Here is a 110,630-nt window from a genome sequence, read left to right on the forward strand (position 1 = left end):
TTCGCCGGCATACTTCTTCGCGGTCGCTTCCGGATTACGCCAATACTCGATCATGGTGCAGGGACACGGCTGCCGCACGCCGATGATGCCGCGCTGCCCGCGCGGGAGTTCTTCGCCCTTGTCGTTGACGATGCGGACGTCGAAGCCCGGCGTCGCGCGGCCCATCGCGCCCGGGCGGATCGGAAACAGATTGGAGTTAGAGCCGATCACGAGATTGCATTCGGTCTGGCCGAACACCTCATGGGCATCGATGCCGAAGGTCTCGCGTACCCAGCCCAGCAGCTCGCCGCCGAGCGACTCGCCGCCGGTAAAAATGCTGCGCAGCCTGACGCCGGAATTCTTCACATCGGCCTGCCGCATCAGCTTCAGCGCGGTCGGCGGCAGGAACACATTGCGAATGCCGAGTTCGGCCATCATCTGCATCGCCGCCTGCGGCTCGAATTTCCTGGCGCGGTGCCCGACCATCGGAATGCCGTGGTACCAGAACGCGAACAGGCCGTTGATCAGCCCGCCGATCCAGGCCCAGTCGGCCGGCGTCCACATCAGGTCGCCCGGCCGCGGCAGGAAGTTGTGGCACATCTCGACATTGGGCAGATGGCCGAGCACGACGCGATGCGCGTGCAGCGCGCCCTTCGGATTGCCCGTGGTGCCTGACGTGTAGATGATCAGCGCGGGATCGTCGGCCGAGGTGTCGACGGTCGCGAATTCCGCCGACGCCGACTTGATCGCGCTCCAGAACGGTTTTGTCCCCGTCGGCGTCTTGGCGCCGACGATATAGACGCTCTTCAGCTCGGGCAGCCGATCGCGGATTTTTGCGATTTTATCCCAGCCCGCCTCATCCGTGATCACGGCCTTCGCCGCCGAGTTCGACAGCCGGAATTCGAGCGCATCCTCGCCGAACAGCGCAAACAGCGGGATCGAGATCATCCCTGCGCGAAACGCCGCAAGATGCGCGACCGGCAATTCGAGCGATTGCGACAGGAACACCGCGACGCGATCGCCGCGGACTAGGCCGTCGGCGGTCAGCACATTGGCGAAGCGGCGCGAGGCATCCGCGACCTCGTCGAACGAGGTGCGCGTGGTGCCGCCCTCCTCGTCGACATAGATCAGCGCAAGCCGGCCTGTGCCGTCGGCATGGCGATCGCAGCACGCGGTCGCCATGTTGAAGCGCGCCGGGATATCCCAGCGGAAGTTGCGATAGAGCTCGTCGTAGGTCTTAGCATCCTGAAGCATGGCGGCAGATTAGAGCATCGCCGTCAGACCACAAACCCTTCTTGAGGGAAAAGCCGTCAGGCCGCCGCCCGCTCCATTGCGACCTCGGCCTCGAGGCTGTCCAGGTCGCGATAGATCGATGCGACGGCGAGCACGCGCCCGCCGCGCTTGTAGCGGAGCATGCAATCCCTGCCGGCAATGCTGCCCTCCACCGCGATCTCGTCCCACTGCTCGGCGTGGCCGACATAGTTGATCGGCACGTCGTAATGCTGGCTCCAGAAGAACGGCACGGCATCGAAGACCTCGCGCTGCCCAAGCATATTCCGCGCGACGGTCTGGCCCTGGCGCTCGGCCACCACCCAGTGCTCGACCCGAATGTTCTCGCCGCTGTGCGGATCGGGCCAGCGCGCGATGTCGCCGGCCGCGTAGACGCCGGGAGCACTGGTCTCGAGATAGGCGTCCACGGTCACGCCGCGATCGATCGCGAGCCCGCCGGCTTCCGCCAGCGCCAACCGCGGCTTCACGCCGACGCCGAGCACGACGAGGTCGGCGTCGAGCACGGGCCCGCTTTTCAGCTGCGCGCGCTTGCCTTCGATCGCGGTCACGGTGTCACCGAGGTGGAAGACGACGCCATGCTCCTCGTGCAGCGCACGGACGAAATCACCCATGGCGGGCCCGAGCACGCGCTCCAGCGGCCGCTGCTCCAGCCCGACCACGTGAACCTCGATCTCCCGCGCGCGCAACGAGGCCGCAACCTCGAGCCCGATGAAGCTTGCACCGATCACCACCGCACGGCGCGCTCCATTGGCCGAGGCGATGATCGCCCGGCAATCGTCGAGCGTGCGCAAGACGTGAACGTGGGGCTGCTCCGCACCCGGGATCGGCAGCCGCACCGGCTCCGCGCCGGTTGCCAGCAGCAGCCGGTCATACGGAAGCGCTTCGCCTCCGGCGAGCACGACATTGCGGCGTCCGGTGTCGATCGACTTGACCTCGGTCTTGAGTCTGAGATCGATCGCCGCGTCGGGATAGAAACTGTCCGGCTTCAACGGCAGCCAGTCCTCCGGCGCGCTGCCGGCGAGGAAGTCCTTTGATAGGTTCGGCCGATCCACCGGCGGCGCGGTCTCGCCGCTCAGCATCACGATGCTGCCGCGATAGTCCTGCCGTCGCAGCATCTCGGCGGCGGCAAACCCTGCCGCGCCTCCGCCAACGATCACGATCCTGCCGGGCGCATCGACTGGACCCTTGACGCGGAATTTTGGCTGCTCGCGCTTCTCGCGCACGATGATGCGATCGCCCTCGCGCTCGACCTTCCAGACGGCGAGCGCGTTGAAGGCGGGCGCCGCGGTCGCTTCACCGGTGCGAATATCAAAACAGGCGTGATGCCAGGGGCAATGCACCGTCTCGCCCTCGACGAGGCCGTCGGCGAGCAGACCGTGATAATGGCTGCAATGCGCGTCGATGGCGAACACATCCGTCCCCGAGCGCACCAGCAGCACGTCCTCGTCACCGACATGGCCGAGCAACATCGCACCCTGGAAGTCGGAGAGGGCCACGCCTTGTGTCAGATCCGGACCGGAAGGAGCTTGCTGATCGGCCATGGCCTGTCTCCATTTATCCAGAACTTCGCCCCGAAAGGGTTGCCTTCAGTGGGCATTGCACGGGTTCTGCCGCCGCTTTTCGGCGAGCTGATCTCAGCTTCCCTGCATGTAGCGGACCGGGTTCTCCTGATCCGCCTTGAAGATATCGGCGGCCTCGGCGAACAGCGCCGTAACCGCAGGCGCCTTCAGATCAACAAACGCCTCGAAGCTGAAATTGTTGCCGCCCGCGCGCAATTCGCCGAGCTTGCCGGCATAGCAGGACACCAGCGGCTTGCCGCCGCGGGTCACCGCAACATAGATGCTGATGTAGTTCTTCTGCAGCGCCAGCCCGATCACCGGCCAGACCGCCGTCTTGCCGGACTTGATGGCGTAGCGAAACTGACCGTAGCCGATCATGTTCATGCGCATGCCGGCCTCGCCGGCCGGCGAGCCCGCATGGAAATGCCGCTTGAGCGAAGGCGCCGCCTTCCGCATCACCGCATGCACGTGCTCGAGATCCGCGGTGCGGCCGGGATCGAAGGCGAGATAGGCTTCCAGACTGTCCGCGGCGACACGAAACATCGGAAGCCTCCGCTGCTATCCCGCGAGCGCCGACTTGACGAGGCCGCTGGCCTTGCCGAAATCCATCTGGCCGGCGTATTTCGCCTTCAAGGCGCCGATCACCTTGCCCATGTCCTTGATCCCGGCGGCATTGGTCTCGGCGATGATGGCCGAGATCGCCGCCTTCACGTCGTCGTCCGACATCTGCTTCGGCAGGTACACCGAGATCACGGCGATCTCCGCGCGCTCCTGGGCGGCGAGCTCGGCGCGGCCACCCTTGTCGTAGAGCTCGATCGACTCCTGGCGCTGCTTGATCATCTTCTGCAGCACGCCGAGCAGATCGGCATCGGAGAGTGGCGGCTTGCCCTGCCCGCGCGCGTCGATGTCGGCGTTCTTGATGGTCGAATTGACCATGCGCAGCGTGGAGAGCTTGCGCTCGTCCTTGGCCTTCATCGCTTCCTTGACCGCAGTATTGATGTCGTCGCGCAGCATTCTGGTGTCCTTAAGCCGGTAATCCCTTCATGTAGGCAGTTTGCGGCAGCAGAACAACTCTAGTTTGCCGCGTATTCCTGGCGCGAACCGGCCTCCACTTCGCTCGAAAACGCTTTAGTTCCGCAACCATTCGACCAACGCATCGGCGCAGGCTTGCGGCTGCTCCAGCTGCGGCAGGTGACCGCAATTGGGGATCACCACGAGCTTGGCTCCAGGAATGCCGTTGGCCATCTCGTCCGATAACGCGTTCGGCACGGTGTTGTCGGTATCCGACGTCAGCACCAAGGTCGGGCACTTGATCCAAGCCATGCTTGGCCGCGAATCCGGTCGGCTGAGCACCGCGTTTTGCTGGCGAATGAAGGCCTCGGCGCCGACATCCTCGCTCATGTCGTCGACGATCTGGCGCAGGCCGGCGTCGCCCTGCCGCGACGGATGCACGAAGCCCGGAAACAGCTCGTCGACCACGCTGCGATATTGCCCGCTTTTGGCACGCTCCATCATGCCGCGGCGACGGGCGGTCGCTTCCGGCGTGTCGGCCCGCGCCTGGGTGCTCATCAGCGCCAGCTTGGCCACCCGCTCGGGCGCCTGCCGCATGATCTCGAAGGCGATGTAGCCGCCCATCGAGTGCCCCGCGAGGGCAAAGCGCGGTGGCGCCTCGGCCAGGATGCGGCGGGCGATCGCCCCCATATTGTCGTCCCGAACGTGGTTGGCGACCGTGACCGGCCCGAACCGCCACAGCGCCGGGATCACCGGGGCGAAAATCCGCGGTGAGCAGATGAGGCCCGGGACGAGCAGGATCGGCATCGTGTTATCCATGCGGGAGCTCCGGACCGGGTCATTTTCGGCAAGCAAACGGCCGCTTCAGGGAACTTTAGATTAAAAGGCCGTTCCGGCCTGTCAAATCGACCGGGATTGCCGTGTGAATCCGTGCCCTTTCGCTTTGACGCCGCAGGGTGCGGCGACTATTTAAAGGGCTCATGACAACCCCTGAAAACGCTCCCGCCTGGCCGGACCACAAACCGACCGCGCTCCTTGTGCTCGCCGATGGTACCGTGCTGGAAGGCTTCGGTCTCGGCGCGGAAGGCCACGCCGTCGGCGAGGTCTGCTTCAACACCGCGATGACCGGCTATGAGGAGATCCTCACCGATCCGTCCTATGCCGGCCAGATCATCACCTTCACCTTCCCGCATATCGGCAATGTCGGTACCAACGAGGAAGACATCGAGACGGTGAACATGGCCGCGACGCCAGGCGCGCGCGGCGTGATCCTGCGCTCGGCGATCACGGATCCCTCGAATTACCGCGCCACCCGCCACCTCGACCAATGGTTGAAGGCGCGCGGCATCATCGGCCTCTCCGGCATCGACACCCGCGCACTGACCGCGCTGATCCGCTCCAAGGGCATGCCCAATGCGGTGATCGCGCACGCGAAAACCGGCGAGTTCGACCTGCACGCCCTGAAGGAAGAGGCCCGCGAATGGCCCGGCCTGGAAGGCATGGACCTGGTGCCGATGGTCACCTCCGGCCAGCGCTTCACCTGGGATGAGACGCCCTGGACGTGGGGCAAGGGTTTTGGCCAGCAGACCGCGCCAGAATTCAACGTGGTCGCGATCGACTACGGCATCAAGCGCAACATCCTGCGCCTGCTCGCCGGCGTCGGCGCCAAGGTGACCGTGGTGCCGGCGACGACGGCGGCCGAAGACATCCTGGCGATGAAGCCGGACGGCGTGTTCCTGTCGAACGGCCCCGGCGATCCCGCCGCGACCGGCAAATATGCCGTGCCCGTGATCCAGAAGGTGATTGCCTCGGGGACGCCGACCTTCGGCATCTGCCTCGGCCACCAGATGCTCGGCCTCGCCGTCGGGGCGAAGACCATGAAGATGCATCAGGGCCATCACGGCGCCAACCATCCGGTCAAGGACGAGACCACCGGCAAAGTCGAGATCACCTCGATGAACCACGGCTTTGCGGTGGATCAGGCGACGCTGCCGAAAGGCGCGACCCAGACCCACGTCTCGCTGTTCGACGGCTCCAATTGCGGCATCGCGCTCGAAGGCAAGCCCGTGTTCTCGGTGCAGTACCACCCCGAGGCCTCGCCCGGCCCGCGCGACTCGCACTATCTGTTCCAGCGATTTGCCGATCTGATGCGGAAGAAGAAGCAGGCGGCGTAAGCCGCAGCCATCTGCGCAGTCCTTCATCGAATACCGCATGCCCGGGCCATCTGGTCCGGGCATGATCTTTTGTGACGCCTTGCATGAGCGGACGCCGCCAAGTCATATGACGACGATCATCAAGCAGCAGGATTGCCCGACATGACCGCCAGCCCGCCCCCGAAGCCCGTTTACGGCGTCTCCTCGATGGCGGTGATGGCGTCGATGCCGGGGCTCGACTTCGTGCGCGGCATTTTCGCCCGCACCCTGCCGGAGCCGCCGATCATGGAGAACGTCGAACCGTTCGACTGCTCCGCCGAGGCCGGCCATGTGGTGATCCACAGCATCCCCGGCCTGCGTCACTACAACCCGATCGGCTCGGTGCATGGCGGCTACGCCGCGATCCTGCTGGATTCCGCGATGGGGCTCGCGGTGCAGACCACGCTGCCGCAGGGCTTTGGCTACACCACGCTGGAGTTCAAGATCTCCTTCGTCCGCGGCATGAGCCAGGACACCGGCACGATCCGCACCGAGGGCCAGGTGCTCAATGCCGGCCGCCGGGTCGCAACCGCCGAAGCCCGCATCACCGACGACAAGGGCAAGCTGGTCGCGCATGCCACCACGACCTGCCTGGTGTTCGAACTGCCCAAAGCGGGCTGACCAGGACGAGCTGAGTTTGGTCGCCCCCCGGGGAACGCGCGGCGCTGACAGCGGGTTGCTCCGCAGATAGTGTTGCTCACACTTGCCGGAGGATCGCCATGTCCGCAATCAAAGCCGGAGCCGAGCCACTCGCCATCGTCTTTCAAGACGACGGGCTGGTGCCGAACAGTCCGATGCCGTTCCTGGCCTACAAGGGTGTCGTCGATCCCGGGCGCGATCCCGAGGCCACGATCGAGCAGCTGTTCGGCAGCAATGGCTGGGGTGCGATGTGGCGCAACGGCGTCTACGATTTCACGCATTACCATGCCACCGTGCACGAGGTGCTGGGCGTCGCCCGCGGCCGCGCGCGGGTGCAGTTCGGCGGCGCGCATGGACAAGCGCTCGAGATCGCAGCCGGCGACGTCGCGATCCTGCCGGCCGGCACCGGGCATCAGTGCCTGTCGGCGAGCAACGATTTCAGTGTGGTCGGCGCCTATCCGCCCGGACCGCCGATGGACCTGCAACGGACTTCGCCGGAGAACCACGCGCGGGCGTTGAAGACGATCCCGCTGGTCGCGATTCCGGCGACTGATCCGGTGATGGGCAAGGACGGACCGCTGGTGCGGCTGTGGAATTCTGTCCGTCGTCCCGGCGAAGGCCGGGACCCATAACCACAGGATGTCACACAGCGCTGGGGCTCCAGCGTCGCACAACAATTACCATTGGTGGTTATGGGTCCCGGCCCCCCGTGCGCAATTGCGCAGGCGACGAGAATATGGGGCTAAGCCGCGTTGCTGCCTTCCTGACGGCTGGCCTCGAACAGGAACCAGGTGCGGCGCTCGGTTTCGTCGATGAAGGTTTCGAGCAGGCCGGCGGTGCCGGAATCTTCATGGTCGTCGGCGAGCTTGTGCGCCTTGCGCATCGCGGCCGCGATGTGCTTGTTGTCTTCCATCAACTCGCGCAGCATTTCGCGCGGCGGGACATAGGCCTCGTCATTGTCCTTGATGGTCTGATGCTTGGCGATGTCGCCGATCGACCGCAGCGTCGCGCCGCCGAGCTTGCGCACCCGTTCGGCGATCTGGTCGGTGGTCGCGAAGATCGCGTCCGACTGCTCGTCCAGCAACAAATGGTAATCATGGAAATGCCGGCCGCTGACATGCCAATGGAAATTCTTGGTCTTCAAATAGAGCGCGAAGGCGTCTGCCAGCAGCACGTTGAGCGAGGCCGAGATCGTATCCACCGCAACCTGCGGCAGGTCGCTCGGCGTGTCGAGATCGGGCGAGATCTTGTCAGTCCTGGTGTCACTCTTGGCTTTGCTCACGGTAAACCTTCCTGTTAGGACCCCCGTATTTCGGCGCATTGAACATTGGACGCCGGACCGCTAACGCATCATCAGCCCACCCGTTCCTGGAGCCCAGGAACCCGTTCTGCCGGATACCAAGCGCGATGGATGATTGGATCGATTATTACGATTCCACACATACGATTTATGCGAGCCGACTGCACCGCGACCTGCATTTCCAGGTCATCGCAAACGACATCATCGGCTACATCACCTCGCCCGACGCCGTGGTGCTCGACTATGCCTGCGGTGAGGCGCTGTCGGCGACCAAGGTCGCCAATGCCTGCGCGCAGCTCTATCTGGCGGAGCCCGCGCCCGGCGTGCGCGGCCGGCTGGTCGCGCGCTTTGCGCCCGACACCAGGATCCGCGTCCGCTCGCTCGATGACCTGAAGCATATGGAAGCAGATACGATCGACCTCGTGGTGATGAACTCGGTGGCGCAATACATGACGCCGCAGGAACTCGACAACGCATTCGACGTGATCCACCGCCTGCTGAAACCCTCGGGCCGCTTCGTGCTCGGCGATATCCTGCGGCCCGAAGTCGGCATGGCCAAGGACGTCATCGCGCTGCTGCGCTTTGCGGCGACCCACGGCTTCCTCCGCGATGCGCTGGTCGGGCTGGCCTCGACCGCGCTGTCCGATTACCGGCAGCTGCGCACCAGGATCGGACTGCAGCGCTACCGTGAGGACGAGATGATCGCAAAGCTCGGCGCCGCCGGCTTCACCGCCACCCGCGCGCCGCGCAACATCGGGCACAACCCGTGGCGGATGACATTCGTGGCCCGCCACTGACCCAAGGTTGCAGAAAAAGTTAGGGTTAACCAAAAGTAAACGTAGCGACCGCCGAAATAATCAGCAATGATCCGCTCGGCCCGGTGGCGGAAGCGTCGACGCGGCAGTGGTGCAACACTGTTTATCCTGGTTCAAATCCAGGCCGGGCCTCCAGCCTTCGCTGCTCGCGCAGCTTCGGCTCGGCAAGCCTTTTCCTAGCGAAGGCTGCCGCGGCGTAGCCCGCAGGGCGAAGCCGGGCTCCTACCGAGCATTCCCTCCCCCGATCACCCCCCAACCTGGCATATGCCGAATGCGGATTTTCCCCCAGAATCGCGGTTGATTGAGCGTTTTTGGGGGTTTCGCGGGTGCGGAAACTGGTCTAAAGACCACCCGCGCGCGAGGGATCGCGCCTCCCGCGCTACAACATGTAGCGCAGGGCTCGAGGGACGCGCGGGAAGCGCGCCCTTTTTTTGTGCCCAAATTCCAGTCCGCGAGAGCTGATGCCCAAAAGAACCGACATCTCCACCATCCTGATCATCGGCGCCGGTCCCATCGTGATCGGCCAGGCCTGCGAATTCGACTATTCCGGCACGCAGGCCTGCAAGACGCTGAAGGAGGAGGGCTATCGGATCGTCCTGGTCAATTCCAACCCGGCGACGATCATGACCGACCCGGAGCTGGCCGACGCGACCTATATCGAGCCGATCACGCCCGAGATCGTCGCCAAGATCATCGAAAAGGAACGCTACGTCCTGCCCGGCGGCTTCGCACTGCTGCCGACCATGGGCGGCCAGACCGCGCTGAACTGCGCGCTGTCGCTGCGCAAGCAGGGCACGCTGGAGAAGTTCGACGTCGAGATGATCGGCGCCACCGCGGACGCGATCGACAAGGCCGAAGACCGCCAGCTGTTCCGCGACGCCATGGAGAAGATCGGGCTGCAGACGCCACGGTCGCGGCTCGCCAACGCATCGGCGCTGAAGAAGTCCGACCGCGACAAATACCTCGCCGATCAGGCCAAGCTGTCCGGCGCCGAGCTCGAAGCCTTCGAACGCAAGTGGGAAGCCGGCGAGAACGAACGCCGCAAGCGCTACCAGCAGCAGGCTTTGGCCGAAGCGCTGATGGCACTGTCCGATATCGGCCTGCCCGCGATCATCCGCCCCTCCTTCACGCTCGGCGGCACCGGCGGCGGCATCGCCTACAACAAGGAAGAATATCTCGACATCATCGAGCGCGGTCTCGATGCCTCGCCGACCAACGAGGTGCTGATCGAGGAATCCGTTCTCGGCTGGAAAGAGTTCGAGATGGAGGTGGTGCGCGACAAGAAGGACAATTGCATCATCATCTGCTCGATCGAGAACGTCGATCCGATGGGCGTGCACACCGGCGATTCCATCACGGTGGCGCCGGCACTGACGCTCACCGACAAGGAATACCAGATCATGCGCGACGCATCGATTGCGGTGCTGCGCGAGATCGGCGTCGAGACCGGCGGCTCCAACGTGCAGTTCGGCATCAATCCGGACGACGGCCGCATGGTCGTGATCGAGATGAACCCGCGCGTGTCGCGTTCTTCGGCGCTGGCGTCGAAGGCGACCGGCTTCCCGATCGCCAAGGTCGCAGCCAAGCTTGCGATCGGCTACACGCTCGACGAGATCGCCAACGACATCACCGGCGGCGCCACGCCGGCTTCGTTCGAGCCGACCATCGACTACGTCGTCACCAAGATCCCGCGCTTCGCGTTCGAGAAATTCCCCGGCGCCTCCCCCACGCTGACGACCTCGATGAAGTCGGTCGGCGAGGTGATGGCGATCGGCCGCACCTTCCAGGAGAGCCTGCAGAAGGCGCTGCGCGGGCTCGAGACCGGGCTGACCGGCCTCGACGAGATCGACATCGAAGGCCTTGGCCGCAGCGACGACAAGAACGCGATCCGCGCCGCGCTCGGCACGCCGACACCGAACCGCCTGCTGCAGGTCGCGCAGGCGATGCGGCTCGGCTGGTCGAACGAGGAGATCTTCAACTCCTGCAAGATCGATCCCTGGTTCCTTGCCGAACTGCGCGGCATCGTCGAGATGGAAGACAAGGTCCGCAGCAGCGGCCTGCCGGCCAATGCGTTCTCGATGCGGATGCTGAAGGCGATGGGCTTCTCGGATGCGCGGCTCGCCGTGCTGACGGAATCGACCGAAGCCGAGGTCACCGCCAAGCGTCATGCGCTCGGAGTGCGTCCGGTATTCAAGCGCATCGACACCTGCGCGGCAGAGTTCGCCTCGCCCACCGCCTACATGTATTCGACCTATGAGCGGCCGTTCGCGGGCGAGCTTGCCGACGAGAGCGCGCCGTCGGATCGCAAGAAGGTGATCATCCTCGGCGGCGGGCCGAACCGCATCGGCCAGGGCATCGAGTTCGACTATTGCTGCTGCCATGCCTGCTTCGCACTCGAGGACGCGGGCTACGAGACCATCATGGTCAACTGCAATCCGGAGACGGTGTCGACCGACTACGACACCGCCGATCGGCTCTACTTCGAACCGCTTACCGGTGAGGACGTGCTCGAGATCATCGCGACCGAGCGCAAGAACGGCACGCTGCACGGCGTGATCGTGCAGTTCGGCGGCCAGACCCCGCTGAAGCTTGCCCGCGCGCTGGAAGCCGCCGAAGTGCCGATCCTCGGCACCTCGCCCGATGCGATCGACCTCGCCGAGGACCGCGACCGCTTCAAGCGCGTGCTCGACAAGCTCCGCCTCAAGCAGCCGAAGAACGGCATCGCCTATTCGGTCGAGCAGGCCCGCCTGGTCGCAGCCGATCTCGATTTGCCGCTGGTGGTGCGTCCGTCCTACGTGCTCGGCGGCCGCGCGATGCAGATCATCCGCGAGGAAACCCAGCTCAACGACTACCTGCTGGGAACGCTGCCGGAGCTGGTGCCCGCCGACGTCAAGGCGCGCTATCCGAACGACAAGACCGGGCAGATCAACACCGTGCTCGGCAAGAACCCGCTGCTGTTCGATCGCTATCTGTCCGACGCGACCGAGGTGGACGTCGACTGCCTCTGCGACGGCAAGGACACTTTCATCGTCGGAATCATGGAGCACATCGAGGAAGCCGGCATCCACTCCGGCGACTCCGCCTGCTCGCTGCCGCCGCATTCGCTTGACGCCAGCACCATCGAGGAGCTGGAGCGGCAGACCCGCGAACTCGCGCTCGGGCTCGACGTGGTCGGCCTGATGAACGTGCAATACGCCATCAAGGACGGCGAGATCTACGTGCTCGAAGTCAACCCGCGCGCGTCCCGCACGGTACCGTTCGTCGCCAAGGTGGTCGGCACGCCGGTCGCCAAGATCGCGGCGCGGATCATGGCCGGTGAGAAGCTCGCCGACTTCAAGCTGAAGAAGAAGAAGCTCGGCCATGTCGGCGTCAAGGAATCGGTATTCCCGTTTGCACGCTTCCCCGGCGTCGACACCGTGCTCGGGCCGGAGATGCGCTCGACCGGCGAGGTGATGGGCATCGACCGCTCCTTCGAGGTCGCATTCGCCAAGAGCCAACTCGGCGGCGGCACGCGCGTGCCGCGGCAGGGCACGGTGTTCGTCTCGGTGCGTGGCGACGACAAGATGCGCATCGCGGATGCGGTGCGACTGTTGCACTCGCTCGGCTTCAAGGTGATGGCAACCTCAGGCACGCAACGCTATCTCAGCGATAACGGCGTGCCGACGGAAAAGGTCAACAAGGTGCTCGAAGGCCGTCCGCATATCGTCGACGCCATCACCAATGGCGACGTCCAGCTGGTCTTCAATACCACCGAAGGTCCGCAGGCGCTGGCCGACAGCCGTTCGCTGCGGCGGGCTGCCCTCTTGCATAAAGTGCCATATTACACCACTCTTTCAGGCGCGGTGGCCGCCGCACGGGGGATCCGGGCCTATCGGGACGGGGACCTTGAGGTCCGCACGCTTCAGAGTTACTTTTCCGAAAGCTGACCGCTGCCCGGGCTGAAGGCCTGAAGCGGTCAATTAGCCGAATGGCTGGAACTCACCGCGCGCTTGGATTGTTGTCACGGCCCTTAGCGGGGCCGATAATCACTGGGCTTCCGGGCGCATTCACGCCCTGATTCCTGCGTTAGCTGAACTGGATATTCGTGCACGGCCGCCGGGCGCGCGCGATGAAGGACGAAGATGATGGATAAGGTTCCGATGACCGCGGGCGGATACGCCGCGCTGACGGACGAGCTCAAGAAGCGCCAGTCGGAGGATCGTCCGCGCATCATCGAACACATTGCGGAAGCGCGTTCGCACGGCGACCTCTCGGAGAACGCCGAGTATCACGCCGCCAAGGAAGAGCAATCGCACAACGAGGGCCGCATCGCCGAGCTCGAGGACAAGCTTGCGCGCGCCGACATCATCGACATCTCGAAACTCTCCGGCGACACCATCAAGTTCGGCGCCACCGTGACGCTGATCGACGAGGACACCGAGAAGAAAGCGGTGTGGCAGATCGTCGGCGAGGTCGAAGCCGACGCCAAGAAGGGCCGCATCTCTATCACCTCGCCGCTCGCGCGCGCGCTGATCGGCAAGAAGAAGGGCACCACCGTCGAAGTGATGGCGCCGGGCGGTGCCAAGGCCTACGAGATCACCAAGGTCGAGTGGCGGTAGTTACTTTGATGTGACTGGTGCAAAAAGGCCGCGTCCTGCACGCGGCTTTTTGTTGGGCGGCCCGTCAGCTCTTCCAGAGCTCTGACAGGATTGTGAGTTGTCAAGTCTGCTTAACTTGTTAATAGCTCCGCCCCGGAATGATTATGTAGCATAACTATCGGGGACGAAAGCATGATCAGCACTCTCGCCGGGCGGTATTCGCCTAGCCTTCTAAGCATCCTTCGCATCTATGTCGGGCTCAGCCTGCTGCAGCACGGCACCGCGAAGATCCTCCATTTTCCGTCTGTTCCGATGTTCGCCAACGTCGACATCAGCTCGCTGATGGGCGTCGGCGGATTGATCGAGCTCATCGGTGGCACGCTGTTTATCGTTGGCCTGTTCACGCGTCCGGTGGCGTTCATCCTCTCGGGATTTACCGCCGTCGCATACTTCATGGCGCATGCGGGCAAGAGCTTCTATCCCATCCTGAACGGGGGCGAACTCGCCGCAGTCTACTGCTTCGTCTTCCTCTATTTCGTGTTCGCTGGTCCCGGCCCCTTGAGCCTGGACGCTATTCGCGAGAGTAAGACCGCCTAGCGCTCCAGCAAGGACTCGCAGGCCAGGCGTGACAGCGCCGTTTCATGCTCCATAATGCGCGCACGCAACGGCGCGCATTTTCTTTGGAGAATGACATGGACCTAGATCGCCTCGGCGCAATCGCTCAGCCTTATCTGCTGAGCATTCTCCGATTCATCACCGGGCTGCTGCTCTTCCAGTTCGGCGTCGCCAAGCTGTTCAAGTTTCCGCACGTCGAGATATTTGCGGACGTGACGCCGTTCTCGCTGTTCGGCATCGCCGGCATGTTCGAACTCGTGCTCGGCGGAATGCTGATGCTGGGCCTGCTGACCCGGATCGTCGCCTTCGTCCTGTCCGGCGAGATGGCCTTCGCCTATTTCATCGAGCACGCGCCTGTCAGTTTCTTTCCGCTGCTCAGCGACGGCACGCTTGCGATCCTATTCTGCTTCACCTGCCTCTACCTGGCCACGGCAGGCGGCGGGCCGCTCAGCCTCGACGCGTTGCGACAGCGGAGGCCATAGCACGCCGGCGGCAGAAGCGTGCTGATATGACGGACTTGCGGCAAAATCCGGCAACACGCGTATCGTTCCGCCGCAGGCGCAACGAAACAGCGAAGACGCCCCTCGCGCATGTAACCACGAACTTGTGAGGACATTGCAATCTCGCGATTTCACCACCTCTTGAACCAAACAGATCCGCCATTGTTGACGCTGGGGACCGATGGTGGAGAGCGCAATGAATGTGGATCGATTTGCGTCGAGCTTTCAACCGTATCTCTTGAGCCTGTTCCGGTTCGTTACCGGCCTGCTCCTGTTCCAGTACGGCGTCGCCAAGATCTTCAAGTTTCCGGTGCTCGCCGCTTTCGCCAGTCCACCGCCGCTCATCGTGACGGCCGGCGCGATCGAGTTGGTGCTCGGCGGATTGTTGATGATCGGACTGCTCTCGCGGACATCTGCTTTCATCTTGTCCGGTGAAGTGGCCTTTGCCTACCTGCTCGGCCACATGTTGAAGACGGGCGAGCCCGTACTTCTGCCGCTCAACAACGGTGGAACAGCTGCAATACTGTTCTGCTTTGCCTGCCTGTACCTTACGACGGCAGGCGGCGGACCGGTGAGCGTAGACGCGTTAGTCGGGAAGAGACAGACGTCGCGCGACGAGGAGCCGCCCTTCAGACAAGCAGCGGAATAGCGCAAACGTCAGCCCGCCACCTTCACGCCGAGCGGCACCGCCGCCTCATATTTCGAATTGTGCAGCACCAGCGACGTCCTGACGTTGCGCACATGCGGCGCGGCGGTCAGGTGGGTGACGAAATCCTGGAACGTCGCCATGTCGGGCGCGACGCATTTGAGGATGAAATCGACTTCGCCCGACAGCATCCAGCATTCCCGCACCAGCGGCTCGGCGCGCACGAAATTCTCGAAGGCGCGGAGGTCAGCGTCGGCCTGGCTCGACAGATGCACCGAGGCGAACACGGTGACGTCGTAGCCGAGGCGGCGCGGATCGAGCAGGCCGCGGTATCCCTGGATGTAGCCTTCCTCCTCCAGCGCCCGGACCCTGCGCAGGCAGGGCGGTGGCGAGATGCCGACGCGTTTGGCGAGTTCCACATTGGTGATTCGGCCATCGGCCTGGATCTCGGCGAGGATTTTGAGGTCGATCTCGTCAAGGTTCTTCGACACGCGACTACGGTTCCCTAGGAGTTTGGATGGCTTGGCAGGTCTGCCGGCAACTCTCATAGCCCAGCCAGCCGGCGTTGCGCAATTTTATTGCGCGTGCAGCGCACGATTTCGCGAAAGTGACTTCAGTTCCGGGGAAAAATCGCTGCCATGGATTGCAAATCTTGCATAGCTTCCCAGATATCCTAGACTTGGATTTGACACTTTTGGCACCGCCGTGACCCGCTCCGGGGTGCTTCCCACACAAGTCCCCGTCAAAGTCCCCAGCAGAGAGGGATCAGCTAATGCCCGCGCCTGTCCACGCCAAGGTCGTCATCATCGGGTCCGGCCCCGCCGGTTACACCGCAGCGATCTACGCGGCACGCGCGATGCTCGAACCGATCCTGATTCAGGGCATCCAGCCGGGCGGACAGCTCACCATCACCACCGACGTCGAGAACTATCCGGGCTTCGCCGATGTGATCCAGGGCCCCTGGCTGATGGAGCAGATGGAGAAGCAGGCCGCCCATGTCGGCACCAAGATCGTCACCGATCTCGTCAACAAGCTGGAACTCGGCCAGCGTCCGTTTCGCCTGACCTGCGATTCCGGCGACGTCTATCTCGCCGAGACCGTCATCCTCGCCACCGGCGCCCAGGCGCGCTGGCTCGGGCTGCCCTCGGAAGAGAAGTTCCAGGGCGGCGGCGTGTCGGCCTGCGCGACCTGTGACGGCTTCTTCTACCGCGGCAAGGAAGTCGTGGTGGTCGGCGGCGGCAACACCGCGGTCGAGGAAGCGCTGTACCTGACCAACCATGCCTCGCAGGTCACCATCGTGCATCGCCGCGATCATTTCCGCGCCGAGCGCATCCTGCAGGAGCGGCTGTTCAAGCATCCCAAGATCAAGGTCGTGTGGGACTCGGCAATCGATGAGATCTGCGGCTCGGAGAACCCGAACAAGGTCACCCATGTGCGGCTGAAGAACGTCAAGACCGGCGCACTGACGAACCTCAAGACCGACGGCGTGTTCATCGCGATCGGCCATGCGCCCGCGACGGAGCTCGTCAAAGGTCAGATCAAGCTGAAACCGTCGGGCTATGTCGAGGTGGCGCCGAACTCCACGGCGACCTCGGTGCCCGGCCTGTTCGCGGCCGGCGACGTGGCGGACGAAACCTTCCGGCAGGCGGTCACCGCCGCCGGCCTCGGCTGCATGGCTGCGCTCGAGGCCGAACGCTTCCTGGCTCTTCGCGCGAGCGATCGCGCAGCGGCGGAATAATCATGGCACGATCTCGGGACGGATTTACGGATATGGATTGGGACAAGCTGAAGGTCTTTCACGCAGCGGCGGAAGCTGGCAGCTTCACGCACGCCGGCGAGCAGCTTGGCCTGTCGCAATCGGCGGTCTCCCGTCAGGTCAGCGCGCTGGAGCAGGAGCTCTCGGTCTCGCTGTTTCACCGCCATGCCCGCGGCCTGATCCTCACCGAACAGGGCGACCTCCTGTTCCGCACCGCGCATGACGTGTTCATGCAGCTGCAGGCGGCGCGCGCCAAGCTCACCGACAGCCGCGAGCGGCCGAGCGGCGACCTCAAGATCACGACGCCGCCGGCGCTCGGCATCAACTGGCTGATCCCGCGGCTCGACGAATTCACCGCGCTCTATCCGGACATCCGGATCTCGCTGATCGTCACCGACGAGGACCTCGACCTGTCGATGCGCGAGGCCGACGTTGCGATCCGTACCCGCAAGCCGACCCAGCCGGACCTGATCCAGCGCAAGCTGTTCTCGATCGGATTCCACGCCTATTGCTCGCCGGAATACATCAAGCGCTTCGGCACGCCGCGGACGCTCGATGATCTCGACTCGCACCGCATCATCATGCTCGGCGACTCGCAGGTGCCGCCGCATCTGCAGAACCGCAGCTGGCTGATCGACGCCGGCCGCAACGGCTCCGGTCCGCGCGAACCCTACTTCAAGGTCAACAACATCCTGGGATTGGTGCGCGCCTGTCAGCAGGGCCTCGGCATCGCCGCGCTGCCGGACTATCTGGTCGAACAGAACAACCTCGTGCAGCTGTTCGGCGAGTCCGACTCGATCGCGCTCGACACCTACTTCGTCTATCCGGAAGAGCTGAAGACAGTGGCCCGGGTGCAGGTGTTCCGCGACTTCGTGGTCAGCAAGGCGCAGCGCTGGCCGTCCTGATTAGCCGGCCTTATAGGGCTGGTTTATAGGGATATTCGCACTACCCCCGGTCTCCGCATGACTGACATGCGACCTGGATAGTTGCTGCACGGCGTCGATGGGGATCATAGTGTTGACACGCTGAGCGGTCGCGTCGCGCATATGTCCCCCTCCTCCAGTGGCGCGGAAGTTCAGTAATCCCTCTTGGAAGGTGATTGTGTCGGCCTCACGTGGCCAATACCTTAAGCCGGGCTCACTCGAGCCCGGCTTTTTTTCATCGGTATGCCTTTCACCTCAGTGTCATGCAAAAACGTGCCGCACGCCCCGGTCAGCGTGTGCATTGACAACAACCTCGCAGCGCAGCATCATTATCTGATGATCACGACTTCGTGCGCCGCTCTCTCGTCGAAAAAAGCTCCCCTCCCGGGGACACGAGATCGCACGCGATAAGATCACCATCGCATTCAACCGATCCCGAAACCCCGCCGTCTGGACGGGGTTTTTTGTTGGTCCCGTCTCCGGCTTTGCCTTCAAGGAGATGGAACATGACTGAGCTACACCAGCAATTGCAGGGCCTCTGGCTGCCCCTGATCACGCCGTTCCGCGGCGGCGAACTCGATGCCACGTCGCTGCGCCGCCTCGTGCGGCATTACGCCAGCGGCCCCGTCGACGGCTTCATCCTCGGCGCAACCTCCGGTGAGGGCATGGCGCTCAGCACGGATGAGCTCGAGGGCCTGGTCAGCGTCGTGCTCGACGAGCTCAGTGCCAGCTCCCGCCATCTACCGGTCTGCCTCGGGCTCTCCGGCGCCTCGACCGCGCGCATGAAGGAAGCGCTGGACGACACGGCCGACTGGCCGATCAACGGCTATCTGATCGCGAGCCCCTATTACACCAGACCCTCGCAGCGCGGCCTCGTGCAGCACTTCAACGCGCTGGCCGATCACGCATCATGGCCGATCGTGCTCTACAACATTCCCTATCGCACGGCGGTGAACCTGACCAACGAGACGCTGCTGACGCTCGCCGAGCATCCCAACATCGCCGGGATGAAGGATTGCAGCGCCGACCGCGCGCAGTCGATCGACTTCCTCAACCGGCGGCCGGCCGGCTTCCGTGTGCTGACCGGCGAGGATGCGCAGACCTTCGATGCGCTGTCGGACGGCGCCGACGGCGCGATCCTGCTGTCCGCACATCTGGAGACCAACACCTTTGCCTCGATCCGCACGCTGTTGCAGCAGGGCAAGCGCGACGCGGCGCTGGCCGCCTGGCAGAGCGTGGTCGGCCTGACGAGGCTGCTGTTCGCGGAACCGAGCCCCGCGCCGGCGAAGCACTGGCTGTGGCGGCAGGGGCTGATCGACAGCCCCGAGGTGCGGCTGCCGATGGTCGAGGTGAGCGAGGATCTCGCAACCTGGCTCGACGCCGAGAGGGAGCGGCGCGCGCAGTTGCTGCTGCCGGCATGACGCTTCTTCTCCCTCGCCCCGCTCTTGCGGGGAGAGGGTCGGGGTGAGGGGCTGCTTCCGCAATCATGGTGAGAGACGGACTCGTGGAGGATCCCCCTCACCCGGATCGCATCTCGCGATGCGATCCGGCCTCTCCCCGCACGCGGGGCGAGGTAAGAAAGCTAGTCCAGCCTTGTCCTCGACAGCCGCAGCGCGTTACCGATCACACTGACCGAGGACAGCGCCATCGCGGCGGCGCCGACCATCGGCGACAGCAGGATGCCGAACAGCGGATACAGCACACCGGCCGCGATCGGCACGCCGGCAGCGTTGTAGACGAAGGCGAACGCCAGGTTCTGGCGGATGTTGCGCATGGTCGCGACCGACAGGCGCCGCGCCCGGACCAGGCCCATCAGGTCGCCGGTGAGCAGCGTGATCCCTGCGCTCTCGATCGCGACATCGGTGCCGCCGCCCATCGCGATGCCGACGTCGGCAGCGGCAAGCGCCGGCGCATCGTTGACGCCGTCGCCGGCCATCGCGACAATACGGCCCTCGCCGCGCAGCCGCTGCACGACCTCGCTCTTGCGCTCCGGCAGCACCCCGGCCTCGACCTCGCCGATACCGAGCGTCTTCGCCACCGCGCGCGCGGTGGTCTCGTTGTCACCAGTCAGCATCACGATGCGCAGGCCCTCGCCGCGCAGCGCCTGCAACGCATTCGCCGCTGACGGCTTGACCGGATCGGCGATCGCGATCACGCCGGCGATACGGCCATCGACCGCGACATAGATCGCGGTCGCGCCGTCGCGCCGCGCGGTCTCGGCCGCCTCGTCGAGCGCTGACGTTGCGACGTTCAGTTCGCCCATCAGCATGGCGTTACCGAGCGCAACCTGCTTGCCCTCAACGAGGCCGGTCGCGCCCCTGCCGGAGGGCGAGGCAAAGTTGCTGACGGCTGACGATGCGAGCTTGCGCTCCTTGGCCGATGCGATGATCGCCTGCGCCAGCGGATGCTCGCTGCCCTGCTCGACGCTTGCGGCAAGTCGCAGCAGGTCGCCCTCGTCGACGCCTTCGGCGGCAATGATGCGGGTGACTTTCGGCTTGCCCTCGGTGAGCGTGCCGGTCTTGTCGATCACCAGCGTGTCGATCGCCTCCATCCGCTCCAGCGCCTGCGCGTCGCGGATCAGGATGCCGGAATGCGCACCGCGACCGACACCGACCATGATCGACATCGGCGTCGCCAATCCCAGCGCGCAGGGGCAAGCGATGATCAGCACCGTGACCGCAGCGACCAGCGCGAAGGTCAGGCGCGGCTCGGGGCCGAACACCGACCAGGCGGTGAAAGCGAGGACGGCGGCGGCGATCACCGCCGGCACGAACCAACCGGCGACGCGATCGGCGAGCCGCTGGATCGGCGCGCGCGAGCGCTGCGCCTTCGCCACCATGTCGACGATGCGCGACAGCATGGTGTCGCGGCCGACCTTGTCGGCGCGCATCACGAGAGCGCCGCTCTGGTTGACGGTACCGCCGATCACGTTGGCACCCTCGGCCTTCGAGACCGGCATCGATTCACCCGTGACCATGGATTCATCGATGACCGCGCGACCTTCGATCACGATGCCGTCGACCGGCACCTTCTCGCCCGGACGCACACGCAGGCGGTCGCCGACCTTGATCGCGTCGATGTCGATATCCTCGTCGCCATGATCGGTGATACGGCGCGCGGTCTTGGGCGCGAGCCCAAGCAGCGCGCGGATCGCGCCCGAGGTCTGCGCGCGGGCGCGCAGTTCCAGCACCTGGCCGAGCAGCACGAGCACCGTGATCACGGCGGCCGCCTCGAAATACACTGCGACCGCGCCATGCATGTCGCGGAACGCCGGCGGAAACAGCTGCGGCGCCAAGGTGGCAACGACGCTGTAGACATAGGCAACGCCGGTGCCCATCGCGATCAGCGTGAACATGTTGAGATTGCGCGTGACCAGCGACTGCCAGCCGCGCACGAAGAACGGCGCACCGGCCCACAGCACGACCGGCGTCGCCAGCACGAACGAGATCCAGTTCGACCACCCCATCGGCACCAGATGCATCAGCCCGAGATGGCTGCCCATCTCAAGCACGAACACCGGCAGCGTGAGTGCGAGACCGATCCAGAACCGCCTGGTCATATCGATCAGCTCGGGATCGGGGCCATCGTCGAGCGAGACCTGCTCAGGCTCCAGCGCCATGCCGCAGATCGGGCAAGAGCCGGGACCGACCTGACGGACCTCGGGGTGCATTGGGCAGGTGTAGATCGTGCCGGCCGGCATCGGCGGCTCCGGCGCGCGCGGCATCAGGTACTTCTCGGGCTCGGCCTCGAAGCGCTCGCGGCAACGGCCGCTGCAGAACAAATACTCCTCACCCTTGTAGCTGAAGCGGTGCTTGGCGGTCGCCGGGTTGACCTTCATGCCGCAGACCGGATCGATCGCGAACGCCGCCTCGGCCGGCGTCGCGCCGTGATCATGCTTGCCGCCGCAGCAGGAATGCCCGGCTGCGCCATGATGGTGATGATCGGCGTGCGAATGGTCGTGCTTTGCCTGTGCCACGAAACTCTTCCCGGCCGGGATTCCGGCCTCTTGATTTACATACCCTAGGGGGGTATATGAGACGGATGAGAGACGAGGTCAAGGCATCCTGTTTAAAACGGCTCAAACGGATCGAGGGTCAGATCCGCGGATTGGCCGCCATGGTCGAAGACGACCGCTATTGCATCGACGTGGTGACGCAGATCGCCGCCGCGCGCGCAGCGCTGCGCCGCGTTGAGGAAGAGGTCCTGCGCGATCATGTGGCGCATTGCGTCGAGCATGCGATCTCGTCCGGCGACAAGGCCGACCAGCGGCGCAAGATTACCGAGCTGATGGATGTGATCGGGCGGGCGGATCGCTAACGCCGCATATTCGGTGTCGTCCCGGCGAAAGCCGGAACCCATAACCACCGAACGTTGGGATGGAGCGAGCTGGGGCCACAGCGTGCTTCGACAACACGACCCTGTGGTTATGGGTCCCGGGTCGCGCTTACGCTTGCCCGGGACGACGTGGGGAGAGAGCGGTGCTTATGCGCCGCTGAACAGAACAATCAGGTATTGAACCTGAAATGCATCACGTCGCCGTCGGCGACGACGTACTCCTTGCCTTCCAGCCGCAGCTTGCCGGCGTCGCGCGCGCCGGCTTCGCCGTTGCCGGCGATGTAATCGTCATACGCGATGGTCTCGGCGCGAATAAAACCCTTCTCGAAATCGGTATGGATCACGCCGGCGGCGGCAGGCGCCTTGGTGCCGCGGTCGATGGTCCAGGCGCGGGCTTCCTTCGGGCCGACGGTGAAATAGGTGATGAGGTCGAGCAGCCGATAGCCGGCGCGGATCAAGCGATCGAGCCCGGCCTCTTCGAGGCCCAACGTCTCCAGAAAGTCGACACGCTCCTCGCGCGACAACGTCGCGATCTCGGATTCGATCTTGGCCGAGATCACAACCGCGACCGCGCCCTCTTCCTTGGCGCGTTCGAACACCGCCTTGGAGAAATTATTGCCGTCCTTGGCCGAGCCTTCCTCGACGTTGCAGACATAGAGCACGGGCTTCGAAGTCAGCAGCCCGAGCATGCGGAACGCACGCTCCTCCTCCGGCTTGCGCTCCATGCCGCGGGCCGGCTTGCCGTCGCGCAGCAACGCCAGCGCGCGGTTGACCAGCTCGAGCTGCTCCTTGGCTTCCTTGTCGTTGCCCTTGGCCTTCTTCGACAGATTGTCGACGCGCTTCTCGAGGCTGTCGAGATCCGACAGCATCAGCTCGGTCTCGATGGTCTCGATATCGGCGAGCGGCGCGATCTTGCCTTCGACATGGGTGATGTCGGAATCCTCGAAGCAGCGCACCACATGGGCGATGGCATCGACCTCACGGATGTTGGCAAGGAACTGGTTGCCGAGGCCTTCGCCCTGCGACGCGCCGCGCACCAGGCCGGCGATATCGACGAAGGTCAGCCGGGTCGGGATGATCTGCGCGGATTTCGCGATCGCCGACAGCTTCTCCAGCCGCGGATCGGGCACCGCCACCTCGCCGACATTCGGCTCGATGGTGCAGAACGGATAGTTCGCCGCCTGGGCGGCCGCCGTCTCGGTCAGCGCATTGAACAGCGTCGACTTGCCGACGTTAGGCAGCCCGACGATCCCGCATTTGAATCCCATGTTCGTCCCGATCTCTCGCGCGCACGCTGCGCGGCTGAACTGAGTGACGAGGGTCTGCTAAGGCCCCTCGTCCTTGGTGTCGAAAAATCCCTTGGCCTGCATCGTCAGATGCACCTTGTTGGCGAACGACGCGTCCTGCCCCGCAGCCAGCAGGCCGGCATTGTCGGCGACGGCCTGGCACAAGGCCTCCACCCACGCCCGGTCGCTCTTCGCGAAGTCCGACAGCACGTGGCTGTGCACGAGCTCCTTGACGCCGGGATGACCGATCCCGAGCCGCACCCGCCGATAGTCGTTGCCGATATGCGCGGAGATCGAGCGCAGCCCGTTATGGCCGGCAATCCCGCCGCCGATCTTGACCCGCACCTTGGCGGGCGGCAGTTCGAGCTCGTCCTGGAACACGGTGATGTCGGCAGGCGCGAGCTTGAAGAAGTTCGCCGCTTCCTGCACCGCGCGCCCGGACTCGTTCATGAAGGTGGTCGGCTTCAGCAGCACGACCTTCTCACGATCGACGACGCCTTCGGAGGTCTCGCCCTGAAAGCGACGGCGCCATGGTGCAAAACCATGACGCCGTGCAATCTCATCGACCGCCAGGAAACCGATATTGTGCCGGTTGCTGGCGTATTTCGCGCCGGGATTACCGAGACCGACAAAAAGGCGCATGGCGCGGCATCCCGAATCGGCGCGCCATCAGACGATCGCGCGCCGACCTGATCGATTACTTCTTCTTGTCGCCACCGCCGGCGGGAGCCTTGGCACCCGCGGCCGGAGCCGCAGCGCCCGCAGCCGGAGCCGCCGCAGCCGGGGCCGCAGCACCCGCAGCCGGAGCAGCGCCGCCAGCAGCCGCCGCAGCTGCGGCCTTCTGCTCTTCGGCGTAACCGGACGGCGGCACGATGGTGACCAGGGTCGCGTCCTCGCGGGTCAGCGACTTCACGCCCGCGGGCAGCTTCACGTCGGAAAGATGCAGCGAATAGCTGATCTCGAGCGCGCCGACGTCAGCCTCGATGTATTGCGGAATGTTGTCCACCGAGCACTCGAGATCGAGCGCGTGGGTGACGATGTTGACGGTGCCACCGCGCTTGACGCCCGGCGAGCTTTCACCGTTCACGATGTGCAGCGGCACGCTGACGCGGATGGTCGCGCCTTCGCCGAGCCGCATGAAGTCGACATGGAGCGGGAAGTCCTTCACCGGGTCGAGGTGGTAGTCGCGCGGAATCACGCGGTGCTTCTTGCCCTCGACATCGATATCGAACAGCGTGGTCAGGAACCGGCCCGCCAGGATGCGCTGGCGCAGTTCACGATCGTCGACCGAGATGGTGAGGGGGGGCTGGTTGTCTCCGTAGATCACTCCGGGAACTCTCCCGGCGCGACGCTCTGCCCGGGCGGCCCCCTTGCCGCTCTGCGGACGCGCGGTCGCCTTCAATTCCTTGACGGTCGCCATAGCGTTAAGTCCTTGTATTTAAAAAGTTAAAGGCCGCAGCGCGGCCCATGCTCAAGTCCACAGCAAGCCTCCAGGGGTGCGGGGGCCGCGGACGTGGCGGGCTTTTAGCCCCAAAGGGCCGAAATGACAAGGAAATGAAGGGATTTTTCTCAGGCCTTCTCAAACTCGCCATGCCCGGCATAGCCGTCCGAAGGACGGCGTCGCTTCTGCTCGCCTATGACCCGGACATCCATCAAGAAAGCGGCCTTTTGCGAAGCAGATGGATGGCCGGGTCAAGCCCGGCCATGACGAGCGGACCAGGATCAGCCTGCCCCACCCACGCCAAGCTTGGCTTCCAGTGCCGCGATCCGGGCCTTCAGCGCCTCGTTCTCCTCGCGGGCCAGGCGGGCCATGTCCTTGACCGCGTCGAATTCCTCGCGCTTGACCACGTCGAGGTCGCGCAGGATGCGTTCGGCCTGGTTGCGCATGACCGTGTCGACCTCGCGCTTGACGCCCTGGGCGGCGCCGGCGGCGTCGTTCATCAGACGGCCGATCTCATCGAAAAACCGGTTGCTGGTCTGGGTCATCTCGCAAAACTCTCCGCGTTCACTGAATCGCGATAAGACAATGGCGATGTCAGCCATCCGGTTCAAGTCCGCCGCGAATGGCAGGCTTCCCGTGAGCCTGCCTTGTCATGCTCCGGTTTCCTTGCAATCGTATGAACTCACAACAGAAATCGCACACATAACGCGAGCAGAAACGCCATGATCGAAGCGACCGTCGAGATCCCCACCAAGGACGGCAAGACCACCACCTTCATCACCCATCCCGAGCGCGGCGGCCCCTTCCCGGTCGTCATCTTCTATATGGATGCCCCGGCGATCCGCGAGGAGCTGCGCGATATGGCGCGCCGGCTTGGCACGTCGGGCTATTACGTGATGTTGCCGAACATGTATTACCGCGCCGGCGTGATGGAGCTCGGCCCGATCAATCCCGATCCGGAATCGCCCGAGCGCAAGCGGATGTTCGAGCTGATGCACTCGCTCAACATCCCGCTTGTGATGGAAGACACCAAGGGCCTGCTCGCCTATGCGGAGACGCAGAAGGCCGCGAACACCAAGATCATCGGCACCGTCGGCTACTGCATGAGCGGCCGCTATGCGGTGAACGCGGCGACGCATTTCGGCGATCGGGTCAAGGCCGCCGCCTCGGTCTACGGCACGCATCTCGCGACCGACCAGCCGGACAGCCCGCATCTTGCCGCGCAAAAGACCAAAGCCGAACTCTATTTCGCCTGCGCCGAGACCGATATCTACGCACCTCAGGAAATCATCGAGCAGGTCAAGGCCGGCATGAAGGGATCGAACAACGAGGTCGAGATCTATCCCGGCACGCATCACGGCTTTGCGTTCCCAAAGCGCCCGGTCTATGACCGCGACGCCGCCGAACGCCATTGGGAGCGGCTGCTCGCGCTCTACCGGCGCAACCTCGCGAACTGAGTCTCAACCCGCACGATGCCGTTCCTGCTGATCGACTTCCCGGTGTTCAACCCCGTCGCGCTCGCGCTCGGGCCGATCGTGATCCGCTGGTATGCACTGGCCTACATCGTCGGCATCGTGCTGGGCTGGATCTACGCCCGCTCGCTGATCAAGAAGGAGCGGCTGTGGGGCGGCCCGGCACCGATCACGCTGCCGCAGCTCGACGATTTCATCCTCTGGGTCACCATCGGCATCATCGTCGGCGGCCGCACTGGCTACGTGCTGTTCTACAATCTGCCGTTCTTCATGGCGCATCCGTCCGAGATCCTCGAACTGTGGAAGGGCGGCATGTCGTTCCACGGTGGCTTCCTCGGCTGCGTCGCCGCGGTGATGCTGTTTGCCCGCCGCAACGGCATCCCGATCCTGTCGCTCGGCGATATCACCACCGCGGTCGCGCCGATCGGGCTGTTCCTCGGCCGGCTCGCCAATTTCATCAACAGCGAATTGTGGGGCCGGCACGCCGACCCGAGCCTGCCCTGGGCGATGATCTTCCCCAATGGCGGGCCGCTGCCGCGCCATCCGAGCCAGCTGTATGAAGCCGGCCTCGAAGGCATCGTGCTGTTCACGATACTCGCGATCATGATCCGGATGGGCGCGCTGAAGCGGCCCGGCCTGATCCTCGGTAGCTTCATCACCATCTACGGCATCGCCCGGATTATCGGCGAGCACTTCCGGGAGCCCGATCCACAGCTCGGATTCCTGTGGGGCGGATTAACCATGGGGATGCTGCTGTCGGTGCCAATGATTATCGTGGGCGTTATCATCATCACGGCCGCCGTCCGCCGCAGGGCGAACGGAACGGCGTCGAGCTCAACCTGAACAAGTTCAATCCAAGGCAAGTGCAATCCAAGGAAGGCCGTGAGCGAACCCTCCCCGCTGCTGGATGAGATCAGGAAACTGATCAAGCTGTCCGGGCCGATGCCGGTCTGGCGCTACATGGAATTGTGCCTGATGCATCCGCAGTACGGCTATTACCTGTCGCGCGATCCGCTCGGCCGCGAAGGCGATTTCACCACCGCGCCCGAGGTCAGCCAGATGTTCGGCGAGCTGCTCGGGCTGTGGAGCGCCTCGATCTGGCGCGCGATCGGCTCGCCGGAGACGTTCCGTCTGATCGAGCTCGGCCCCGGCCGCGGCACCATGATGTCGGATGCGCTGCGTGCGCTGCGCGTGCTGCCGCCGCTCTATCAGTCGCTCAGCATCCACCTCGTCGAGGTCAATCCGGTGCTGCGCGAGAAGCAGGAGGCGACGCTAACCGGCGTGCACGACATCACCTGGCACGACAGCATCGATGACGTGCCGGAAGGACCGGCGGTCATCCTCGCCAACGAATATTTCGACGTGCTGCCGATCCACCAGATGGTCCGCCGCGAGAGCGGCTGGCACGAGCGCACGGTCGGGATGGATGCCAATGGCAATTTGTATTTCGCCCCCGCGCCCGAGCCGACACCGCACTTCGAAATCCTGCTGCCACCGCTGGTGCGCGCCGCGCCGTTAGGTGCGGTGTTCGAATGGCGGCCCGACAACGAGATCATGAAGCTTGCCACGCGGGTGCGCGACCATGACGGCGCCGCGCTGATCATCGATTACGGCCATCTGCGCAGCGACGCCGGCGACACCTTCCAGGCGATCGCGCGCCACAGCTTCGCCGACCCGCTGAAGAACCCGGGACAGGCCGACGTCACCGCGCATGTCGACTTCCAGGCCCTGGCGCGGGCCGCCGAGGATGTCGGCGCACGCGTCCACGGGCCGGCGACGCAGGGCGATTTCCTCAAGCGGCTCGGCGTCGAAGCCCGGGCGGCCGGACTGATGGCGAAAGCCAGCCCCGAAATGTCCGCCGACATCGCCGGCGCGCTGAAGCGGCTGACCGATTCCGGGCGCGGCGGGATGGGCTCGATGTTCAAGGTCATGGCCGTCTCCGACCCGCGCCTCACCTCGATCGCTGGTCTCAGCGATCAGCCTGACGAGACCGAACAATGACATTGGGATCACCGCTGCTGTCGGCCATACCGGGCCTGCGCCATGCCTTCTTCTCGCGCGAGGGCGGCGTCTCCGAGGGCGTCTATGCCGGCCTCAACGGCGGGCTCGGCTCGCGCGACGATCCGGCCAAGGTCGCGGAGAACCGGCGGCGGATGGCGGAGCAGCTCGGCGTGCCGCTCGATCATCTCATCAGCGTGCATCAGGTGCACTCGCCCGACGTCGCCGTCGTGGACCGCCCGTGGAACGGCGCGCCGCGCCCGAAGGCGGACGCGCTCGTCACCCGCACCGAAGGGCTTGCGATCTCGGTCACGACGGCCGATTGCGGCCCGATCCTGTTCGTCGATCCCAATGCGCGGGTGATCGGCGCGGCGCATGCCGGCTGGAAGGGCGCGCTGACCGGCGTGCTGGAATCGACCATCGATGCGATGGAGAAGCTCGGCGCCGAACGCGGCGGCATCGTCGCCGCGATCGGTCCGCTGATCCGCAAGGAATCCTACGAGGTCGGCAACGAATTCGTCGAGCGCTTCATCGAGGCCGATGCCGAGAACGGCGTGTTCTTCATGCCCGGCGAACGCGACGGCCACGCGATGTTCGATCTCGCCGGCTTCATCCGGATGCGGCTGGAAAATGCCGGCGTGCTGATGATCGACGATCTCGGCATCGACACCTATTCCGACGAGCGCTGCTTCAGCTACCGCCGCTCGGTGCACCGCAAGGAAGCCGATTACGGCCGGCACGTTCACGCCATCGCGCTGGAAGGCTGACGCCGGACGACCCCTTCATTTTTGTGCGACAAGCGTCTTGACTCTCCACCTGCTGGAGACCGGACAAGCGGCGCATGACACAACGCACCTACAGCATCGGCGAGGCGGCGCGGCTCAGCGGAATTTCTGTCCGCAAGCTACGCTTCTATTCGGACCAGGGGTTGCTGCCGCCGGCCGGCCGCACCGCGAGCGGCTATCGCGTCTTCACCGACGACGAACTGGTTCGCCTCGACCTGATCCGCTGCCTGCGCGATGCGGGGCTCGGTCTCGACGCCATCCGTGAGGTCCTGACCAAGGAGCTCTCGCTGGTCGAGGCGCTGAAGCTCCGCCTCGAAACGCTGGAAGCGGAGATCGCGGCGCAGCGCCGCGTCGCCTCGGCCCTGCGGGCTGCGTTGCGTTCACCGCAACTCACCGAAGCAGATCTGAGGAGATTCCTGACCATGACGCAGCTGTCCCGTACCGAGCGCCGCAACGTCGTCGAACGCTTTTTCGAGAAGGTGTCCGACGGCATCAACATCGACCGGAACTGGATCCGGCAGATGATCGAGACCAGCGTGCCCGAATTGCCCGACGAGCCGACGCCCGAGCAATGCGATGCCTGGATCGAGCTTTCACAGATGCTCAGCGATCCGTCGCTTGTCGCCAACATGCGCGCTAACGCCGAGGACGTCTGGAATCACCACGTGCTCGACCTCGCCGCCTGGCAGAAGGCCAACGAAACCGTCCTGGCCAAAGCCAAGGAGATCATCGCGCGCGGTTTTGAGCCTGCGTCCGAGGTCGGCCAGGCGCTGGCGCGCGACTGGCTCGAGACGTCTGCGCGATTGTTGAAGCGGGAGCCTGATCTGGACTTCCGCAACTGGATTCGCGGCAAGTACGCGCTGCATGATGCCCGGGCGGAGCGCTACTGGGAGCTGGTCGCCATCATGCGCGGGCAGAAGCCGGACGCAAGCCCGAACCGCGAGTGGGCCTGGATCACCGAAGCCATGCGGCACCATCTCTCTGACTGAGCAAGGAAATCCGAAACCTCGTGGCGCAGCCCTCGGATCGGTTAAGGGCTGTGGCCGTCCTGCCCTAGACGTTAAGCCGTTTTAACGATATCGCAGGACGCAATGAGGGAAGCGTCAAATCACCAGTTTCAAACTGGGACAGTCGTACGTGCCGCGATCGCAGCCGGATGGCTGGCGATCGCATGCGCGCTTGGCGGCTGCGCGGCCGGCGGCAACGTGGCCGACTCCTACGCCATGGCAACGCCGGCGAGCGGCGGCGGCGCGACCGTTGCGTTCGAATCGATCGACGGTCCGCCTCCCCAGGTGTTCGACCGCATGGTCGGCGTGCTCGACAGCGAATCCAAGCTGCGCAGCCTGTCGATCGTGTCGCGCCAGGGCACCGCGGCCTATCGCGTCCGCAGCTATCTGTCGGCGCAGGTGGTACGCGGCCGCACCATGATCGCATGGGTGTGGGACGTCTACGACAGCAACCAGCAACGTGCGCTGCGGCTCTCCGGCGAGGAGCCCGCCGGCAAGGCCGGCCGCGACGCCTGGGCCGCCGCCGACGATCTGGTGCTGCGCAGGATCGCCCAGGCCGGCCTCAGCGGCCTCTCCAGCATGATCAATGGCGGTCCGGCCGACGGCCCGGCGTCCGCCCCGACCCCGGAGCTCCGCGGGCCGGCGATGGTCAGCGCCCCGGCGCCCGCCGAGACCGTGGCGCTCAGCTATTCCGCCAACTAACCCCCGGTATCTCCCGGGGAAAGGCGTTTTTTGCCCAGGAAAACCGCAACGAAGGCGGGCTAATGGGTTGCCATCGGAGCCGCCTGCCTGATATTCCCTCGCGCACCGAAAACCCGCCGGTTCTGTAAGGACTTGAGATGCTGAACGTCGTATCCAGCAAGGCGCGGGGGGAAGCATCGATGTCGGCAAAGAACGGATCAATCAAGCTCGTCGCCGGCAACTCCAATCCTGCGCTGGCGCAAGATATCGCCAAGGGCCTTGGCATCGAATTGACCAAGGCCGTGGTCCGGCGCTTCGCCGACATGGAGATCTTCGTCGAGATCCAGGAGAACGTCCGCGGCTCGGACATGTTCATCCTGCAGTCGACGTCGTTTCCGGCCAACGACAATCTGATGGAACTGCTGATCATCACCGACGCGCTGCGCCGCTCCTCGGCGCGCCGCATCACCGCGGTGGTGCCGTATTTCGGCTACGCCCGGCAGGACCGCAGGTCCGGCTCGCGCACGCCGATCTCGGCCAAGCTCGTCGCCAACCTGATCTCGCACGCCGGCGTCGACCGCGTCATGACGCTCGACCTGCATGCCGGCCAGATCCAGGGCTTCTTCGACATCCCGACCGACAATCTGTTCGCAGCGCCCTTGATGGTGCGCGACATCAAGGAAAAGTTCGACCTCGCCAAGGTGATGGTGGTGTCGCCCGACGTCGGCGGCGTGGCGCGCGCCCGCGGCCTTGCCAAGCGCATCAACACCCCGCTCGCGATCGTCGACAAGCGCCGCGAGCGTCCCGGTGAGTCCGAGGTGATGAACGTGATCGGCGACGTCGCCGGCTACAACTGCATCCTGGTCGATGACATTGTGGACTCCGGCGGCACCCTGGTGAACGCGGCCGAGGCGCTGATCGCGCACGGCGCCAAGGAGGTCTCGGCCTACATCACCCACGGCGTGCTGTCCGGCGGCGCCGCCGCGCGCATCGCTTCGTCGCGGCTGAAGGAGCTGGTCATCACCGACTCGATCCTGCCGACCGAGGCCGTCAACAAAGCGCCGAACATCCGCCAGATCTCGATCGCCGGCCTGATCGCCGAAGCGATCGGCCGCACCGCGGCGGAAGAGTCCGTTTCCAGCCTGTTCGATTAGGTCCAATAGTTGCTGTCGTCCCTGCGAAAGCAGGGACCCATAACCATAGGTGCCCGGTTGCGGAGCGCAGCTGTGGCCCCAGCCTTCACAACAATCAACGTCGGTGGTTATGGGTCCCGGCTCAAGGCCGGGACGACACCGAATATGCGGCACTCGCCCGCTAGAACCCCGGCCGCGGCACGTGGCTCATCAGCGTCCGCGCATAGCCGCCATCGACGATGATCTCCTCACCGTTGACGTAGGACGACCTGTCACTCGCCAGGAACAGGGTCGCATCCGCCATGTCCTGCGGCGCGCCGATCCGACGCATCGGCACCACGGCGGTGCGCCGCTCGGTAACCCCCGGCGTATCGTAGAAGGCCTGGCTCATCGGCGTGACGACGAGGCCGGGGCTGACCACATTGCTGCGGATGCCGTGCGGTCCCCATTCGGCGGCGAGCTGCTGCGAGAGCATCACGACGGCGGCCTTGCTGACGCTGTAGGCGCCGCTCTGTCCCTGCGCATTGCTCGCGGCGATCGAGGCAACGTGGATCAGGCTGCCGCGCCCAGCCTTGCGCATCTGGCGGCCGAACGCCTGCGCGCAGATGAAATAGCCGGTGAGATTGACCGCCAGCACCGCGTTCCATTCGGCGAGCGGCAGCGTGTCGAGCCCGCCGGGACGCAGCACCGCCGCGGTGTTGACGAGGATGTCGCAGGCACCAAGCGTGCGCGCGACGGTCTCGGCGACAGCAGCGACATTGTCCTCGCTGGTGGTGTCGCAGCTTGCGACGAGATGGCCGTCGCCGAACTCGCGCAGCTTGGCCTTGGTCTCGGCAAGTCCGCGCTCGTCGCGATCGAGCGCGGCGACCTTGACGCCGGCACGCGCGAGACTGACCGCAGTGGCACGGCCGATGCCGCCGCCTCCGCCGGTGACGACGGCAACGCGGCCCGACAGGCCGAGCCAGTCGGAAGAGCCTTCCTTGGTCATGATCCGATCACTCCCATCCAGTGTATTTGTCACCGGATAGCTTAGCCGAAGATGCGGTCAGACCAAGGCCGCCAGCTCAGACGCCGGCCGTCGCCGCCTGGCCTACGACCTCGCCGAACGATTTGAAGAACTCGCCGGCAAGCTTCCTCGCGGTGGAATCAATCAACCGGCCGCCGAGCTGCGCCAGCTTGCCGCCGATTTGCGCTTCAACCGCATAGGTCAGTACGGTCAGGTCCGGCCCTTCCGACGCCAGCGTGACAAGTGCGCCGCCTCTGGCAAAGCCGGCGATGCCGCCCGATCCCTCCCCGGATATCCGGTAGCTGTTCGGAGGATCAAGTTCCGACAGCGTCACCTTGCCGCCGAAGGTTGCCTTCACCGGTCCCACCCTCAAAACGATGGTGGCAGTCATCTCGGTCGGAGAAGCCATCTCCAGCGACTGACAGCCGGGAATGCACCGTCTCAGAATGTCGGGATCGTTGAGCGCGGCCCACACCTTCTCCTTTGAGGCCGGGATACGCTGGCTGTCGTTCATCTGCATCTTGCGGCTTAGCTCCCTGTATTGGCGGCGGCACGCTGGCCGCGACGGCGCGTGATGGTGATTTCGGCGAGGATCGACATTGCAATCTCCTCCGGCGTGATGGCACCGAGATCGAGCCCGGCCGGCGCCTTCACGCTATCGATCCCGGCAGCATCGAGACCGGCGGCAATCAACTTGTCGCGCAACGCGACCATCTTGCGCTTGCTGCCGACGAAGGCGTGGTACGCAGCGTCAATCTCGATCGCCGACTTCAGCGCAGCCTCGTCCCCCTTGCCTTGCGTCGACACCACGACGAAGCGGACGGCCTTGTTGAGATCGCCCGGCTTCAGGCCATCGACGACCACGTCGGCGTCAGGTTCGGCGGCAAGATCGGATGCGGGCGCTGCAAGCGTCACGTGATAGCCGAGTTGGCGCGCCTGAGCCGCGAGCGACAGCGCGACCGGACTTGCGCCAAGGATCACCAGCGAAGGATGCGGCAACACCGGCTCCACGAAGATATCCATCGTCCCCTTGCTCGGACACATATTCGAGGCGAAGCGCACACCATCCCTGCTCTCGCCGGCGACAACGCCGAGCTCTGCAAGCAAATTCTCCGGTTGCACCGAGACCATGCGCGGCTCGCCGTCGATCAGCGCCTCCCGCGCTGCCTTCAGGACCGCGCCTCTGGCACAACCTCCCCCGATCCATCCCGCCACGATGCTGCCGTCCGGACGGATGATCGCCTTCGCTCCCGCCTTGGCGGCAGTCACGGAGACCGTGCGGACGACGGTCGCCAATACGAAGGCCTCCTCACTGGCCTTCATCTGCGCGACCAGATCCATGATCTCGACGTGCACACCCATCATAGCCTCGCCAGATAGGGTTCGAGCGCCATCAAGCTCGCCAGCGTGTTGGCCGGCGCATAGAGATCGACATGCGGAAGTGCCGCCTTGATGCCGCGCGCTTCCGGCGCGTAGCCCTGCCATCCCATCATCGGGTTGAGCCAGACGATGCGGCGACAGCGGCGGCCGAGCGCAGCCATCTCGCGACCGAGCAGCGCCGCATCGCCGGTCTCATAACCGTCGGAGACAATCATCACACAGGTGCGCGAATGGATCACGCGCGCGGCGTGCCAGCGATTGAAGGTCTGCAGGCTCTCGCCGATCCTGGTGCCGCCGCCGGCGCCTTGCGCCATGATCGAGAGCCGATCCAGCGCGCGGCCTGGATCGCGCTCTTTCATCGCGTCCGAGACGTGAGCCAACCGCGTGTGGAACAGGAACGCCTCGGCTTCGCGGAACTCGTCGAGCACGCCATGAATGAATCGCAGGAAGACGCCCGTATACATGCTCATCGAGCCCGAGGCATCGAGCAGGACCACGAGTCGTAGCGGCTTCGGCTTGCGCTGCCGCTTCACCAGACTGATCGGCACACCGCCGTGGCTGATGTTGCGATGAATCGTACGGCGCAAATCCAGACGATGGCCGCGGCGGCGCGCCAGCTCCCGCCGTGTCAGCCGCGTCTGCATGGCGCGCGCCAATCGCGCCGCCGCAAGATGAGCCAGCTCCACCTGTTGCGGGTCAGCCAGGTTGCGGAAATCCACCTCGGCGAGATTGTCAGCATGCGACGCCCCTTCCATGCGCCCCTCGCCGGAGCGCTCGTTTTCGGCCCCGTCAACGGACGGAACTTGATCCATTACCGTCTCGGCGCTGGTTCGAGGTTCGGTGGACTGGTTCGGCAAGCTCTTCAGGGAGGGATTGTTCGCCGCCTTGGTTGCGCCTCTCGTGATCGAGCGCGACCGCACCCTCTTTCCGAGCCAAAACGCATCAAAAATTCCGTCAAACCTGTCCCAATCGGCCTTGCGGGTCGACAATAGATGCTTGAGTGCCGACCGCAGCAGGCCCGGCCGCGCCGCGTAGCCCGCCCCCATCAGGGCGGCGGCATCCTGCCCCTCTGCAAGACCGACAGCGAAGTCGTTGTCGCGCAGCGTCCGGAGAAAGGCGGCGAGCTTGCGCGAGACGAGACGGGATACCTCGCGAACGTCATTGATGTCTGGCGATGCACCGCAGCAACTCATGCGACCCGTCCCAGCAAACGTTGCGTGACCTCGCGCGAGACCCGCGCCTTGTCTTCCTGCGTCTTGAGCAGGCACATCAGGGTCTCGTGCACCGTCTCGGGCGCGTCATGCAGATCCTTCACCTCGAGCCCGACCAACGCAGCGGCCCAATCCAGCGTCTCGGCGACACCGGGCACCTTGCGCAGCTCCTCCTTCCGGACGCTCTCGACCATGCGGGCGATCTGCAGCGCCAGCGAGGCACTGATGCCTGCGACGCGCGCTGTGATGATGCGCGCCTCACGGTCAACATCAGGATAGTCGACGTAGTGATAGAGACAGCGGCGCCGCAGTGCATCCGAGAGCTCGCGCGTACCGTTCGACGTCAGCACGACGTGAGGGATCGCGGTCGCCTTGATCGTGCCGAGCTCGGGAATCGAAACCTGGAAGTCAGACAATAACTCCAGCAGAAACGCCTCGAACTCGTCGTCCGCGCGATCGATCTCGTCGATCAGCAAAACCGGCGATCGTTCACGGCGTATCGCTGCAAGCAATGGCCGCTCCAGAAGATACTTTTCCGAGAAGATCTGATCCTCGACCGCGTCCGCATTGGCGCCGCGGTGCGCCTGGATCGACAGCAACTGCCGCTGATAATTCCACTCGTAGAGCGCCGCCGACTGGTCGAGCCCTTCGTAACATTGCAGGCGAATCAGCTCCGTGCCGTGAACGGTGGCGAGGGCCTTGGCCACCTCGGTCTTGCCGACGCCCGCCTCGCCTTCCAGCAGCAGCGGACGCCGCAATTGTTGCATGAGCGCGATCGCAACCGCGAGCTCGCCGTCGGCGACATAGCCGGCGTCGCCAAGGGCGCGCGCGATGTCGTCACGGGTCTTCATGCCGAAGCGAACACGCCGAGGCTCTTCGCCGCCGCCCAGTTCCGCCAGAAATCATGCGGCATCTGGATGTGAGTCGAGCCGAGGAACGAAAACGCATCGTTGACCGCGTTGGAGAACGCCGGCACACCTCCGACATTCGGGCTTTCGCCGACGCCCTTGGCGCCGATCGGGTGATGCGGCGACGGGGTGACCGTGAAATCCGTTTCCCAATGCGGGGTCTCGACCGCGGTCGGCATGAAGAAATCCATGAACGAGCCGGTGACGACATTGCCTTCGGCGTCGTAGCGGATCTCTTGGCCCATCGCGATGGCGAACGCCTCGGTGAGCCCGCCATGCACCTGGCCCTCGATGATCATGGGGTTGATCCGGGTGCCGCAATCATCGAGCGCATAAAAGCGCCTGACCTTGTAGACACCGGTGTCGACATCGATGGTCATCACGCAGATGTAGGCGCCGAACGGATAAGTCATGTTCGGCGGATCATAGTAGCTGACCGCTTCCAGCCCTGGCTCCATGCCGGGCGGCACCGAATTATACGCGGCCCAGCAGATATCCTTCATCGACATGAACTTCCCGGGCAGGCCCTTGACGCGGAAGCCGTCGATGTCCCATTCGAGATCGTCCTCGTGGACCTCGAGCTTGTAGGCCGCGATCATCTGCGCTTTGGCCCTGATCTTTCGCGCGGCCATTGCAATCGCGGCGCCGGCGACCGGCGTCGAACGCGAGCCGTAGGTGCCGAGGCCGTAAGGCGCGGTGTCCGTGTTGCCTTCCTCGACCATGATGTTGTCGGCGGGAATGCCGATTTCGGTCGCGATGATCTGCGCCCAGGTCGTCTCGTGGCCCTGGCCCTGGCTCTTGGTGCCCATCCGCGCGATGCCCGCACCGGTCGGGTGCATGCGGATTTCGCAGGAATCGAACATCGCAATGCCCAGGATGTCGCAATTCTTCGATGGGCCGGCGCCAACGATCTCGGTGAAGAACGACACACCGATGCCCATGATCTCGCGGGTCTCGCCCCGCTTGAAGGCGGCGCGCATCTGCTCCTGCTCCTTGCGGAGCTCGGCGTATTTCACCGTCTCCATGGCCTTTCGCATCGCCGTGCCGTAGTCGCCGGAATCGTATTCCCAACCGAGCGCGGAGTGGTACGGAAACTGCTCAGGCTTGATGAAATTCTTCAAGCGCAGTTCGGCCGGATCCATGCCGAGCTTCTGCGCCAGAATATCCATCGCGCGCTCGATGCAGTAAGCGGCCTCGGTGACGCGGAACGAGCAGCGATAGGCGACGCCGCCCGGCGCCTTGTTGGTGTAGACGCCGTCGACCGCAAGATGCGCCGTCGGGAAGTCGTATGATCCGGTGACGATGTTGAAGAAACCGGCCGGCCATTTCGACGGATCGGCGCAAGCATCGAAGGCGCCGTGATCGGCCAGCACGTGGACGCGCAGGCCGGTGACCTTGCCCTCTTTGGTCGCGGCAATCTCGGTCGTCATGTGGTAGTCGCGGGCGAACGAGGTCGCGGTCAGGTTCTCGATGCGATCCTCGACCCATTTCACCGGCTTGCCGGTTACGATCGAGGCGACGGCTGCACAGATATATCCGGGATAAGCGCCCACCTTGTTGCCGAAACCGCCGCCGATGTCGGGCGCGATCACATGGATCTTCTGCTCCGGCAGCTTCGCGATCAGTGCCACGACGGTGCGGATGACATGCGGCGCCTGGAAGGTGCCCCAGATCGTCAGCTCGCCCTTGATCTTGTCGAAGGAACAGACGCACTGGCAGGTTTCGAGGGGCGACGGATGGGTGCGATGATAGGAGATCATCTCCTTGATCGTCACCTCGGCCTTGTTGAAGGCGGCATCGGTCAATTCCTTGTCGCCGACGGTCCACTCGAAGATGTGGTTGTGGTGCTTGCGCGGGCCATGGGCACCGCTGGTCTTGCCGGCGAGATCTTCACGCAACACCGGCGCATTTGGATCCATGGATTTGAACGGGTCGACCAGCGGTGGCAGCGGTTCGTACTCGACCTTGACCTTGTTGATGCCGTCATCAGCGGCATAGCGGTCCGTCGCGACGACGAACGCCACCTCCTGGTTCTGGAACAGCACCTTGCCGTCGGCCAGCACCATCTGCACGTCGCCAGCCAGGGTCGGCATCCAGGCAAGGTTGACGGTCTTCAGCGTCTCGGCGGTGATGACCGCGAGCACGCCCGGCACCTTCAATGCCTCGGAATCATCAATCGATTTGACGCGTGCATGCGGATGCGGCGAGCGCACGAAGTCGCCATGCAGCATCCCCGGCAACTTCACGTCGTCGACGTAGTTGCCCTTGCCTTGCGTGAAGCGGATGTCTTCGACCCGCTTGCGCTTGCAGCCCATGCCCTCGAGCGCAGCCGTGCGTTGTTCCCGTGTGGGAGTCATGTCGTTCATTCTGCGGCCTCCCGGAATTCCACGCCGTTGATCTTTGCGGCGGCGTATTGAATGGCTTTGACGATGTTCTGGTAGCCCGTGCAGCGGCAGATGTTGCCGGAGATGCCCATCCGGATCTCCTGCTCGGTCGGCGACGGGTTCTCCTTCAGCAGCCGTTGCGCCCGCATGATCATGCCCGGCGTGCAGAAGCCGCATTGCAAACCGTGCATCATGCGGAAGCCTTCCTGCAGCGCCGACAGCGAGCCGTCGGGATTGGCCATGCCCTCGATCGTGGTGATGTCGGAGCCGTTGGCCTGGACCGCGAACATGGTGCAGGATTTCACCGACATGCCGTCGATATCGACCGTGCAGGCGCCGCAATGCGTGGTCTCGCAGCCGATATGGGTGCCGGTCATCTGCAGATTCTCGCGGATGAAGTGCACCAGTAGCGTGCGCGGCTCGACGAGGCCTTCGACCTCGGCGCCATTCACCTGCATCGTGATATGCGTCTTCGCCATTTGCCCCTCCTCAGGCCGCGTTTGCGGCAGCGCGCTGCAACGCACGCGTCACCATGATGCCCCCGACATGCTTGCGGTATTCGATCGGCCCCCGCGCGTCCGCAGCCGGCGCCATGATCGCTTCCGCGGCCGCCGCGGCCTTCTTGAGCGTTGCGGCATCAAGGCCGGTACCGATGACCTCCTTGGCAGCGGCGTCGGCCAACAGCGGAGTTTCCGAGAGATTGGTGAGCCCGATCGTGCAGGTCGCGACCTTGCCGCCGGACATCGTGAGCACCACGGCCGCTGCGGCGGTCGCATAATCCCCGACCTTCCGCTTCAGCTTCTCATAGGCGAAACCGTGACCGGCCGGCGGGACCGGGATCGATATCGAGGCCAGCAACTCGCCGGGCTCGATCGCCGTAAAATAGGCGCCCTGATAATAATCGGCGGCCGCGACCTCTCGCCCGCCATCGGGCCCCTCGAGACGGTAGGTCGCGCCGAGCGTCATCATCAGCGCCGGCATGTCGTTGCCGGGATCACCATTCGCGACATTGCCCCCCACGGTGCCGCGATACCGGACCTGAGGATCAGCAATCAGAAGCGCGGCTTCGTGCAGAATGGGGATGGATCTGGCGACCTCATCGGACGCAAGCAAGTCGTGCTGGGTGGTCATGGCCCCGATCAACACCTTGCTGCCGTCGCGCCGAATGCCTTTGAGGTCGGCAATGCCGTGCAGGTCGACCAGATGCTCCGGGGTGGCCAGCCGAAGCTTCATCATCGGGACGAGGCTATGGCCGCCGGCCAGCGGACGGGCTTCGTCGCCAAGCGTCCAAAGCAGTTTCACTGCGTCGACCAATGTGGTCGGCCGGTGATAGCTGAACGAACCGGGAATCATCGTTTCCTCCATGTCGTTCTGCGGCCTTGCGGTACCCGCGAACGTTGGAGGGAGGTTGGCGGGGTGCGGATTCACCCGCAACAAGCCCAGCACGGGAGTGGAAAATTCGCACGAAATGTCGCCTGACGCGCACGAAATGCGTCAGATGCTGCGCCCTATCGGTGAGAAATGCGTTCAGGCCGTGCGACGAACGAGGCCGAGTCGGGCCTTGACCTCGGCGATCTTGGCTCGACTCACCGGGACCCGGTGTGGAGACGGACCGTCCAGTTCCAGGACTGCGCCGTCGCCTTCCTTCCGGACAAGGGCGACATGCGGAATTGCCACGATGTGGCTGCGGTGCACCCGCAGAAACAGGCGAGGATCGAGCAGCGCCTCGGCTTCCGAGATCGACCACGGACACATCCGCTCCCGGGTCCCGTCGTGCACCTTTGTGTAGTGGGCATCCGCCCTCACGCTGCGAACTTCGGCGGCATCAATGAAATGGGTGCCGTCCGCGCCCTCTACCGGCAGCCGGGGTACCGGCGCCCCGCGCGGCGGCTGGCCAATTCCGCCCAACGGCGTCGGCCGAAGCGGCGGGTCGCTCTGGGCCACGCCACCGGCCACCGTTTCGACCGGCTCGAAGCCTGCCCCGGAGGGGTCCGTGATTGCCGCCGCCCGCTTCCGTGGGTCGGGTACCAGCGACAGCAGGAAGCCTGCGGCAATCACGAAGCAGAGCAGGGTCACGACCAGCGACAGCATCTGCGACGACGCCACCAATCCCTCCATGTGGTGATGGGCTTCGCCGTCGGATGGACCAATCTGCATGCCGGCCATCGCCGTGTAGTGCATTCCGGAGACGGCAACGCCGAACGCCACCGCGCTCAACATCAACTGCACGCCGCCGCGCCGCGCCAGGAATGCGCGTAACCCGCCATAGGCCGCCGCAATCGCGATCACGACCGAGAGCACGACCATTCCCGGAGCATGTGTCATCGCGAAGTCGCCGGACAGCCCATGCATGCCGACATAATGCATGCTGACAATGCCAAGCCCCAGCAATACGGCCGACGAAGCAACGCGAAGCACCGATGGTTCGCCGACGCTGACAAAGAACAGCGATATGCCGACCACCAGCGCACATATCAGAAAGGAAATGATGGTCGGCAACAGCAGGTAGACGGCGCCTACCGGCAAGGGCGCGGCCAGCATGCCGACAAAATGCATCGTCCAGATGCCGACCGCGAGGAAGAATGCTGCACTCGCGAGCAACAGGCGATGACCGGAATCCGGTCTGCCGCGGATGCGCGCAGCCAGGCCGAACCCGGTGTAACCTCCCAGAATCGCGATCACCACCGAGAGCGCGACGAGATAGGGATCGTGTCCTTCGAACATGATCGTCTCGGCCGGGCCGTCGTCACGGCGAGGCCTCCTCCCACCGCCGACTTTATAGATACGGCGGTGGGAATGACAATCAGACGATTGGAAGGCTGGCGCTTAGCCGGGAATTCCCGCCGCGACCTGGCCGCGCAAACGCTCGAGGCTGTGCAGCGTGTTGGCGCAGGCCTCCGCGACCTCGATTCCCTTGATCACGAAGTGCTTGCGGAAGAACTCGTAATGCACCTCGGTCTCGTGGAATTGCTGCGGCGTCAGCACCGCCGAGAACACCGGCACCTCGGTGCGCAACTGCACATCCATCAGCGCCTTGATCACGGTGTCGGCGACGAATTCATGGCGGTAGATGCCGCCATCGACGACGAGCCCGGCCGCGACGATCGCGGTGTAGCGGCGGGTCTTGGCCAGGAGCTGCGCGTGCAGCGGGATCTCGAACGAGCCCGGCACCTCGAACACGTCGACATTGGTGATGTGGCGTGACTCGATCTCCTTCAGGAAGGAGATGCGGCACTCTTCCACCACATCGCGATGCCAGGACGCCTGCACGAAGGCAACACGCTGCGGCTTTGCGAAGTGCGGATGCTCCGGCACCGGCGGAGTTGCCGGCGTATCGGGAGCATTTTCTGCTAGGGAGGTTTGGAGTTCAGCATCTTGCAACATCTGATTCATGGCTTTCCTCTTTCAGGACCAGAATCAGGGCACACGGACAACGACACGAGCCCACGCGAAATTCGCGTTGGCTGCCGCAACCGTTCTCTTTCATCCGGACTGTAACCGTCGGCTTCGGAATTGCACCGAATCTGCTGACCCTTTTTCCGGCTTCGCGGAAGAAGGCGCTCGCGGGCTTGGGCTCATCGCCCTTTACCGCCGGTGGGGATTTTCACCCCGCCCTGAGAACATCGGCACGCCCGGGATGGACGTGCCTGAGACGAAATATGACCAAACCGCGACAGCGGGGCAAGGTCCTTTGGCATGGGGAAACGGCATGTCCCCATGCCCGCGTTGCGGCTCTGGGCGGGCCGATCAGAGGGCCGAAGGGCTGATTCACGCGTGCACCGAAGCGCCCGCAAATGGTTAACAAATCGTTACTCGAATGCGGAGATTCCGATTTGTTCTCCAAATCACAAGTGTGGCGGAGATCAGCTGTGGACGATGCGCGCTTTGGCTGTGGACGGACTCGGCGTGCGGTTGCGCGGATTCCGCAAATCACATCACTTCATCGGCGTCAGGTCCAGGGGCATCCGGAAGCCCGGTCAAGGAGCTGTACTCGGCCACGACGCAGTATGTCGCAAGTGCCGGCTTCCGTGTGCGTATCAAGCGATCATAAGAACAAGGTCCGAGACGGCATGTCCCTCCTCGAAAGCATTATCGATTCCCGGAACAACCCGCTTGCGGTGGTCGAGGATATCGCCACCGACAACAACTGGGCGTTCGAGCGTTCCGGCGAAGACGAGGTGACGATCGTCTCCAAGGGAGACTGGATCGACTATCAGCTCTCCTTCACCTGGATGGGAGAGATCGAGGCGCTGCATCTCGCATGCGCCTTCGACATGAAGATGCCGCAGGCGCGCCGCGCCGAAGTGCAGCGGCTGGTCGCTGCGATCAACGAGCAATTGTGGGTCGGCCATTTCGATCTGTGGACCCACACCGGCATGGTGATGCATCGCCAGGCGCTGGTGCTGCCCGGCGGCCTCACCGCCTCCACCTCGCAATGCGAGGCCATGGTGGTCAACGCGATCCACGCCTGCGAGCGCTACTATCCGGCGTTCCAGTTCGTGGTCTGGGCCGGCAAGTCGACCGCCGAAGCAATGGCGGCTGCGATGTTCGATACCGAGGGCGAAGCGTAAGCGCATCCGCATACTCAGTGTCGTCCCGGCCTAGTCGCAATTGCGCACGGGGGCCGGGACCCATACTCCGCGGCTGCAGGGCTCACGCAAACTGCTTGTGGCTCGCTTCTGGCTTCACTAGAACCGCCTGTGGTTATGGGTCCCTGCTTCCGCAGGGACGACACAGAGTATGCGGAGCCACCTGTGAACACATCCAGCAGCGCATTGACTGACACGACCGGCACCATCGCGCTCGCGGGCGCGGGCAAGATGGGCGGCGCCATGCTGACCGGCTGGCTCGCACAGGGCCTTTCGCCCAAGCAGGTCGCGGTGATCGATCCCTATCTGTCGCCGGAGATCTCCGCGCTGGCCGCGAGAGGCGTGCGGCTCAATCCGCAGACGACGGAGCTCGGCACAGTCGACACGCTGGTCGTTGCGGTGAAGCCGCAATCGTTCCGCGACGCCGGCGCCGCGCTGAAAGCACTGGTCGGCCCATCGACCCTCGTGGTCTCGATCATGGCGGGCACCACCATCGCAGCGCTGGAAGAGGTTGTCGGCGGCGCGGTGGTGCGCGCGATGCCGAACACGCCAGCGGCGATCGGCCGCGGCATCACCGTCGCGGTGCCATCAAAGCGTGTCACCGCCGCGCAGCGCGCGATGACCGACGCGCTGCTGAAGGCGACCGGGCTCGTCGAATGGGTCGACGACGAAGGCCTGATGGACGCGGTGACCGCGGTCTCCGGCTCCGGTCCGGCCTATGTCTTCCTGCTCGCCGAGGAGCTCGCCCGCGCCGGCGTCGCCGCCGGCCTGCCCGAGCAGCTCGCGACCACGCTGGCGCGCGCCACTGTGGCCGGCTCCGGCGAGCTGCTGCATCGTTCGGATCTGCCGTCGGCAACGCTGCGGCAGAACGTCACCTCGCCCGGCGGCACCACTGCCGCCGCGCTCGAGGTGCTGATGGCCAATGACGGCATGCAGCCGCTGATGACCCGCGCGATCGCGGCGGCAACACGGCGCTCGAAGGAACTGGCGAAGTAGTCAGGCTTACTGCGCCAAACCGGAGGTCCCGGCAAGGCGCTTGTTAAAGCTCTCGACATTGATCAGGCCGCGGGCGTGGCGGCCTTCGCCGAGCTTGCGCGTGCCTTCAAAGGCCTCGACCTCGAAGCGGATCACGCGGCGCTCGACCGCGATCACCTTTGAGGTGGTCCGCACCGTGGCGCCGACAAGCGCGGCCGCGAGATGGCGGATATCGACCTCGGTCCCGACCGTGACCCAGCCGGGCTGCAACGCGGCGCGGATCGCATCGCCCGACGCCATCTCCATGTCGAGGATCATCATCGGCGTCGCATAGACCATCGGCATGCCGGGCACGAAATGCCCGACCGTACGCTCCGGCGGCACCACCAGCATGCGTTCGGCGCTCATGCCGATCTTGATGAAGTCGCGTGCGTCCATGGGTGCCTCAGAACAGATGTCGTCCCGGCTTTCGCCGGGACGACCTGTGGAGAAAGCGGGGCTATTTCTTCGCCGCAGCCGCGCGCTCGACGAAGGACTTGCCGCCCTTCATCTTGTGATGCAGCGGTGCTTCGTTGATCTGGATCACGACCGCGTCGGCATCGACGCCGAGATTCTTCACCAGTGCCTGGGTGATGTCGCGCATCATGCCGAGCTTCTGCTCGTCGGTGCGGCCGGCGGCCATGCTCACGGTGATCTCAGGCATCGGAATAACTCCCTGGTTGTTGTTGACGCGCAAACCGGTCGTCTGCCGGCCTGGCTGGCGCGCCATCTTTTTGAAGATGGCTGCGCGGGTCAAGCCCGCGCATGACAAACCAGCTATCCCCAGTTCACGTCATGCCGCGCCAAGACCTCGCGGACCTTGGCGACCAGCTCGGCCTCCGCGCAGGAGAACTGCGCCGGCCGCGTCTCGCGCCATTCCTGGTTGGAGGCGATCGCGGCCGCCGCCTTGGCACCCTCGATCAGATCCTTGATCTGCACCTCGCCGCGCGCCTTCTCATCCGAGCCCTGGATGATCACGCAGGGCGAATTGCGGCGGTCGGCATATTTGAGCTGGTTGCCCATGTTCTTCGGATTGCCGAGATAGAGTTCGGCGCGGAGGCCGGCCTGGCGCAGCTGGGCGACCATCTTCTGATAGTCGGCGACACGGTCGCGATCGAACACGGTGACGACGACGGGGCCGAACTCGGCCTTCGTATCGAGCTGGCCGAGCATCGTCAGCGCGGCCTGCAACCGCGATACACCGATCGAGAAGCCGGTCGCCGGCACCGGCTCGCCGCGGAAGCGCGAGACCAGGCCATCGTAACGACCACCACCGCCGACCGAGCCGAACCGCACCGGGCGGCCCTTCTCGTCCTTGGTATCGAGCAGCAACTCAACTTCGTACACCGGGCCGGTGTAGTATTCGAGGCCGCGGACAACCGTGGGATCGATCCGGATGCGATCCGCGCCATAGCCGGACGCCGCGACCAGCTTGGCGATCTCTTCAAGCTCGCTCACGCCGGCCTGGCCGACTTCACTCTTCGCGAGATAAGTCTCCGCCGCAGCGATGGCATCTTTCCAATCGTCGCGCTGCTGCGTGACGGCGAGGACGATATCGGCATCCGCCGGGCTCAGCTCGGCGCCCTTGGTGAAGTCGCCCTTGCCCTCTTCGCCGCCATCCCATCGTCCGGGACCCAACAGCTTGCGGACCTCGTCGGCGGAAAACTTGTCGAGCTTGTCGATCGCGCGCAGCACGGTGAGCCTGCGGCCTGCATTCTCGTCGCCGCCGAGGCCGATCGCCTCGAGCACGCCGTCGAGCACCTTGCGGTTGTTCACCTTGACGACATAGGAGCCGCGCGGAATGCCGAGCGCTTCCATCGTATCAGCCGCCATCATGCAGATCTCGGCGTCGGCCGCCGGCGTCGCCGACCCCACCGTGTCCGCATCGAACTGCATGAACTGGCGGAAGCGGCCCGGACCCGGCTTCTCGTTGCGGAAGACATAGCCGAACCGATACGACCGATACGGCTTCGGCAGCGCGTCGAAATTCTCCGCGACATAGCGCGCCAGCGGCGCGGTCAGGTCGTAGCGCAGCGAGATCCACTGCTCGTCATCGTCCTGGAACGAGAACACGCCTTCGTTGGGGCGGTCCTGGTCGGGCAGGAATTTGCCGAGCGCGTCGGTATACTCCATCGCCGGCGTCTCCACCGGCTCGAAGCCGTAGAGCTCGTAGACGGCGCGGATCTTCTCGACCATCGCGCGCGTGGCATTGATCGCGGCCGGGCCGCGATCTTCCAGTCCGCGCGGCAGGCGCGCCTTCAGTTTCTGGGGTTTTTTGGGTTTCTCGGCCATTGGCGGCATTTATCAGTGGACGCGCAAGGCGGCAACCCGCTCTGCGCCCCGCCGCGGCCAAAACGCCGGCCTTAAGGCTGCTCCATCCGCGCGCGAAGCGCGTCGGCGTCGGCCTTCGGCATCGATTTCAACAGCGGCTTGATGGTCTCGCCGCCGACGATCTTGCCGTTGCGCATGAACATCCAGTCGGAGATATCGGCCTCCTTGAACTCGACGAGGTCGCCGGCCTGCTTGCCCGGCAGATCGCGCGGCTGGTTGGCGAACCGCCCGGAATAGCCGCCGTCCGGCAGCTTCTTCACCTCGCGCATCCAGATGTGCTCGCCCTCGTTGCGATGGGTCGGAAAGCGGACCTTCAGGGAGTGCTGGGTCTCCGACGGCTTCGGCGCCTGATAGGAGGCCCAGAATGTTGGCAGCGTCTCGCGCGCATGGGTGATCGCGGCGTTCATCTCCGGATCGGCGGTGCGCACATCGATCACTGGCGAGCGGTCCTCGGCCTGCGCCGCATTGGTTCCGGCGAGCGCAAACACAGCCGCAATCAGCACGGCACAGGTCAGACGGGCTACGGAAGTTTTGGTCATGTCATCACGCGAATGGGGGATTGTTGGAGGCGGGAAGCGAGACTTTGTCGCGCGCAAGCAGCAGCCCGTTCATATGGCGATGGCTCATCACACAGAAAAATGACCGCCGAGGCAGAGCGTCGGCGCAGGAGCAGCTGTTCCACAACGAAAGCGCCTCTTCCCAGCACGGGAAGAGGCGCCAAATCGAAGCCGTCAGCGATAGAACCGCTGCGCGTCAGGCCACGCTTCGGATCCAGTTATGCGGATCGTTGGTGCGACCGTATTGAATGTCGACCAGCTTCTTGCGCAGGCCCATCGCGACCGGGCCGGCGACGCCGCCGCTGATCTGGAAGTCGCCGCTCGCCGAACACACCTTGCCGATCGGCGAGATCACGGCGGCGGTGCCGCAGGCGAACGCTTCTTTCAGCTTGCCGCTGGCGGCGTCCGCACGCCACTGCTGGATCGTGTAGGGCTCCTCGCGCACGCGGGTGCCGGAATCCTTGGCAAGCGCGATGATCGAGTCGCGGGTGATGCCGGGGAGGATGGTGCCGAGCGGCGGCGTCAAGAGCGAGCCGTCATCGAACGCGAAGAAGATGTTCATGCCGCCGAGCTCCTCGATGTAGCGGCGCTCGACCGCGTCGAGGAACACGACCTGATCGCAGCCGCGATCGATCGCTTCGGCCTGCGCGCGCAGGCTGGCGGCATAATTGCCGCCGCACTTGACGGCACCGGTGCCGCCGATCGCAGCACGCGTGTAGTTCTCCGACACCCAGATCGACACCGGCGCGGGACCGCCCTTGAAATAGGAGCCGACCGGAGATGCGATCACCGAGAAGATGTATTCCGCCGACGGCTTGACGCCGAGGAAGATCTCGCTCGCGATCATGAAGGGCCGCAGATAGAGACTGCCCTCGCCGCCCGGGATCCAGGCGCGATCGATCCGCACCAATTGCTCGACCGCCTCGATGAACAGATCCTCGGGCAGCGGCGCCATCGCCATGCGATCGGCCGAATCGCGGAAGCGACGCGCATTGGCGTCGGGGCGAAACAGGTTCACGCCGCCATCGTCGCGCTTGTAGGCCTTGAGACCTTCGAAAATCTCCTGGGCGTAGTGCAGCACCGCGCCGGCCGGATCGAGCGGAAAATTCGCGCGCGCCTCGACGCGAGCGCTGTGCCAGCCCTTGCCCTGGCTGTAGCGGACGATCGCCATGTGATCGGTGAAGACGCGGCCGAAGCCCGGGTCCACGAGCTTCGCTCCGCGGTCCTTGTCGGACGTCGCATTCGGCGAAGGCTGGATGTCGAATTTCAAAGTCATTTTTCTTGCTTTCCGCTGTCGGAACCGGCGCGAGTTCGGGCGCCGGCCTGTTTCCCCCGGAGCCTCACGGCTCGGCTGGTCCGGACCTCACCACCTCCGGCCGCGGGGCCGGTTTCCATCGCCAACATGCCGGTTAGACATGCTTTTGCGGAGTGCTGAAGTCCAGTATGTTTGCCGAAATGCCGCTCGACAATCGCACGGTAGTCCAATTTACGGCCCAAACCGCCTCACAGGCTCTTTCAGGCCGTCTCAAACGCTGTCAGGGACAAAACGACCTAATGTTTCGTCGTGACAGGCAGTTTTGTAACATTGAACCCAAGATACGTCAATATGACTGACATAAATTTCTCAGGCATGGCTGCCAAGCCCGATTCGCAGGGAGATGACCATCCTGCGGCGGGCGGTCGCGACCTGCGCTGGGACATCATCGAGCTGTTGTTCTTCGCCTACCGCGACTTCGTCGGCGACGCCGACCAGGAGCTGGAGGCATTCGGCTTCGGCCGCGCCCACCACCGCGTCATCCACTTCGTCACCCGCTATCCCGGCCTGAAGGTCGCCGACCTGCTCGACGTCTTGCGCATCACCAAGCAGTCGCTCGGGCGGGTGCTCAAGCAGCTCTTGGACGAGGGCTACATCGTGCAGAAGACCGGCAACAATGACCGCCGGCAGCGGCTGCTCTACGCAACGCCGAAGGGCGAGGCGCTGGTCGCCAAGCTCGCAGGCCTGCAGACCGACCGCATCAACCGCGCCGTCGCCGGCATCGATCCGGCCGGCGTCGAGACGGTTCGCCAATTCCTCCGCGCGATGATCGACCGCGACGACCCCGATAAGGTGCTCGAAGCGATCTTCGGCGGCGGCAAGAAAGCAAGGGAGTGAACCTGGTGCAGGCTGCAACCATGATGCGCGCGCCGATCGAGCCCGCCGACGACGCGCCGCATCTGCTTTTGGTCGACGACGACCGCCGTATTCGCGACCTGTTGTCGCGCTTTCTCTCAGGCGAGGGCTATCGCGTCACGACGGCAATGAGCGCCACCGACGCCCGCGCCAAACTGCTCGGGCTGCATTTCGACCTCTTGATCCTCGACGTGATGATGCCGGGCGAGAACGGCTTCGACCTCGCCCGCTTCATCCGCACCTCCTCGACGGTGCCGATCATCATGCTGACCGCGCGACATGAGGCGGAAGCCCGCATCGAGGGCCTGCAGATCGGCGCCGACGACTATGTCGCCAAGCCGTTCGAGCCGCGCGAACTCGTGCTGCGCATCGGCAACATCCTCAAGCGCACCGCGCCGCCGCAGGTCATCACCGTCGAGCAGATCGCATTCGGCCCCTACATCTTCCACATCGAGCGCAGCGAGCTGCGCCAGGGCGAGGAGATCGTCCATCTCACCGACCGCGAGCGCGAGATGCTGCGCATCCTCGCCAGCGCGCCCGGCGAGACCGTGCCGCGCGCCGCGCTGACCTCTGGCGGCACGGTCAACGAGCGCGCGGTCGACGTGCAGATCAACCGCCTGCGTCGCAAGATCGAGCACGATCCCGCCAATCCGCTATTCCTCCAGGCGGTGCGCGGCATTGGCTATCGCCTGGTCGCCTCGCCGTAAGATATCCCATGAGCACGCTCGATTCCGGCCTGACCCTGATCAAGAACGCCTCGCAGCGCGTCTCGAAGGCGAACGGCTGGATGGGCAACGCGTTCAAGAGCTGGATGCCGACCGGCCTCTACGCCCGCGCACTGCTGATCATGATCGTGCCGATGGTGATCCTGCAAACCGTGGTGGCGTTCGTGTTCATGGAGCGGCACTGGAACACGGTGACGCGGCGCCTGTCGGCCGCGGTGGTGTCGGACATCGCCGCGCTGATCGACGTCTACAAGATCTATCCGCAGGACAAGGATCGCGCGCAACTGCGCGGCATCGCCCAGAAGCTGCAGCTGGTGGTCGATTTCCTCCCCGCCGGCGACATGCCGCCACCAGGGCCAAAGCCGTTCTTCTCGCTGCTCGACCAGACCCTGTCGGTGCAGCTCGGCCGCCAGATCAGCCGCCCGTTCTGGATCGACACCGTCGGCAAGTCCAATCTGGTCGAGATCCGCGTGCAGCTCGACGATTCCGTGATGCGGATCTTCGCCCAGCGCAGCGCCGCCTATGCCTCCAATTCGGAGATCTTCATCTTCTGGATGCTCGGCACGTCGACGATCCTGCTGATCGTCGCGGTGCTGTTCCTGCGTAACCAGATCAAGCCGATCCTGCGGCTCGCCGACGCCGCGGAAAGTTTCGGCAAGGGCCGCGAGGCGCCGAATTTCCGGCCACGCGGTGCGCGCGAGGTGCGGCGCGCGGCGCAGGCCTTCATCGAGATGAAGGCGCGCGTCGAGCGCTCGATCGAGCAGCGCACCGCGATGCTTGCCGGCGTCTCGCACGACCTGCGCACCATCCTGACCCGCTTCAAGCTCGAGCTCGCCTTGATCGGCGAAGGCCCCGAGATCGACGCGATGCGCAAGGACGTCGACGAGATGTCGATGATGCTGGAAGACTACCTCGCCTTCGCGCGCGGCGATTCCGGCGAGGTCGCGCAGCCGACCGACATGGCGATGGCGCTGGAGGAATTGCGCAGCGACGCCGAGCGCCACGGCCACACCGCGACCGTCGCATTCCACGGCCTGCCGGTGGTCACGGTGAAGCCGGCCTCGTTCAAGCGCTGCCTCGCCAACCTCGTGTCGAACGCGGCGCGCCACGCCAACACGATCTCGATCACCGGCCATCGCGACCACCGTTATCTCAACATCACGGTCGACGATGACGGCCCCGGCATCCCCGCCAACATGCGCGAGGAAGTGTTCAAGCCGTTCCTGCGGCTCGACGATGCGCGCAACCAGGATGAAGGCGGCAGCGGGCTTGGGCTCGCAATCGCCCGCGACATCGCACGCTCGCATGGCGGCGACATCATGCTCAGCGAGAGCCCGATGGGCGGGCTGCGGGCCGCCGTGCGGGTGCCGGTGTAGCGAAGGCCGGCTTCCTTACCAGCGGTAAGACAAGGTGCCGATCACCTGCCTCCGTTCGCCGGAATAGCAGTAGCCGGACTGGCAGGTCTGGTACTGCTTGTCGAACAGATTGGTCGCGTTCACGCGCATGGTGGCGCCGAGGAAGCGCCGGTCGAGCTTGCCCAGATCGTAGTCGATCACGGCATCGAACAGCGTCGTCGCCGCATTCTGGAACGTGTTCTGGTCGTTGCCGAAGTTGGTCCCGATATAGCGGACACCGAGGCCAAGGCCGAGCCCCTCGACGGGAACGCCGGACTGGAAGGTGTATTTGCCGAAGGCCGCGAAGGAATTCCGCGGAATGCCGGACAGCTCATTGCCGGTCGTGTCGGGATTGCCCTGCGTGATCACGACATTGAGATGGGTGTAGGCCGCGGTGAGATCGAAGCCCTGCTTGAGCGCCAGCTTCGCCTCGAGCTCGACGCCCTTGGACTCGACCTGGCCGGTTGCGGCCTGGAACGCCATGTTGTTGGGATCGGTGCGCAGGACATTGTCCTGCGTGATGTCGAACACCGCCGCGGTCAACAGCACCGGAAGCTGCGGCATCTGGTACTTGATGCCGATTTCCTTCTGCTCGCCGGTGGTCGGCTTGAATGGTGTCCCGGATACGTCGACGCCGACCTGCGGGGCGAATGACGTCGCGTAGCTGACATAGGGCGCAACGCCGCTATCGAAGACGTAAGCGAGGCCCGCCCGGCCCGTGAAGGCATTCGCCTTCTGCGTTGACGGTACGCCGTCGAGACCCGCGGTCGTCGTCTGCGACACCCAGCTCTGGCGCCCGTTGAGCGTCAGAACGAAGCCGCCGAGCTTGGCCTGCTCCTGCGCATAGACACCCACCTCGTCGGTCGACTGCTTGTTGAAAATCGAGAAGGCCGGCGTCGCGATCGCCTGCGCGCCATAGTTCATGGTCAGGAGATTGAGGTCCGGCGCCGCGCCGTAACCGATCTTGTCGTTGTAGTAGGAGTGTCCGTAGTCGACGCCGAACAGCACCGTGTTCTTGACCGCGCCGAGCATGAACTTGGCCTCGGCCTGGTTGTCGAGCGTCACCGTGTTGAAGCTGTCGAGGATCCGCCAGGCGGAGCGCGACGCCAGATTGGTGCTGCTGTCGATCGAATCGATCTGGGTGTATTTCGCGTCGGTGTCGACCTGATAGAAGCGGAAATTCTGCCGCACCGTCCAGACGTCGTCGACATTGTGCTCGAACGCATAGCCGATGCGATACTGCTTCTGATCCATCGCGCTGAACGCCGGATCATTCGAGTAGATGTTGGTCAATTGTCCGTCGGGCGTACGGAAGTTGCCGATGCTCGCGGCGGTCCGGCTGCTTTGGTATTCGCTCAGGATCGTGAACGACGTATCGGCGTCCGGCCGCCAGGTCAGCGCCGGCGCGATGTAGGTGCGATCGTCATCATTGCCGGGATACCAGGTCTTCGCCTCGCGCAGCAGACCCGTCAGCCGGTAATACAGTTGGTCGCTGCCGGGCACCGGACCGCCGAGATCGAAGCTGCCCTGGTAGCGATCGTAAGTGCCGGCTTGCAGCTGCACCTCGCCGAACGGCGTCAGGGTCGGCCGCTTGGTGGTGACATCCACGATGCCTCCGGGAGAACCGAGACCGTAGAGGCCCGAGGCGGGACCACGCAGGATCGACACGCTGTCGAGACCGTATGGCTCGATCTTGGGAATCGCGAAATTGCCGCCGCCCTGGCGCAGGCCGTCGCGGTATATCCCGGTATAGGTCGCATCGAAACCGCGGATGTAGAAACTGTCGAACCTCGGATCATAACCGAACGCCGTGGTCGTCACGCCGGGCGTGTAGTTGACGGCGTCCTTGAGCGTCTGAACATTGCGATCCCGAAGCTCCTTCTGGGTCACGACCGAAAGCGACTGCGGCGTTTCGATCAACGCCGTGTTGGTCTTGGTGCCGGCCGTGCTGCCGGTCGCGACGTAACCGGTCGTCGTACCGATCGCGCCGCTGATACCCTGCGATCGCGGCGCCTGGCTCTGAGCGGGCGCTGCAACCCGACTGCGTCGGCTCGCCGCGACCGCGCGCGACGACCTGGTGTTCTGACTGGAAGCCGCGGCCGCGCGCTTCTTTGCCGCGCCGGGCTGATCCACCGTCACGGCCGGAAGCACGCTGGCATTGTTCGGCGGAGGACTGGTTTGTGCCTGAGCGCTGGCGACGTTTGCACCTGCTGCTCCAAGCATGACCGAACCAAGAAACGCTGCATTGATCGCAGCCGTTGATCCAAGCAAGCCGCGCTTGCTTCGATACGAAGTCATTCCCACCGAACAATTCCCCACACGCCCAGACTGATCTTGATCGAGTCGCGTCTTCCTCATGACGCGACATCGATTGGGGCGGACTTCTATCGGCGGGGTTTGCGAAATTCCACATGCGCGAAATAGAATTGCTTGAAGCGCGCGAGATACGAAACACTGGAATGATTCAACATGTGCGCATTTGAACGATTCAAAACGACACGTTGTCGCAGCACGCTTGCAGCACAGCGATTGCGACGCATGTCCTCGCTCTCTCGAATTGCTCGAGCGCGAAACACGTAGCGATCATTCAATCACGTTGGTCGGCATCGCGCTGCACGTGCCGTCGTGCTTTGCGCAATCGGACCCAGCGCGCTCTATGCCGAGGCGCCGCAGCCGAGTCACCGCGTCAGCGCAAACTGCTTTGCAAGCTTGTCGCGGGCTCATCGCAATGATGGTGTAGAATTGCGTCACGTCCTCTCCGCATACAGAGAGGACGAAATCAGGCGCGCAACCGAATGCGCGGCGCCTTACTTCTGCTTGGGCAGCAGGGCCTTCAGTTTTTCCATGTCCTTGACGTTCATCTTCATGCCGCCGGGCATGATGATGTCGCCGGGCTTCTGGTCGGCCTTGCAGGCGCCGAGCCATTTCGCCTCGATGGTCATCGTGGTGTCGCGCGAGCCGGCCGCGCCGCCCTCGGCATGCGAGGTGCTCTTCACCGTGTAGGCGGAATTGAAATCGCCGACGATCTCGGCATGGCTCTGCATCGACATGCCGGCGACGCTGCACACGCTGTCGCTGACATAGCCGGTCGCGGTCTTCTGGATGTCCTGCTTGGAGCAGACTTCCTTGGCCATCGGCGAGGCCGCCGCGCTCATCTCCTTGTCGGTGGTCTCGTCGGTGCAGTGCTGCATGGTGATTTCCGGCATCGGCCCGCCGGTACGCACCATTTTCATCTCCCATAGCCCGGCCTTGCGAATCGGCAGGTCGACGGCACTTGCGGCGCCGGTGGACAGGACAAGGCATACAGCAGAACCAATCAAGGCAAGCTGTCGGGTCATGCGGCTAGCTCCCGGCTGAGAACGATCGGAGGATTTAAGGCGCGCTCAGTAGAGCGTGCGCACCGGCCTCTGCGCGGCGCCATACGGTACCCAGCGACAAGCGAAGGAGATGTAGCCGCCCGGGTAGCGCTGCACCGCCAGGAACTTGACCACCTTGCCGTAGGAGGCGCAGTGATCGACAGCGAGTTGCCGGGCATCGGTCTGGGCTGCCAGCGAATAGGCGATGATACCGCCGGTATCATTGCCCTTGAACGGCGGCACCGGCTGCAACCAATCGGCTTGCGCCGGACCAACGGCCAGCATCCCGCAAACGGCAACCAGGCACGCGGCCAATTTCCTTCGCATCGCAGACTCCATTTCGCTGGAGGCCAACATAGAGTGCGCCGGCGACCGTGAAAAGAACGAGCCGGCTATCAGAGGTGGACTTCTCGACAGGTGTTGCCGCGCTGCACTTGACCTTGCCGGGGCTTCACGGCACCGTCCGCCGCATCGGATAACCGGGTGGATTCCCATGCGCAACCTGTTCAACTCCCGCAACAAACTCGGCCGCACGCTCGGCCTCGGCGCCGCGCTCGTGGTCGGCACGCTGGCTTTCGGGGGCACGGCGCAGGCCGCCAATCCGTTCGAGCTGAATTTCTGGCTGTCGGGCCCGCGCTATGACGGCAATGTGGCCCCGTGCGAGAAGGCCCTGACGACCATCAGCGATCAATTCCACGAGAAGGAAGCCACCTTCTGGAATTCGCCGCTCGTCATCACCGGCTTCAGCCGGATCCACGAAACCGCATTCCGCCCCTGGCAGGCCGACAATATCCCGCGCCGCTATTGCTCGGGCGATGCGCTGTTGAGCGACGGCAAGGTGCGCAAGGTGCACTATTCCATCATCGAGGACGGCGGCTTTGCCGGTATCGACCAGGGCGTCGAATGGTGCGTCACCGGGCTCGACCGCAACTGGGCCTACAACCCGTCCTGCAAGGCCGCCCGGCCCTGATTTCCCGACCGGATTGCTGAAACGGAAGCCGCCGCCATCAAAGCCGGCGGCTTTTGTTCTTGAAATGTTCCAAAGGCCTGCTAGGCTCCGGGACGATCGCGTGAGGGGGAGCGTTTGATGCCTCGGTTGGACACAATTTCCCGATTCCTGATTTCCGCTGTCTTGATGCTCTGTGGTGCGGTTGGGGCCTCGGCCCAGGATCGCCGCCAGAATACGCCCGGCGAATTCGATTTTTATGTGCTGTCGCTGTCGTGGTCGCCGTCGTTCTGCGAGGCGGCGAGCGAGCGCGGCAACAACGGCCGCGGCACCCAGGCACAATGCGGCGGCCGGCCCTACTCGTTCGTGGTCCATGGGCTGTGGCCACAATATGAGCGCGGCTTCCCGGAATATTGCCAGCGCCCCTCGCCGCGGCTGGCGCGCAACATCATGACCTCGATGCTCGACCTGATGCCGGCGCCCGGGCTGATCTACAACGAGTGGGACAAGCACGGCACCTGCTCCGGTCTCGGCGAGCGCGCCTATTTCGAAGCCATCCGCAAAGCCCGCGCCGCGGTCAAGATCCCCGAGGAATTCCTGCAATTGTCGGAGCCAAAGACGATCGCGCCCGACGAGTTGGAGACGGCCTTCATCAAGGCCAATCCCGGGCTCAGCAACTCCGCGATCTCGGTGACCTGCGACAGCCGGCGCCTCAGCGAGGTGCGGATTTGCCTCAGCAAGGATCTGCAATTCCGCTCCTGCGAGGAAATCGATCGCCGCGCCTGCCGCCGCGATCAGGTGCTGATGCCGCCGGTTCGCGGCGGCTGACCCCTCCCCGTCATGGCCGGGCAGACGCGCGCCGCGCTGAGCGTCCCGGCCATCCGCGCCATCGCGAATCCGGCAAGATAGGCGTCGATGCCCGGGACAAGCCCGGGCATGACGAAGTACAACATGCGCACCCCTCTCGGAGCGCAGCGCGATAACAGCATGAACTATCGTCACGCCTTTCATGCCGGCAACTTTGCCGACGTCATCAAGCACATCGTGCTGGTGCGCATGCTGACCTATCTGCAGGAAAAGCAGGCGCCGTTCCGTGTCATCGACACCCATGCAGGCGCCGGCCTCTATGATCTGACCTCGAGCGAAGCCGAGCGCGGCGGCGAATGGCTCACCGGCATCGCGCGACTGATGCAGGCGCGCCTCTCCGACAAGGCGCAGCCATTGATCGCGCCCTATCTCGACATCGTCAGGGCATTCAATCCGCGCGGCGAGCTGAAAGCCTATCCCGGCTCACCGCTGATCACGCGCGCGCTGCTGCGTCCGCAAGATCGTCTCACTGCCTGCGAGATCGAACCGACCGCACGCAAGCAATTGATCGATGCGTTGCGGCGTGACGCGCAGGCGCGCGTCGTCGATCTCGACGGCTGGACGGCGCTGCCCGCATTCGTGCCGCCGAACGAGCGGCGCGGCCTGGTGCTGATCGATCCGCCGTTCGAAGCGAAGGACGAGTTCGAACGGCTTGCCGGTGCTTTCACGGAGGCGTTCGCGAAGTGGCCGACCGGCGCATATCTTTTGTGGTACCCCGTAAAAACCCGGAGAGCCACCGACGAACTCGCGCGCAGCGTGGCTGCTGCTGCAATGAGCAGCCGACCCGCAGGCAAATGCTTGCGTCTGGAATTCAGTGTGGCGCCGCAAGAAGCGGGCGCAGGCCTCGTTTCCACCGGTCTTTTGATAGTGAATCCGCCGTGGACGCTCGCCAACGAGCTGAAGATCATCCTGCCCGAACTCGAGAAGCCGCTCGGTCAAGGCGGCGCGGCGCGCTTCAAACTAGAGACGCCTAAAGCTTGATCGAAAAGCACCCACTGAAAAGTTCAATTTTGAGCATAGGCAATTTGCGCGGAACCGTATTATGCTCATCCTGTTACGACTGGCTTTACGTTCCGCTTCCGCGAATGGTTGCGGCGGAGTGACAAGGCCGAAATAAATCCAGGCAGACCGGCGGCGTGACGCCGGACTGTTCAGGTGGCCAAGCTTCCGACAAGCGAATGTCGGTCAACCGCTACGCGACATGCGCGTAGCGGTGGAGCAATACGGGGGAGGAGTTTTCCCGATGGCCATGACTGGGACAGTCAAGTTCTTCAACGGAGAGCGTGGCTACGGCTTCATCAAGCCTGATGATGGCGGCCGCGATGTGTTCGTTCACATCACAGCTGTCGAGCGGGCAGGATTGAAGGACCTGACTGAAGGACAGCGCATTACGTTCGAGGTTGAACCGGACAAGAAGGGCAAGGGCCCGAAGGCGGTCAACCTGGTGATTTCATGATGAGCGCTCGCGGTGCGCTACTCGTGATGACCACCGACTGAAGCGTTGCGTGTGAGTTGACTGCCGAGCGCGTCTCGCGCTCGCTGCATGACCACCCTGCATGATGCGGACGCGACTGGCCGTGCCGCACGCTTGAAGCGTGCGGCCGACTGATCGGCTACGCGAATGGGGCGGCGTGTATGCTGCTGCGCGCGCTATGCAGATCGTCGGCACAAAGAAAAACCCGGCCGCGCAAGGCGCAGCCGGGAGTTGATATCAGACGTCTTCTTGTTCTCAGAAGTGATAGTTGATGCCGGCGCGGACCAGGCTGAAGCTGTAGCCGTTCGACGCGCCGCCGGTGATGGTGAAGTTGCTGTTGGCGAGATCGACGTAGAGATACTCGATCTTCGCGCTCCAGTGCGGGGCGAAGCCCATTTCGGCACCGGCGCCGACGGTGAAGCCCGCATTGGTGTGGGACTCCGTGATGCCGAACGTCTCGCCGCGCAGCTCACCGAAGGCAAGACCGCCGGTCGCGTAGAACAGCACGTTGTTGACCGCATAGCCGGCGCGGCCGCGTACCGTGCCGAACCACGGGTTCGAGAACTTCCACGGCGCGAACCGATCGTCCGCAGTGGTACCTTGGATATCGGCCTCGATACCGAACACCCAGGGAGAGCCGCTCTGGAAATTGTAGCCGGCCTGCACGCCGCCGACGAAGCCGGACGGCTTGGTCGGGTTGTTCTCGACCGAACCCCAGCCATAGCCGACGTTGCCGCCGAGATAGGGACCGGCCCAGCTATAGGCATTGAGCGGCTGATAGACCGTATAGGGCGAACCATAGTTGAGGTCGGCCGCTGCCGCCGAGGTCGTCCAGCCCGCGACGATCAGTGCCAGCGCACGCGCAACAAACCGGTTCATGGGTACTCTCCACCACGCAACTGCCGCAGCCCGCAGGCCGGGGGCCTGCGTGGTTACGGAATTCCACTTTTTTCGCTAAGGTTTATCGAGAGTTTTAAGTTAAAGGGCTGTTAAGCCCGGTTACCGGCCCGCTCATCAGTCTTAACAATGTGTTAGCCGCCAGCTGCTGCCACGGCGCGGGGTCGGTAACCTGCTGCGATCGGGGCTGTTTTCCGGTGCCGCCAACGCTGGCGAGCGGTCGCCCAAGCGCTTAGTTTACGGCCCATGGTTCACGATTCTCCCGAGCGCCCGACGCCGCCTCCCAAGGCTGCCGACAAGCCGCGGCGCGGTTCAAAGTCCGACCTGCCGCAGGACATGACGCTCGACACCAGCGATGTCGATCCCGAGACCTCCACCAACGAGGAGGAGGATGACGCGCGACTGCCCGAGACGTCCGAGGACGCCACCGAGGCGGACGCCGAGGGGACGCTCTCGGTCGGGCATGCCGCTATCGAGAACGCGGTCCGCCTCGCCCCGACCTCGCCCGGCGTCTACCGCATGCTCAATGCCGCCAACGACGTGCTCTATGTCGGCAAGGCGAAGAACGTCAAAAAGCGGCTGTCGTCCTATGCGCGCGCCAACGCGCCGCTGCCGGCGCGCATCCTGCGCATGATCGCGGCGACCACGCATGTCGAGATCGTCTCGACCATGACCGAGACCGAGGCGCTGCTGCTCGAAGCCAATTTGATCAAGCAGCTCCGCCCGCGCTTCAATGTGCAGCTGCGCGACGACAAGTCGTTTCCCTATATCCTGATCTCGGGCGACCATTGGGCGCCGCAGATCCTCAAGCATCGCGGTGCGCAGTCCCGGCCGGGCCGCTATTTCGGCCCGTTCGCCAATGCCGGCGCGGTCAACCGCACCATCACGGCGCTGCAACGCGCGTTCCTGATCCGCTCCTGCACCGACGGCTTCTTCGAAAGCCGCTCCCGGCCCTGCTTGCTCTATCAGATCAAGCGCTGCGCCGGGCCCTGCACGCGGGAGATCGATTTCCCCGGCTATAGCGAGCTGGTGCGCGAAGCGACCGAATTCCTCTCCGGCCGCAGTCACGCGGTGAAGGAATTGCTCGCAGCCGAGATGGAGAAGGCCTCCGGCGAGCTCGAGTTCGAGACCGCGGCGCTGTACCGCGACCGCCTCGCGGCGCTGTCGGCGATCCAGTCGCAGCAGGGCATCAATCCGCGCACGGTCGAAGAGGCCGATGTGTTCGCGATCCACCAGGAAGGCGGCTATTCCTGCGTCGAGGTGTTCTTCTTCCGCACCGGCCAGAACTGGGGCAACCGCGCCTATTTCCCGAAGGCCGAGAAGAGTTTTACGCCGGAGGAGGTGCTGTCGTCCTTCCTCGCGCAATTCTACGACGACAAGCCGCCGCCGAAACTGATCCTGCTGTCGCATGAGATCGAGGAAAGCGCGCTGCTCGCCGACGCGCTGTCGGTGAAGGCCGGGTCCAAGGTCGAGGTCTCCGTGCCGAAGCGCGGCGAGAAGAAGGAGCTGATCGGCCACGCGCTCACCAATGCGCGCGAGGCGCTCGGCCGCAAGCTCGCCGACACCGCAACCCAGAGCCGGCTGCTGGAGGGCATGGTCACCACGCTCGGCCTGCCGCGCACGCCGAAGCGCATCGAGGTCTACGACAACAGCCACATCCAGGGCACCAACGCGGTCGGCGCGATGATCGTGGCGGGCCCCGACGGGTTCATGAAGAACCAATACCGCAAGTTCAACATCAAGTCGGAAGGCCTGACGCCCGGCGACGATTACGGGATGATGCGCGAGGTACTGGAGCGCCGCTTCAAGCGGCTCTTGAAGCCGCCGGAAGGCGACGCTGCCAAGGCCAAGGAGACCGAGAAGGCCGACGACGACTCGTTCCCGCAATGGCCTGATCTCGTCATCATCGACGGCGGCCGCGGCCAGCTCAACGCGGTCAGGGAGATTTTCGAGACTCTCGGGCTGACCCAGGTCTCGCTGATGGCGGTGGCCAAGGGGCCGGAGCGCGATGCCGGACGCGAAACCCTGTTCATGCCGGACCGCGAGGCCATCAAGCTGGAGCCGCGCGACCCGGTGCTGTATTTCATCCAGCGGCTGCGCGACGAGGCCCATCGCTTCGTGATCGGCTCGCACCGCAAGCTGCGCAAGAAGGACATCCGCGAGGCCGGCCTGCAAGAGATCCCGGGCATCGGCCCGTCGCGCAAACGTGCCTTGCTGCACCACTTCGGAACGCTCAAGGAGATCGAGCGGGCCTCGATCGCCGACCTCGGCAAGGTTCCCGGCGTCAGCGCCGAGAGCGCCCGCAAGATTTTCGAGTTTTTCCACGCCCAGCCGGGTTAAACCAAAGGCGAGTCATCAGGGCGTCGCCTGCGACAGGCCATCTAGGGCATGATGCGGCAAAGCGTGCGGCAACGTTACGAAAAGATCATGCTTAAACAACGAGCTAAGGCGCCATGATGATTCCGCATAATCTCGCCGCGCTTTGGCGCCCGCACGGTTGACCTTCTCGCTTCAGCGGTATTGGTAGAACGGATGAACATCGCCACGACCCGGGGACAGGGCAAGACCATGTCCCTCCCGAATATCCTGACCTACGCCCGGATCGCCGCCATCCCGGTGGTGATCGGTTGCGTCTATTGGCAGTCGATCCTGGACGGCCCGTTGTGGCTGCGCTGGGTGGCGCTGGCCGTGTTCATTGCGGCGGGGATCACCGACTATCTCGACGGCTATTACGCCCGGATGTGGGACCAGCAATCTGCGTTCGGCCGGATGCTCGATCCGATCGCCGACAAGCTGCTGGTCGCCTCCAGCCTGCTGATGCTGGCCGCCGACAATTCGATCCACGGCTGGACGCTGTGGGCCGCGATCGTGATCCTGTGCCGCGAGATCCTGGTCTCGGGCCTGCGCGAGTATCTCGCGGGGCTCCGGGTCAGCGTTCCCGTCACCAAGCTTGCGAAATGGAAGACGACGATCCAGCTGGTCGCGATCGGCTTTTTGATCGCCGGCGAAGCGGGCGAGCAGGTCTTCCCGGCCACCACTTTGATCGGCATCGTGCTGCTCTGGATGTCGGCGATCTTCACGATCTACACCGGCTGGGATTATTTCCGCGCCGGTATCCATCACCTCATCAAGGAGGATGAGGGATGAAGCTGAAATATTTCGCCTGGGTGCGTGAGCGGATCGGCAAGGCCGAGGAGATCGTCGAACCGCCAGCGGAGGTGCGCACCGTCGGCGAGCTGATCGGCTGGCTTGCCGCGCGCGACGACGCCTACGCTTATGCGTTCGAGAAGCCCACGGTGATCCGCGCCGCGATCGACCACGCCCATGTCAAGGCGGACGCGGCAATCTCCGGGGCGCGCGAGATCGCGTTCTTTCCGCCGATGACCGGCGGCTAATCCTCGCATGGCTATCGCAGCGACCATCCGCATTCAGGAAGCCGACTTCGACGTCGCGCAGGAGATCGCTGGCCTCAGCAAGGGCCGCACCGATGTCGGCGCCGTCGTCAGCTTCAGCGGCATCTGCCGTGGCAGCGAGCAGGGCGAGCCGATCGCGGCGCTGACGCTCGAGCATTATCCTGGCATGGCGGAAGCCGAGATCGCGCGCCATGCCGACGAGGCGCTGGCGCGCTGGCCGTTGCAGGGCCTCACCATCATCCATCGCTTCGGCCGCATCGCGCCGGGCGAGAACATCGTGCTGGTCGTGACCGCCTCGGCGCACCGGCAGGCCGCGTTCGAGGCAGCCGAGTTCCTGATGGACTATCTGAAGACCAACGCCCCGTTCTGGAAGCGCGAGGAAAGCGCGCGCGGCACCAGCTGGATCGAGGCGCGCGACCATGACGACGCGGCCACTGCGCGCTGGACCAAATCCTGATGGCCAAGCGCAGCAAAGTGCCGGCGAGGCGCAGCCCGGCCGCGCCCAAAGCACCCAAGGTCGGCGCGGGCGAGCTTCACACCCTGTTCGACTTCCTGCGCTACGCGGTGAGCCGCTTCAACGCCGCAAAACTCGTGTTCGCGCACGGCACCACCGATCCGGTGGCCGAAGCCGCGTTCCTGATCTGCGAGACGCTGCATCTGCATCCCGACCAGTTCGAGAATTTCGCGACCGCGCGCGTCACCGTCGTGGAAGGCAAGCAGATCCTCGACCTGATCGAGCGGCGGATCGCGACGCGAAAGCCGGCCGCCTATCTCGTCAACAAGGTCTATATGCGCGGTCTGCCGTTCTATGTCGACGAGCGGACCATCGTGCCGCGCTCCTTCATCGGCGAATTGCTCGACTCGCATTTCGGCGGCGACGAGGACGGCACCTCGCTGATCGGCGATCCCGCTGACGTCGAAAGCGTGCTCGACCTCTGCACCGGCTCCGGCTGCCTGGCGATCCTGGCCGCCCGGCATTTTTCCAATGCCACGGTCGACGCGGTCGATATCTCAAAGGATGCGTTGGAAGTCGCCGCACGCAACGTCGCCGACCACGGCCTCGACGATCGGCTGACGCTGCATCGCGGCGACCTGTTCAAGCCGCTCGGCGCCAAGCGCTACGATCTGATCATCTCGAACCCGCCCTATGTCGACGCCGAGGGCATGGCGGCGCTGCCGCGCGAGTGCCGCGCCGAGCCGAAGATCGCATTCGACGGCGGCGCCGACGGGCTCGACATCGTCCGTCGCCTGCTCGATCAGGCCAGGCAACATCTGACCCCGCAGGGCGGGCTGCTCTGCGAGATCGGCCGCGGCCGCGACAATCTCGAGGCCGCCTACCCCAACCTCCCCCTGCTTTGGCTCGACACCGAGGACTCCGAGGGCGAGGTGTTCTGGATCGCCGCCGCCGACCTCTGACCGCCGGCTCCGGTGATGTTACGGAGCCCAACCCAAGCCAGGCGAAAATCGTGTGCAGTTCCAGCCGGTTCCGAAGATCGCTGGCCCGTCGAATCAACAATGGTGCTAAGGTCGCGCTCCGGGGATGTTCGGAGAGAGGGCGCGGGCGCGCGACATGATTCGCATTTCGACGATCTTCATCGCCATCTGCATGGTGCTGGTCGCAGCCTCGCTCGGCTTTGTGCTGTACTCGGTGGCGGGCATCAGCGGATCGGAATCGGCGATCGTGGCGCTCACCGCCCTCACCTGCCTGATCCTCTACAATGCCGTCTCGATGCGATTGCGCGACCGCAGCGATGTCGGCGGCCAGATCGCGGATCTGTCGCGCGGCACCGCCGACCTCGCCCGCCAGGTCGCCGAATTCGGCCGCCGACTGGCCGCCGTCGAAGGCCGGGTCGCCTCGGCCAACTCCACCGGCGCCGACCGGATGCAGGGCATGGCCGGCGAGATCAACGAGCTCGGCGGACTGGTGCGGCAACTCGCGGCATCCGTCGCCCATCATGAGGATCTCCTGGCGGCAACTCCGGCGGTGCAGCCGGTCGCGGCACCGCTAGACGATCTGCTGCAACCGGCCGCGCCGGCCCCGACCGTGATGTTTGCGCCGGCACCGCCGCCCGCACCTGCGCCAGCGATCTCGCGCAGCCAGAGCCAGCTGGTCGGTGCGATCAAGCAGGCCATCGACGCCAACCGCCTCGATATCTACCTGCAACCGATGGTGACGCTGCCGCAGCGCAAGGTGCGCTATTACGAGGCGGTGACGCGGCTGCGCGACGAGCGCGACCAGGTGCTTGCCGCCGACGATTTCATCGAGGCCGCCGAGGCCGCTGGCCTGATCGGCCGCATCGATCACATGGTGATGCTCCGCTGCGTCCAGGTGCTGCGCCGCCTGATGATCCGCAGCAAGGATGTCGGCGTGTTCTGCAACGTGTCGGCGTCGACTCTCGCCAGCCCCACACACTTCACCCAGTGCCTCGACTTCCTCGAGGCCAACCGCGCGCTGGCGCCGTCATTCGTGCTCGAATTCAAGCAGGCGACCTTCCGCCATCTCGGCCCGGTCGAAAGCGAAAATCTCGCGGCGCTGGCGCAGCGCGGCTTCCGGTTCTCGATCGACCATGTCAGCGACCTGCGCCTCGAGCCGCGCGAGCTCGCCGACCGCGGCGTCCGCTTCATCAAGGTGCCGGCGGCGCTGCTGCTCGACGCCAACCGGAGCGCGACGTCGGATATCCATCCGTCCGATCTGTCCGACCTGCTCGGCCGCTTCGGCATCGACCTGATCGCCGAACGGATCGAGGGCGAGCGTTCGGTGGTCGACCTGCTCGACTACGATGTCCGGTTCGGCCAGGGCTTCCTGTTCGCCCCGCCGCGGCCGTTGCGGCCGGAAGGGGCATCTGCTACCGCCGAGGCTCCGCAGGCCAACCCCCAGGACCTTAATGGCGCCAGCACGTCCGCACCCGTCTCCAGCCCCGCAGCGCCGCCGCGCGCAACCGGCAGCGCCGCACTGGCGCGCCGCGCGCTCGGCCCAAACTAGCCGGCAGTTCGCATCATGAGCTCACTGCGTTTCGTGGAGCAGCTGCGCGACCTGGTCGATGGCGTCGACGTCGTGCTGTCGGACATCTGGGGCGTCGTGCACAACGGGCTCGAATCCTTTCCCGAGGCCTGCGAGGCCCTGCACACCTTCCGCCAGCGCGGCGGCACCGTCATCCTGATCACCAACGCGCCGCGCCCGGCCGATTCCGTGCAGCGGCAGCTGCGCAAGCTCGGCGTCGCGGACGAGACCTATGACGCGATCGTCTCCTCGGGCGACCTGACGCGGCACTTCGTGGCCGCTCATCCCGGTCAGAAGATCTTCTGGATCGGCCCGGAGCGCGACAGCTCGATCCACCGCGGCCTCGACGCCACCATGGTGCCGCTGGAGCAGGCCGACTACATCATCTGTACCGGCCTGTTCGACGACGAGACTGAATCCGCCGAGGACTATCGCGACACGCTGCTCAAGGCGCTCGCGCGCAAGCTGACGCTGGTCTGCGCCAATCCGGATATCGTGGTCGAGCGCGGCGACCGGCTGATCTACTGCGCCGGCGCGGTCGCCGAACTCTATCGCGAGCTCGGCGGAGAGGTGATCTTCTACGGCAAGCCGCACCGGCCGATCTACGAGCGCGCCATGGCGCTGGCCACCGAGCACCGCGGCCACCCGACCGAACTCAGCCGCGTGCTCGCGATCGGCGATTCCGTGCGCACCGACCTGACCGGCGCCCACAACTTCGGCATTGATCTCTTGTTCGTCACCCGCGGCATCCATTCCGAACAGTTCGAGGGCATCGAGCAGCTCGATGCGGCCTCGATCAAGGAATTGTTCGGCCACCCGCCGCGCGCGCTGATGCGCGAGCTGAAGTGGTAGCGGCGAGCTCCGCAGGCGCGCGTCGCCAAAAAACTCGAAAACAACCCCATGCAAAGTAGCCGCGGCGCCAGGTGTACGACCAGTCGCCTTGACACGTCGGGCAACTCAGGGCTATTCTTCTAATATTCCGAAATCGCGCAAACGTCGGCTCGCCCTGCCTCGACCCCAAAAACGTCGATGCCCGGGGTTAGCCCGGGCATGACGTGAATTTCAGTTGATAGGTGGGACGCGCGTCTTACGCGGTCGCCATGTCCGGGAAGACCGCCTCGATCTTGGTCTTCAGCGTGGCCGCATTGAACGGCTTGACGATGTAGTTGTTCACGCCGGCTTTCTTGGCCGCGATCACGTTCTCGGTCTTGGATTCCGCCGTGATCATGATGAAGGGCGTGGTGGCAAGATTGGGATCGGCGCGGACTTCCTTGAGCAGGTCGTAGCCGGTCATCGGCTCCATATTCCAGTCGGAAATCACCAGGCCGTACTTCTTGCCGCGCATCTTGTTGAGCGCCGCAGAGCCGTCGGAGGCATCGTCGATATTCTCGAATCCAAGCTGCTTGAGAAGATTCCGGATGATGCGGATCATGGTGCTGTAATCATCAACCACCAGAACCGGCATGGACAAATCAACCGCCATCTTTTCCCCCAAAACCACTAACGCAACTTGGCTTCTGCACGAACGCAGCTTTCCGCCAACGACTAACAGCAGGCGTTAAACAGCGCGTTAACCGGCTGAATCCGGATTGTTACGGATTTGACGCGATTTTCGCTAAGCTTGACTTCCACGCCGCCGCCGCGTCACGGTCCGGCCCGCACCAATCATGCTTAAGAATCCTTGAAGAACACCTGACATGAGCACCGGCTTTACCGTTATCCGCGACAACACTCCCGAAAGCGCCATCCCGAAGGGCGCCGTGGTCGCGATGGGAAATTTCGACGGCGTCCATCTCGGCCACCGCGCCGTGATCGGCGCGGCGCTGGCGATGGGCGGAGCGCGCGGCGTGCCCGCGCTCGCGGTGACCTTCGAGCCGCATCCGCGCAGCTTCTTCAGCCCGAACACCCCGCAATTCCGTCTTACGGACGAGACCAACAAGCTGCGGCTGCTCGCGGCCACCGGGCTCGCCGGTGCCGTGGTCATGACCTTCGACAAGGCGCGTGCCGGGACCACGGCACAGGATTTCATTCACCATGATCTGATCGCACGGCTCGGCATCAGCGGCATTGCCGTCGGCTACGACTTCCATTTCGGCAAGGGCCGGGTCGGCTCGCCAAGCCTGCTCGTCAGCGAAGCGCCGCGGCTCGGCATCGAGGTTGATGTGCAGGCGCATGTCGACATCGAGGAGCGCCCGGTCTCCTCCAGCGCCATCCGCATGGCACTCGCCGAAGGCCAGGTCACCGATGCCACCACGATGCTGGGCGGACCGTGGTTCGTCACCGGCAAGGTGATCCATGGCGAGAAGCGCGGCCGCGACCTCGGCTACCCCACCGCCAATATCCGCCTCGACAAGCATTGCGGCCTGAAGCACGGCATCTATGCGGTGCGGGTCGGCAAGGCCGGAGAGAACGACAAAATGCGGTTCGACGGCGTCGCCAGCTTCGGACGCCGCCCGACCTTCGACAATGGCGCGCCGCTGCTCGAAGTGTTCCTGTTCGACTTCAAGGGCGATCTCTACGACACGGTCCTTGATGTCGCATTCATCAGTTTCATTCGCGAAGAGCTGAAATTCGACACCATCGAGGCGTTGATACGCCAGATGGATGACGACAGCGCGAAGGCGCGCGCGGCATTGGCCGCAGCGCCGGACGCGTTCCCGCAGCTCGGAGTGATTGGTTGAAGACAGAGAAAGAGAAAATGCTGGCGGGCGAGCTGTATCGCCCGGATGCGGAGCTTGCCGCCGATCATACCGCTGCAGAACAATGGATGGCCCGCTACAATGCGTCGGGCGCATCCTCGGCGGCCGAACTGCACGCACTGCTCTCGGAGCGCTTCGCGGGGGTCGGCAAGGACGCCGTGATCCGCCCGCCGTTCTTCTGCGACTACGGCAGCAACATCAGCCTCGGCGACGGCGTGTTCCTCAATTTCAACTGCGTGATCCTCGACGTCGTCGCGGTCGCGATCGGCGATCGCACCCAGATCGGGCCCGCGGTGCAGATCTATACCGCGGACCATCCGCGCGATGCCGAAACCCGGCGCGCCGGACTGGAATTCGGCCGCCCGATCCGGATCGGCAGCGACGTCTGGATCGGCGGCGGTGCCATCATCCTGCCCGGCGTCACCATCGGCGATGGCGCCCTGGTCGGGGCCGGCAGCGTGGTGACGCGGGACGTCGCCCCCGGGACGATCGTGGCCGGAAATCCGGCCCGGCGGCGGCCGGCTTAGTCTCCCCACCTCCGTCGTCCTGGCGAAAGCCAGGACCCATTACCACTGAATTTGGTCGGGAGCGGGATGGTGGCCCCAGCATCGCAACAAACATGCCCTTGGGGTAATGGGTCCTGGCTTTCGCCAGGACGACGCTGAATGTCTTGTGCGCCTGGTGGGCGGCGGCTCCCTCGGACAGCCCGCGGGGCAATCGGGGGCTTTGCGATTTCCCCGCTTGGCTGCTATGGAAACCCCATGTTTTCGCGGCGCATCATACGGATTAGCGGCCCGGCTTCCGCCTGAGCCTGAAGGCTCGGCGCAAGACCGGGACTTTCGCCGTTTTCACCCGCGATTGATCGCGTATCCGCGCCCGCACCTGCCAAATCAGAGCTTTCATGTCCGACAAGCCGCAAAAGACCGACGCTAACGACTATTCCAAGACCCTTTACCTGCCGCAGACGGAATTCCCGATGCGCGCCGGCTTGCCCCAGCGCGAGCCGGAAATCCTGAAATACTGGAACGACATCGGCCTCTACGACAAGCTCCGCCGGGAAGCCGAGGGCCGCGCCAAATTCGTGCTGCATGACGGCCCCCCTTACGCCAATGGCAACATCCATATCGGCCACGCGCTGAACAAGATCCTCAAGGACGTCGTGACCAAGAGCCAGCAGATGCTCGGCTTCGACTCCAACTACGTGCCGGGCTGGGACTGCCACGGCCTGCCGATCGAATGGAAGATCGAGGAGGAGAACTACCGCTCCAAGGGCAAGCAGAAGCCCGACTTCCGCGACTCCGCCGCGATGGTCGCGTTCCGCAGGGAATGCCGCGCCTATGCGACGCACTGGATCAACGTGCAGCGCGAGGAGTTCAAGCGGCTCGGCATCATCGGCGACTGGGACCACCCCTACCAGACGATGAGCTATCCGGCCGAGGCGCAGATCGCCCGCGAGCTGATGAAGTTCGCCGCCAACGGCACGCTGTATCGCGGCTCCAAGCCGGTGATGTGGAGCGTGGTCGAGAAGACCGCGCTCGCCGAAGCCGAGGTCGAATACGAGGATTACACCTCCGACATGGTGTGGGTGAAATTCCCGGTCACCTCGCCGGCGCATGGCGCGCTCGCCAATGCCTCGGTGGTGATTTGGACCACCACGCCGTGGACGCTGCCCGGCAACCGGGCCATCTCGTTCTCACCGAAGATCGCCTACGGCCTTTACAAGGTGACGGATGCGCCCGCGGACAATTGGGCCAAGACCGGCGATCTCCTGATCCTGGCCGATGCGCTCGCCGACGAGGTGTTCAAGCAGGCGCGCGTGACGTCCTATGAGAAGGTCCGGGATATCCCCGGCGACACGCTGGATGCGGTGGAATGCGCCCATCCGCTGCGCGGCTTCGGCGGCGGCTACGAATTCACCGTGCCGCTGCTCGACGGCGAGCATGTCACCGACGACACCGGCACCGGCTTCGTGCACACCGCACCGAGCCACGGCCGCGAGGACTTCGACGTCTGGACGGCCAACACCCGCGAGCTCGATGCGCGCGGCATCTCGACGGCGATCCCCTACACGGTCGACGAGAACGGCGCCTACACCGCGCAGGCGCCGGGCTTCACGGGCAAGCGCGTGCTCAACGACAAGGGCGAGAAGGGCGACGCCAACGAGGCCGTGATCAAGGCGCTGATCGAGGCCGGCAAGCTGCTGGCACGTGGCCGGCTCAAGCACCAATATCCGCATTCCTGGCGCTCCAAGAAGCCGGTGATCTTCCGCAACACGCCGCAATGGTTCATCGCGATGGACAAGCCCATCGCGGAGAACGGCCATGCCAAGAAGGGCGACACGCTGCGCGCCCGCGCGCTGCACGCGATCTCGGTCACGCAATGGGTGCCGCCGGCCGGCGAGAACCGCATCAACGGCATGATCGCCAACCGCCCGGACTGGGTGATCTCGCGGCAGCGCGCCTGGGGCGTGCCGATCGCGGTGTTCGTGCGCGAGAACGCTGACGGCTCGGCCGAGATCCTGCAGGACGAGGTCGTCAACCAGCGCATCACCGAGGCGTTCATGGAGGAAGGCGCCGACGCCTGGTACATGGACGGCGCCCGTGAGCGCTTCCTCGGAAGCCGCGCGTCGGAGAACTGGAAGAAGGTCGACGACATCTGCGACGTCTGGTTCGATTCCGGCTCCACCCACGCCTTCGTGCTGGAAGACCGCCAGAACTTCCCGCAGCTCGGCAACATCGTCCGCAAGATCGACGGCGGCAACGACACCGTGATGTATCTCGAAGGCTCTGACCAGCATCGCGGCTGGTTCCACTCGTCGCTGCTGGAAAGCGCCGGCACGCGTGGCCGCGCGCCGTATGACATCGTGCTGACCCACGGCTTCACACTCGACGAGAACGGCCGCAAGATGTCGAAGTCGCTCGGCAACACGGTCGAGCCGCAGAAGGTGATCAAGGATTCGGGCGCGGATATCCTGCGGCTGTGGGTCTGCGCCACTGACTATGCCGACGACCAGCGCATCGGCCCGGAGATCCTGAAGAACACCATCGAGACCTATCGAAAGCTGCGCAACTCGATCCGCTGGATGCTCGGCACGCTGCATCACTTCAAGCCGACCGAGAAGGTCGGCTTTGCCGAGATGCCCGAGCTCGAGCGGCTGATGCTGCACGAACTGGCCGGCCATGCCGAGACCATCCGTCAGGCCTATGCCGCGTTCGACTACAAGACCGTGGTCGCAAGCCTCGCGGCCTTCATGAACTCCGAGCTGTCGGCGTTCTACTTCGACATCCGCAAGGACACGCTGTATTGCGATCCGCCGTCCTCGGTGGCGCGCAAGGCGGCGCTGACCACGATCGACCTGCTCTGCGACGCGATCCTGAAATGGCTGGCGCCGATCATGAGCTTCACGTCAGACGAAGCCTGGCGGATGTACCGGCCGAATGCCGAGCCCTCGGTGCACCTCACGCTGTTCCCCGAAGGTCTCGAGCAATTCCGCGACGACGCGCTCGCCGCGAAATGGGAGACCATCCGCAACGTCCGCCGCGTCGTCACCGGCGCGCTGGAGCTCGAACGCGCCGCCAAGCGAATCGGCTCGTCGCTCGAGGCCTCGCCGGTGATCTACGTCGCCGACCGCGAGATGCTGGCCACGCTGTTCGACATCGACCTCGCCGAGGTCTGCATCACCTCGAACTACGAGGTGCGCGAGGGCGAGGCGCCAGCGAACGCCTTCCGCCTCGATGCGGTGCCGGGCGTTGCCGTGGTGGTCGAGAAGGCGGTCGGCACCAAATGCGCGCGCTCGTGGAAGATCCTGCCGACGGTCGGCGAGGATCCCGAGTATCCCGACGTCTCGCCGCGCGACGCGCAAGCGCTGCGCGAATGGAAGGCGCTGGGGGGCACGGCCTAGCCGTCGTCCCTGCCTAGTGCGCAATTGCGCGCGGGAGCAGGAACCCATAACCACCGCTGTCTAGAATGGACTGAGGTTGATGACTCCGAGTCATTCAAACAATACCCGGCACGGCGTATGGGTCCCGGCCTTCGCCGGGACGATACCTTTGGTGGAACTCCGATGAATTCCCCCGTTCGCGCCGGTGTGCTGGCGGCGGTCATCACCTTGATCGCCGACCAGGCCTCCAAGCTCTGGCTGCTCCATATCCTGGACATCGTGCATCGCGCCCCGGTGCGGGTGACGCCGTTCTTCGACCTGGTGCTGGCCTGGAATCCCGGCATCAGCTTTGGCTGGTTCCAGAGCGAGACCCCGTCCGCCCAGATCCTGCTGATGGTGATCAAGGCCGCTGCCGTGGTCGCACTGGCGATCTGGATGGCCCGGTCGCGGACCTGGCTTGCGACAGTTTCGCTCGGCCTGATCATCGGCGGTGCCATCGGCAACGGTATCGACCGCTTCGCCTATGGCGCGGTGGTCGATTTTGCCCTGTTTCACGTCGAGATCGGTGGAAAAACCTTCAATTGGTACATCTTCAACCTCGCCGACGTGGCGATCGTTGCTGGTGTGGCCGCCCTACTGTATGATTCCGTGATGGGGACCCCCGCCGTAAAAGCGCCCTGATCCCGGCCGATATCAGCCGGTCGGCGGTTGACCTGCACCCAGCGGAACTGCGCGCTAAGCCAGTGATCGCCTTGGCGAATTTTGAGATGGGAATAGCGCGATGCGCAACACCAAAACCCGCGGTTACCTGATCGAGACGTCCCGGCTGCCGCTGATGCGCGGCCTGCGACTGGCGTTCGTCGCGGCCGGGATCGGCCTGGTCATGACGGCAGGCCCCGTGCGCGCCGGCGACGATGACGATGACGGCGATGACGGACTGACCTTCGAAGAGCGGATCGTCGACAATCTGATGACCGGGCTTGGCGCCAAGAGCGCGGCCAGCAAGGGCATCGACTATCGCGAACGTTCACCGCTGGTCGTGCCGCCGAAGCTCGATCTGCCGCCGCCCTCCTCGGCCGCCCAGGTCAACGCGCCGAACTGGCCGAAGGACCCCGATATCGCCGCGCGCAAGGCTGCGATCGCGGCGCGTAAGAAGGAAGTGAAGAAGGAGCCGTGGCAGTCGGCGGTGGCGTTGACGCCGGCCGAGATCGAGGCTGGCCGCAAGCAGCAGACGGCCACCGACGGCCGCAAGGAACCGGTCGAGCCCGGCGTGACCACCAATCCGTCGCTGATGCCGAGCCAGCTCGGTTACACCGGCGGCCTGCTCGGCGTGTTCAAGGGCAACAGCAGCGAGTCCAAGCCGTTCAAGGGCGAGCCGACGCGCGAATCCCTGACCGAGCCGCCGCCCGGCTATCAGACGCCGTCGTCAGGCTTCGCCTATGGCACCGGACCGATGATGCCGAAGGGGAAAGAAGGCCAATACGACGTCATGACCGGAAAGCCGCTCGAGTGATTGCCCGGCCTGCTTCGGCGGAGCCTGACATGAGCAAAGCTTAATGCGAGGGGACGGCGCTTTCTCCGCTTCGTGACAACGGGCACGGGCACGACCGTGTACGATGGCCTGCTTTCGCCCCCCGGCCGTGCGTCCGGGCTTTCACAAGGATCATGATGCGCTCTCGCCGATCGATTGCCCTGTTCGCTGCCGCATTTGTTTCAACACTCCCGCTGTCGGGCGCCGGCCTCCGCGCCCAGACCACCGTCACCTCGGAACGCCCCGCCAGCTTCACACTCGACAACGGCCTGCAGGTCGTGGTGATCCCCGATCACCGCACGCCGGTCGTGACGCAGATGATCTGGTACAAGGTCGGCTCGGCCGACGAGACGCCGGGCAAATCGGGCCTCGCCCACTTCCTCGAGCATCTGATGTTCAAGGGCACCGCCAAGCATCCGGCCGGCGAGTTCTCGCAGACCGTGCTGCGCGTCGGCGGCAACGAGAACGCCTTCACCTCGACCGACTACACCGGCTACTTCCAGCGCGTGCCGCGCGAGCAGCTGCCCACCATGATGGAGTTCGAGGCCGACCGCATGACCGGCCTGATCCTCAAGGACGAGAACGTGCTGCCCGAGCGCGACGTGGTGCTCGAAGAATACAACATGCGGGTCGCCAACAACCCGGATGCGCGGCTCACCGAGCAGATCATGGCCGCGCTCTATCTCAACCATCCCTATGGCCGGCCGGTGATCGGCTGGCACCAGGAGATCGAGAAGCTCGATCGCGAGGACGCGCTCGCCTTCTATCGCCGCTTCTACGCGCCGAACAACGCGATCCTGGTGATCGCCGGCGACGTCGACGTCAAGGATATCCGCCCGCTGGTCGAGAAGAATTTCGGTCCGATCCCGGCGCAGAAGGCGATTGCCGAGAAGCGCGTCCGGCCGCAGGAGCCGACGCCGGCTGCGCCGCGCACCGTGACGCTGTCGGATCCGCGCGTCGAGCAGCCGAGCCTGCGCCGCTATTACCTGGTGCCCTCGGCAACGACGGCGGCAGCCGGCGAGAGCCAGGCGCTCGATGTGCTCGCGCAATTGATGGGCGGCGGTGCCAACTCCTACCTCTATCGCACGCTGGTGATCGACAAGGGCCTCGCGATCTCGGCCGGCGCGGGCTACCAGGGCACCGCGCTCGATCCATCGCAATTCTCGATCTCGGTGACGCCGAAGCCGGGCGTCGAGTTCGCGCAGATCGAGGACGCGGTCGACAAGGTGATCGCCGATTTGGCGCAGAACCCCGCACGCGCCGAGGACCTCGAACGGGTCAAGACCCAGCTGATTGCGGAAGCGATCTACGCCCAGGACAACCAGGCGACGCTGGCGCGCTGGTATGGCGGCGCGCTGACCACCGGGCTCAGCATCGACGACATCAGGAACTGGCCGGACCGGATTCGCGCCGTCACCGCCGATCAGGTGCGCGCCGCTGCCGCCACCTGGCTCGACAAGAAGCGGTCGGTGACCGGCTATCTGATCAAGGATACTGCGCCGAAACGCGAGGAGAAGCGCTCGTGACCTATTCCCTCACCCGCCGTGCGGCGCTGATCGCGAGCGCCAGCGCCGCGCTGCTGGCGCTGACATCGGCCCCCTCGCAGGCCGCGGCCAAGATCCAGCGGCTGGTCTCGCCCGGCGGCATCGAGGCGTGGTTCGTGCAGGATGCGACCGTGCCGCTGATCGCGATGGAATATTCCTTCAGCGGCGGCGCCAGCCAGGATCCACCCGGCAAGCCCGGCGTCGGCAATCTGGTCGCCGACCTGCTCGACGAGGGCTCCGGCGATCTCGATTCCAAGACCTATCATGAGCGGCTCGAGCGCCGCGCCATCGAGCTCAGCTTCCAGTCGAACCGCGATCAATTCCGCGGCTCGCTGCGCATGCTCAAGGACAACAAGGACGAAGCCTACGATTTGCTGCGGATGGCGCTGAGCTCGCCGCACTTCGAGCCGAAGGACGTCGAACGGATCCGCGCCCAGGTGATCTCGAACCTGCGCCGCGAATCGACCAATCCGTCCTCGCTGGCCGGCCGCAAGTTCCTCGAGCTCGCATTCGGCGATCATCCCTATGCCCGGACGGCGACCGGCACGCTGGAAAGCGTGCCGACCATCGAGATATCGGACCTGAAGGACTATACCCGCCGCATCATCGCCAGGGACACGCTGCGCATCGCCGTGGTCGGCGACGTCGATCCCGATACGCTCGGCAAGCTGTTGGACAAGACCTTCGGCGGCCTGCCGGCGAAGGCTGAGCTGACACCGATTGCCGACGTCGTGGTCACCAAGCCGCCGCAACGCGCCTTCATCCCGCTCGACGTGCCGCAGACCGTCGTCACCTTCGGCGGGCCCGGGATCAACCGGCACGACCCGGACTTCATGGCGGCCTATGTGGTGAACCACATTCTCGGCGGCGGCGGACTGTCGTCGCGGCTCTACAAGGAAGTGCGCGAGAAGCGCGGGCTGGCCTATTCGGTGTACGAAGCGCTGGTCTGGATGGACCACTCCGCGCTGTTCATCGGCAACACCGGCACCCGCGCCGACCGCGCCGGCGAGACCGTCGATGCGATCGATGCGGAAGTCCGCCGGATTGCCGAGCAGGGCCCGACGCAGCAGGAGCTCGACGAGGCGAAGTCCTATCTGAAGGGCTCGCAGATGCTGGCGCTCGACACCTCCTCGAAGCTCGCACAGGCGATGCTGCAATATCAGCTCGACAAGCTGCCGATCGATTACATCGAGAAGCGCAGCGCCATCGTCGATGCGGTGACGCTCGACGATGTCAAGCGGGTGTCCAAGAAGCTCTGGGGCGACGGTCTGCTCACCGTGATCGTCGGCCGCGCCCCGCAAGCCGCCGCGCAACCGGCGTCGGCACCGCCGAAGGCGGCCAACTAACGCGCCCTCGGCGCGCGCCACTTCCTTCACACCATCGTTGTGGCCACCCCTCTCCCCCAACCCTCCCCCGCAAGGGGGGAGGGAGCCTAAGAGGCGTGCTCACCTCACGGCGTGTCACAACTGGCACGGATGCTTCGATTGGCGCGATGCTTCGATTTGGCTAGCGCTTCGATCGTCAGGAACGCACCGGCGGAGGGCTCCCTCCCCCCGTGCGGGGGAGGGTTGGGGAGAGGGGTGGCCGCACACTCCGGCCACCGACGTAATCAACGCTGTGTCCACGCAGCCCAAGCACGCCCAGCACAAACCCGCTATCCTGCGGCCTGCCGATTCTTCCCTCCACCGGGTGACGTCATGCTGCGGGTGTCCCGCGACCTTTCGATCGACGAGAACGACATTGAGATTGTCTTCGTCCGTGCCTCCGGTCCGGGCGGGCAGAATGTCAACAAAGTCTCGACCGCGGCGCAGCTTCGCTTCGACACGCACAAGATCGCGCTGCCGCCGGACGCGGCGCAGCGGCTGGCGCGGCTCGCCGGCAGCCGCATGACCAAGGACGGCGTGATCGTGATCCAGGCGTTCCGCTTTCGCACCCAGGAACGCAATCGGGCCGATGCGATCGAACGGCTGCTCGAGATGTTGAAGGAAGCGATGGTGCGGCCGACACCGCGGAGGCCGACCAGGCCGACGCTCGGCTCCAAGCAGCGCCGGCTCGAAGGCAAGAAACGCCGCAGCGACATCAAGGCCGGCCGCGGCAGCCGTCGTTTCGACGACTAAGGAACCTCGGATGCAGCGCACACGCGGCGCTGCATCCGGAATCCGAAAGCGCTCAGTACTTCTTCGCTCCAGGCGCCATCTCGGAACCACCGGACTTCGGTGACGTCGCGTGGCCGCTGCTGCTGCCGACCGTGCCCTTGCTGCCCGACTTGGCGCTGGTGCCGCTCTTCTGCGTCGGCGAAGTCGGCTGCGCCGCCATTTCCTCGTCGCCGCTGCCGGACATGCCGCCGCCCTGCTGGATGGTGCCGCTGCCCGTTGCACCGCCGCGAAGCTGGGTATTCGGGGTGGCCGTTCCCTGTGCCAGGACGGGGCCGGCCATCACGGCCGAGATGGCAAGGGCGAGCACGCTGGTTTTTGCAAACGTCATCCATTTCTCCTGGACTTTGATTGACGATGGACGGAGCGGCGCAGGTGTGCGCCGTTTGCAGCGCCGACCCTAAACCCCATCGTGCGAGACTAAATTTCCGCAAACGGCGCACACGCAATGCAAGCTGCGTCGTGTGGTGATCGTGCAGGGATTTCGCGGTCATTTTGCGGATTTGTCTTCCGCATATGCGGCAACCAACGGTTCCGCGCCAGAACACCGCCCAGCTTTGTTCTGCTGTGAAACAGCCCGCTACTACCAACGGCCGATTTCAGCCTCCTACAGTCATCGCACAAAGGCGGTGATGTATATGACAAAACTGCGCGCAGGATGGACGGCAAGCACGACGATGGCGCTGGGATTTTGCAGCGCAATGCTTGCAGTGCAAATCGCGAGCGCGCAGATGCCCCTGCCCACCGCCAAGCCGCCCGATGGGGCGACGCTGTTCAAGCAGCAATGCGCGACCTGCCACACGTCAAACACGTCGGATCCCGTGCGGCAAGGACCGTCGCTCTTCAAGATCGTCGGCCGCCATGCCGGCAAGGCTGACGGTTTCAAATATTCCGCAGGCTTCGCCAAGGCTGATTTCGTCTGGGACGACGCCAAGCTCGATGCCTGGCTGACCAATCCGCAAGAGCTGATCCCCGGCGCCGTGATGGCCTACCGCCAGGCCAAGCCGGAAACCCGCGCCATGATCATCGCCTATCTGAAGGAATTGAACTGAATGGCAAAGCCTGTGCATTCGATGATCCGCGTGTTCGACGAGGCCAAGGCGCTCGACTTCTATCGTCGCGCGTTCGGCCTCGAGATTGCGGACAATCTGCGCTTTCCAGACTTTGCGCTGATCTATCTGCGTCATCCGTCCTCGCCGTTCGAGGTCGAGCTCACGGTCAATTTCGATCGCAAGGAGCCCTACACGCTCGGCGACGGTTACGGCCATCTCGCCGTCATCGTCGACGACGTCGATGCCGAGCACGCGCGCTTCGAGCAGGAGAAACTGTCGCCCGGGCCGCTGCGCGACTTCAAGCATGACGGCAAGACGCTGGCGCGCTTCTTCTTCGTCGCAGATCCCGACGGCTACAAGATCGAGGTGATCCAGCGCGGCGGGCGCTTCGGCTAGAGCATGGCAATCAAAACAAAAATCTTACGGAGGAAATCATGAGAGAAATCGATCGACGCAACAAATATGACCGGCGTGTGTTTCTCAAGGGCGCGGCCGTCACCGCGCCGGCAGTCGCGATCGCGACCTCGACCGGGCTCGGCATCACCGATGCATGGGCCGATGAGGCCGGTACGCTGACGCCGGCAACGATGAAGACGCTGCTCAAGGTGGCGCGCGACATCTATCCGCACGATTTCCTCGGCGACAGCTACTACATCACGGCGGTCAAGCCGTGGGATGACAAGGCGGCCAAGGATCCGGCGGTCAAATCACTGATCAATGACGGCGTCGCGCGGCTCGATCAGGCGGCCAATGACCGCCACAAGATGCCTTACGCCCAGGTCGCCTGGGAAAACGATCGCATCGCGCTGCTGCAGCAGATCGAGCAAAGCGCGTTCTTCCAGAAGATCCGCGGCGACCTCATCGTCTCGCTCTACAACAACAAGGAGGTGTGGCCGAGGTTCGGCTACGAGGGCTCCTCCGCCGAGCATGGCGGCTACATCAAGCGCGGCTTCGCCGATATCGACTGGCTGCCGAAGGCTTGAACCGGACAACGAACGCTCGGGAGGACACAATGGCAAAATTCGATCTGAATGACAGCGGCGTTGTCGTGATCGTCGGCTCCGGTGCCGGCGGCGGAACGCTCGGCAATGAGCTGGCGCAGAAGGGCATCAAGGTCGTGATCCTGGAAGCCGGCCCGCGTATCGAGAACCAGGACTTCATCAACGATGAATGGGACAGCTTCACCCAGCTCGCCTGGTCCGACGCGCGCTCGACATCGGGCAGCTGGCGCGTCCATCAGGACTTTCCGGGCCTGCCGGCCTGGATCGTGAAGGCGGTCGGCGGCTCGACCACGCATTGGGCCGGCGCGTCGCTGCGCTTCGACGAGCACGAGTTCAAGATCAAGTCGGCCTATGGCGGCATCCCCGGCGCCAACCTGTTGGACTGGCCGATCACGCTCGCCGAGATGGAGCCATGGTACGCCAAGGCCGAGGACAAGATGGGCGTCACCCGCACCAACGGCATCCCCGGACTGCCCGGCAACAACAACTTCAAGGTGATGGAGGCCGGCGCCAAGAAGCTCGGCTACAAGGAAGTGCACACCGGGCGGATGGCGATCAACAGCGAGCCGCGCGACGGCCGCGGCTCCTGCCAGCAGATCGGCTTCTGCTTCCAGGGCTGCAAGTCGGGCGCCAAATGGTCGACGCTCTACACCGAGATCCCGAAGGGCGAAGCCACCGGCAATCTCGAAGTGCGTCCCGGCAGCATGGTGATCAAGATCGAGCACGACCAGTCCGGCAAGGTCACGGGCGTGGTCTACGCCGATGCGACCGGCGCGACTCAGCGGCAGAAGGCCCGCGTGGTCGCGGTCGCCGGCAACTCGATCGAGAGCCCGCGGCTATTGCTCAACAGTGCCTCCAGCATGTTCCCGGACGGGCTCGCCAATTCATCCGGCCAGGTCGGCCGCAACTACATGCGGCACATGACCGGCAGCGTCTATGCGAGCTTCGAGAAGTCGGTGCACATGTATCGCGGCACCACGATGGCCGGCATCATTCGTGACGAGGCGAAGAACAATCCGAGCCGCGGCTTCGTCGGCGGCTACGAGATGGAGACGCTGTCGCTCGGCCTGCCCTTCATGGCCGCGTTCCTCAATCCCGGCGCCTGGGGCCGCAGCTTCACCAGCGCGATCGAGGGCTATCCGCGGATGGCCGGCATGTGGCTGGTCGGCGAGGACATGCCGCAGGAGACCAACCGCATCACGCTGGACCCGAAGATCAAGGACAAGTTCGGCATGCCGGTCGCCAGCGTGCATTTCGACGATCATCCGAACGACGTCGCGATGCGCGATCACGCCTACAAGCAGGGCTCCGCGGTCTATGAGGCGGTCGGCGCCACCGTGACCTATCCGACGCCGCCCTACCCCTCGACCCACAACATGGGCACCAACCGGATGAGCGAAAAGCCGCGCGACGGCGTGGTCAACAAGTTCGGCCAGAGCCACGACATCAAGAACCTGTTCGTCTCCGACGGCAGCCAGTTCACATCAGGCGCGGCGTGCAACCCGACGCTGACGATCGTGTCGCTGGCGATCCGGCAAGCCGACCACATCGCCGGCGCGATGCAGCGCAAGGAGATCTAGGTCCCTCAAACTGAAGCGGCCTTGTCTCTCGGGACAAGGCCGCTTTTCTCTGCGATGAATCCGAAAGTCTATTCGGCGGCGTCGAGGATAGGCGCCCCCCGGAATTCGGCGACCGAAGCTGTGCTCTGCGAGCGATAGATCAGACAGCAACAGCGCAACAGCGATGCGAAATTATTGACCTCGCCATGATGGTTGAGGACCTCGCCATAGAGCGTGGTGACGAACTTGGCGACGCTCATGCCCTCTTTCGCCGCGATCTCCTCCAGCGTGTCCCAGAACGACATCTCCAGCCGAATCGAGGTGCAATGACCGCCGATCCGCAGCGACCGGGTCTGCGATTCGTAATTGCGCTGCGGCTGGTGCGAGAACAAATGGCACATGGCTATCCTCCCGATCGAATTATAATTTTTCTAAACGATATACCCGCGCGTGGGGCCCCACAATCGCCACGTAGGACGTAGCCGGCGCACACACGAAGGTGAGCGTCTTCAAGGCGATAGGCCGGCTCCATCCCCAGCTAAAGGCAGCCATGACCGGGCTGCCCCATGCATTTGGCCGACGGGCCGACTAGAATGGTGCGAAGCCCTCGAACCCCGTCCAATCGCGCAAATCCATGCCCGTCCGCCAGCTTCCCGAACAGCTCGTCAACCGCATCGCCGCCGGCGAAGTGGTCGAACGCCCTGCGAGCGTGGTCAAGGAGCTGGTCGAGAACGCGATCGACGCCGGCGCCAGCCGGATCGACGTCTTCACCGATGGCGGCGGACGGCGGCGGATCGGCATCACCGACGATGGCGGCGGCATGACGCGATCGGACCTCGCGTTGGCGGTCGACCGCCACGCCACCTCCAAGCTCGACGACGAAGACCTGTTGCGCATCCGCACCCTCGGGTTCCGCGGCGAGGCGCTGCCGTCGATCGGCGCAGTGGCCAAGCTCGGCATCACCACGCGCCATGCCAGCGAGCCGCACGCCTGGTCGCTGGCGGTCGAGGGCGGCGAGAAGTCGGAAATCATGCCGGCCGCGCTCGGCCAGGGCACCCGCGTCGAGGTCAACGAGCTGTTCTACGCGACGCCGGCGCGGCTGAAATTCCTCAAGACCGACCGCACCGAGGCCGAGGCGATCCGCGAGGTGGTGCGCCGCCTCGGCATGGCGCGGCCCGACATTGCCTTCACCCTGGCCGGCGAAGAGCGCGCGCCAGTGACCTGGGCCGCAGCCCTGCCCGGCGCGGCCGGCCGGCTGACCCGGCTCGGCGATATCCTCGGCGCGGATTTTCGCAGCTCCGCAATCGAGGTGCGCGCCGAGCGTGAGGGCGTGGTGGTCGAGGGCTTTGCCGCTGCGCCGTCGCTGACCCGCGCCAATGCGCTCGGGCAATATCTGTTCGTCAACGGCCGCCCGGTGCGCGACAAGCTGATCCTCGGCGCTGTGCGCGCGGCCTATTCCGACTATCTGCCGCGCGACCGCCATCCGGTGGTGGCGCTGTTCGTGACCTGCGATCCGCAAGAGGTCGATGCCAATGTGCATCCGGCCAAGACCGAGGTGCGCTTCCGCAATGCCGGCCTGGTGCGCGCGCTGATCGTGCACGCACTGAAGGAGGGCCTGGCGCGCGAGGGCAGGCGCACCGCGGCCAACACCGCCGACGGCGCGACGTTACAGGCGTTCCGTCCGGCCTTCACGCCGCCGCGCCCGGGCAATTGGGACTGGCGCAGCTCGCCGTCCTATCCGGCTGGTCCGATGCGCGGCTTCGAAGGCGCGGCCGCAGCCGCCTTCGCCGAGCCCGGACAGGCCGCCTTCGATGTCGGCGCGCCGACCGCCGATGTCCGCTTCGAAGCCGCGCCCGCGCCTGACCTGCTCGACCGGCCGCTCGGCGCCGCGCGCACTCAGATCCATGAGACCTACATCGTCTCGCAGACCCGCGACGGCCTCATCGTGGTCGACCAGCACGCCGCACATGAACGCATCGTCTATGAGAGACTGAAAGCTTCGCTGGCGAAGAACGGCGTGCAACGGCAAATCCTCTTGATCCCCGAGATCGTCGAGCTCGACGAGGCCACCGTCGAGAAACTGCTCGATCGCGCCGAGGAATTGGCGTCGTTCGGGCTCGCGATCGAGTCCTTCGGCCCCGGCGCGGTCGCCGTGCGCGAGACGCCCTCGCTGCTCGGCAAGGCCAATGCCGCCGGGCTGTTGCGCGACCTCGCCGAACACATGGCGGAATGGGACGAGGCGCTGCCGCTGGAGCGCCGGCTGATGCATGTCGCCGCCACCATGGCCTGCCACGGCTCGGTCCGCGCCGGCAGACGCCTCAAGCCGGAAGAGATGAACGCGCTGCTGCGCGAGATGGAAGACACCCCGAATTCCGGCCAGTGCAATCACGGCCGGCCGACCTATGTCGAGTTGAAGCTGAGCGACATCGAGAAGCTGTTCGGGCGGCGGTAGTCTCTATCCCCGTCGTCCCGGGCAAGCCAACGGGTCGGCGCAGCGCGCCGCCCGATGACAGGCTCCGCGCAACCCGGGACCCATAACCACCGAAGTCTGGTTTGAGAGAAGCCGGGGCCACTGCGCGCTTCTGCAATGCACATTTGTGATTATGGGTCCCTGCTCCCGTGCGCAATTGCGCACTAGGCAGGGACGACAGGGCCATCCTACGAATTCTGACGAGTGAAAACGTCCAGTGCCATGCGCAATTGCGCGATCCATTCATCGCCATCCTCGAACCCGCCGGCCGCGATCCGCTTGCAGACCTGATCGAGATCTTCACCATTGGCCTGATCCCCGGCCAATTGCCGCGCGATCGCGACATAGCCGTCCGTCAGCAGCACCAGACCGGGCGCGCTCGCGTCGACATAGTTCTGCCGCGCACCGCGAAAGATGTCGATCGCCTCGTCATATCGGCCAAGCGCGAGATCGAAGGCGCCCACCAGCCAGGCGCCCGTTCCGAGCCGCAACGGCCCGAACCCCAGCTCCTGCACAAGATCCAGCGAACGCTCTGCAAGGTCGCGCGCCGCCAACAGATGATCCGACTTGATCGGCTCGTCCGGAACGCTCCAGCCCGGCCAGCAATCAGCCGCGGCGTTGAACGTCATCCGCTGCACCACCTTGAGTGCTTCGTGCGCGTCGCCATCCAGCGTACCGCGACGGCGCTCAATCTGATCGCCGGCATCGCGCGCAGCGGCAAGCAGCGCCGCGTGGTCGCGCGTGCCGCGCAGATCCTTGACACGCATCTCCAGCTGAGTTGCGAGTTCGGCAAGAGTATCGGCCATGGTTCGCCCCGAACACCATGAATCGGTCGTATGGTGGATGAGCCCGACGGCTCCGCGCGTCGCGCGGCCCGATGACAGGCTCCTTCCGGAGCCCAGCATAAGGTCAGGGGACGCTGGTTCGCCCTACACTTTCTCGCGAAGAAAGACGAATTCCGTGTCGTCATACGCCGCCGCTCGAGCTGAACCTGAGCGTTATCGAGAAGCTGTCCGGGCGGAGATTGTCTCTATCCCGTCGTCCCGGGCAAGCGAAGCGCGACCCGGGACCCATAACCACGAAGGCATCCATTGACAAAGGCTGGAGCCACAGCGCGCTTTCACAATGCGCATTCGTGGTTATGGGTCCCTGCTTTCGCAGGGACGACAGATTAAGGTGTGGCGGCTGATCGCAAGAACACGAACTCCGTGTCGTCATATGCCCGCCGCTCGAGCTCCTCGAAGCCCTCGGGCGCCGCGAATGAAGCGGTCTTTGCCTCTTCCACCACGAGCAGTGCGCCTGGCGTCAGCCAGCCGCCGTCGCGCAGCGAGGCGAGCGCTTTCTCTGCGAGACCTTTGCCGTAGGGCGGATCGAGAAACACCAGCGAGAACGGCTCGACCGGGTGCGCCGGTCCGAGATCGGTGGCGTCGCGGCGATAGACCTTGGTGGTGCCGCCAAGGCCGAGCGACTCGACATTGTTGCGCAACAAGGCGCGCGCCTCGGCGCCATTGTCGACGAACAGCGTGAACCTGGCACCGCGCGAGGCCGCCTCGATGCCAAGCGCGCCGGTGCCGGCAAACAGATCAAGCACGCGGGCGTCCTCGATCGGATTGTCATAGGCATGCACGAGGATATTGAACACGGACTCGCGCAGGCGGTCCGCGGTCGGCCGGATCTCGCGGCCCGACGGCGACGCAAGATTGCGGCCCTTCAGCCTGCCCCCGACGACACGCATCGACCGTTACTCGTCCCGCGGCTTGAGATCGCGCTTGCCGTGATAGCCGCGCTTGGGACGGCGCGGCGGGCCGTAGCCGTTGGCCTCGTCCTCGTTGCGCGCCCGGGCTTCGTCGCTGCCGGTGCGCTGCACCAGCACGCGGCGGCCCTTGCGATCGTTGATCGTCTCGCGCTTGGCCTTGGGCTTCTTGGCGGGCGCATCGTCGCCGCCGCCGGCATCACGCTGCTCCGGCCGCGTGAAATCCGCGCCCGCGATCTTGGCGATCTTTTCGCCCAGCTGCTCGCGCAGCACCCGCGTCTTGACCTCCTCGACCTTGCCCTCCTCGAGCTCGGCGAGCTGGAACGGGCCGTAGGAGATCCGGATCAGACGGTTCACCTCGAGCCCGAGATGCGCCATCACGTTGCGCACCTCGCGGTTCTTGCCCTCGCGGATCGCGAACACCACCCAGACGTTGGAGCTCTGGTCGCGCTCCAGCGTCGCGTCGATCGGTCCGTATTTGACGCCGTCGACCTCGACGCCGTCCTTGAGCTGGTCGAGCTGGGCCTGGGTGACTTCGCCATGCGCGCGCACGCGGTAGCGGCGCAGCCATCCGGTGTCGGGATGCTCCAGCGTCCGCGCCAGCCCGCCGTCATTGGTCAGCAGCAGCAGGCCCTCGGTGTTGAAATCGAGTCGGCCGATCGAGATCAGCCGCGGCAAGCCTTCCGGCAGATTGTCGAACACGGTCGGCCGTCCCTCAGGGTCGGCATGCGTCGTCATCAGCCCGCGCGGCTTGTGATACATGAACAGCCGGGTCCGCTCGCGCGGCGGCAATGGCTTGCCGTCGACCGCCACGACATCATTGTCGGTGATATCGAGCGCCGGCGAGTTGATCACGCGTCCGTTGACTGTGACGCGCCCCTGCGTGACGATCTCCTCGGCATCGCGGCGCGAAGCGAGGCCGGCGCGCGCCAGCACCTTGGCGATGCGTTCGCCTGCCTTCTTGGGCTTCGGCTCGGGACGCTCGCGGCGATCGTCGTAGGAGCGCTCGCGATAAGCACCGCGGCCGCCGAAGGCCGGACGCTTCGCAAACACCTTGCTGTCGTCCTCATTGTCCCGGCGCGGCCGGTCGCCGAAGCGACCCTCGCTGCGCCGATGCTCCTGCCAGTCGGTGCGGCCTTCGGGCCGCTCGCGACGACGGCTGTCGCGGCGATCGCCGCCACCTTCATTGTCGCGATCCCAGCGCGGCCGGCTGAACTTCGGCCGATCACCCTGCTCGCGATCGTCGCGCGACCGCGAGAAGCGCGGACGCTCGTCGCCGCCACGATCATCGCGCGGCCTGTCGTAACGCGGCTTGTCGAAATTGCGCGGGCCGTCGCGGAACGGGCGCGAACCGCGCTCTGGACGATCGGAGCCGCCCTCGCGCTTCTGCCACGGCTTGGACTCTCCGCGCGGCGGCCGATCGCCAAAGTCCTTGCGCGGACCACGGTCGCCATCGCGCTTGAACTTGCTGTCGCCGCCGAATTTCCGCGCGGGCCGGTCGCCGTCGCGCGAAGGACGGTCGCCGAACGATCGCTCGCCACGTGGCGTATAGGGCCGCTTCTCGCCATCACGGTCGCGCGGCGCGTAAGGCTTGCGGTCGGCGAACTTGCGGTCGGAAGACCGTCCGGCAGGGCGGGCATCGTCGCGATCGCGGCGCGGCCCGCGGTCATCGCGGTTGTAGTTCGGGCGGTCACCGCGCGGCTTGAACGAACGCTTTTCGCCATCGCCGTCACGGTCAAACCGCGGCCGGTCGCCGCGCGGCTTGAAGGTGCGCTTCTCACCGTCGCCGTCGCGTGGCGGACGATCACGGAAAGGGCGATCTCCGCGGGGACGGTCGCCGTCACGGCTGAATCGGGGCTTGTCGCCGAAATCGCGGCGCGGCGGACGGTCTTCGCGATCGCCGCGATAAGGCCGCTTCTCGCCATCGCCCTTGCCGGCAAAGTCCTTGCCGCCAAAACCGCGCTTGGCGAATTTCTTGTCCGGCCCGCGGGCGGCGCCAGAGCGGCCCTTGCTCCCGCCGGCGCGGCCTTGGCCACCGCCAGGCCGATCACGCCGGCCGCGGGAATCGTTGTTTTTGTCGCTGTCGCGGGGCATGAATGTTCTCGCTGGACGTTCAATTGGGGTGCAAAGGTCACCGGGCCGTACGCGCCCTCGTGGCAGCGTTTGACGCAAAACCGGCAATCACTTTTGCTGAAGGCGACGCTACTAGCAGGTTTCTTCCGATGATACGAGGCATGTCGGCCCCTTCTTTCATGGATTTGGCGCTGAAAACGGCCGAAAATGCCGGAAAATCGGGAGAAGTTCCGATCGGATGCGTCATTGTGCGGGGCTACGAGGTGATCGCCACCGCCGGCAACCGGACGCTGACCGATCGCGACCCGACCGCGCATGCCGAAATCCTGGCGATCCGGCAGGCGGCGGAGGCCATCGGCACCGAGCGGCTGGTCGATTGCGACCTCTACGTCACGCTAGAGCCCTGCACCATGTGCGCCGGCGCGATCTCCTTTGCCCGCATCCGCCGGCTGTATTACGGCGCCGCCGACCCCAAGGGCGGCGCGGTCGAGTCCGGCGTGCGATTCTTCGCCCAGCCGACCTGCCACCACGTGCCGGAGGTCTATGGCGCGGTGGGAGAGAGCGAGGCGGCGCGGCTGCTGCGCGAATTTTTCAGAGAGCGGCGCTGACGCTCCCGTAGCCCGGGTGGAGCTACAAAGCTCTCAGCATGCAAAATATTGATCCCGTCATCCTGAGGAGCGCGTAGCGCGTCTCGAAGGATCGACGGCCACCGGCCGGGCCGTGCATCCTTCGAGACGCGCGCGATGCGCGCTCCTCAGGATGACGGTGAACGGAGCCGCATCAAGCAGCCAGGAAAAACTCGCGCAGCAGTTTCGCCGTCGCGTCGGGTGCCTCCTCGGGCAGGAAATGCCCCGACGCGACAGGCGCGCCGCTCACGTTGGTGGCCCAATTCTTCCAGGTGTCGAGCGGCGTCGTCGCGGCACTGGCGACGCCGGCATCGCCCCACAGCGCCAGCATCGGGATCGTGATCTTCTTTCCGGCATCGACATCGGCCTTGTCGATCTCGTAATCGGCATAGGCGCCGGCGCGGTAGTCTTCGCACATCGCGTGGATGCGGGCGGGATCGCGGAACGGCGCAAGATAATGCGCGAGCGCCCGCGGATCGATCGCCTCCAGCGTCCTGGTCCGGGTCTGGCTCGCCATCTTCTCCTTGAGGAAGAATTCGCCATTGTTGGAGATCAGCGTCTCCGGCAGCGGATAAGGCTGCGCCAGGAATGCCCAATGGTAGATCTTCAGCGCCGACAGGCGATTGAGCTTCTGCCAGTAATCATAGGTCGGCGCGATATCGAGCACCGCGAGCTTCGACAGCCGGCCGGGATGATCGAGCGCCAAACGATACGACACCCGGCCACCGCGATCGTGGCCGGCGAGCGCGAAATGCACATGGCCGAGCTGCTCCATCGCCTCGATCATGGTCTTGGCCCAGGCCCGCTTGGTGTAGGGCGTATGGTCCTTGTCGCTGTCGGGCATGTCGGACCAACCGTAGCCCGGCAGGTCGGCGATGATCAGCGTGAACTTGTCGTCGAGCTTCGGCGCCACCGTGTGCCACATCACATGGGTCGAGGAGAAGCCATGCAGCAGCAGCAAGGGCGGGCCCTTGCCGCCGACGCGGGCGAAGATGCGGCCCTGCGAGGTGTTGATCCATTTCGATTCATAGCCGGGAAAAAGATCAGCGAGATCAGGCATCGGTGGCTCCCTTCCCTGCCGCGTGCGCCGTGCTTCAAACTTTGTTCGGCGTTACCGCTGGCCTGGTTTATGCCATCCTGAGGTCCTGCCAACAACAACACGAAACGAGGAAGTGCCATGTCGATTGATTTCGAAATCCCCGCCGAAGCCAAGGCGATCCGCGAGAAGGTTCGCAAATTCGTGCACGACGAGTGCATTCCGGCGGAAAAGGAACTCGACACCAAGCCGCTTGCCGAGGTGCTGGCACCGCTGCGCAAGAAGGCCCGCGCACAGGGCCTGTGGTGCCCGTTCGTGCCGAAGGAGTATGGCGGTATGGGCCTCGGCCCGCTGGCCAATGCGCTGGTGCAGATGGAGCTCGGCGAGAGCATGCTCGGCGCGCTCTCGATGAACACGCAAGGGCCCGACGACGCCTCGATGATGACGATCCTGGCGCACGGCACCGACTACCAGAAGGAAAAATTCCTGAAACCGCTGCTGAACGGCGAGAAGCGGATCTGCTTCTCGATGACGGAAAAGGCCGCCGGCGCCGACGCCACCGGCATGCAGACCACGGCGGTGAAGGACGGCAACGAGAACTACATCCTCAACGGCGAGAAATGGTTCTCCTCGTCGGCGAGCGTCGCCGACATGGCGCTGGTGATGGCGAAGACCGATCCGAATGCGCCACGCCACAAGCAATATTCGACCTTCATCGTCGAGCTGCCCAATCCCGGCTACCGCATCAAGCGCAACGTCGCCAACATGGCGATCGAGGGTCCGCATGACGACGTGATCCATGGCGGCCACTCCGAGATCGAGATCAAGGACCTCAAGGTGCCGGCCGACAATCTGCTCGGCGGCGAAGGCAACGGCTTCAACATGGGCCAGCACCGCCTCGCCTACGGCCGGCTGCGGCACGGCATGCACAACGTCGCCAAGGCGCAGCGCGCGCTCGACATGGCGGCAGCGCACGTCACCAAGCGCTCGACCTTCGGCCAGTTGCTGGCGGACCGCCAGGCGGTGCAGTTCATGCTCGCCGACTGCGCCAGCGAGCTCTATATCGGCAGACTGATGCTGCTGCACATCGCCTACAAGGCCGAGAAGGGCCTCGACATCCGCCAGGAAAACTCGATCGCCAAGATCTTCCACGCCCACATGGTGCACAAGGTGATCGACACCGCGATCCAGCTGCACGGCGCGCTCGGCTTCAGCCAGGATACGCCGCTGGCGAAATGGTACACCCAGGTGCGCTCGCAGCGGCTGGTCGACGGCCCTGATGAAGTGCACAAGTGGAAGATCGGCAAGAACGTCATCAAGGCGTTCCGCGAGCACGGCACCACCGCGAGCGCGGCGGGCGGGGATCTGCTGTAACTACGCACCATCGTCATTGTCGGGCTTGACCCGGCAATCCATCGCAGGAAGAGACTCTTCCGAAGGTGATGGATGCGCGGGTCAAGCCCGCGCATGACGAGCGGAGGTCAGCGCCCCTGCTCCGCCTCCACCGCCTGCCAGGCGATGTCGCGGCGGCAGAATCCGTCCGGCCATTTGATGCGGTCGACGGCCTGATAGGCGCGGTCGCGCGCCTCGGTGACGGTCTTGCCCATCGCGGAGACGTTCAGCACCCGTCCGCCATTGGCGAGAACCGCGCCATCCTTCGCCACCGTGCCGGCGTGGAATATCTCGACGCCCTCGACCTTGCCGGCGTCATCGAGACCATCGATCCGCGTGCCCTTGGCGTAGTCGCCGGGATAGCCCTTGGCCGCCATCACCACCGTCAGCGCCGGGTCCGGATACCAGCGCAGATCGAAATTCTTCAATTGCCCGTCGATCGAGGCGAGCAGCGCCGGCACGATGTCCGACATCATCCGCAGCATCAGCACCTGGCACTCGGGATCACCGAACCGGACATTGTATTCGAACAGTTTTGGACCCTGCGCGGTCAGCATCACGCCGGCATAGAGCACGCCCTTGAACGGCGTGCCGCGGCTCTTCATCCCGGCGACCGTCGGCAGGATGATCCGCGCCATGATCTGGTCGTGCACCTCCGGTGTCACGAACGGCGTCGGCGAATAGGCGCCCATGCCGCCGGTGTTCGGCCCCTTGTCGTGATCGAACACCCGCTTGTGGTCCTGCGCGGTCGCGAGCGGAATCGCGGTCTCGCCGTCGCACAGCGCGAAGAAGCTGATCTCGCGGCCGGAGAGGAACTCCTCGATCACGACCTCGGCGCCGGCCGAGCCGAACGCGCCGTCGAACATCATCGCAACAGCGGCTTCCGCTTCAGCCAGCGTCTGCGCCACGACGACGCCCTTGCCGGCGGCGAGCCCGTCGGCCTTGACCACGATCGGCGCGCCCTGGGCGCGGACATAGGCGAGCGCGTCGTTGGCATTGTCGAAGCGGCGATAGGCGCCGGTCGGAATGTCGAACTCGCTGCACAGATCCTTCGTGAAGCCCTTCGAGCCCTCGAGCTGCGCGGCCTGCCTGCTCGGCCCGAACGCCTTGATGCCATCAGCGGCAAGGTCGTCCACGATCCCGGCAGTGAGCGGTGTCTCCGGGCCGACCACCACCAGATCGACCGCATTGCGCCGGCAGAACTCGATCACCGCAGGATGATCGGCGACATCGAGCGCGATGCACTCGGCCTCGCGCGCGATGCCGGCATTGCCCGGCGCGCACCAGAGCTTCGTAACCAGCGGGGACGCGGCAATCTTCCACGCCAGCGCATGTTCGCGGCCGCCGGAACCGAGCAGGAGAATGTTCATCAGATACGGGCTCAAAACGGTGTGAGACCCGTGTCGGTCGCACGAATCCCCGCCGGCCTGCAAGGGGCGAGGCGGCCGATTCCCCCGTCATTCGGCTTACTGCTGCTTGCCGGCAATGATCTCCTGCAAGGTCGCGACATGGCGGGCGAAGGCGCCGCGGCCGGCCGCGGTCGCGGTCACGGTGGTCTGCGGCTTCTTGCCGACGAAGGCCTTGTCGACCGCGACATAGCCGGCCCTCGCCAGCGTCTCGATATGGGCGCCGAGATTGCCGTCGGTGGCCCCCGTCAGCTTCTTCAGCCGGGCGAATTCGAGTCCGGCCGAAACCGGCAGCGCATTGAGCGCCGCCATGATCCGCAACCGCAGCGGCTGGTGGATGATCTCGTCGAGTTCGGCCATCGCGTCAGATCCGGCGCATCCAGAGCCCGCCGAGCACCAGCGCGCCGCCATGCACCACCGCCATCCACAGCAGCAGTGCCGGGCCGGCGTAGAAGTAGGCGGTCACGATCAAGGCGCTGCTGCACAGCGCAATCACGATGAAGGCGTAGCCGAACCACAGGCCGGCTAGCGCGTAGAACAGCATCGTGAAGAGCGGCCAGAACACCAGCATCTGACGCGGTCCGTAATGGCCGAGCACCACCGAGCAGAAAATGCCGAATGCGATGAACAGCAGGAACGCCATCAGCAACCGGATGGCGAAGGCGCCCGCCCCCGGACCGACACCGCTGAACGCTGCAATTGCGATCGAGCCTGCGATTCCGATGAGATCAACGACGGCCCAGATCGTATAGCCCTGCGGCGGCCATGTGTGGTTGGCGATGTAGCCCACAAAGACCAATGCGCCCCACATAATGATGATCAGACTGGCGTTCTGATAGATTCGCGACTGGCGGACGCGCTGCACGACGTCGTTGATGTCGTTCAGCGCCGCGCTGGCCTGTTGACTGTCGATCATGATGGCACTCCACTCTGCCCGGCAAGCTTGGCGGACAGCGGCGGCGCCTCCGCCGGCGGGCGATATTTCCCGATCAGGACGTAAGCGATCGTCATCGCCATGATCGACAACACCAATGCCACCAGCCCAACCTGCCCGCGCGTCGTCAACGGCAGCAGGCGCACCACGATTTCCGTTGCCGCCGCCGACACCAGCGACACGTAGGACCACGAGATGAAATAGTAGTGTTTCAGTCGCCAGTTCGCCGGCCGCGGACTTCGCAGCAGCGGAACAATCGCCGCCACGATACAGACGAAGTTCACGATCGCGCCGACATGGAACAGGTTGAGAGTGCCGGTGAACCGATAGACCAGCATCGCCGTCCCGTCGGCGACCAGCATGGCATAGACGTAGAGATAGCCGCGCGCCCGATGGCCCGCGCCGCGCTTGGGGCGCAGGAACTGGATCAGCCCGACACCGATGCACAGGATTGCCACGACGGCATGAACCGCGCCTGCCGCGGAATGGACGAAACTCGCCAGCGCCACATACGGGATCATCGGTCAGCCCTCTCCCTGGAGAACCATCTTCTCGTATCTAGAGTACTCTGTATCACAGAGTATAGGCACAAACAAGGCCGTGCATTGGCGATGGCGGGCAAAAGTCCCTACGTTGGTCTGAAGCTCACAAACAGCCGAATCACCTGCAAATGACTGCTGCCGCGCCCAATCTCGTCAACGCGCCCGAATTCACCGTCTCGGAACTCTCCTCCGCGCTGAAGCGGACGGTGGAGGACCGGTTCGGCCATGTCCGCGTCCGCGGCGAGATCTCGGGCTTCCGCGGGCCGCACTCCTCCGGCCATTGCTATTTCGCCCTGAAGGACGAGAGCGCCAAGATCGAGGCGGTGATCTGGAAGTTCGCCCACGCCCGGATGCGGTTCAAGCCGCAGGAGGGGCTCGAGGTTATCGCCACCGGCAAGCTGACCACCTATCCGAACTCCTCGAAGTACCAGATCGTCATCGATTCGCTGGAGCCGGCCGGCGTCGGCGCGCTGATGGCGCTGATGGAGGAGCGCAAGAAGAAGCTCGCGGCCGAGGGCCTGTTCGACGAGGCCCGCAAGCAGCTGCTGCCCTGGCTGCCGGAGGTGATCGGCGTCGTCACCTCGCCGACCGGCGCCGTGATTCGTGACATCCTGCATCGCCTCGAGGACCGCTTCCCCCGCCGCGTGCTGGTCTGGCCGGTCAAGGTGCAGGGCGACGGCTCGGCCGAGCAGGTCGCGGCGGCGATCCGCGGCTTCAACGCGCTGCCCGAGGGTGGCCGAATCCCGCGGCCTGATCTGTTGATCGTCGCTCGCGGCGGCGGCTCGCTGGAAGACCTCTGGTCGTTCAACGAGGAGATTGTGGTCCGCGCCGCGGCCGAGAGCCATATCCCGCTGATCTCGGCGGTCGGCCACGAGACCGACATCACGCTGATCGACTTCGTCGCCGACAAGCGCGCGCCGACACCGACCGCGGCGGCCGAAATGGCGGTGCCGGTGCGGAGCGAGCTGTTCGTCGAGGTTCAGGCGCTCGCCCGCCGCACCATGGTGTGCTGGCAGCGCGCCCAGGAGGCCCGCCGCAGCGAGCTGCGCGCCGCTGCGCGTGCGCTGCCGGCGGCGAACGAGCTGCTGGCGATCCCGCGGCAGCGGCTCGATCATCTCGCCGCCGGGCTGCCGCGCGGGCTGAAGGCCAATACCCACGCGCATTTCCGCCGCTTTGCCGCGTCGAGCTCGCGGCTGACCATCGGCGTGCTGCGCGGCCAGGTCGCGCATGCACGACAGCGGCTCACCGCGTCGGGCGAGCGCATCACGCTGTCTGCGCGCGCGCTGCTGCATCGCCGCCGCGAGCGCTTCAATGGGCTGGAGATCCGGCTCAAGGCTTCCAGGCTTGCCAATGCCCAGGCGCAGCGCAACGCGATCGCGCGCGATCTCGAGCGCACCCACCGCCTCGCCGAGCGCGCCCGCCGCGCGCTGCTGACGACGCTGCAACGGCTCGAGGCACGGGTCGCGCATCGCAGCCAGCTGCTGTCGGCGCTGTCCTATCGCGGCGTGCTGGCGCGCGGCTTTGCGCTGGTGCGCGACGCGCACGGCCACGCACTGCATTCGGCCGCGGCGGTCGGCCCCAACGCCAGCCTGTCGATCGAGTTCTCCGATGGCCGCGTCGCTGCCACCACGAATGCCGATCAGCCCACGGCGACCGCGACGCCCGAGAGCGCGCCGAGGCCTCAGCCGCGCGAGGCGAAACCCGCGGCGCCGAAGCGCGTCACCAAGCCGGTCGACCAGGGTAGTTTGTTCTGATTTTCTTTGGAGCATGATCTCTTCGGAAAACCGCTGCGCACTTTTCCGGATCGTGCTCTAGCGCGACAGCCACTCGGCGACCTGCTTCTGCGCATCCTTGCGCGCGTCCGCGTCGGTGCCGATATGACCGCGCTCGGCGACGTCGACATCGGAGGCCGCGACCACATGCAGCGGCAAATTGGCGCGATCGAAGTCGTGATAGGCGTCGGGATAGACCACGATCTTTGCGAGCGCGCTGCGGCCATGCGCGCCGTCGACCATCTGGTGGCAAGCCGATGATGACGTCACATCGTCGCGTGCGCCGATCAGGACCAGCGTCGGCACCCGCGCGCTCCAGCCGAGGCCGAACGAGGTGCGGCAATCCGGATAGAATGCGACCGCCGAGCGGAAGTCCGGCTCGGCGTTGTGCGACCACATCTGCGGCCGCACCGCCCACAGCAAGGCGGCGGCGCCATTGCCCCAGCCGATCAGGCTGATGCGGCTCTTCGCTACCCATTTCTGCTGCACCAGCCACTGCCGCGCCGCATTGATGTCGGCCACGCGCGCGCGGCGGGTCTGGACCTGATGCTCCCGGATACGGCACTGCGGGCCGAGCTCGCGCGAGCCGTAGCTGTCCGGCAGCAGCACCGCATGGCCTGACGTAAGCAATTGCTCGGCCCAGTCGCGATAGCGCGGTGCGACCTGCTCGGAATGGCCGGCGAGACCGCCGCAGCTGTGCAGCGCGATCACGGTCGGGAACGGGCCGTCGCCGTCGGGCCGGTAGAGCTGCGCGTGCAGCGTGAGATTGCCTTCGGGGATCTCGACCTGATGCGGGGCCGGCAGCGGCGCCGCTGCGGCCGGCACGGCAAGCATGGCAAGGCACATGAAAACTGACGTGAGGCGCATCCGATCCGGCCGGCTCGTTATGGCGCTGCAAACGCAGCGGACCACGGCTGCAACGCTACCATGCGCGTCTGCCGCCAAATCATCACAAGTCGGTGGTTTAATGGGCGGACATGCCCCCCTATCTGTGATAGACGGCTTGATGATCATTTAAGGCTGCCTCATCAGGGGCAAGGCGGAGAGTCTAGACGTGCTGAACAAGTTCGGTCCCTCGGGCCATGGCGAAGCGCAGGTGCAATATCTCGACGGCGATTTCCGCGTGATCTCGCCCGGCACTTTTGTGCGCTGTGCCATCACCGACGTCCGGATCCCGCTCGACGAGCTGAAATACTGGAGCGTCGACCTGCAGGAGGCCTACGCCACCCCGACCGCCGTGCTGCAACGCCACCATCCCGGCATGGTCAAGCCGCAGGCCTAGGCTCAACGCCAGGCTCATTTGCGCAGCCTCCTGGCCCGCGCCTTGAACAGCTGATCGGTCACCAAGCGCCGCAGCGCGGCTGCATCATCGAATTGCAGCGTCACCGCGAACGGCGCGATCGCCTGCGCCCAGTCCGGCAGGCCGTCCGGACCACGCAGCCGGGCCAGATCCTTTTCCGTCGTCACCAGCGTCAGGCCTTCACGTTTCGCATCGCCCGTGAGCTGCGCGATCTCGTCCTTGGTGAAGGCATGATGATCGGCGAAAGCTGTATTCCGCACGACGTCGACGCCGCTTGAGCGCAGCGTATTGAAGAAGCGCGCGGGATCGCCGATGCCAGCGAAGGCGAGCGCACGCGTCCCGCTCAGTGCCGCCAGCGAGGCCGGGTCCGGCTTCAGGTGCGCCGACAGCACCGGCTTGCCGCGGGACGCGACATCGGCCGCAATGGTCTGCGCCGCGCTCCCCTCGCCGACCACGATCAGAGCGTCGGTGCGTTCCAGCTGCGGCGACAACGGCGCGCGCAACGGGCCCGACGGAATCACGCGGCCATTGCCGATGCCGCGCGTCGCATCGATCACGATCAGGCAGCAATCCTTCGCGACGGACGGATTCTGGAAGCCGTCATCCATCAGGATCACGGTGGCGTCCTGCGCGCGCGCCAGCGCCAGGCCGGCGGCGCGATCCCGCGACACCACGACTGGCAGGCTCGCCGCCATCATCAGCGGTTCGTCGCCGACATCGGCCGCCGTGTGGCGGTTACGATCGACCTTGACCGGACCGGCGAGACTGCCGCCATAGCCGCGGCTGAGCACCACCGGCCGCTCGTCGAGCTCGCGCAGCAGCTTTGCCAGCGCCAGCACCGTCGGCGTCTTGCCGGCGCCGCCGACATGGTAGTTGCCGACGCAGATCACGGGAATGCCGGCATCGACGCCGGGCTGCCGCATCCGCCTCGCGGCGACCGCGCCGTACAGCACGGCAAGAGGGCTCAACAGAGATGCGATCCAAGACGACGGCCGGTGCCAGAAGCCCGGCTCACGCATTGGCGGCTCCCATCTCGAGCCGCAATTGCAACAGATAGGGCTCGAGAGCGGTAACCGTGCGCTCCAGCGCACCGCCGAGCTGTTCGACGACCCGCTCAGAAGCGACCAGCGACGCATCGCGCGCCGCGGGATCGGCGAGGAACTGGCCGAGCTGCTTGACCAGCGCGTCCCGATCGTCGGCGCGGCGGGCGCCGCCGGCGCCATCGAGAGCCGCATAGACGTCGGTGAAATTGAACACATGCGGACCGTGCACGATGACAGCGCCGAGCTTGATCGCTTCGATCGGGTTCTGGCCGCCATGCGCGACCAGCGAGCCGCCCATGAAGACGATCGGCGCGAGGCGATAGAACAGGCCAAGCTCGCCCATCGTATCGGCGACGTAGATATCCGTGGTCGCGACCGGCAGATCCTCACGCGAGCGCAGGCCGGGACGCAGGCCCGCTTCCGTCACGAGTTGCGCGACCGCCTCCCCACGATGGGCATGCCGCGGCACGATCACCGTGAGCAGGCCGGGGAAGAACTTGGCGAGCGACTTGTGCGCCTCGATCAGGATCTCCTCCTCGCCGGGATGGGTCGACGCCGCGACCACGATCGCCCGGCCGCGCGTCACCGACATCAGCCGCTCCAGCTTGGCCGGATCAGCCGGCGGCGCCGCGACGTCGAGCTTGAGATTGCCGGTGACCACGACATTGGGGCTGCCGAGCGCCGCAAAACGCTCGGCGTCGGTGTTCGACTGCGCGAGGCAGATGTCGAACCGCCCGAGCAGCGCGCCGATGGTGTTGGAGAGCCGGCGCCAGCGCGGGAACGAGCGCGGCGACATCCGGCCGTTGATCAGGACCATCGGCAGCCGGCGCGCGGCGCAAGACAGGATCAGGTTGGGCCACAGATCGGACTCGATGAACAGCGCCAGCGACGGATGCCAGTGATCGAGGAAGCGCGCGACATAGCGCGGTGAATCATACGGCACGTATTGATGGATGACGTCGGGCGGAAAGCGCTTGGCCACGATCGCGGCCGAGGTCACCGTGCCCGAGGTGAGCAGGATGCGCAGATTGAGCGCGCGCAGCCGCTCGATCAGCCCGGCCGCCGCCAGCACCTCGCCGACGCTGGCGCCATGGATCCACACCAGCGGCCCCTGCGGCCTGGTATCGGCGCTCATGCCACGCCGTTCGCCGACGCGTTCGGGATCTTCCTTGCCGAGCTTGAGCCGTCGCTTGATCAGGGCAGGCACGACCGGCACCATCGCGGACGACAGCTTGCGATAGACACGCAACGTCATCGGGAGCGAGTTAGCCAAGCGTTGCCTCCGGCCGCCCGACGGCTGCGTAGGCGCGCCGGGTCGCTTCGTTGAGCAAATCCTCCACGTGCTGCCGAAGCTTTTCCATCGTCGCGGCATCGGCATCGGGCGGCACATAGACCGGCTCAATACCTACCACTGCGCCGCGCCCGAATGGCAAATTGATGGTGGAGGAATCCCAGTTTTTCAACCGGATGAATCGGCTGGTGACCATCGCAAACGGGATGATCGGCCGGCCGCTCTCCCGCGCCAGCATGATGGCTCCGAGGCCTGCCACCCGCGCCCGCTTCGGGACGTCGGCCGTGGTCGCGATGTTGCAGCCGTCTTCCAGCGCCCGGACCATCTCCAGGAAGGCGCCGACGCCGCCCTTGCGATGGAACGCGCCGGAATGGTCGCCGGAACCTCTGATGGTGCCAATGCCGAGCCGTTCCACCGCGAGCGCGTTGAATTCACCGTCGCGGTGGCGGGAGATCAGGACCTTGGCGCGGTAGCTCTCCTTGGTCTTGATGAACGGCGTCATGAAGTGCTGGCCGTGCCAGAACACGAAGATCGCCGGCATCAAGGGCTCGACGATCCCGTATACGTCATGCGGCTGATAGGTGAAGCGGTTGGTGTACCACACCAGCCGCAGATACTCGGCCGCAAGCACACCCAGCGCGCGCTGCACGAAGCCGCTGCGCAGCAGATCGCGAAAAAGTCGTTTCAATGGGAATGCTTTGTGTCCTGCTCAGGATCGAGCAACCGGTGGAGGTGAACGACGAAATAGCGCATCTGGGCGTTGTCCACGGTCGCCTGCGCCTTCGCCTTCCAGGCCGCGTAGGCGGTCGCGTAGTTCGGGTACACGCCGACGATCTCGACTTCATCCAGGTTCTTGAAGGTGTTGTGCTCGAGATCGATCAACTCGCCGCCGATGACGAGATGAAGCAGCTGCGGCTGGGCATTGTCTGACATGATGGTGGTTTTCCTAACGAGATGCCCGGCAAAGAAGTGAAGTCTTGGTCGTCGCAAGTCTTGGTCGTCACAGGTCTTGGTCGTCACAGGTCTTGGTCGTCAAAGTCTGATCGTCACGGCTCTGTCGCAACAAGTCTGGTCGTCACAATCGGAAACGCGGCGGGGCCTTACGGCAATGGACGGTTGCGAAAATGCTCGACAATGCGTGCATGACGTTCGCGTCCCGCTGCCACCAGCACCCCATGCGTTACCTCCCGGCGATTGTACTCAATCGTGTCCCCCGAGAGCTCCGTCATCTTACCACCCGCTTCCTGCACGATCAAATTCGCAGCGGCAAGATCCCAGTCGCGGCTTTGCCCGCCCGCAAAGGCGGCGTCAAGTCGACCTTGTGCTACGCGGCACAGCCGCAGCGCCAGCGATCCGATCCGCGGAAACAGCGTAATCTCGTCCGAGGTCGGGCTGAGCCGCTGCACCAGCGGTTTCGGTCCGGCCATGCGGGGAAAATTGAAATCGGTGCCTGCGGTTGCGTGCACGGCGCTATCGTTCAGCGTGGCGCCCTGCCCTCGAGCAGCAAAGAAGAACTCCTCGCTCACCGGCGCATACACCGCCGCGAGCACAGGAGCCGCATGTTCAACCAGCGCCACGCTGACGCACCAATCCTCGCGGCCGGCGAGATAGGCGCGGGTGCCGTCGATCGGATCGACGATCCAGGTGAAACGCTTGCCGAGCCTGGACTCGTTGTCGGCGCTCTCCTCCGACAGCCAGCCATAGGTCGGCGTCGCCGAACGCAGCTGCTGCTCCAGGAGGTCGTTGACCGCGATGTCGGCCTCGGACACCGGCGAGGACGCGCCCTTGGTCCAGTTCTTCAATTCGGTGCGGAACAGCGACAGCGCGAGCCGCCCCGCCTCCTGCACCGATCGCGTCAGCAAGGCCGCATCGCGCGCCTTGGTCCAGTCGTCCGTATCAGCGTCCGCCAAGCGTCAGGCCCTCGATGCGCAGCGTCGGCGAATTGACGCCGTAGCGGAACTCCAGATCGTTGGCGGCGACCAGCGACTTGAACATCGGCAGCAAATGGCCGGCGATGGTCACTTCGCTGACCGGATAGGTGATCTCGCCATTCTCGATCCAGAAGCCGGACGCGCCGCGGCTGTAATCGCCGGTCACGCCGTTGACGCCGGACCCGATCAGGTCGGTGACATAGAAGCCTTGCTTGATGTCGGAGATCAGTTCCTTCGGCGTCACCGCACCCGGCTCGAGATGCAGATTATAAGTTCCCGGCGACGGCGACGACGACACGCCGCGATGCGCATGCCCTGTCGTGACCAGGCCGAGCTCGCGCGCGGTAGCGGAGTCCAGCACCCAGGTGGTCAGCACGCCTTCGTCGATCAACGCGATCTTCTTCACCTTGACGCCTTCGGCGTCGAAGGTCTGCGAACGCAGGCCGCGCACGCGCAAGGGATCGTCGATGATGCGGATGTCTTTCGAGAACAGCTGCTCGCCGAGCTTGTCCTTCAGGAAGCTGGTCTTGCGCGCGATCGAGGCGCCGTTGATCGAGCCAACCAGATGGCCGACGATCGAGCCGGCAACCCGCGGATCGAACACGACAGGAACCTTGCAGGTCTCGACCTTGCGCGGATTCGACCGCGCCACCGCGCGCTCGCCGGCCTTGCGGCCAACGGTCGTGGGTGAATCGAGATCGGACGCATGCGGCGCGCTGGTGAAATCATAATCGCGCTCCATCCCGGTGCCCTCACCGGAAATCGCCGTCGTCGAGATGCCGTGGCTGGAGCGCAGATAGGATCCGTGGAAGCCGGTCGAGGTCACCAGCACCATGCCGCCGATGCCGGTCGAGGCCGACGCACCGCCGGACTTGGTGACACCCTTGACCGCGAGCGCCGTCGCTTCGGCTTCGATGGCGCGCTGCTCGAGTTCGGCCGTGGTCGGGACCTTGCGGTCGAGCAGATCGAGATCGGGGAAATCATGCGCATGGAGCGCGGGGTCGGCGAGGCCGACATATTTGTCGTCGGGCGCGACGCGCGCCATCGCCACCGCGCGCTCGGCGAGCTTGGCGATCCCGTCGCCGGTGACGTCGTTGGTCGATACCACCGCTTGGCGCTGGCCGACGAACACCCGCAGGCCCACGTCGTCGCCTTCGGAGCGCTCGGTCTCCTCGACGCGGCCGTCGCGCACCTCGACGCCCTGCGAGACGCCGCGCACCGCGAGGGCATCGGCCGCATCGGCGCCCGCACGTTTGGCGGCATCGACCAGGCGCTGCGCGAGGTCGCTGAGCGCGGATTGATCGAACAGATCGGAGGTATCACCGTGTCGCGATGCAGATGGTGAAGAGTTCACGAACGAATTCCTGCGGATTGAGGGGGGCCCGGAACGAAGTGACAGACCACACCAGATGTGCCGGATTCACAGGGATTTCAAGCACTTTGCGCCGGCGGGCAACAAAGATTTGAGTGATCGGGGCAAGGCTTCGTCAATCATGACGGCCAACCTCTTGTCAATCATGGCACGAGGTGAGGAGGGGTTAACCAGGCTTTTTAAGCCGGAACGGACATCGCTCGGCTAGGCTCTCACCCATCGACCGGGAACATAATCCCGGCGGGGAGACAGAGCTTTGAGGCGTCAAACACCAACAAGCGGAATCAATTCCGCCGGGTCGAGCTGCGCAATGCGGCTCGACCCTCTTTCCCTTCCGCTCTCCTTCCACGCGCAGGATGCGCGCGCGGATGGCGGCACACGGCAGGTCGAACTTCACCGCGAACATGTCGTGCTGCGCCGTGCCGTTCGCGGCATGCGGATGGCGGTCAATGTTCGGGTCAGCGATTTCCTTGGCGTCGCGCTCCGCGGCATCGACGACGCGCAGATGCTGGTGCTGGTTCACCGCGATCCCGCCCTCACCATTCCGCTCGGCTCCAGCTCGGATGCCGAGGAGATCACGTCCGCCTGGCAGACCTGGAGCGACATCTTCCGCCTGCCGCAACTGACCGAGCCCGCGCCACGAACGCCGTCCCCGCGCCGCCGTCGCCGCAACGCGATCCGCGCCCGCCGCCCGAAATTCCTGGTCCGCCGCCGCGCCGGCGTCCAGCTCAACGAAGCCAGCGTGCATCGCGACGAACGCGAGATCATCGCACGGGATTAGCTTCATCGGTTTTTCGCACAAAGCCCGCCTCACAACCGCTGTCGTCCCTGCGAAAGCAGGGACCCATACGCCGCGGCGGATGTTGTGAAGGGACTCGTCGTCCCAGCATCGTTCAACAATCGGCATTCGTGGTTATGGGTCCCTGCTTTCGCAGGGACGACGTCGAATATGTGGTTCAGCCGGTGAGTGATACGTCCGCATTCTCGCGACACGCTTCGCGCCCCCCGGAATGAACATCACCCCGCGCGCAGCACCGCGTCGACGACGAGGCTCGCGAACAGGATGAAGCCGGCGTCGCGGTTGGACTTGAAGATGCGCAGACAGAGCGCGGGATCGCTGGTGTCGAGCCGGCGGACCTGCCAGCCAAGATGCAGCGCGAACGCCGCAAGGCCGATCCAGGCGGGCCAGCGTGCGCCGGCCAACGCGAATGCGGTGCCGATCAGCAGCACGGCAAGACCGTAGAACACCACCAGCGCGCGGTGGGTGCGGGCACCGAACAGGCGTGCGGTCGATTTGACGCCGATCAGCGCGTCGTCCTCGGCATCCTGATGGGCGTAGATGGTGTCGTAGGCGATCACCCAGGCGATCGATCCGGCGTAGAGCGCGATCGCCGCCAAGTCGATGCGCTCGAGCGTCACCGCAAATCCCATCAGGGCGCCATAGGAAAAGGCGAGGCCGAGCACGACCTGCGGCCACCAGGTGATCCGCTTCATGAACGGGTAGATCGCGACGATCACCAGCGAGGCGATGCCGGTCAGCACCGCGAAGCGGTTGAACTGCAAAAGCACCGCAAGCCCGATCAGCGCCTGCAGCACCATGAACACCACGGCCTGCGTCACCGTGACCTGTCCGGCCGGGATCGGCCGCGACCGGGTGCGCTCGACCCTGGCATCGAGATCGCGATCGGTGATGTCGTTCCAGGTGCAGCCGGCGCCGCGCATCACGAAGGCGCCGATGAAGAACAGCAGCACGACCAGCGGCAGCGAGCGGACGTCATGCGCGACGCCGGCGGCGAGCGCCGCCGACCACCAGCACGGCATCAACAGCAGCCAGGAGCCGATCGGCCGGTCATAGCGCGCCAGCCGCAGATAGGGCCGCGACCACACCGGCGCATGGGTATCCACCCAGTTGCCTGTGGAATCGGCAACGCGGGCGGATACATCGCTCATCGGTGATCCATCAACGGGTGAGAACGTTGCCGTTCAGCGTGTCGAAGGTACTGCCGCCCTTCTTGGTCGGGGTCGCTTCCGGCAGCGAGGCGGATGAGCCGAGCACATCGCTCAGCGTCGGCCCCGCGGGCCCGCGCGGCTGCGCCGCCGCCTGCTCCGCGACGTTGCAGACCTTCTTCAGCAGCGCTTCGGTATTCTTGTGGCCGTCCTTGAGCTGGTTGGAGATCTGCGGCGGAATTCCGCACTTGGCCGCGTTGGTATCGACATATTTGATCATCTTGATCTCGGCCTGGCTGTAATTGCCGATCAGCTTGCAGGCCTCCTGCGGGCTGGCGTGGCGGTCGCTCGCCGCCTTGATCGCCTTGCCGCGCTTCTCCGCATCCTCACGCAGCGGGACGAAATTCTTCATGCAGGCGTCAGCCTCGCCACCGGCGCCGGCACCCGGCGGGGGCGGCGGAGACGATAGACCGCCGCCGGCGATCGGGGCAGCGCCACCGCTCGGAAATGCCGACGGCGTGGCGCCAACCCTGGCCGCCGGGGCACCATTGACCGGCGGGAATGCAGGATCCGAGGCGGTACCGGCCCGGCTGGCGGGACGCGCACCGTTGACCGGCGGGAACGCGGGATCCGAGGCGGTACCGGCCTGCCCCTGCTGATTGGGCAGCGGAGCCGGAAAGGCGCTCTGGGCAGCGGCCTGCCCTGCCGACAGGGCGGTCGCAGCAACGGTCAGCACGATCAGGCGGCGGATCATCGAGGGTGTTTCTCCGGCAAAAGGTCCAGGCAACCCCAGCGCTACAAAAACGAAGCAACGAAATTTGGGGGCGTTTTACGATTCCTGTGGCGCCTTAACAACCCGTGGATTTGGGCGACAGCGCGGCGTAGGGCCACACCGGCCACATTAAATTGTTCACAGATTCTAAGCCTTTAGGCTACGGACGCGGTAAAAATCGACCATCAAATCTGCCTGAACGGGATTTTCGGTCATGCACCGGTTTGAATTTTACGCTCCTGCACTCACCGAAAAACAAAAGGGGCCGCGTGCAAGCGACCCCTCGGACTTCAAAAATGACTTGGTGTCAGAAGCAATATATCGACACGTCCTTACTACCTTGGCCGACGAGTTCCTGGCGAGTCCGCGCGATTACGGTGTCGCCCGGTTTGGTAAACGTGCCACGCAGCGCTGACGCCGCTGGAACGCATCTCAAGAACCCACAACATGCCTGAACACGATTTTCGCAGCCCCCGCCTGTTTGTCGATGCCCCGCTCGGTGCCGGCGCCACCGTTTCGCTCGAACGCGACCAGAGCAACTATCTCGGCAATGTGCTGCGGCTCGGCGCCGGCGACAGCGTGCTGGTGTTCAATGGCCGCGACGGCGAATGGCGTGCGGCGATTTCCGGACGCAAGCGCGCGGACACGCTGGCGATATCAGCGCAGACCCGCGCGCAGGACCGCCTGCCCGACGTCACTTACGTGTTCGCGCCGCTGAAGCATGCCCGGCTCGACTACATGGTGCAGAAGGCGGTCGAGATGGGCGCGGCGCGACTGGTGCCGGTGCTGACGCGCTTCACGCAGGTGTCGCGGGTCAATGGCGAGCGGATGCGCGCCAATGTGGTCGAGGCCGCCGAGCAATGCGGCATCATCTCGCTTGCCGAGGTGGCCGATCCCCTGCCGCTCGAGCGCTTCCTGGCCGGACGCGATCCGGCGCGGCTGCTGGTGTTCTGCGACGAGGCGGCAGAACTCGCGAACCCGGTCCAGGCGCTGCAAGCGGCAAGGGTCGCGAATGCCGGCATCGATGTCCTGATCGGTCCCGAAGGCGGTTTCGCCGAGGAGGAGCGCGCGCTGCTGCTGCGCCAGCCCACCATCCTCCGCCTTGCGCTGGGCCCGCGCATCCTGCGCGCCGACACCGCCGCCGTCGCCGCCCTGGCGCTGGTGCAGGCGGCATTGGGGGATTGGGGGAAATAAGAATTAGCCGGAAAGGCGGCTCGTACGTCGACCGATTATTCGCCGGACAAATCCAGCTCTCCGAGATCGCGCGCGGCATCGATGACGCGCATGACGCGCACGCCGCTTGGGGTGATCTCGTACAGCAGCAGCCACCGCGAAATCACCAGCATCCTCGCACCATCGGCGATATCGGGACGAGCCGGCCCCGATTCGGGGAATTGCGCCAACTGGCCACACCGCGCTTCGATGCGATCGATCCAATGGTCTGCCGTCGCAGGCCCTTTATCGGATGCGATGAGAAACCAGATTTCGGCGAGATCGCTTTGCGCGAGCCGGGAAAGGCGGACCTCTCCCAATTTACTTGCCCGCAGCCTTCAACCGGGCTCGCCCCTGCTCCTTGATCTCGGCAAAATCGGCCGGACCAGCGTCGCCGCTCGCCTGTCCCGCCGCCCAGGCATTGCGAAGGAATGCCAATCGCGCCTCTTCCGTCTGCTCCATGATCCGCAGCGCTTCGCGCACGACCTCGCTTGCCGACGTGTAACGGCCGCTCGCAACCTTGGTTTTGACGAACTCGCTCAACTCTTCGGTCAATGAGACGTTCATATTCATGATGGGACCTCTCCGCCTAATTATGGGAGGGACCACAGACTTTAGCAATGTTTGCCATCAGCACCGAACATTCCGGTTCCACCTAGCCAAGCCGTCGCAAAATCGTTAACGAACCCAATCATTAAGCCACTTGGCTGATCCCTGTCGAAACCACGGATCGGCCATGCTAAGGGCTCCGCCAACACCACCTATGGAACCCGCTCTGGAACCTGCTTTCGGGGCGAAATGGACGTCGAGATGACCGAAGCTGCTGCACCACGATCCGCCGCCGGATCCGCCGTATGGGCGGATGCGCTGCTGGCCTCGTTCGCGCAGGCCGGCTATCTCAGGTCCGAGCCGGCGATCCTGCAGCCGGCCGAGCCATTCCTCGACCTCTCCGGCGAGGACATCCGCAAGAGCCTGTATCTGACCACAGACCCCAGCGGCGAGGAGCTCTGCCTACGCCCGGATCTGACGATCCCGGTGGCGCGCGACTACCTCATCTCGCCCCGCGCCGGCCAGCCGGCGGGTTTCAGCTATCTCGGGCCGGTGTTCCGCTATCGCGACGGCCAGCCTAGCCAGTTCATGCAGGCTGGCATTGAATCGTTCGGGCGGCAGGACCGCGCCGCGGCCGACGCGGAGATGCTGGCGCTGGCGCTGGAGGCGACGACGGCGTTCGGGTTGACCGACGTCGAGATCCGCACCGGCGACGTCGCGCTGTTCAACGCGCTGATCGACGCGCTCGAGCTCTACCCGGTGTGGCGGCGCCGGCTGATCAAGGATTTCAACCGCAAGGTCTCGCTGACCGACGACATCGAGCAGCTGACGCTTGCGACCGCGCCGGGCCGCAACGAATATGAGGGCGTGCTCGCGGCGCTGGCCGGCTCCGACCGCAAGGCGGCGCTGGCGCTGGTCACCGATCTGATGTCGATCGCCGGCACCACCAATGTCGGCGGCCGCACGGTGGCCGAGATCGCCGACCGCTTCCTCGAGCAATCGACGCTGAAGGCCGGCGCGCTGCCGCGCGACGCGGTCGCCATCATCAAGCGCTTCCTCGCCATTTCAGGGGATCCCGACGACGCGGTGGCGCAGCTGCGCGCGCTCGCCGCCGACGCCAAGCTCGACCTCTCCGCCGCGATCGACCAGCTCGAAAGCCGGGTCGGCTTCATGGCCGCGCGCGGCATCGACACACGGAAGGCGCGGTTCTCGACCGCGTTCGGCCGTGGCCTCGACTATTACACCGGCTTCGAGTTCGAGCTGCACGCCAAGGGCAACGGCAGCGAGCCGCTGGTCGCGGGCGGTCGCTATGATGGGCTGATGACGCAGCTCGGATCAGTGAGCCCGATCCCCGCGGTCGGCTTCTCGGTCTGGATCGAGGCGATGACCCGACATGGCAAGGCCCTGCGCGGAGGCGCCCAATGAGCACGCCCTTCGTCGTCGCAGTTCCTTCCAAGGGGCGCCTGCAGGAAAACGCCGAAAGCTTCTTCGCCCGCGCCGGGCTGACGCTGTCGAAGGCCGGCGGCGCGCGCGACTATCGCGGCACCATCGCCGGCGTCGACAATGTCGAGATCGCCTATCTGTCGGCGAGTGAGATCGCGGCCAATCTGGCGCGCGGCGCGGTGCATCTCGGCGTCACCGGTGAGGATCTGGTGCGCGAGAGCATTCCGGAGCCCGACAAGCGCGTGCTGATGATCGAAGGCCTCGGCTTCGGCTATGCCAATGTCGTGGTCGCGGTGCCGCAGGCCTGGATCGACGTCCGCACCATGGCCGATCTCGACGACGTCGCATCGGGCTTCCGCGAGCAGCACAATCACCGCATGCGGGTCGCGACCAAATACATCAATCTGACGCGCGGCTTCTTCGCCAAACACGGCGTCGGCGACTACCGCATCGTCGAAAGCGCCGGCGCCACCGAGGGCGCGCCTGCGGCCGGCACCGCCGAGCTGATCGTCGACATCACGACGACAGGGGCGACGCTCGCGGCCAACGGCCTCAAGGTGCTGGACGACGGCGTGATGCTGCGCAGCCAGGCCAATCTGGTGGCCTCAAAGGACGCCGACTGGTCGAATGGCGCCCGCGAGACCGCGCGCGTCATCCTCGACCACATCGCCGCGCGCGCCCGCGCCAGCAAGTACCGCGAGGTCCGCACCCGCTTCGCCGGCTGCAACGACGCGCTGCTGTCCGAGGCGCACAACCGGTTCGGCGTGGTCGCCCCGTTCGGCGGCCCGACCTCGTCAGGCATGCTTACGTTGCACTGCCCACCGGGTAAGCTCTACGCGCTCGGCAGCTTCCTGCGCGAGCACGGCGCCGAAACCGTCTCGGTGGTGTCGCTGGACTATGTGTTCGACCGCGAGAATCCGCTGTTCGCCAAGCTTGAGGCGTTCCTGCGACAATGAGTCGATAAGGCCGTTCATGTTGGCGACAGCCGGCCGTCGGTACCATATTGTGTTCATGATCTCTCGTGCGACGCGTTTTCCCGCCGCGAAGGCGAACCCTCACTTCGCGCGAAAACGCTCAAGTTCTGGAACCTGACCGATGATGCTGGGCTCTGACGTTTCCAGCCTGACCACCACCGCCAAGACCGCCGCCGCGCAGGGTCTGTCCATCGTCGTGCCCGTTTACAACGAAGCCGCCGGGCTTGCGGCGCTGCACCAACGGCTGGTCGACCTCGCCGGCTCACTGCGCACGCGCTATGGCCTCGCCTGCGAGGTGGTCTATGTCGACGACGGCAGCGCCGACGATACGCTCACAATCGCGCGCGGCCTGCCCGCCGATGGGCTCGACCTTCAGGTGGTGTCGCTGTCGCGCAATTTCGGCAAGGAGGCGGCGCTGATGGCCGGCCTCGACCACGCCCGCCGCGGCGCGGTGCTGTTCATGGATGGCGACGGCCAGCATCCGCCGACCCTGGTCGAGCAGCTGGTCGCGCACTGGATCGATGACGGCTACGACGTGGTCTACACGGCGAAGGCGCATCGCGACAATGAATCGGCGCTGCGGCGACTGTCGGTGCGCGGCTTCTACGCGCTGATCAATTGGGGCGCGCGGCAGCAGATCCCCGAGGATGCCGGCGACTTCCGCCTGCTGTCGCCGCGCGCGGCCGCCGCCTTGCGGCAATTGCCGGAACGCAACCGCTTCTTCAAAGGCCTCGCCAGCTGGATCGGCTTCAAGCAGATCCGCGTCGACTACGAGCCGGCGCCGCGCGCGCATGGCGTCACCACCTTCAATGCCGGCCGGCTGATCGGCCTGTCGATCGAGGGCCTGACCTCGTTCTCAGTGGCGCCGCTGCGCTTTGCCAGCCTGCTCGGCGCGCTGCTCGCCGGCGTGGCCTTCCTGTTCGGCCTGTCGATCCTGTGGGAGGTGCTGACCACCGGCAAGCAGGTCCCCGGCTATCCGTCGCTGATGATCGGTATGATGACGATCGGCGGTGTGCAGCTGATCATGATCGGCATCGTCGGCGAATATATCGGCAAGATCCTCTCCGAGCTGAAGGCGCGGCCGATCTACTTCGTCGCCGAGCATACCGAGAAGCATGCCGACGGCAGCACAGCGCAAAATGCCTCCGAGCGGACCGCCGCCGAATGAGCGAAATCGCGTCGCGCCGGATCTGGCTGTGTGCTGACGATTATGGCTTGAGTGACGGCGTCAACCGCGCGATCCGCGACCTGATCGAGCGCGGCCGGCTCAATGCGACATCGGTGATGATGGTGACGCCGGCGATCGGCCGGGACGCCGCGGCCGCGCTGCAGACTTCGGTTACGAAAAGCCCGCGCTGCGCGATCGGGCTGCATGTGACGCTGACCGCGCCGTTCCGTCCGCTGACGATGCATTTCCGTCCACTCGACGGCGACATGTTCCTGCCTTTCCCGCGGCTGTTGCGCGCCGGGTTGATGCATCGGCTCGACGCCGAGCTTGTCCATGCCGAAGTGCTGGCGCAGCTCGACGCGTTCCATGAATTATTCGGCCGCGCGCCCGATTTCGTCGACGGCCATCAGCACGCGCAGCTGTTTCCGCAGGTGCGCGACGGCTTCCTGCGCGCCGTGAAAGAGCGCGCGCCCGACGCCTGGGTCCGGCAATGCGGACGCGAAGGTCCGCTGGCACGGCAGCTGGCAGCGCCCAAGGCGCTGGTGCTGAACGTGCTCAGCACGCAATTCCGCATCAAGGCGCAGCGAGCGGGCCTGCGCTTCAACCCGGCCTTCGCCGGCGCCTATGACTTTACACGCGAGA

Annotated in this window: 113 protein-coding genes, 1 tRNA gene and 1 riboswitch (2 of these 115 only partly in view); of the genes, 60 read left to right on the forward strand and 54 right to left on the reverse strand. The window is 65.0% G+C overall.

What is annotated here, in order from left to right; translation table 11 throughout:
• From JQ616_RS01065 to JQ616_RS01085, 5 genes are all read right to left on the reverse strand, one after another.
• Positions 1-1,233, reverse strand: partial view of an acyl-CoA synthetase gene (locus JQ616_RS01065; RefSeq protein ID WP_212011571.1) — the 5' portion only. The gene continues 378 nt to the left of window position 1, outside the view; only the first 1,233 of its 1,611 coding nucleotides appear in the window; its start codon is at positions 1,231-1,233; its stop codon lies off the left edge, out of view.
• Positions 1,234-1,289: 56 nt separating this feature from the next.
• Positions 1,290-2,810, reverse strand: a complete 1,521-nt coding sequence (locus JQ616_RS01070) for an FAD-dependent oxidoreductase (RefSeq protein WP_212011573.1) — start codon at positions 2,808-2,810, stop codon at positions 1,290-1,292.
• 93 nt (positions 2,811-2,903) lie between these two features.
• Positions 2,904-3,371 carry a hypothetical protein gene (locus JQ616_RS01075; RefSeq protein ID WP_212011575.1) on the reverse strand — a complete coding sequence of 156 codons (468 nt, stop codon included), beginning with the start codon at positions 3,369-3,371 and terminating at the stop codon, positions 2,904-2,906.
• 15 nt (positions 3,372-3,386) lie between these two features.
• A complete protein-coding gene (locus tag JQ616_RS01080) occupies positions 3,387-3,842 on the reverse strand; it encodes a GatB/YqeY domain-containing protein (RefSeq protein WP_212011576.1) in 456 nt (151 codons plus the stop codon).
• Between the two features lie 114 nt (positions 3,843-3,956).
• Positions 3,957-4,658, reverse strand: a complete 702-nt coding sequence (locus JQ616_RS01085; protein ID WP_212011577.1) for an alpha/beta fold hydrolase — start codon at positions 4,656-4,658, stop codon at positions 3,957-3,959.
• 161 nt (positions 4,659-4,819) lie between these two features.
• On the opposite strand from JQ616_RS01085, the gene carA reads away from it, so the two are divergent.
• From carA to JQ616_RS01100, 3 genes are all read left to right on the forward strand, one after another.
• A complete protein-coding gene (gene carA / locus JQ616_RS01090; RefSeq protein WP_212011578.1) occupies positions 4,820-6,013 on the forward strand; it encodes a glutamine-hydrolyzing carbamoyl-phosphate synthase small subunit in 1,194 nt (397 codons plus the stop codon).
• 141 nt (positions 6,014-6,154) lie between these two features.
• Complete coding sequence (locus JQ616_RS01095; protein WP_212011579.1) at positions 6,155-6,652, forward strand: PaaI family thioesterase; 498 nt, start codon at positions 6,155-6,157, stop codon at positions 6,650-6,652.
• Between the two features lie 98 nt (positions 6,653-6,750).
• Positions 6,751-7,302 carry a cupin domain-containing protein gene (locus JQ616_RS01100; protein WP_212011580.1) on the forward strand — a complete coding sequence of 184 codons (552 nt, stop codon included), beginning with the start codon at positions 6,751-6,753 and terminating at the stop codon, positions 7,300-7,302.
• Between the two features lie 110 nt (positions 7,303-7,412).
• Here JQ616_RS01100 and JQ616_RS01105 read toward each other — a convergent pair whose 3' ends face one another.
• Entirely contained in the window at positions 7,413-7,952 is a 540-nt protein-coding gene (locus JQ616_RS01105; RefSeq protein ID WP_212011581.1) for a Dps family protein, read from the reverse strand.
• A 125-nt stretch (positions 7,953-8,077) separates the two neighbouring features.
• Between JQ616_RS01105 and JQ616_RS01110 the strand changes: the two genes are divergently transcribed.
• The 7 genes from JQ616_RS01110 to JQ616_RS01140 all read left to right on the forward strand — a co-directional run bounded on the left by JQ616_RS01110 (position 8,078) and on the right by JQ616_RS01140 (position 15,126).
• Positions 8,078-8,767, forward strand: coding sequence for a class I SAM-dependent methyltransferase (locus JQ616_RS01110; protein ID WP_212011583.1), 690 nt, complete (start codon positions 8,078-8,080; stop codon positions 8,765-8,767).
• A gap of 77 nt (positions 8,768-8,844) precedes the next feature.
• A tRNA-OTHER gene (locus JQ616_RS01115) sits at positions 8,845-8,920 on the forward strand.
• Between the two features lie 326 nt (positions 8,921-9,246).
• Positions 9,247-12,711, forward strand: coding sequence for a carbamoyl-phosphate synthase large subunit (carB, locus tag JQ616_RS01120; RefSeq protein ID WP_212011585.1), 3,465 nt, complete (start codon positions 9,247-9,249; stop codon positions 12,709-12,711).
• A gap of 198 nt (positions 12,712-12,909) precedes the next feature.
• Positions 12,910-13,383 carry a transcription elongation factor GreA gene (greA, locus tag JQ616_RS01125; RefSeq protein ID WP_157113323.1) on the forward strand — a complete coding sequence of 158 codons (474 nt, stop codon included), beginning with the start codon at positions 12,910-12,912 and terminating at the stop codon, positions 13,381-13,383.
• 171 nt (positions 13,384-13,554) lie between these two features.
• Positions 13,555-13,959: a DoxX family protein gene (locus JQ616_RS01130; protein WP_212011586.1), complete on the forward strand. Its 405-nt coding sequence runs from the start codon at positions 13,555-13,557 to the stop codon at positions 13,957-13,959.
• Between the two features lie 95 nt (positions 13,960-14,054).
• On the forward strand, positions 14,055-14,459 hold the full coding sequence (locus JQ616_RS01135; protein WP_212011588.1) for a DoxX family protein: 405 nt from the start codon (positions 14,055-14,057) through the stop codon (positions 14,457-14,459).
• Positions 14,460-14,673: 214 nt separating this feature from the next.
• On the forward strand, positions 14,674-15,126 hold the full coding sequence (locus JQ616_RS01140; RefSeq protein ID WP_249136308.1) for a DoxX family protein: 453 nt from the start codon (positions 14,674-14,676) through the stop codon (positions 15,124-15,126).
• 8 nt (positions 15,127-15,134) lie between these two features.
• On the opposite strand, the gene JQ616_RS01145 is transcribed toward JQ616_RS01140, so the two are convergent.
• Complete coding sequence (locus tag JQ616_RS01145) at positions 15,135-15,614, reverse strand: Lrp/AsnC family transcriptional regulator (RefSeq protein WP_028333106.1); 480 nt, start codon at positions 15,612-15,614, stop codon at positions 15,135-15,137.
• A 281-nt stretch (positions 15,615-15,895) separates the two neighbouring features.
• Between JQ616_RS01145 and trxB the strand changes: the two genes are divergently transcribed.
• From trxB to dapA, 3 genes are all read left to right on the forward strand, one after another.
• Positions 15,896-16,861 (forward strand): thioredoxin-disulfide reductase, encoded by a 966-nt coding sequence (gene trxB / locus JQ616_RS01150; protein ID WP_212011590.1) that lies wholly within the window; start codon positions 15,896-15,898, stop codon positions 16,859-16,861.
• Between the two features lie 2 nt (positions 16,862-16,863).
• Entirely contained in the window at positions 16,864-17,784 is a 921-nt protein-coding gene (locus JQ616_RS01155; RefSeq protein WP_028344089.1) for a LysR family transcriptional regulator, read from the forward strand.
• 524 nt (positions 17,785-18,308) lie between these two features.
• On the forward strand, positions 18,309-19,223 hold the full coding sequence (gene dapA / locus JQ616_RS01160) for a 4-hydroxy-tetrahydrodipicolinate synthase (protein WP_212011592.1): 915 nt from the start codon (positions 18,309-18,311) through the stop codon (positions 19,221-19,223).
• Between the two features lie 161 nt (positions 19,224-19,384).
• Here dapA and JQ616_RS01165 read toward each other — a convergent pair whose 3' ends face one another.
• Positions 19,385-21,778 (reverse strand): heavy metal translocating P-type ATPase, encoded by a 2,394-nt coding sequence (locus JQ616_RS01165; protein ID WP_212011594.1) that lies wholly within the window; start codon positions 21,776-21,778, stop codon positions 19,385-19,387.
• Positions 21,779-21,843: 65 nt separating this feature from the next.
• Between JQ616_RS01165 and JQ616_RS01170 the strand changes: the two genes are divergently transcribed.
• Positions 21,844-22,119, forward strand: a complete 276-nt coding sequence (locus tag JQ616_RS01170; protein ID WP_212011596.1) for a metal-sensitive transcriptional regulator — start codon at positions 21,844-21,846, stop codon at positions 22,117-22,119.
• A gap of 188 nt (positions 22,120-22,307) precedes the next feature.
• Here the strand turns inward: JQ616_RS01170 and ychF are convergent, their stop codons facing one another.
• From ychF to JQ616_RS01190, 4 genes are all read right to left on the reverse strand, one after another.
• Positions 22,308-23,405 (reverse strand): redox-regulated ATPase YchF, encoded by a 1,098-nt coding sequence (ychF, locus tag JQ616_RS01175; RefSeq protein WP_212011598.1) that lies wholly within the window; start codon positions 23,403-23,405, stop codon positions 22,308-22,310.
• 57 nt (positions 23,406-23,462) lie between these two features.
• Positions 23,463-24,065, reverse strand: coding sequence for an aminoacyl-tRNA hydrolase (gene pth, locus JQ616_RS01180; protein WP_212011600.1), 603 nt, complete (start codon positions 24,063-24,065; stop codon positions 23,463-23,465).
• A 55-nt stretch (positions 24,066-24,120) separates the two neighbouring features.
• Positions 24,121-24,843, reverse strand: a complete 723-nt coding sequence (locus JQ616_RS01185; protein WP_212011602.1) for a 50S ribosomal protein L25/general stress protein Ctc — start codon at positions 24,841-24,843, stop codon at positions 24,121-24,123.
• A gap of 302 nt (positions 24,844-25,145) precedes the next feature.
• Positions 25,146-25,409: an accessory factor UbiK family protein gene (locus JQ616_RS01190; protein WP_212011604.1), complete on the reverse strand. Its 264-nt coding sequence runs from the start codon at positions 25,407-25,409 to the stop codon at positions 25,146-25,148.
• Positions 25,410-25,586: 177 nt separating this feature from the next.
• Here JQ616_RS01190 and JQ616_RS01195 point away from each other — a divergent pair, with 177 nt between their 5' ends.
• The 7 genes from JQ616_RS01195 to JQ616_RS01225 all read left to right on the forward strand — a co-directional run bounded on the left by JQ616_RS01195 (position 25,587) and on the right by JQ616_RS01225 (position 31,961).
• A complete protein-coding gene (locus tag JQ616_RS01195) occupies positions 25,587-26,321 on the forward strand; it encodes a dienelactone hydrolase family protein (RefSeq protein WP_212011606.1) in 735 nt (244 codons plus the stop codon).
• Between the two features lie 15 nt (positions 26,322-26,336).
• Positions 26,337-27,179 (forward strand): prolipoprotein diacylglyceryl transferase, encoded by an 843-nt coding sequence (lgt, locus tag JQ616_RS01200; protein ID WP_212011608.1) that lies wholly within the window; start codon positions 26,337-26,339, stop codon positions 27,177-27,179.
• A 99-nt stretch (positions 27,180-27,278) separates the two neighbouring features.
• Positions 27,279-28,337, forward strand: a complete 1,059-nt coding sequence (locus tag JQ616_RS01205; protein ID WP_212013073.1) for a class I SAM-dependent methyltransferase — start codon at positions 27,279-27,281, stop codon at positions 28,335-28,337.
• Complete coding sequence (gene pgeF / locus JQ616_RS01210) at positions 28,334-29,101, forward strand: peptidoglycan editing factor PgeF (RefSeq protein WP_212011610.1); 768 nt, start codon at positions 28,334-28,336, stop codon at positions 29,099-29,101. Before JQ616_RS01205 ends, pgeF begins: the two co-directional genes overlap by 4 nt.
• Positions 29,102-29,175: 74 nt before the next feature.
• The gene (locus tag JQ616_RS01215; protein ID WP_212011613.1) at positions 29,176-30,108 is read left to right on the forward strand and encodes a MerR family transcriptional regulator; all 933 of its coding nucleotides are present in this window, start codon (positions 29,176-29,178) and stop codon (positions 30,106-30,108) included.
• 102 nt (positions 30,109-30,210) lie between these two features.
• The gene (locus JQ616_RS01220; RefSeq protein ID WP_212011614.1) at positions 30,211-30,828 is read left to right on the forward strand and encodes a hypothetical protein; all 618 of its coding nucleotides are present in this window, start codon (positions 30,211-30,213) and stop codon (positions 30,826-30,828) included.
• Between the two features lie 179 nt (positions 30,829-31,007).
• Complete coding sequence (locus JQ616_RS01225; protein ID WP_028344316.1) at positions 31,008-31,961, forward strand: ribose-phosphate pyrophosphokinase; 954 nt, start codon at positions 31,008-31,010, stop codon at positions 31,959-31,961.
• 160 nt (positions 31,962-32,121) lie between these two features.
• Here JQ616_RS01225 and JQ616_RS01230 read toward each other — a convergent pair whose 3' ends face one another.
• The 10 genes from JQ616_RS01230 to JQ616_RS01275 form a co-directional block, all read right to left on the reverse strand.
• Complete coding sequence (locus JQ616_RS01230; RefSeq protein ID WP_212011616.1) at positions 32,122-32,928, reverse strand: SDR family NAD(P)-dependent oxidoreductase; 807 nt, start codon at positions 32,926-32,928, stop codon at positions 32,122-32,124.
• A 76-nt stretch (positions 32,929-33,004) separates the two neighbouring features.
• Positions 33,005-33,466, reverse strand: coding sequence for an SRPBCC family protein (locus JQ616_RS01235; RefSeq protein WP_212011618.1), 462 nt, complete (start codon positions 33,464-33,466; stop codon positions 33,005-33,007).
• A gap of 8 nt (positions 33,467-33,474) precedes the next feature.
• Positions 33,475-34,308: an XdhC family protein gene (locus JQ616_RS01240; protein ID WP_212013076.1), complete on the reverse strand. Its 834-nt coding sequence runs from the start codon at positions 34,306-34,308 to the stop codon at positions 33,475-33,477.
• The gene (locus tag JQ616_RS01245; protein WP_212011620.1) at positions 34,308-35,519 is read right to left on the reverse strand and encodes a vWA domain-containing protein; all 1,212 of its coding nucleotides are present in this window, start codon (positions 35,517-35,519) and stop codon (positions 34,308-34,310) included. The genes JQ616_RS01240 and JQ616_RS01245 overlap by 1 nt, the downstream gene beginning before the upstream one ends.
• Positions 35,516-36,388, reverse strand: coding sequence for an AAA family ATPase (locus JQ616_RS01250; protein WP_212011622.1), 873 nt, complete (start codon positions 36,386-36,388; stop codon positions 35,516-35,518). Before JQ616_RS01250 ends, JQ616_RS01245 begins: the two co-directional genes overlap by 4 nt.
• Positions 36,385-38,811 (reverse strand): aerobic carbon-monoxide dehydrogenase large subunit, encoded by a 2,427-nt coding sequence (locus tag JQ616_RS01255; protein WP_212011624.1) that lies wholly within the window; start codon positions 38,809-38,811, stop codon positions 36,385-36,387. Before JQ616_RS01255 ends, JQ616_RS01250 begins: the two co-directional genes overlap by 4 nt.
• On the reverse strand, positions 38,808-39,308 hold the full coding sequence (locus JQ616_RS01260) for a (2Fe-2S)-binding protein (protein WP_212011625.1): 501 nt from the start codon (positions 39,306-39,308) through the stop codon (positions 38,808-38,810). Before JQ616_RS01260 ends, JQ616_RS01255 begins: the two co-directional genes overlap by 4 nt.
• Before the next feature lie 10 nt (positions 39,309-39,318).
• On the reverse strand, positions 39,319-40,182 hold the full coding sequence (locus JQ616_RS01265; RefSeq protein WP_212011626.1) for an FAD binding domain-containing protein: 864 nt from the start codon (positions 40,180-40,182) through the stop codon (positions 39,319-39,321).
• A gap of 174 nt (positions 40,183-40,356) precedes the next feature.
• Positions 40,357-41,553 carry an MHYT domain-containing protein gene (locus JQ616_RS01270; RefSeq protein ID WP_212011627.1) on the reverse strand — a complete coding sequence of 399 codons (1,197 nt, stop codon included), beginning with the start codon at positions 41,551-41,553 and terminating at the stop codon, positions 40,357-40,359.
• A 102-nt stretch (positions 41,554-41,655) separates the two neighbouring features.
• A complete protein-coding gene (locus JQ616_RS01275; RefSeq protein ID WP_212011628.1) occupies positions 41,656-42,222 on the reverse strand; it encodes a 6,7-dimethyl-8-ribityllumazine synthase in 567 nt (188 codons plus the stop codon).
• Between the two features lie 78 nt (positions 42,223-42,300).
• Positions 42,301-42,455, reverse strand: a riboswitch (FMN riboswitch).
• A gap of 444 nt (positions 42,456-42,899) precedes the next feature.
• On the opposite strand from JQ616_RS01275, the gene JQ616_RS01280 reads away from it, so the two are divergent.
• Entirely contained in the window at positions 42,900-43,400 is a 501-nt protein-coding gene (locus JQ616_RS01280) for a YbjN domain-containing protein (RefSeq protein ID WP_050424919.1), read from the forward strand.
• Between the two features lie 135 nt (positions 43,401-43,535).
• On the forward strand, positions 43,536-44,414 hold the full coding sequence (proC, locus tag JQ616_RS01285; protein ID WP_212013077.1) for a pyrroline-5-carboxylate reductase: 879 nt from the start codon (positions 43,536-43,538) through the stop codon (positions 44,412-44,414).
• A gap of 6 nt (positions 44,415-44,420) precedes the next feature.
• On the opposite strand, the gene JQ616_RS01290 is transcribed toward proC, so the two are convergent.
• The 5 genes from JQ616_RS01290 to JQ616_RS01310 form a co-directional block, all read right to left on the reverse strand.
• Positions 44,421-44,831 carry a thioesterase family protein gene (locus JQ616_RS01290; RefSeq protein ID WP_212011629.1) on the reverse strand — a complete coding sequence of 137 codons (411 nt, stop codon included), beginning with the start codon at positions 44,829-44,831 and terminating at the stop codon, positions 44,421-44,423.
• 61 nt (positions 44,832-44,892) lie between these two features.
• The gene (locus JQ616_RS01295; RefSeq protein WP_018269806.1) at positions 44,893-45,096 is read right to left on the reverse strand and encodes a tautomerase family protein; all 204 of its coding nucleotides are present in this window, start codon (positions 45,094-45,096) and stop codon (positions 44,893-44,895) included.
• 113 nt (positions 45,097-45,209) lie between these two features.
• A complete protein-coding gene (gene hisS / locus JQ616_RS01300; protein ID WP_212011630.1) occupies positions 45,210-46,724 on the reverse strand; it encodes a histidine--tRNA ligase in 1,515 nt (504 codons plus the stop codon).
• A 71-nt stretch (positions 46,725-46,795) separates the two neighbouring features.
• Complete coding sequence (locus JQ616_RS01305; protein ID WP_212011632.1) at positions 46,796-47,302, reverse strand: YegJ family protein; 507 nt, start codon at positions 47,300-47,302, stop codon at positions 46,796-46,798.
• A 214-nt stretch (positions 47,303-47,516) separates the two neighbouring features.
• Complete coding sequence (locus JQ616_RS01310; RefSeq protein WP_212011634.1) at positions 47,517-48,596, reverse strand: branched-chain amino acid aminotransferase; 1,080 nt, start codon at positions 48,594-48,596, stop codon at positions 47,517-47,519.
• A 330-nt stretch (positions 48,597-48,926) separates the two neighbouring features.
• Between JQ616_RS01310 and JQ616_RS01315 the strand changes: the two genes are divergently transcribed.
• From JQ616_RS01315 to JQ616_RS01325, 3 genes are read left to right on the forward strand one after another with little or no spacing between them, the layout of a single operon-like run.
• The gene (locus JQ616_RS01315; protein WP_433995940.1) at positions 48,927-49,472 is read left to right on the forward strand and encodes a MarR family winged helix-turn-helix transcriptional regulator; all 546 of its coding nucleotides are present in this window, start codon (positions 48,927-48,929) and stop codon (positions 49,470-49,472) included.
• A gap of 20 nt (positions 49,473-49,492) precedes the next feature.
• Positions 49,493-50,197 (forward strand): response regulator transcription factor, encoded by a 705-nt coding sequence (locus JQ616_RS01320; protein WP_433995950.1) that lies wholly within the window; start codon positions 49,493-49,495, stop codon positions 50,195-50,197.
• A gap of 8 nt (positions 50,198-50,205) precedes the next feature.
• The gene (locus JQ616_RS01325; protein ID WP_212011636.1) at positions 50,206-51,591 is read left to right on the forward strand and encodes an ATP-binding protein; all 1,386 of its coding nucleotides are present in this window, start codon (positions 50,206-50,208) and stop codon (positions 51,589-51,591) included.
• Between the two features lie 15 nt (positions 51,592-51,606).
• Here the strand turns inward: JQ616_RS01325 and JQ616_RS01330 are convergent, their stop codons facing one another.
• The 3 genes from JQ616_RS01330 to JQ616_RS01340 all read right to left on the reverse strand — a co-directional run bounded on the left by JQ616_RS01330 (position 51,607) and on the right by JQ616_RS01340 (position 55,292).
• Positions 51,607-53,907: a TonB-dependent siderophore receptor gene (locus tag JQ616_RS01330; RefSeq protein ID WP_212011638.1), complete on the reverse strand. Its 2,301-nt coding sequence runs from the start codon at positions 53,905-53,907 to the stop codon at positions 51,607-51,609.
• Positions 53,908-54,416: 509 nt separating this feature from the next.
• Complete coding sequence (locus JQ616_RS01335; protein ID WP_212011640.1) at positions 54,417-54,947, reverse strand: DUF3617 domain-containing protein; 531 nt, start codon at positions 54,945-54,947, stop codon at positions 54,417-54,419.
• A gap of 45 nt (positions 54,948-54,992) precedes the next feature.
• Positions 54,993-55,292 (reverse strand): hypothetical protein, encoded by a 300-nt coding sequence (locus JQ616_RS01340; RefSeq protein ID WP_212011642.1) that lies wholly within the window; start codon positions 55,290-55,292, stop codon positions 54,993-54,995.
• Positions 55,293-55,458: 166 nt separating this feature from the next.
• On the opposite strand from JQ616_RS01340, the gene JQ616_RS01345 reads away from it, so the two are divergent.
• Together JQ616_RS01345 and JQ616_RS01350 are read left to right on the forward strand one after the other, a co-directional pair.
• Positions 55,459-55,935: a hypothetical protein gene (locus tag JQ616_RS01345; RefSeq protein WP_212011644.1), complete on the forward strand. Its 477-nt coding sequence runs from the start codon at positions 55,459-55,461 to the stop codon at positions 55,933-55,935.
• 165 nt (positions 55,936-56,100) lie between these two features.
• Positions 56,101-56,739, forward strand: a complete 639-nt coding sequence (locus JQ616_RS01350) for a ribonuclease T2 (RefSeq protein WP_249136441.1) — start codon at positions 56,101-56,103, stop codon at positions 56,737-56,739.
• Here JQ616_RS01350 and JQ616_RS01355 read toward each other — a convergent pair.
• A complete protein-coding gene (locus JQ616_RS01355) occupies positions 56,706-56,864 on the reverse strand; it encodes a hypothetical protein (RefSeq protein ID WP_212011648.1) in 159 nt (52 codons plus the stop codon). The two genes, JQ616_RS01350 and JQ616_RS01355, sit on opposite strands and share 34 nt — an antisense overlap.
• Before the next feature lie 34 nt (positions 56,865-56,898).
• Between JQ616_RS01355 and JQ616_RS01360 the strand changes: the two genes are divergently transcribed.
• Both JQ616_RS01360 and JQ616_RS01365 read left to right on the forward strand, forming a co-directional pair.
• The gene (locus JQ616_RS01360; protein ID WP_212013082.1) at positions 56,899-57,759 is read left to right on the forward strand and encodes a 23S rRNA (adenine(2030)-N(6))-methyltransferase RlmJ; all 861 of its coding nucleotides are present in this window, start codon (positions 56,899-56,901) and stop codon (positions 57,757-57,759) included.
• 262 nt (positions 57,760-58,021) lie between these two features.
• Positions 58,022-58,234, forward strand: coding sequence for a cold-shock protein (locus JQ616_RS01365; protein ID WP_027536987.1), 213 nt, complete (start codon positions 58,022-58,024; stop codon positions 58,232-58,234).
• 273 nt (positions 58,235-58,507) lie between these two features.
• Here JQ616_RS01365 and JQ616_RS01370 read toward each other — a convergent pair whose 3' ends face one another.
• Positions 58,508-59,131, reverse strand: a complete 624-nt coding sequence (locus JQ616_RS01370; protein WP_212011650.1) for an outer membrane protein — start codon at positions 59,129-59,131, stop codon at positions 58,508-58,510.
• Between the two features lie 264 nt (positions 59,132-59,395).
• On the opposite strand from JQ616_RS01370, the gene uvrC reads away from it, so the two are divergent.
• The 7 genes from uvrC (at position 59,396) to JQ616_RS01405 (ending at position 66,415) form a co-directional block, all read left to right on the forward strand.
• The gene (gene uvrC / locus JQ616_RS01375; protein ID WP_212011653.1) at positions 59,396-61,489 is read left to right on the forward strand and encodes an excinuclease ABC subunit UvrC; all 2,094 of its coding nucleotides are present in this window, start codon (positions 59,396-59,398) and stop codon (positions 61,487-61,489) included.
• A gap of 192 nt (positions 61,490-61,681) precedes the next feature.
• Positions 61,682-62,296, forward strand: a complete 615-nt coding sequence (gene pgsA, locus JQ616_RS01380; protein ID WP_097671595.1) for a CDP-diacylglycerol--glycerol-3-phosphate 3-phosphatidyltransferase — start codon at positions 61,682-61,684, stop codon at positions 62,294-62,296.
• Positions 62,293-62,544: a molybdopterin converting factor subunit 1 gene (moaD, locus tag JQ616_RS01385; RefSeq protein WP_212011655.1), complete on the forward strand. Its 252-nt coding sequence runs from the start codon at positions 62,293-62,295 to the stop codon at positions 62,542-62,544. Before pgsA ends, moaD begins: the two co-directional genes overlap by 4 nt.
• A gap of 7 nt (positions 62,545-62,551) precedes the next feature.
• Positions 62,552-63,019: a molybdenum cofactor biosynthesis protein MoaE gene (locus tag JQ616_RS01390; protein ID WP_212011657.1), complete on the forward strand. Its 468-nt coding sequence runs from the start codon at positions 62,552-62,554 to the stop codon at positions 63,017-63,019.
• Entirely contained in the window at positions 63,019-63,978 is a 960-nt protein-coding gene (gene prmB / locus JQ616_RS01395; protein WP_212011659.1) for a 50S ribosomal protein L3 N(5)-glutamine methyltransferase, read from the forward strand. The genes JQ616_RS01390 and prmB overlap by 1 nt, the downstream gene beginning before the upstream one ends.
• A gap of 154 nt (positions 63,979-64,132) precedes the next feature.
• Positions 64,133-65,545 carry an EAL domain-containing protein gene (locus JQ616_RS01400; protein WP_212011661.1) on the forward strand — a complete coding sequence of 471 codons (1,413 nt, stop codon included), beginning with the start codon at positions 64,133-64,135 and terminating at the stop codon, positions 65,543-65,545.
• Positions 65,546-65,560: 15 nt separating this feature from the next.
• A complete protein-coding gene (locus tag JQ616_RS01405; RefSeq protein ID WP_212011663.1) occupies positions 65,561-66,415 on the forward strand; it encodes a TIGR01459 family HAD-type hydrolase in 855 nt (284 codons plus the stop codon).
• A 235-nt stretch (positions 66,416-66,650) separates the two neighbouring features.
• Here the strand turns inward: JQ616_RS01405 and JQ616_RS01410 are convergent, their stop codons facing one another.
• Positions 66,651-67,046, reverse strand: coding sequence for a response regulator (locus JQ616_RS01410; protein ID WP_016844467.1), 396 nt, complete (start codon positions 67,044-67,046; stop codon positions 66,651-66,653).
• Between the two features lie 214 nt (positions 67,047-67,260).
• Between JQ616_RS01410 and JQ616_RS01415 the strand changes: the two genes are divergently transcribed.
• The 8 genes from JQ616_RS01415 (at position 67,261) to arfB (ending at position 77,334) form a co-directional block, all read left to right on the forward strand.
• Positions 67,261-68,244: a bifunctional riboflavin kinase/FAD synthetase gene (locus tag JQ616_RS01415; protein ID WP_212011665.1), complete on the forward strand. Its 984-nt coding sequence runs from the start codon at positions 67,261-67,263 to the stop codon at positions 68,242-68,244.
• Positions 68,245-68,261: 17 nt separating this feature from the next.
• A complete protein-coding gene (locus tag JQ616_RS01420) occupies positions 68,262-68,789 on the forward strand; it encodes a sugar O-acetyltransferase (RefSeq protein WP_212013085.1) in 528 nt (175 codons plus the stop codon).
• Positions 68,790-69,163: 374 nt separating this feature from the next.
• Positions 69,164-72,163 (forward strand): isoleucine--tRNA ligase, encoded by a 3,000-nt coding sequence (gene ileS, locus JQ616_RS01425; protein ID WP_212011667.1) that lies wholly within the window; start codon positions 69,164-69,166, stop codon positions 72,161-72,163.
• A gap of 162 nt (positions 72,164-72,325) precedes the next feature.
• Positions 72,326-72,823 (forward strand): signal peptidase II, encoded by a 498-nt coding sequence (gene lspA, locus JQ616_RS01430; RefSeq protein ID WP_212011669.1) that lies wholly within the window; start codon positions 72,326-72,328, stop codon positions 72,821-72,823.
• Between the two features lie 100 nt (positions 72,824-72,923).
• Positions 72,924-73,655 (forward strand): hypothetical protein, encoded by a 732-nt coding sequence (locus JQ616_RS01435; protein ID WP_212011671.1) that lies wholly within the window; start codon positions 72,924-72,926, stop codon positions 73,653-73,655.
• Between the two features lie 152 nt (positions 73,656-73,807).
• Positions 73,808-75,199, forward strand: coding sequence for a M16 family metallopeptidase (locus JQ616_RS01440; RefSeq protein WP_212011673.1), 1,392 nt, complete (start codon positions 73,808-73,810; stop codon positions 75,197-75,199).
• Positions 75,196-76,563 (forward strand): M16 family metallopeptidase, encoded by a 1,368-nt coding sequence (locus JQ616_RS01445; protein ID WP_212011675.1) that lies wholly within the window; start codon positions 75,196-75,198, stop codon positions 76,561-76,563. The genes JQ616_RS01440 and JQ616_RS01445 overlap by 4 nt, the downstream gene beginning before the upstream one ends.
• A 351-nt stretch (positions 76,564-76,914) precedes the next feature.
• Positions 76,915-77,334: an alternative ribosome rescue aminoacyl-tRNA hydrolase ArfB gene (gene arfB, locus JQ616_RS01450; RefSeq protein ID WP_212011677.1), complete on the forward strand. Its 420-nt coding sequence runs from the start codon at positions 76,915-76,917 to the stop codon at positions 77,332-77,334.
• 52 nt (positions 77,335-77,386) lie between these two features.
• On the opposite strand, the gene JQ616_RS01455 is transcribed toward arfB, so the two are convergent.
• Positions 77,387-77,701 (reverse strand): hypothetical protein, encoded by a 315-nt coding sequence (locus JQ616_RS01455; protein ID WP_212011679.1) that lies wholly within the window; start codon positions 77,699-77,701, stop codon positions 77,387-77,389.
• A 400-nt stretch (positions 77,702-78,101) separates the two neighbouring features.
• Here JQ616_RS01455 and JQ616_RS01460 point away from each other — a divergent pair, with 400 nt between their 5' ends.
• Genes JQ616_RS01460 through JQ616_RS01475 form a run of 4 tightly spaced genes read left to right on the forward strand, consistent with a single transcriptional unit; the run spans position 78,102 to position 81,003 of the window.
• Positions 78,102-78,422 (forward strand): c-type cytochrome, encoded by a 321-nt coding sequence (locus JQ616_RS01460; protein ID WP_212013086.1) that lies wholly within the window; start codon positions 78,102-78,104, stop codon positions 78,420-78,422.
• On the forward strand, positions 78,423-78,818 hold the full coding sequence (locus JQ616_RS01465) for a VOC family protein (protein WP_212011680.1): 396 nt from the start codon (positions 78,423-78,425) through the stop codon (positions 78,816-78,818).
• Between the two features lie 38 nt (positions 78,819-78,856).
• Positions 78,857-79,405: a gluconate 2-dehydrogenase subunit 3 family protein gene (locus JQ616_RS01470; RefSeq protein ID WP_212011681.1), complete on the forward strand. Its 549-nt coding sequence runs from the start codon at positions 78,857-78,859 to the stop codon at positions 79,403-79,405.
• A 29-nt stretch (positions 79,406-79,434) separates the two neighbouring features.
• Positions 79,435-81,003, forward strand: a complete 1,569-nt coding sequence (locus tag JQ616_RS01475; protein ID WP_212011682.1) for a GMC family oxidoreductase — start codon at positions 79,435-79,437, stop codon at positions 81,001-81,003.
• 68 nt (positions 81,004-81,071) lie between these two features.
• Here the strand turns inward: JQ616_RS01475 and JQ616_RS01480 are convergent, their stop codons facing one another.
• The gene (locus JQ616_RS01480) at positions 81,072-81,383 is read right to left on the reverse strand and encodes a ribbon-helix-helix domain-containing protein (RefSeq protein WP_212011683.1); all 312 of its coding nucleotides are present in this window, start codon (positions 81,381-81,383) and stop codon (positions 81,072-81,074) included.
• Between the two features lie 233 nt (positions 81,384-81,616).
• Between JQ616_RS01480 and mutL the strand changes: the two genes are divergently transcribed.
• Complete coding sequence (mutL, locus tag JQ616_RS01485) at positions 81,617-83,434, forward strand: DNA mismatch repair endonuclease MutL (RefSeq protein WP_212011684.1); 1,818 nt, start codon at positions 81,617-81,619, stop codon at positions 83,432-83,434.
• Positions 83,435-83,640: 206 nt separating this feature from the next.
• Here mutL and JQ616_RS01490 read toward each other — a convergent pair whose 3' ends face one another.
• The 3 genes from JQ616_RS01490 to JQ616_RS01500 all read right to left on the reverse strand — a co-directional run bounded on the left by JQ616_RS01490 (position 83,641) and on the right by JQ616_RS01500 (position 87,299).
• Complete coding sequence (locus tag JQ616_RS01490) at positions 83,641-84,357, reverse strand: hypothetical protein (protein ID WP_212011685.1); 717 nt, start codon at positions 84,355-84,357, stop codon at positions 83,641-83,643.
• Between the two features lie 266 nt (positions 84,358-84,623).
• Positions 84,624-85,187 carry a 16S rRNA (guanine(966)-N(2))-methyltransferase RsmD gene (rsmD, locus tag JQ616_RS01495; protein ID WP_212011687.1) on the reverse strand — a complete coding sequence of 188 codons (564 nt, stop codon included), beginning with the start codon at positions 85,185-85,187 and terminating at the stop codon, positions 84,624-84,626.
• Positions 85,188-85,193: 6 nt separating this feature from the next.
• Positions 85,194-87,299, reverse strand: a complete 2,106-nt coding sequence (locus JQ616_RS01500; protein ID WP_212011689.1) for a pseudouridine synthase — start codon at positions 87,297-87,299, stop codon at positions 85,194-85,196.
• 128 nt (positions 87,300-87,427) lie between these two features.
• On the opposite strand from JQ616_RS01500, the gene JQ616_RS01505 reads away from it, so the two are divergent.
• The gene (locus JQ616_RS01505; protein ID WP_074132507.1) at positions 87,428-87,886 is read left to right on the forward strand and encodes a nucleoside deaminase; all 459 of its coding nucleotides are present in this window, start codon (positions 87,428-87,430) and stop codon (positions 87,884-87,886) included.
• Positions 87,887-88,058: 172 nt separating this feature from the next.
• Here JQ616_RS01505 and JQ616_RS01510 read toward each other — a convergent pair whose 3' ends face one another.
• Complete coding sequence (locus JQ616_RS01510) at positions 88,059-88,964, reverse strand: alpha/beta fold hydrolase (protein WP_212011691.1); 906 nt, start codon at positions 88,962-88,964, stop codon at positions 88,059-88,061.
• Positions 88,965-89,081: 117 nt separating this feature from the next.
• On the opposite strand from JQ616_RS01510, the gene JQ616_RS01515 reads away from it, so the two are divergent.
• Positions 89,082-90,314 carry an acyl-CoA dehydrogenase family protein gene (locus JQ616_RS01515; protein ID WP_212011693.1) on the forward strand — a complete coding sequence of 411 codons (1,233 nt, stop codon included), beginning with the start codon at positions 89,082-89,084 and terminating at the stop codon, positions 90,312-90,314.
• Between the two features lie 107 nt (positions 90,315-90,421).
• On the opposite strand, the gene purD is transcribed toward JQ616_RS01515, so the two are convergent.
• The 4 genes from purD to JQ616_RS01535 form a co-directional block, all read right to left on the reverse strand.
• Positions 90,422-91,702, reverse strand: coding sequence for a phosphoribosylamine--glycine ligase (purD, locus tag JQ616_RS01520; protein WP_212011695.1), 1,281 nt, complete (start codon positions 91,700-91,702; stop codon positions 90,422-90,424).
• Between the two features lie 96 nt (positions 91,703-91,798).
• The gene (locus JQ616_RS01525) at positions 91,799-92,098 is read right to left on the reverse strand and encodes a winged helix-turn-helix domain-containing protein (protein WP_212011697.1); all 300 of its coding nucleotides are present in this window, start codon (positions 92,096-92,098) and stop codon (positions 91,799-91,801) included.
• 4 nt (positions 92,099-92,102) lie between these two features.
• Complete coding sequence (locus JQ616_RS01530) at positions 92,103-92,654, reverse strand: hypothetical protein (protein ID WP_212011699.1); 552 nt, start codon at positions 92,652-92,654, stop codon at positions 92,103-92,105.
• Positions 92,651-93,193 (reverse strand): DUF2306 domain-containing protein, encoded by a 543-nt coding sequence (locus JQ616_RS01535; RefSeq protein ID WP_212011701.1) that lies wholly within the window; start codon positions 93,191-93,193, stop codon positions 92,651-92,653. Before JQ616_RS01535 ends, JQ616_RS01530 begins: the two co-directional genes overlap by 4 nt.
• Before the next feature lie 149 nt (positions 93,194-93,342).
• Here JQ616_RS01535 and xseA point away from each other — a divergent pair, with 149 nt between their 5' ends.
• Positions 93,343-94,968: an exodeoxyribonuclease VII large subunit gene (gene xseA / locus JQ616_RS01540; protein ID WP_212011703.1), complete on the forward strand. Its 1,626-nt coding sequence runs from the start codon at positions 93,343-93,345 to the stop codon at positions 94,966-94,968.
• A 57-nt stretch (positions 94,969-95,025) separates the two neighbouring features.
• Here xseA and JQ616_RS01545 read toward each other — a convergent pair whose 3' ends face one another.
• Positions 95,026-95,853, reverse strand: a complete 828-nt coding sequence (locus JQ616_RS01545) for a dienelactone hydrolase family protein (protein WP_212011705.1) — start codon at positions 95,851-95,853, stop codon at positions 95,026-95,028.
• Positions 95,854-96,040: 187 nt separating this feature from the next.
• Between JQ616_RS01545 and JQ616_RS01550 the strand changes: the two genes are divergently transcribed.
• Positions 96,041-96,268: a DUF2093 domain-containing protein gene (locus tag JQ616_RS01550; protein WP_076864917.1), complete on the forward strand. Its 228-nt coding sequence runs from the start codon at positions 96,041-96,043 to the stop codon at positions 96,266-96,268.
• 14 nt (positions 96,269-96,282) lie between these two features.
• Here JQ616_RS01550 and lpxK read toward each other — a convergent pair whose 3' ends face one another.
• The 6 genes from lpxK to JQ616_RS01580 all read right to left on the reverse strand — a co-directional run bounded on the left by lpxK (position 96,283) and on the right by JQ616_RS01580 (position 101,905).
• Positions 96,283-97,305, reverse strand: a complete 1,023-nt coding sequence (gene lpxK, locus JQ616_RS01555; RefSeq protein ID WP_212011707.1) for a tetraacyldisaccharide 4'-kinase — start codon at positions 97,303-97,305, stop codon at positions 96,283-96,285.
• Positions 97,298-98,602: a 3-deoxy-D-manno-octulosonic acid transferase gene (locus JQ616_RS01560; RefSeq protein ID WP_212011710.1), complete on the reverse strand. Its 1,305-nt coding sequence runs from the start codon at positions 98,600-98,602 to the stop codon at positions 97,298-97,300. Before JQ616_RS01560 ends, lpxK begins: the two co-directional genes overlap by 8 nt.
• Entirely contained in the window at positions 98,595-99,308 is a 714-nt protein-coding gene (locus JQ616_RS01565; RefSeq protein ID WP_212011712.1) for a lysophospholipid acyltransferase family protein, read from the reverse strand. Before JQ616_RS01565 ends, JQ616_RS01560 begins: the two co-directional genes overlap by 8 nt.
• Complete coding sequence (locus tag JQ616_RS01570) at positions 99,305-99,553, reverse strand: DUF4170 domain-containing protein (protein WP_212011714.1); 249 nt, start codon at positions 99,551-99,553, stop codon at positions 99,305-99,307. The genes JQ616_RS01565 and JQ616_RS01570 overlap by 4 nt, the downstream gene beginning before the upstream one ends.
• A 167-nt stretch (positions 99,554-99,720) precedes the next feature.
• Entirely contained in the window at positions 99,721-100,530 is an 810-nt protein-coding gene (locus tag JQ616_RS01575; RefSeq protein WP_212011716.1) for an inositol monophosphatase family protein, read from the reverse strand.
• Positions 100,517-101,905: a TldD/PmbA family protein gene (locus JQ616_RS01580; protein WP_212011718.1), complete on the reverse strand. Its 1,389-nt coding sequence runs from the start codon at positions 101,903-101,905 to the stop codon at positions 100,517-100,519. Before JQ616_RS01580 ends, JQ616_RS01575 begins: the two co-directional genes overlap by 14 nt.
• Positions 101,906-102,179: 274 nt before the next feature.
• Between JQ616_RS01580 and JQ616_RS01585 the strand changes: the two genes are divergently transcribed.
• Positions 102,180-102,704 (forward strand): DUF6101 family protein, encoded by a 525-nt coding sequence (locus JQ616_RS01585; RefSeq protein ID WP_212011720.1) that lies wholly within the window; start codon positions 102,180-102,182, stop codon positions 102,702-102,704.
• 236 nt (positions 102,705-102,940) lie between these two features.
• Here JQ616_RS01585 and ubiA read toward each other — a convergent pair whose 3' ends face one another.
• Both ubiA and JQ616_RS01595 read right to left on the reverse strand, forming a co-directional pair.
• On the reverse strand, positions 102,941-103,873 hold the full coding sequence (gene ubiA / locus JQ616_RS01590; protein ID WP_212011722.1) for a 4-hydroxybenzoate octaprenyltransferase: 933 nt from the start codon (positions 103,871-103,873) through the stop codon (positions 102,941-102,943).
• Between the two features lie 10 nt (positions 103,874-103,883).
• A complete protein-coding gene (locus tag JQ616_RS01595) occupies positions 103,884-104,624 on the reverse strand; it encodes a hypothetical protein (RefSeq protein WP_212011724.1) in 741 nt (246 codons plus the stop codon).
• Positions 104,625-105,089: 465 nt separating this feature from the next.
• On the opposite strand from JQ616_RS01595, the gene JQ616_RS01600 reads away from it, so the two are divergent.
• Positions 105,090-105,836 carry a 16S rRNA (uracil(1498)-N(3))-methyltransferase gene (locus tag JQ616_RS01600; protein ID WP_212011726.1) on the forward strand — a complete coding sequence of 249 codons (747 nt, stop codon included), beginning with the start codon at positions 105,090-105,092 and terminating at the stop codon, positions 105,834-105,836.
• Between the two features lie 35 nt (positions 105,837-105,871).
• On the opposite strand, the gene JQ616_RS01605 is transcribed toward JQ616_RS01600, so the two are convergent.
• Both JQ616_RS01605 and JQ616_RS01610 read right to left on the reverse strand, forming a co-directional pair.
• The gene (locus tag JQ616_RS01605; protein ID WP_212011728.1) at positions 105,872-106,174 is read right to left on the reverse strand and encodes a type II toxin-antitoxin system RelE/ParE family toxin; all 303 of its coding nucleotides are present in this window, start codon (positions 106,172-106,174) and stop codon (positions 105,872-105,874) included.
• Position 106,175: 1 nt separating this feature from the next.
• Positions 106,176-106,427 carry a type II toxin-antitoxin system ParD family antitoxin gene (locus tag JQ616_RS01610; protein WP_212011730.1) on the reverse strand — a complete coding sequence of 84 codons (252 nt, stop codon included), beginning with the start codon at positions 106,425-106,427 and terminating at the stop codon, positions 106,176-106,178.
• A gap of 237 nt (positions 106,428-106,664) precedes the next feature.
• Here JQ616_RS01610 and JQ616_RS01615 point away from each other — a divergent pair, with 237 nt between their 5' ends.
• From JQ616_RS01615 to JQ616_RS01630, 4 genes are all read left to right on the forward strand, one after another.
• A complete protein-coding gene (locus JQ616_RS01615; protein WP_212011732.1) occupies positions 106,665-107,828 on the forward strand; it encodes an ATP phosphoribosyltransferase regulatory subunit in 1,164 nt (387 codons plus the stop codon).
• Positions 107,825-108,802, forward strand: a complete 978-nt coding sequence (hisG, locus tag JQ616_RS01620; protein WP_212011735.1) for an ATP phosphoribosyltransferase — start codon at positions 107,825-107,827, stop codon at positions 108,800-108,802. Before JQ616_RS01615 ends, hisG begins: the two co-directional genes overlap by 4 nt.
• A 139-nt stretch (positions 108,803-108,941) precedes the next feature.
• Positions 108,942-109,988, forward strand: coding sequence for a glycosyltransferase family 2 protein (locus JQ616_RS01625; RefSeq protein ID WP_212011737.1), 1,047 nt, complete (start codon positions 108,942-108,944; stop codon positions 109,986-109,988).
• Positions 109,985-110,630: the 5' portion of a ChbG/HpnK family deacetylase gene (locus tag JQ616_RS01630; RefSeq protein ID WP_212011739.1), read on the forward strand. 197 nt of this gene lie beyond the right edge of the window; only the first 646 of its 843 coding nucleotides appear in the window; it begins with the start codon at positions 109,985-109,987; the stop codon falls past the right edge of the window. Before JQ616_RS01625 ends, JQ616_RS01630 begins: the two co-directional genes overlap by 4 nt.

The sequence above is a fragment of the Bradyrhizobium tropiciagri genome, from assembly GCF_018130545.1.
GTDB classification, from domain to species: Bacteria; Pseudomonadota; Alphaproteobacteria; order Rhizobiales; family Xanthobacteraceae; genus Bradyrhizobium; species Bradyrhizobium tropiciagri_A.

Coding starts and splice junctions, on each gene's coding strand:
- JQ616_RS01195 (WP_212011606.1), top strand. CDS start 25,587: ATGATCGAAGCGACCGTCGAGATCCCCACCAAGGACGGCAAGACCACC.
- JQ616_RS01490 (WP_212011685.1), bottom strand. CDS start 84,357: ATGCTGGGCTCCGGAAGGAGCCTGTCATCGGGCCGCGCGACGCGCGGA.
- hisG (WP_212011735.1), top strand. CDS start 107,825: ATGAGCACGCCCTTCGTCGTCGCAGTTCCTTCCAAGGGGCGCCTGCAG.
- JQ616_RS01480 (WP_212011683.1), bottom strand. CDS start 81,383: ATGTGCCATTTGTTCTCGCACCAGCCGCAGCGCAATTACGAATCGCAG.
- pgsA (WP_097671595.1), top strand. CDS start 61,682: ATGAACATCGCCACGACCCGGGGACAGGGCAAGACCATGTCCCTCCCG.
- trxB (WP_212011590.1), top strand. CDS start 15,896: ATGCCCGCGCCTGTCCACGCCAAGGTCGTCATCATCGGGTCCGGCCCC.
- JQ616_RS01370 (WP_212011650.1), bottom strand. CDS start 59,131: ATGAACCGGTTTGTTGCGCGTGCGCTGGCACTGATCGTCGCGGGCTGG.
- JQ616_RS01465 (WP_212011680.1), top strand. CDS start 78,423: ATGGCAAAGCCTGTGCATTCGATGATCCGCGTGTTCGACGAGGCCAAG.
- JQ616_RS01390 (WP_212011657.1), top strand. CDS start 62,552: ATGGCTATCGCAGCGACCATCCGCATTCAGGAAGCCGACTTCGACGTC.
- JQ616_RS01135 (WP_212011588.1), top strand. CDS start 14,055: ATGGACCTAGATCGCCTCGGCGCAATCGCTCAGCCTTATCTGCTGAGC.
- lpxK (WP_212011707.1), bottom strand. CDS start 97,305: ATGCGTGAGCCGGGCTTCTGGCACCGGCCGTCGTCTTGGATCGCATCT.
- mutL (WP_212011684.1), top strand. CDS start 81,617: ATGCCCGTCCGCCAGCTTCCCGAACAGCTCGTCAACCGCATCGCCGCC.
- JQ616_RS01320 (WP_433995950.1), top strand. CDS start 49,493: ATGATGCGCGCGCCGATCGAGCCCGCCGACGACGCGCCGCATCTGCTT.
- JQ616_RS01415 (WP_212011665.1), top strand. CDS start 67,261: ATGAGCACCGGCTTTACCGTTATCCGCGACAACACTCCCGAAAGCGCC.
- JQ616_RS01610 (WP_212011730.1), bottom strand. CDS start 106,427: ATGAATATGAACGTCTCATTGACCGAAGAGTTGAGCGAGTTCGTCAAA.
- uvrC (WP_212011653.1), top strand. CDS start 59,396: ATGGTTCACGATTCTCCCGAGCGCCCGACGCCGCCTCCCAAGGCTGCC.
- JQ616_RS01615 (WP_212011732.1), top strand. CDS start 106,665: ATGACCGAAGCTGCTGCACCACGATCCGCCGCCGGATCCGCCGTATGG.
- JQ616_RS01405 (WP_212011663.1), top strand. CDS start 65,561: ATGAGCTCACTGCGTTTCGTGGAGCAGCTGCGCGACCTGGTCGATGGC.
- JQ616_RS01355 (WP_212011648.1), bottom strand. CDS start 56,864: ATGTTGTACTTCGTCATGCCCGGGCTTGTCCCGGGCATCGACGCCTAT.
- JQ616_RS01500 (WP_212011689.1), bottom strand. CDS start 87,299: ATGCCCCGCGACAGCGACAAAAACAACGATTCCCGCGGCCGGCGTGAT.
- JQ616_RS01250 (WP_212011622.1), bottom strand. CDS start 36,388: ATGAAGACCCGTGACGACATCGCGCGCGCCCTTGGCGACGCCGGCTAT.
- JQ616_RS01240 (WP_212013076.1), bottom strand. CDS start 34,308: ATGGGTGTGCACGTCGAGATCATGGATCTGGTCGCGCAGATGAAGGCC.
- JQ616_RS01270 (WP_212011627.1), bottom strand. CDS start 41,553: ATGTTCGAAGGACACGATCCCTATCTCGTCGCGCTCTCGGTGGTGATC.
- JQ616_RS01110 (WP_212011583.1), top strand. CDS start 8,078: ATGGATGATTGGATCGATTATTACGATTCCACACATACGATTTATGCG.
- pth (WP_212011600.1), bottom strand. CDS start 24,065: ATGCGCCTTTTTGTCGGTCTCGGTAATCCCGGCGCGAAATACGCCAGC.
- JQ616_RS01130 (WP_212011586.1), top strand. CDS start 13,555: ATGATCAGCACTCTCGCCGGGCGGTATTCGCCTAGCCTTCTAAGCATC.
- lgt (WP_212011608.1), top strand. CDS start 26,337: ATGCCGTTCCTGCTGATCGACTTCCCGGTGTTCAACCCCGTCGCGCTC.
- JQ616_RS01290 (WP_212011629.1), bottom strand. CDS start 44,831: ATGGACGCACGCGACTTCATCAAGATCGGCATGAGCGCCGAACGCATG.
- JQ616_RS01460 (WP_212013086.1), top strand. CDS start 78,102: ATGCCCCTGCCCACCGCCAAGCCGCCCGATGGGGCGACGCTGTTCAAG.
- lspA (WP_212011669.1), top strand. CDS start 72,326: ATGAATTCCCCCGTTCGCGCCGGTGTGCTGGCGGCGGTCATCACCTTG.
- arfB (WP_212011677.1), top strand. CDS start 76,915: ATGCTGCGGGTGTCCCGCGACCTTTCGATCGACGAGAACGACATTGAG.
- pgeF (WP_212011610.1), top strand. CDS start 28,334: ATGACATTGGGATCACCGCTGCTGTCGGCCATACCGGGCCTGCGCCAT.
- JQ616_RS01095 (WP_212011579.1), top strand. CDS start 6,155: ATGACCGCCAGCCCGCCCCCGAAGCCCGTTTACGGCGTCTCCTCGATG.
- JQ616_RS01535 (WP_212011701.1), bottom strand. CDS start 93,193: ATGATCCCGTATGTGGCGCTGGCGAGTTTCGTCCATTCCGCGGCAGGC.
- carB (WP_212011585.1), top strand. CDS start 9,247: ATGCCCAAAAGAACCGACATCTCCACCATCCTGATCATCGGCGCCGGT.
- JQ616_RS01530 (WP_212011699.1), bottom strand. CDS start 92,654: ATGATCGACAGTCAACAGGCCAGCGCGGCGCTGAACGACATCAACGAC.
- hisS (WP_212011630.1), bottom strand. CDS start 46,724: ATGGCCGAGAAACCCAAAAAACCCCAGAAACTGAAGGCGCGCCTGCCG.
- JQ616_RS01070 (WP_212011573.1), bottom strand. CDS start 2,810: ATGGCCGATCAGCAAGCTCCTTCCGGTCCGGATCTGACACAAGGCGTG.
- prmB (WP_212011659.1), top strand. CDS start 63,019: ATGGCCAAGCGCAGCAAAGTGCCGGCGAGGCGCAGCCCGGCCGCGCCC.
- JQ616_RS01345 (WP_212011644.1), top strand. CDS start 55,459: ATGCGCAACCTGTTCAACTCCCGCAACAAACTCGGCCGCACGCTCGGC.
- JQ616_RS01255 (WP_212011624.1), bottom strand. CDS start 38,811: ATGAACGACATGACTCCCACACGGGAACAACGCACGGCTGCGCTCGAG.
- JQ616_RS01505 (WP_074132507.1), top strand. CDS start 87,428: ATGATACGAGGCATGTCGGCCCCTTCTTTCATGGATTTGGCGCTGAAA.
- JQ616_RS01625 (WP_212011737.1), top strand. CDS start 108,942: ATGATGCTGGGCTCTGACGTTTCCAGCCTGACCACCACCGCCAAGACC.
- JQ616_RS01295 (WP_018269806.1), bottom strand. CDS start 45,096: ATGCCTGAGATCACCGTGAGCATGGCCGCCGGCCGCACCGACGAGCAG.
- JQ616_RS01420 (WP_212013085.1), top strand. CDS start 68,262: ATGCTGGCGGGCGAGCTGTATCGCCCGGATGCGGAGCTTGCCGCCGAT.
- JQ616_RS01205 (WP_212013073.1), top strand. CDS start 27,279: ATGCCGGTCTGGCGCTACATGGAATTGTGCCTGATGCATCCGCAGTAC.
- JQ616_RS01325 (WP_212011636.1), top strand. CDS start 50,206: ATGAGCACGCTCGATTCCGGCCTGACCCTGATCAAGAACGCCTCGCAG.
- JQ616_RS01265 (WP_212011626.1), bottom strand. CDS start 40,182: ATGATTCCCGGTTCGTTCAGCTATCACCGGCCGACCACATTGGTCGAC.
- JQ616_RS01400 (WP_212011661.1), top strand. CDS start 64,133: ATGATTCGCATTTCGACGATCTTCATCGCCATCTGCATGGTGCTGGTC.
- carA (WP_212011578.1), top strand. CDS start 4,820: ATGACAACCCCTGAAAACGCTCCCGCCTGGCCGGACCACAAACCGACC.
- JQ616_RS01310 (WP_212011634.1), bottom strand. CDS start 48,596: ATGACTTTGAAATTCGACATCCAGCCTTCGCCGAATGCGACGTCCGAC.
- JQ616_RS01235 (WP_212011618.1), bottom strand. CDS start 33,466: ATGCAGATGAACGACAGCCAGCGTATCCCGGCCTCAAAGGAGAAGGTG.
- JQ616_RS01275 (WP_212011628.1), bottom strand. CDS start 42,222: ATGAATCAGATGTTGCAAGATGCTGAACTCCAAACCTCCCTAGCAGAA.
- JQ616_RS01330 (WP_212011638.1), bottom strand. CDS start 53,907: ATGACTTCGTATCGAAGCAAGCGCGGCTTGCTTGGATCAACGGCTGCG.
- dapA (WP_212011592.1), top strand. CDS start 18,309: ATGACTGAGCTACACCAGCAATTGCAGGGCCTCTGGCTGCCCCTGATC.
- rsmD (WP_212011687.1), bottom strand. CDS start 85,187: ATGCGTGTCGTCGGGGGCAGGCTGAAGGGCCGCAATCTTGCGTCGCCG.
- ychF (WP_212011598.1), bottom strand. CDS start 23,405: ATGGGATTCAAATGCGGGATCGTCGGGCTGCCTAACGTCGGCAAGTCG.
- JQ616_RS01475 (WP_212011682.1), top strand. CDS start 79,435: ATGGCAAAATTCGATCTGAATGACAGCGGCGTTGTCGTGATCGTCGGC.
- JQ616_RS01360 (WP_212013082.1), top strand. CDS start 56,899: ATGAACTATCGTCACGCCTTTCATGCCGGCAACTTTGCCGACGTCATC.
- xseA (WP_212011703.1), top strand. CDS start 93,343: ATGACTGCTGCCGCGCCCAATCTCGTCAACGCGCCCGAATTCACCGTC.
- JQ616_RS01440 (WP_212011673.1), top strand. CDS start 73,808: ATGATGCGCTCTCGCCGATCGATTGCCCTGTTCGCTGCCGCATTTGTT.
- JQ616_RS01470 (WP_212011681.1), top strand. CDS start 78,857: ATGAGAGAAATCGATCGACGCAACAAATATGACCGGCGTGTGTTTCTC.
- JQ616_RS01600 (WP_212011726.1), top strand. CDS start 105,090: ATGCCTGAACACGATTTTCGCAGCCCCCGCCTGTTTGTCGATGCCCCG.
- JQ616_RS01100 (WP_212011580.1), top strand. CDS start 6,751: ATGTCCGCAATCAAAGCCGGAGCCGAGCCACTCGCCATCGTCTTTCAA.
- JQ616_RS01085 (WP_212011577.1), bottom strand. CDS start 4,658: ATGGATAACACGATGCCGATCCTGCTCGTCCCGGGCCTCATCTGCTCA.
- JQ616_RS01170 (WP_212011596.1), top strand. CDS start 21,844: ATGAGAGACGAGGTCAAGGCATCCTGTTTAAAACGGCTCAAACGGATC.
- JQ616_RS01340 (WP_212011642.1), bottom strand. CDS start 55,292: ATGCGAAGGAAATTGGCCGCGTGCCTGGTTGCCGTTTGCGGGATGCTG.
- JQ616_RS01215 (WP_212011613.1), top strand. CDS start 29,176: ATGACACAACGCACCTACAGCATCGGCGAGGCGGCGCGGCTCAGCGGA.
- JQ616_RS01245 (WP_212011620.1), bottom strand. CDS start 35,519: ATGAGTTGCTGCGGTGCATCGCCAGACATCAATGACGTTCGCGAGGTA.
- JQ616_RS01335 (WP_212011640.1), bottom strand. CDS start 54,947: ATGACCCGACAGCTTGCCTTGATTGGTTCTGCTGTATGCCTTGTCCTG.
- JQ616_RS01545 (WP_212011705.1), bottom strand. CDS start 95,853: ATGCGCCTCACGTCAGTTTTCATGTGCCTTGCCATGCTTGCCGTGCCG.
- ileS (WP_212011667.1), top strand. CDS start 69,164: ATGTCCGACAAGCCGCAAAAGACCGACGCTAACGACTATTCCAAGACC.
- JQ616_RS01510 (WP_212011691.1), bottom strand. CDS start 88,964: ATGCCTGATCTCGCTGATCTTTTTCCCGGCTATGAATCGAAATGGATC.
- JQ616_RS01280 (WP_050424919.1), top strand. CDS start 42,900: ATGTCCCTCCTCGAAAGCATTATCGATTCCCGGAACAACCCGCTTGCG.
- JQ616_RS01525 (WP_212011697.1), bottom strand. CDS start 92,098: ATGGCCGAACTCGACGAGATCATCCACCAGCCGCTGCGGTTGCGGATC.
- JQ616_RS01185 (WP_212011602.1), bottom strand. CDS start 24,843: ATGGCGACCGTCAAGGAATTGAAGGCGACCGCGCGTCCGCAGAGCGGC.
- JQ616_RS01350 (WP_249136441.1), top strand. CDS start 56,101: ATGCTCTGTGGTGCGGTTGGGGCCTCGGCCCAGGATCGCCGCCAGAAT.
- JQ616_RS01570 (WP_212011714.1), bottom strand. CDS start 99,553: ATGTCAGACAATGCCCAGCCGCAGCTGCTTCATCTCGTCATCGGCGGC.
- proC (WP_212013077.1), top strand. CDS start 43,536: ATGGGTCCCTGCTTCCGCAGGGACGACACAGAGTATGCGGAGCCACCT.
- JQ616_RS01435 (WP_212011671.1), top strand. CDS start 72,924: ATGCGCAACACCAAAACCCGCGGTTACCTGATCGAGACGTCCCGGCTG.
- JQ616_RS01080 (WP_212011576.1), bottom strand. CDS start 3,842: ATGCTGCGCGACGACATCAATACTGCGGTCAAGGAAGCGATGAAGGCC.
- JQ616_RS01315 (WP_433995940.1), top strand. CDS start 48,927: ATGACTGACATAAATTTCTCAGGCATGGCTGCCAAGCCCGATTCGCAG.
- moaD (WP_212011655.1), top strand. CDS start 62,293: ATGAAGCTGAAATATTTCGCCTGGGTGCGTGAGCGGATCGGCAAGGCC.
- JQ616_RS01190 (WP_212011604.1), bottom strand. CDS start 25,409: ATGACCCAGACCAGCAACCGGTTTTTCGATGAGATCGGCCGTCTGATG.
- JQ616_RS01515 (WP_212011693.1), top strand. CDS start 89,082: ATGTCGATTGATTTCGAAATCCCCGCCGAAGCCAAGGCGATCCGCGAG.
- greA (WP_157113323.1), top strand. CDS start 12,910: ATGGATAAGGTTCCGATGACCGCGGGCGGATACGCCGCGCTGACGGAC.
- JQ616_RS01225 (WP_028344316.1), top strand. CDS start 31,008: ATGTCGGCAAAGAACGGATCAATCAAGCTCGTCGCCGGCAACTCCAAT.
- JQ616_RS01365 (WP_027536987.1), top strand. CDS start 58,022: ATGGCCATGACTGGGACAGTCAAGTTCTTCAACGGAGAGCGTGGCTAC.
- JQ616_RS01140 (WP_249136308.1), top strand. CDS start 14,674: ATGAATGTGGATCGATTTGCGTCGAGCTTTCAACCGTATCTCTTGAGC.
- JQ616_RS01260 (WP_212011625.1), bottom strand. CDS start 39,308: ATGGCGAAGACGCATATCACGATGCAGGTGAATGGCGCCGAGGTCGAA.
- ubiA (WP_212011722.1), bottom strand. CDS start 103,873: ATGAGCGATGTATCCGCCCGCGTTGCCGATTCCACAGGCAACTGGGTG.
- JQ616_RS01230 (WP_212011616.1), bottom strand. CDS start 32,928: ATGACCAAGGAAGGCTCTTCCGACTGGCTCGGCCTGTCGGGCCGCGTT.
- JQ616_RS01075 (WP_212011575.1), bottom strand. CDS start 3,371: ATGTTTCGTGTCGCCGCGGACAGTCTGGAAGCCTATCTCGCCTTCGAT.
- JQ616_RS01410 (WP_016844467.1), bottom strand. CDS start 67,046: ATGGCGGTTGATTTGTCCATGCCGGTTCTGGTGGTTGATGATTACAGC.
- JQ616_RS01595 (WP_212011724.1), bottom strand. CDS start 104,624: ATGATCCGCCGCCTGATCGTGCTGACCGTTGCTGCGACCGCCCTGTCG.
- purD (WP_212011695.1), bottom strand. CDS start 91,702: ATGAACATTCTCCTGCTCGGTTCCGGCGGCCGCGAACATGCGCTGGCG.
- JQ616_RS01155 (WP_028344089.1), top strand. CDS start 16,864: ATGGCACGATCTCGGGACGGATTTACGGATATGGATTGGGACAAGCTG.
- JQ616_RS01220 (WP_212011614.1), top strand. CDS start 30,211: ATGAGGGAAGCGTCAAATCACCAGTTTCAAACTGGGACAGTCGTACGT.
- JQ616_RS01305 (WP_212011632.1), bottom strand. CDS start 47,302: ATGACCAAAACTTCCGTAGCCCGTCTGACCTGTGCCGTGCTGATTGCG.
- JQ616_RS01455 (WP_212011679.1), bottom strand. CDS start 77,701: ATGACGTTTGCAAAAACCAGCGTGCTCGCCCTTGCCATCTCGGCCGTG.